Raw genomic sequence first — 109577 nt, 5'->3', positions numbered from 1 at the left:
CCACGGTCCGAAGGCGAGCATCAGATTGGCCAGGATCAGCGCCGGAAAGGCGAAGCGGCCGGCGCGCGCGTCCGGAGGGCGGGAGGTGTCGTGCATCCTGGCTGAGAGGGCGCTACGGCGGCAGGCGCCATGCCGTCAAGAAAAGCCCGACTGGAGATGCCGGAGCAAGCAAGGGACGCCGCGGCGGCGTGCTTTCTCTGCGCCCGCGCCCTCGGCCGGCGCATCGAATATCATCATCCGGTGCCGAAGAGCCGGGGTGGCCGCGATACGGTACCGGTCCACCCGATCTGCCATCGCGCGATCCATGCCGCGATCGACAACAAGGCGCTGGCGCGCGATTTCGCCGATGCCGAGGCGCTCCGCAACCATCCCGATATCGCGAGATTCCTGCTCTGGATCGCGGACAAGCCCCCGGATTTCCATGCGCCGACGCGGCGCAGGAAGACATAGCGCAGGCGCGGATGGTCTTCTCGCCGCGCCTCTGTCCCGGCCCTGCGTCGCGAGCGCCTGCTACGCCTCCAGCTCGATGTCCCAGTAGAGATAGTCGCGCCAGCTATCGTGCAGATAATTGGGCGGGAAGCTCCGGCCATTCTCCTGCAGCTGCCAGCTGGTGGGCCGATAGGGCCGGCGGTAGAGGTGCATGTGTGCCTCGGCCGGCGTGCGGCCGCCCTTGCGCAGGTTACACGGAGCGCAGGCGGTGGCGACATTCTCCCAGGTCGTGCGGCCGCCCTGGGCGCGGGGTACGACGTGATCGAAGGTGAGCTCGCGCTCATCGCCGCAATATTGGCATTCGAAGCGATCGCGGAGAAACAGGTTGAACCGGGTGAAAGCCGGGTTCTCCGAAGGTTTCACATACTGGCGGAGCGCGATCACCGAAGGCAGCTGGAAGGAGCGGCTGGGGCTGTGCACCTCCCGCGCATATTGGGCGACGATGTCGACGCGCTCGAGGAACACCGCCTTGACCGCGGTTTGCCAGGGCCACAGGCTGAGCGGATAGTAACTGAGCGGCGTATAGTCCGCGTTCAGCACCAGCGCAGGGCAGCTGTCGGGATGTCGAATGAGATCGGGGTGGTACATGCGCTCGCCGACGGCCTCCGTGTCCCGAGGGAGCTCCCCGAACGGCCCGGCCTGTCGCACTCAGGACGGGGAGGCTCTCCCCTGTCCGTCACCTCCTCGCAGCAGAAGGTGACAGGCGCATGACAGCACGCGTGCCGACTCGCGGTCAAGGGGCAAAGCACTGATGCACATCGTTTCCCGCTTCGCGCCCAGCCCCACCGGCCTCCTGCACCTCGGCCACGCCTATTCCTGTCTGCTCGCCCACCGCCATGCCCGCAGCCACGACGGCGGCTTCCTGCTGCGCATCGAGGACATCGACCCCGGCCGCGCGCGCGCCGAGTTCGTCGACGAGATCATCGACGACCTGCTCTGGCTGGGGGTGACCTGGGATGGGGAGATCGTCTTCCAATCCGAGCGCCTGCCGCTTTACGCCGACGCGCTGTCGCGCCTGAAGGCGGCCGGGCTGGTCTACCCCTGCTTCTGCACCCGTTCGACGATCGCCGCCGAGATCGCGGCCAGCGCCGCTGCACCGCACGGCCCCGACGGGCCGATCTACCCCGGCACCTGTCGCAGATTGCCTGCCGAGGAGCGGGCGCGGCGCCGCGCGCTCGAGCCGCACGCCTGGCGCCTCGACACAGAAGCGGCGCTCGCCCGCACCGGCCCGCTCTACTGGCACGATGGCGAAACCGAGGTTCTGGCGGAGCCGCAGGCGTTCGGCGATGTCGTGCTGGCGCGCAAGGACGCGCCGACCAGCTACCATCTGGCGGTGACGGTCGACGATGCAGCCCAAGGCGTCACGGACATCGTTCGGGGTCGGGATCTCTACGCCGCGACCGACATTCACCGCCTGCTCCAGGCGCTGCTCGACCTGCCGACCCCGCTCTACCATCATCACCCCCTGCTGACCGATGCGGACGGGCGCCGCCTCGCCAAACGGAACGGAGCGCCGACCCTGGCGGACCTGCGCCGCGGCGGTGCAGACCCGGCGCGCCTCGCCGCAGACCTTCTCGACGGCCGATTGCCGGCTGGATATTCGAGCATGGGACCCTAGATAGGCGACATGGACGTCTTCCTCTTCCTGCTCATCATCCTCGCCGCCGGCGCCACCCTCTTCGTGCTCGTGAAGGGCGTGATCGGAATGGCGCAGCAGAAGGATCTGACCGGCGCCCGATCGCAGGAGCTGATGCGCAAGCGCGTGATGTTCCAGGCGATCGCGATCGTGCTGGTGATCCTCTTCCTGATGATGGCGAGCGGGAGGAGCTGACGCTGGTCCGCCTCAACCGCATCTACACGAAGACGGGCGATCAGGGCCTGACCGGCCTCGCGGACGGATCGCGCATCTCCAAGGCGCATCCGCGCGCGGTGGCGATCGGCGACGTCGACGAGGCGAACAGCGCAATCGGCGTCGCGCTGCTTCACGTGCACGGCGCGACCGAGCGAGCAATGCTTCGCGCGATCCAGAACGAGCTGTTCGATCTGGGCGCCGATCTCGCGACCCCGGGCGAGGACTTCACTCCCACGGACATGGCGCTCCGCGTCGTTCAGCCGCAGATCGACCGGCTCGAAGCCGAGATCGACGCGATGAATGTCGAGCTCGAACCGCTGCGCAGCTTCATTCTCCCCGGCGGCGGCGCCGGCGCCGCACATCTGCACCTCGCCCGCACGATCGTCCGCAAGGCGGAACGATCGGCGGTCTCCGCAGCCGCGGAGGTCCGCCTTAACCCGCTGGCGCTGGTCTATCTCAACAGGCTTTCCGATCACCTGTTCGTCCTCGCCCGCTACGTCGCCAGAGCGGAGGGGGGCGACGTCCTTTGGCAGCCCGGAGCGACACGCGGCTAACCCCTGTCGCTATTCTGTTGTAAGCTCATCCTCAGGAGGAACGATGGCGGCGAAGGCCCAGGCGCTTGAAAGCGCGACCCTGGCGGAACGCTTCGCCGCGACGCGTGCGCTCAGCCGCGCCCTCGCTGCGCCGCTTTCCGATGCGGACGCCACCATCCAGCCCTCGCCAGAAGCGTCGCCGACCAAGTGGCACCTCGCCCACACCACCTGGTTCTTCGAGACCTTCGTCCTGCGCGATCACGTTGAGCGCTATTCGGCGCGCGATGCCCGCTGGGCCTATCTGTTCAATTCCTATTATGACGGTGAAGGCGCCCGTCATGCGCGGGAACGGCGCGGCATGCTGAGCCGCCCGAGCCTTGGCGAGGTGCTCGACTATCGCGCAAGGGTCGAGGACGCGCTGCTCGAGGCTCTTCCCTCGCTACCGACGGAGGCAACCGAGCTGGTCGAGCTCGGCATCAACCATGAGCAGCAGCATCAGGAATTGATGCTCACCGACATGCTGAGCGCATTCGCCGAAAATCCGCTCGCGCCCGCGATCTGGCAGCGCGGCGCGCGGCACGAGGAAGAGACTGCGCCGGGCGGCCGCGTCGGCTTTGCCGGCGGAATTCATGAGATCGGGCATCAGGGCAGCGGCTTCGCTTTCGACTGCGAAGGTCCGCGCCACCCGGTCCTGCTGCACCCTTATTCCCTCGACCAGGCCCCGGTGAGCAACGCCGCCTGGATCGAGTTCATCGACGCGGGCGGCTATCGCGATCCCTCGCTATGGACCGCCGATGGTTGGGCCTGGGTGCAGGCCAATGGCATCGCGGCGCCGCTCTATTGGTCGCGCGATCCGGATGCGGTTTGGCAGAGGTTCGGCCTCGATGGCCTGCGGCCGGTCGACAGGGCAGCCCCGGTTGCTCATGTCAGCTGGTACGAGGCCGATGCCTTCGCCCGCTGGGCCGGCGCGAGGCTACCGACCGAAGCGGAATGGGAAGCGGCCGCGGCAGACCTCGATCCCTGCGGCGGCAACCAGCTGGATGCCGCCGGCGCCGTTGCGCCGCGGGCGGCAGCGTCCACCGGCGGTCTCGTTCAGATGTTCGGAGACGTCTGGGAGTGGACCGCCAGCGCCTTCCTTCCCTATCCGGGCTTTCGGCCGCAGGAGGGCACGGTGGGCGAATATAACGGCAAGTTCATGGTCAACCAGTTCGTGCTTCGCGGCGGCAGCTGCGCAACGCCCCGGGGCCACATGCGGGCCAGCTATCGGAACTTCTTCTACCCGCACCAGCGTTGGCAGTTCTGCGGCCTACGGCTGGCGAGGGACGTCTGATGGATGCGCTGACGCATTCTTCAGCGGATCCGGCCTTCCGCGACGACGTCATTGCGGGCCTTTCGGCACCGATTCCTGCGATTCCCGCCCGATGGCTCTACGACCGGCGCGGATCCGAGCTGTTCGAGGCGATCACCACCCTTCCGGAATATTATCTCACCCGCGCCGACACTGAATTGCTCGAGCGCCATTGCCCGGAGGTCGCCCGTATCGCGGGGCGGGGTGACGTGGTCGTCGAATTCGGCTCTGGCTCATCGGCCAAGACGCCGATCCTGCTGCGCGCTATCGAAGCCTCGGCTTACGTGCCGATCGACATCTCCGGCGAGTTCCTCAGGACCTCGATAGCCGGCCTTCAGACGTTGCTGCCGGACTTGCCGATCCATCCGGTCGAGGCCGATTTCATGCGGCCAATCCACCTGCCAGAGACGATCGACCAGGCGGCGAAGATCGGCTTCTTCCCCGGCTCGACGATCGGAAATCTGGTGCCCGGCACCGCCGTGGACCTGCTCCGCGCAATGCGCGACACGCTCGGCGTCGGGGCCTGGCTGCTGATCGGAATGGACCGGGTGAAGTCCGTCGAGACCCTGCTCGCCGCCTATGACGACGCAGCCGGCATCACCGCCGCCTTCAACCTGAACCTCCTGCACCGCATCAATCGCGAGCTCGACGGGACCATCCCGATCGAAGCCTTTCGACATGAGGCGAGGTGGAACGACGCGCTCGCGCGGATCGAGATGCACCTGGTTGCCTCGCGCGACCTTTCCTTCGAAGTCGCGGGCGCAAGCTTCGCATTCGGGGCCGGCGAGACGATCCACACCGAGAACAGCCACAAATACGCCCCCCGCGACGCGCGACTGCTCCTCACGGCAGGCGGGTGGAGCGTGACGCACGAATGGACCACGTCCGACGAAGGCTTCGCCCTGATCCTTGCCCGGGCGGAGCCGCTTCGCTTCGCCCCCTGATCGGTTGCCCCTTCCCGCGCACGCCCCTACATGAACCCCAAGCGCGGGGAGAACGTGACGATGCTTGCCCTTTTTCAGATTATCGACCTGCTGCTGCGGGTGCTGATGTGGATCATCATCCTGCAGGCGGTGCTCAGCTGGCTTGTCGCTTTCAACGTCATCAACACCCACAATGACGGTGTCCGCCGCTTCCTGATGGCCCTGGATCGTCTCACCGAACCGCTGTACCGCCCCTTGCGCAGGGTGCTGCCGGACTTCGGCGGGATCGATCTCGCGCCGATGGTCGTGATCCTGATCATCATCATCCTGCGGGACATCCTGCTCCCGAACATCTTCGCCACGCTGATCGGCGGCTGAGCGACCGTGGGGGCCGAGCTCATCGACGGGAAAGCGTTCGCCGAAAGGCTGCGCAAGCGGGTTGCAGAAGCGGTGCCCTCTTTCTCTGTCGCGACCGGCCGCGCTCCCGGCCTCGCGGTCGTGCTGGTCGGCGAGGATCCGGCGAGCCAGGTCTACGTTCGCTCCAAGAACAAGGCGACGGTGGGCGCCGGCATGGCGAGCTTCGAGCATCGCCTGCCCGACACGACCAGCCAGGACGAACTGATCGCGCTGGTCGAGCAACTGAATGCCGATGAGAGTGTCGACGGCATCCTCGTGCAGCTCCCGCTGCCCGCCGGCATCGACGACAAGGCGGTGATCGAGGCGATCGACCCCGACAAGGATGTCGACGGCTTCCACGTGATCAGCGCCGGCCGGCTCGCGGTCGGCGAGGAGGGCCTCGTCCCATGCACCCCATTGGGCTGCCTGATGCTGCTCCGTGACCGGCTCGGCGACCTCTCCGGCCTCGAGGCGGTGGTCATCGGCCGCTCGAACATCGTCGGCAAGCCGATGGCGCAACTGCTGCTGGCAGAGAATTGCACGGTGACGATCGCGCACAGCAGAACGCGCGACCTGCCTGGGGTCGTGCAACGCGCCGACATCGTCATTGCCGCCGTCGGGCGGCCGGAGATGGTGCCCGGCGGGTGGCTGAAGCCCGGCGCGACGGTGATCGACGTCGGCATCAACCGCGTGCCGGGCGCGGACGGCAAGTCTCGGCTGGTCGGCGACGTGGATTTCGCCAGCGCATCGGAGGTCGCGGGGGCTATCACGCCGGTGCCGGGCGGAGTAGGCCCGATGACCATCGCCGTGCTGCTGAGGAATACGCTGGTCGCCGCGCATTCCCGTGCCGGCCTGCCGGCCCCGCAGGGGCTTTGACGGCGCCGCGGACCAAGGGTGAATGGGGGAACACGCGTGCTCGAGCTTTTCGTTTCCGCCTTCGTCACCTTCTTCGTGATCATCGATCCGCCGGGCTGCGCCCCGATCTTTGCGGGGCTGACCCGCGACACCCCGTCCGGCCACCGCTTCTCCATGGCCTGGCGCTCGGTGGCGATCGCGTTCAGCATCCTCGTCTTCTTCGGCTTGCTCGGCGAGGACCTGCTTTCCGCGCTGGGCGTCAGCCTCGCTGCGTTCCGCATCGCGGGCGGCATCATGCTGTTCCTGATTGCGCTCGACATGGTGTTCGAGAAGCGGACCCAGCGGCGCGAGGCGCGCGCCCAGGAAGTCGGCGCGGACCCGGCCCACGACGACATCTCCGTCTTCCCCATGGCGATACCGATGATCGCAGGGCCCGGATCGATCGCGTCGATCATGCTGCTCGTCGCGCGCAGCCAGGGCGTCGAGCAGACCGCGATCGTGTTCGCCGCCCTTGCCGCAGTGATGGCCCTGACCCTGGCCGCTCTGCTCGCCTCCGGGCCGCTGATGCGGCTGATCGGTCACAAGCTCGAGGCGATGCTCACACGCCTGCTCGGCGTGATCCTCGCCGCGCTTGCCGCTCAGTTCGTGATCGACGGTATTTCGGTCAGCTTCCAGGTCTAGCCGGCGGCCGGCGGCCCTGCGGAGCCGGACGGGGGGCTTCCGGGACGCCGATCCGCCCCTTGTCCACCTTCCACATCCGATAGGGCGAATTCTCCGGAAGATCGATCGAGTCCAGCCAGATCGGGATCTCGCCTCGGACGAGCTGCATGTAGAAGCCCTTCTTGGCGTAGGCGGCGTAGATCGTCGATTCGGCCATTCCCGGGCAGATCAGGACATAGTCGATACCGCGCTTCGCGATCACCGAGCGGGCGAACTCGCGGCTCCCGCGGAAGGTCTTCATCACGTCGAGGATGTCGTTGCCGTTGCGGTGGTACGGTCCGGCCACCGCCGAATGGGGAGTCACGGCGATCAGCCGCGGCCCCAGATCGACGAAGGTGAGGACATAGCCTTTCGGTTGCGCCGCCACCGGCTTCAGCGCCGCGAGAGTCGGACAGCTGGCATTGGCCTTGTTGCCGGCTTCGCGGACCTTGCTCGGCGGGGGCTTCGGAATGAAGCGCGTCGCCTCCTGCGCCGCGACGCCGGAAATGACGAGGAAGGCGGCGACGGTGCCCACGACCCGGACGAGCACGAGACGGCTGGAACGCAGGCGCGGGATCAGGGCCCAGGCAAGGCCGGTCGCCCCGGGCAGCGCGAGCAGCTGGGCCGCCGGACCGGCGCGGCTCTGCCAGAGAAGGAGCAACGCGGCGAGCAAGGCAGGCGCGCCGACCGCAGCCCAGATGGCGAGCGTGTCGGGTTCCCGTCGGCTGCGCCAGAGCATGACGACATAGCCGACCAGGCCCGCGATCGGCAGCGCGGCGATCCCGAGACCGGTCTGCCAGCCGTGGGTGTAGAGCGGACGCGCTTCGCGGACGTTGCCGAGCCACATCCGCTCGAGCTCGGGCGACACGCCCTCGAGCCGGCCGAGACAGTGCGGCCACGCCAGAGCGAAGGCGCCGGCGACGATCACGGCCGCCAGCGCGGCAAGGGCGAGGCGCAGCGGCCAGCGAGCCGGCGTCAGGAATGCGAGGCCGACGCAGAGCGCCCCCGCCAGGACCATCGCCGACAGCCAGACTGGGGAGAGGGCGTCGCACACCGGGGCCCGGTTCGCGTAGGAGGCGAAGGCAAGGAAGCCGAGCGCACAGCCGCCGGCCAGCGTCACTCCATAGGTTGCGAGCCGCCGCGCCTCCGCGCCGTCGCGCACCCAGAGCAGGCCGGCAGCCGCGCCGAACAGCGCGAGATAGAGCAGCATCTCAAGCCCGATCGCGAGGGAAAAAGCGGTGGCGAGGCCAAGCACGGCGCCACCGCGCGCCCGGCGCCGATCCGACAGGCCCATCACCGCCACGGCGAGGGCGGCGAGCTGCCAGCCATGGTGATCGATGCGCAGCGGCGACCACATGCCGCGGACGCTGTGGGCGCAGAGCAGCAGCGCGATGGCGAGGGCGAAGGCCTGCGGCGCCACCAGGCGGCGAGCCGTGACCGCGACCGCCGCCATGCCGACGCCCATCGGCAGCAGCGGCGCGACGGTGACCGCCCATCGTTCGGCTGCGGCGCCGCCGAGGATCGGCGCCAGAGCAAGCTTGATGCCGGCAATGGGCAGGTCGACGATCCGGGACCAGTGAATGTCGGCCCCGGCGGGCGGATTCAGCCGATATTGTCGGAGGTCGTACCAGCCCTGGCCGCCGAGGAGCGCGCGAACCTGCGCCATGCGCAGATTGTCATCGGTGTCGCCGAGGCTGAAGCCGCGGATCTGCGCCCAGCGGTTGAAGATCAGCAGGCCCGCCGTCACCAGCCAGAAGACGAGCAGCCACCAGCGCCAGTGCCTCTCCAGCCTGTCGAGAGCGTCCATCCTGCTGCTGCCCCTTCCCAACTCCGGGCTCCGGCATTAATCGCTGCGTCGCAAAGGGCAAGCGCACCACCTCCGGAGAACCATGCCGATTCAGCGTACTCTCGAGCGGCATCTTCCGCAGCACGCGCCGCTTATCGGCCAGATGATCCGCTTCGGCCTTACCGGCGGTCTGCTGACCCTGCTCGTGGCCGGCGGATATTGGATCGTCGCGGACGTGTTCCACGTCGAGCCGATGCTGTCGATGACCCTCAATTATCTCGTCTTCACCGGCCTCGGCTACTTCCTGCACAGCCGCTGGAGCTTTCGCGGCCACGGCTCGCGCGATCGGCCGGGGCTTCGCACAGCCCGCTTCTTCACCGTCAACACCACCGGCTTCCTGCTCAACCAGTTCTTCGTGTGGCTGCTGGTCAAGCATATGGGCGGGCCGGTCTGGTGGTCGGTGATCCCGATCGTGCTGGTGACGCCGCTGGTCACCTTCTCGCTCAACCGCCGCTGGGTATTCGGCTGATGGAACGCATCGTCTACGATCGCATGGCCGAGCTGGACGGCCGCCACTGGTGGTACACGGCCCGCCGCGCGATCCTCGCCACGCTGATCTCCCGCAAGCTGAAGCTGCCCGCGCACCCGCGCATCCTCGAGATCGGCTGCGGCACCGGCCACAATCTCGAGATGCTTCAGCGCTTCGGCACGGCCGACGGGATCGAGATCGATCCGGCGGCGCGGGCGCTCGCCGCCGAGCGGCTGGGACGGGCGATCGGCGACGCGCCTCTGCCTGCCCTGAACGGGGTCGAGGATGGCGCCTACGATCTCGTCGCGATCCTCGACGTGCTGGAGCATGTCGAGGAAGACAGGGAAGCCCTGGAAAGCATCGGCCGCAAGCTGAAGCCCGGCGGCAAGATCCTGATTACCGTTCCGGCCCATCCGTGGATGTGGAGCGCGCACGACGTCGTGAACCATCACAAGCGGCGCTACACGCGCCGGGCGCTTCGCCAGGTGATTGCGGCCGCCGGGCTGAAAGTGGAGCTGCTGAGCTGGTTCAACAGCCTGCTCTTCCCGCTTGCCGCCGCGGCACGCCTCGTCGGACGGGTGACGGGCAAGGAAGACAGCGACGACAAGATGCCTCCCGCTCCCGTCAACCGCCTGTTCGAGGTGATTTTCGGGCTGGAGCGCTACGCGGTGGGCAGGTTGCCCCTGCCGCCGGGCGTGTCGCTGGTGGCGATCGTCTCCGTGCCCTGACTCGCCTCCGCCTCGTGCGCGACGTGGCCGAGCTGCGGCTGCCCGCCGGCATGACCGGCGATATCCGAGACGATGTAGAGCGGGCGCCGCTTCGACTCGATGTACAGCCGGCCGAGATATTCGCCGATCATGCCGAGCACGAACATCTGCACCGCGCCCAGCACCACGACGACGAGCATCAGCGAGGTCCAGCCCTGCATGGCCCGCCCGGTGAAGAAGCCGAAGGCGATGTAGCCGAGCAAGAGCACGGAAGCGGCGACCAGCCACAAGCCGATATGGCTCGCCATGCGCAGCGGCGCGGTGGAGAATCCGGTCACCGCATCGAGAGCGAAGCGCACCATCTTGGAGAGCGGATATTTGCTCTGCCCGGCGTGGCGCTCGGCGCGGTCGTAGGCGATCGGCACCTGGCGGAAGCCCACCCAGGCGACCATGCCGCGAATGAAGCGCGCCTGCTCGGGCAAGGCGAGCAGCGCATCGAGGGCACGACGGCTCATCAGCCGGAAATCGCCCGTGTCGAGCGGGATCTCGATCTCCGCCATGCGCGAAAGCAGGCGGTAGAACAATTTCGCGGTCGATCGCTTGAAGGCGGTCTCGCCCGCACGGGCGCGGCGCACCGCGTAGACGACATCGGCGCGCTGCGATTCCATCGTCGCGATCATGTCGGCGAGAAGCTCGGGCGGATCCTGGAGATCGGCGTCGATGATCAGGATACGCTCGCCGGCGCAGAGATCGAGCCCCGCGGTGAGGGCGAGCTGATGACCGTGATTGCGCGACAGATTGACCGCGACGAGATGCGGATCGGTGGCGGCGATCGCCTGCATCATCTCCCAGGATCGGTCGCGCGAACCGTCGTTGACCAGCACGATCTCGTAGGACGTGCCTGCCACCTGCCGCGCGGCGCGGCTGAGCCTGGCATGCAGCTCCCCGAGGCAGGCCTCCTCGTTGTAGCAGGGGACGATGATCGAGAGCGAAAGGGCCATCAGGGAATCCGGGGCTGGGTGCGGTCCACCACCCGATAGAGCACCGAGGTGCCGCTGCGCCAGATCGGTTGAAGCCCGCGCAGCAGGCGCGGGTCGTGCCGGGGCGGCCTGATCAGCCAGACGTAATCATAGGCATTGCGCGGGAACTCGGCGAGCGAGCGGTTCAGCGACAGCCAGATCTCCCCGTAGCATTGCCCCTCCAGGACCTGCTGATAGGGGTCGCGCGCGAAGCGGCCGCCTTGCGGATAGCGGGTGGTGAGGAGCTGCGCGCCGTGCATCGACCATTGATCGTTCGAGAAGGCGTCGCGCCGGACCAGCGCAACGGCCGGAAGATGCTCGATCCGGCTCATCGCCCAGCCCCTGCCGCACGGGACGCCGACGAACGACAACAGGCGCGCATCCCGTGGAATGTGCGGCACCGCCTTCAGCTCGGCGTCATAAGCCTGGTCGTAGAGATAGAAGCTGGCGGTGGTGCCAGCGGTGCGGACGGCCACGAACACCAGCCCCAGCACCGCCAGGATGGTCCCCGCCTTTCCATCCCAGTTGCGCTTGAACCGGATACCGATCACGGCCACTGCGATGGCATAGGGCGCGAGCCGCATGTCCGCATAGTTCGATCCGAACACGATGCGGGGCAGGCAGATGTAGACGATCGCGAGGAACAGCGCCGAGGCGGCGAGGTTGCGCGAATATTGCAGCCTCCTCCACCACAGCAGACCGATCACCAGGACGAGCCCGATCACGGCGAGCGAGCCCTTGTCGAAATCCTCCCAGCGATCGCGGAGCGCCATCAGCACCCAGTTCATCTTCTGGGTCCATTTGAACCACTGGCCGGTATAGCCGGTGACGTGTTCACCGCTGCGCCAGGCCATCATCAGGAGCACCGGCGGCGCCAGCGAGATGCACTGGATCGCGGCCTTTATGCCGCCGTTGAAGAAGCCCCGGCGAAGATCGAGCTGGCGCACGAACTCGGCCGAGAAGGCCATCACCCCCAAGGTTCCCCAGCCGAAGGTATGCGCCACCCAGATCAGAACCGAGATCGGCACGAACAGCGCGGCGCGCAGCTTGAGCCGGCCGAGACGCGCCAGCCTCAGCCACAAGGCGAAGGCGAGCAGCGCCAAGGCCATCGACAGAGCGAAATTGAGGAAGCCGAACATGAAAGGGAAGTTGAACGCCAGCGGCAGCGCGAAGAAGGTGGTGGGCGGAATGCGGCCATGCACCTCGCGCGCCACCCACAGCATGCCTGCCGTCGTCATCACCGGAATCGAGATGGTGATCAGCTTCACTGCCGCTTCGACGCCGACGATCTTGGCGAGCGGAATGACGAGCAGATCAACGCCGAGATTGCCGATCAGCGCCCATTCGAAATGGTAGAAGCGCTGCAGCCCCGGCGAGCGGCCGATCTCCAGCTGGACATGGAAGCGGCCCATGTGTCCCGGCAAATCGACGAGCGGCGGGATGTCGGGCCACAGCAAGGGGATGGCGGAAACCAGCACGACGATCGCGAGAAGCCACGGCTGCTCCCACCACAGGCGCGATGCGGGCGCACCATGGTGAGTGTCGGGCGGGTGGGCGATCATCTGGCGGCGGGGCTCCGTTCGTGAGGCCGCTGACTTCCCCAGCGGAGAGCGAAGATCAACCGGAAAGTGCGCGCAGCACGTCCAGCGCCACCGGCCGCAGCGCAGCGTCTCGGGAGGTTCGTCGGCCTCGCCTGAACGAACGCCTACGGGCGCATTCAATCGGCATACAGTGGAGACACGCTAGACGCGCTCTCAATGAAGTGCTTCCCAGGAGCTTGATGATGAAGAAGTTGGTTCTCGCGGGCGCGGCGCTCGCCGTCCTCGCCTCCACCGGCGCCGCCGCTCAGCCGCAGAGCCGCGCGGCCGGTCAGTCGCTGACTCGCGACGCCGTCGCCGCGCGCGTCGACGCCCGCTTTGCGCGCCTCGATGCCAATCGCGACGGCGCCGTGACCCAGGACGAGCTGCGTGCCCGCGCCGAGGCGCGTCGCGGCAAGCGCGGCGAATTGCGCAACGAGCGCCGTGCCCAGCGCGGCGAGCGGCGGGCCGAGGCTTTCGCCCGCCTCGACGCCAACGGCGACGGCTCGATCAGCCGGGCCGAGTTCGACGCCCGGCCGAAGCTCGATCGCGAGCAGCGTCTCGAGCGCCGCGCGGCACGGGGCGAGCGGCGTTCCTTCACCGGCCACCGTGGTCATCGAGGCGGCGCCCTGTTCGCCCGCCTTGGCGCCCGTCACTTTCAGGCGGCCGACGCCAACCGCGATGGCCGCCTGACCCGGGCGGAGGCGCGCCAGAGCGCGCTCGCGCTCTTCGACCGGATCGACGCGGATCGCGACGGGACGATCAGCCAGGACGAGCGCCGTGCCGCGCGCGAGGCGTTCGGTGGCCAGCGGGGACAGCGCCCGCGCGCCTGACCTGCAAGGCAGGCATGAAAGAAGGGCCGGAGCGGCAATGCTCCGGCCCTTCTCGGATGTCACATCATTCGGCGGCGAGATGCCATTCCGGCGGCGCCTCGGCCGCGCGAAGGCGCTTCTCCTCTTCGTACAGATAGTCCCAGGTCATCGGGATGGCCGAGCGCTGCTTCACATATTGGAGTTGCCAATTGACCAGTCCGCCGTGCCGGAACGCCGCCTCGGAGCCGGCAAGATAGAATTGCCACATCCGGTAGAAGCGCTCGTCGTACAAAGCGACGATCTCCTCCTTCGCGGCAACCGTTCGCCGATACCATTCAGCGAGCGTCAGCGCATAATGATAGCGCAGCGCCTCGACGTCGGTGACGATCAGCCGATGCTTTTCCGCCTCTACGACCAATTCAGACAACGAGGGAATATAGCCGCCGGGGAAGATGTACTTGCGGGTCCATTTGTCGGTGACGCCCGGGCGCCCGGCGCGCCCGCAACAATGCGACACCATCACCCCGTCCGGCGCGAGCAGCTCGTTCATCTTGGCGAAGAAGCCCGGATAATGGGGCGTCCCGAGGTGCTCGATCAGACCGACGCTGATGATCCGATCGAACGGCCCCTCGACATCCCGATAGTCCATCAGCTCGAACTTGACGTGATCCGACACGCCCGCCTCGGCAGCGCGCTCGCGCGAGAACTCGATCTGGTCGGGCGCCAGCGCGATGCCGAGCACGTCGACACCGTATTGGCGATGGAGATAGAGAGCGAGGCCGCCCCAGCCGCAGCCGATATCGAGCACCCGCATGCCCGGCTTCAGATGAAGCTTGGCGGCAAGATGCGCCTTCTTGTCGAGCTGCGCCTTTTCCAGGCTGTCGTTCGGATCGAGATAATAAGCGCAGGTATATTGCCGGTCCTCGTCGAGAAAGAGCTCGTAGAGACGGCGGGTGAGATTGTAGGTGTGTTCGGCGTTGCGCCGCGAGCGGCTCTTCCAGTTGATCTGATCGAGCTTGCCGACGAGGGTGGACGCAGCCTTGCGGACCGGCCCCTTCGGCTTCAGCGCGCCCTTCTTCTCCCAAGGGGCGTTGGCGCGCACCAGAAGGATGAGATCGCGGATGTCGGCGCCGTCCTCCACGACGAGTCGGCCGTCCATATAGGCTTCGCCTGCTCCGACGCGCGGATCGCTGGCGATGGCGAAGGCGGCCTTGCGATCGGTCAGGCGGACCCTGATGGACTGCCAGCCGGGCTCGGCGCGCCCGTATCGATATTCCTTGCCGTCATGATCGACGACGACGAGCTCACCCTTCTTGATGAGCCGGCGAAGCATTTTGTCGAGCAGCCACATGGCGGGCGAGAATAGCCGGCACTACGCCGAGTGCAACTACTTGCGGATGACGGGGGTTGCGGCTTCGATTCAAGCCAGGTCGGCCGCGCGTACCGCTTCCACCGAGGCTCTTATCGTGCAGCGCAGACCGTCGGGCTCGAAATCGAGATCGGCGCGACCGGCAAGATCCGGGGCGAGGCCGCGCTCGATCAGGCGCGAGCCGAAGCCGCGTCGCTCGGGTGCGTTGACCTCCGGCCCGCCGGTTTCCTTCCACTCGAGCAGGAGCGTCCCCTGCTCCTCGCGCCAGGCGATCGAGACCCGCCCCCGCTCGCTGGACCGGGCCCCGTATTTTGCGGCGTTGGTGACGAGCTCGTGCAGCGCGAGCGCGAGCGCGAGGGCGGCGCGCGGCCGCAACGACAGCTCCCCTTCTCCGCGCAGCTCGAAGCGCGAAGTGTCTCCGGCCAGATGCTCGGTCGCGTCGCGGACGATCCGCTCCAGCCCGGCGCCTTCCCAGTTGCGCTCGGTGAGCAGGTTGTGCGCCCGGGAGAGTGCCAACAGCCGTGCCTCGAACCGGGCTCGGGCCTCGGCAAGCGAGACGTCGCCCTTCAAGGTCTGGAAGGCGATCGCCTGGACGCTCGCGAGCGTGTTCTTCACCCGGTGGTTGAGCTCGTTGATCAGCAGCCGCTGATGCTCCTCCGCGACCTTGCGCTCATGAATGTCCTCGGTGGAGCCGTACCAGAGCAGGATCGCGCCGTCCTTCCCGTGGCGCGGGAAGGCCCGGGAGCGCGCCCAGCGGAAGCTGCCGTCGCGCAGCTTCAAGCGATGCTCGATGTCATAGACGTCGCCGGTCTCGAGGCTGTGCCGCCAGGCCGCGAAGCTGGCAGGAACGTCTTCCGGGTGAATCCCCTCGGCCCAGCTGTCCCCGAGCCCCGTCGTACCGGTCCATTCCTCCCAGCGTCTCGCGACACGGTTCAGCGCGCCGTCCGGCGTGGCCGTCCATGTCACCTGCGGATTGAGCTCCACCGTATGACGATAATGATCCTCGCTCTCGCGCAGCGAGCGCTCGGCCTGGGCGCGCTCTACCGCCGCCCAGGTTCGTTCCGCCACGTCCCGCGCGATGGCGGCGTCGGAGCGGCGCCAGGCCCGCGGCTCCGGCTCGTGCACGTAGAGCAGGGCCCGCAGGGCGCCGTCGCGGACAAGAGGCACGGTGATCAACGCGCGAACGCCCATCGCATTCCAGGCGGCCACGAGCTCGGGCGACGCGGCGGGAAGGCTGCCGAGATCGGGGAGTACGAGCACTTCCCCGCTGCGCAAGGCGCCCAGGGCCTCGCTTCCGAAGCTGCTGAGCGGCGCATGCTGGCCGGCAAGGCTGGTACTCCCGTCGCGAGTCCAGTCGCTGCGGACGGACGCCACCTGCCGAGCCTCGTCGACCTCCGCATAGCCGACCCGGCTGGCGCCGAGATGCTCGCCCAGCAGCGCCGTGGCGACCTGTTTCACGCGCTGGGGGTCGGTCTCGCCGCGCAGGGCATCGGCCAGACGGATCTGGAAGGACAGGCGCCGTTCGGCGAGCACTGCCCGCGTTACTTCCTCGCGCTGGCTGAGGATCCCGGCCACCGCGCCGGTTTCGTCGGTGAGGGGCGAGAGCGTGTACGTCCAGTAGCGCTCCTCGATGACACCGTCTCGCGCCACCGGGATGATCTGCTCCGCGACCGAGAGCCCCTGGCCGCTCTCCATCACCGCCTGGAATTGGGGCGAGAGCCAGTCCCACAACTCGCCATAGGCCTGCTGAGCAGGCTGGCCGAGCAGGCGGGGCTCGGGCAATCCGAGCCATGCGCCGAAGGCGTCATTGTGGAGCAGGATGAAGTCGGGACCCCAATAGACAGCCGACGGGCTGCTCGTTCTCAGGCAGATCTCCAGGGCGAAGCGAAGCCGGTCCGGCCATGCCTCGATCGGCCCGAGCGGGCTCGCCGCCCAGTCGTGCCGGCGAATGATCTCGGCCATCCTGGAAGAGGCCGGTACGGCGACCGGCGAAGAGATGACCATGTACGCGCGTTGCCCCCCGGAACAAGGACGGCAACCTAGCGGCTGGCGGATCAGGCCGAAAGCCTTGTCCCACCGATCTGGATCAGGATCGTCCGGGCTTCTCGTCGCCCCCGAAGATCAGATTGCCGTCGCGCGGCGGCGATCGGAGTGGCGCGGGGTTCCGGACTGCCGATTGCGGCGAAGGTCGTAGGCTCCTTCGTACGCCGCGGAGGCTCAGGCCAAGGCGGCCTGCTTTTCCTCGGCGATCCGATCGAGCTCCGCGCGGCTCTTCTTCTCGGCGGCGGACTTCAGCTGTCCGCAAGCGGCCATGATGTCGCGGCCGCGCGGTCTCCGGATCGGCGCCGAGATACCCGCCTCGTAGACGATATCGGAGAAGCGCTGGACGCGCTCGTCCGACGAGCATTCGTAGAGCGCGCCAGGCCAGGGGTTGAACGGGATCAGGTTGACCTTGGCGGGAAGCTTGTACTTGCGGATCAGCCGGACGAGCTCGCGCGCATCCTCGTCGCTGTCGTTCTTGTCCCTCAGCATCACGTACTCGAACGTGATCCGCCGCGCATTGTTGGCGCCGGGATAGTCCGCGCAGGCCTGCAGCAGCTCCTCGATACCGTATTTGCGGTTCAGCGGAACGATCTCGTCCCGGATCTCCTTGGTGACCGCGTGGAGAGAGACCGCGAGATTGACTCCGATCTCCTCGCCCGCGCGCGCCATCATCGGCACCACGCCGGACGTCGACAGGGTGATGCGGCGGCGGGAGAGGCCGAGGCCATCGCCATCCATCACGATCTTCAGGGCGTCACGGACGTTGTCGAAATTGTAGAGCGGCTCGCCCATTCCCATCATCACGATGTTGGAGAGCATCCTGCCTTCCGGCTGCGAGGGCCACTCCCCGAGGGAGTCGCGGGCGAGCATGACCTGTCCGACGATCTCGTTCGGCCGCAGGTTACGGACCAGGCGCATCGTGCCGGTATGGCAGAAGCGGCAATTGAGCGTGCAGCCGACCTGGCTCGACACGCACAGAGTGCCGCGGTCCGCATCGGGTATGAAGACCATCTCGAAATCGTGGCCGTCATCGGTCTTGAGCAGCCACTTGCGCGTGCCGTCGGTCGAGACCTGCTCGACGACGACCTCCGGCCGTCCCACCTTGAACCTTTCCGCGAGCCACGCGCGCTGGGGCTTGGCGATATCGCTCATGGCATCGAAATCGGTTGCGCCCCGATTGTAGATCTGGTGCCAGATCTGCTTGGCGCGAAGCTTCGCCTGCTTGAGATCGAGACCGGCCTCGATCAATGCGTCGCGTATCCCTTCGCGGGGGAGACCCACGAGATCGACGCGAGCGTCGGCGCTGTCGAACGCGGGACGCGGGACGGGAACCGGGTCGATGAGACCGGGGATGGGCATGGCGGCTGTCATGAGGCCCCCTATCTAGGGGACGAACATGGTTTTTTCTAGACGGGCCGCATTGCCGGCGTGCGCCGAGTCTCAGCGCCGCTGCGCGCAGGCAATCGCGGCCGCGTCGATCGCGCTGGCGGCCCCGCGCAGCGCGTAGAGATCCCTCACCAGCGTTCCGCGCTCCGAGCGCGTCTCGATCGTCATCTGGAGCCCGATGCGCATCGCCGCGACGATGTCACTGTCCGCGCGCGCATCGGGCGCCCACGCGTTGCCGCCTCCGCCGACGAGCTGGAAAGTCCTCTCATCGATCCTCAGAAGTACGGCCGAGCCGCTCCTCTTCGACTGGCTGAGCCGGAAATGGACCTGCCCGCGCACCGGCCGCTCGGGCCACCAGCCGACCGAGGCAAATGCGCCCCGCGGGTTGTTCCGGGCGGTGCGCTGAGGTTCCGAGATCGCATAGCAGCGACTTTTTTCCGCAAAAGCGCCCCAGAGGCCATAGACGCCCACCGCCTGCCGCTGGGCCGCAGCGACCCCCGCAAGGGCCAGGAAAAGACAGGGAAAAAGCGCGGCGCGCAGCATCCGCCCAGCATGCGCGGACCTGTTGCCGAAAGGCAACGGAAATCCCCGTTTATGGTACGTTAATGAAACCTTTCTTCCGTCGGGGCGCTGGGCCGCCCGTCCCGCATTCAGGAAAAAACGGAGTAATTTCACATGCGTAAGGTTCTTGTCGCCGCCCTTCTGGCGGGCAGCTTCGCCACCCCGGCCCTGGCTCAGGAAGCCGCCTCGTTCACCGGTCCGCGTATCGAGGGCCTCGTCGGCTACGACATCCTGAAGTCCGGCGAAAGCGATGACGACGGGGTCGATACCAGCAGCAACAATGGTGACGAATCCATCGAAGGCGTCAGCTACGGCGTCGGCGTCGGCTACGATTTCGATCTCGGCAACGTCGTCGCCGGCGTCGAGGCCGAATATGCCGATTCCTCGGGCGAGCAGGAAGCCGACGAGACGCTCGACGGCATCAATTTCTCGTCGAGCGTGGAGACCGGCCGCGACATTTACGTCGGCGCCCGCCTTGGTTTCCGCGCTGCGCCCAGCACCCTCGTCTATGTGAAGGGCGGCTACACCAACACCAGCATCGAGGCCAATTACGAGACGGCCGGCGATCGCTTCGAGTTCGACACCAACGTCGACGGCTGGCGCCTGGGCGCCGGGATCGAGCAGCTGTTCGGCCCGAACCTCTACGGCAAGCTCGAGTATCGCTACTCGAACTACAACAACCTCGATTTCAGCGACAATTTCGACCTCGACAATTTCGAAGCCGAGGATTTCGACACCGACATCAACCTCGATCGTCACCAGATCATGGCGGGTATCGGCTTCCGCTTCTGATCGCCTGCCGCCGACCCCCACGGTCGGCGGCGGCAAAGGGGGAAGGCCGGGGAATCGCAAGACTATCCCCGGCCTTTTCGCGAGAGCGCGCACTAACCTCTAGCGGGATCGTGGGCACCGCTTTACAACCCGCGGGCAAGTACCACTTCCGGGGGATTCCATGAAGGCGACGATCGAACGGGCTACGCTCCTGAGGAGCCTCGGCCACGTCCAATCCGTGGTGGAGCGCAGGAACACCATCCCGATCCTGTCGAACGTGCTGATCGAGGCGCAGGAGGGCGGCGGGCTCCGCTTGATGGCGACCGATCTCGACCTCCAGATCAACGAGTCCGTCGAAGCGACGGTGATCCAGCCCGGCGCCACCACGGTCTCCGCCCACACGCTGTTCGACATCGCGCGCAAGCTGCCCGAAGGCAGCCAGGTCGAGCTCAGCGCCGCCGAGGGCAAGATGCAGGTCAACGCCGGGCGCGCACGGTTCAACCTCGCCACCCTGCCGCGGGACGATTTTCCGGTGATCGCCGAGGGCGAGCTGCCGACCCGCTTCGAGCTCCCTGCAACGACCCTCAAGCAGATCATCGACAAGACGCGCTTCGCGATCTCGACCGAGGAGACGCGCTACTATCTGAACGGCATCTTCCTGCACGTCTCCGACGAGGCGCAGCCGGTGCTGAAGGCCGCCGCGACCGACGGCCATCGTCTTGCCCGCGTGACCGTGCCGCGGCCGGCGGGCGCCGAGGGGATGCCGGACGTGATCATCCCGCGCAAATGCGTGGCCGAGCTGCGCAAGCTGCTCGACGAGGTCGATGGCACCGTCCAGGTGTCGCTCTCCGAGAGCAAGGTCCGTTTCGGCCTCGGCACCGCGATCCTGACCTCCAAGCTGATCGACGGCACGTTTCCCGACTACAGCCGGGTCATTCCGACGGCGAACGACAAGCTGCTGCGCATTGATCCGCGCAGCTTCGAGGAGGGCGTCGACCGCGTCGCCACCATTGCCAGCGAGAAGACTCGCGCGGTCAAGATGTCGCTCGACCGGGATCGGGTCACCCTCTCCGTGACCAGCCCCGAGAACGGCACCGCCGCCGAGGAGGTCTCCGGCGATTACAGCGCCGACGGCCTCGAGATCGGCTTCAACGCGCGCTACCTGCTCGATATCCTCGGCCAGATCGAAGGAGAGACGGTGGAGGTCCACCTCGCCGACGCGGCCGCGCCGACCCTGCTGAGGGAGAACGACAAGGCACCGGCGCTCTACGTGCTGATGCCGATGCGCGTCTGATCGCGGGCGGGAGCGATCATTTTCTGACGGGATGGTCGCGGGCGACAGGGTTGCGCCCATGGTCACGCAGGGCCAATCGGGCGCGGTGACCATCGGGCGCCTCTCTCTCGTCGATTTCCGCTCCTACCGGGATGCCCTGCTCGCCCCCGGCCCGGGCCTCGTCGTGCTCACGGGCGACAACGGCGCGGGCAAGACGAACGTCCTCGAAGCCGTCTCGCTGCTCTCGCCCGGGCGCGGCTTGCGCGGCGCCTCGCTCAGCGAAATGGCACGCAGCGGAGGGACAGGAGGCTTCGCCGTCGCGGCGCGGCTGGGCGACACCGAGCTCGGCACGGGCACGAGCCCTGCGGCACCCGAGCGAAGGCAGGTGCGGATCAACGGCGCGCCCGCCTCGGCGACGTCGCTGTCCGAATGGCTGTCGGTGCTGTGGCTCACTCCGGCCATGGACCGGCTCTTCCAGGAAGGTGCAAGCGGGCGGCGGCGGTTTTTCGATCGTCTGGTCCTCGCGCTCGAGCCGGGGCACGCCGTGCATGCCGCTCGCTATGAGGCGGCGATGCGCGCGCGCAACAAGCTGCTGGCCGAGGAGCGGCCGGATCCGGCGTGGCTCGCCGCGCTCGAAGCGCGGATGGCGGAGCATGGCGGGCCCATTGTCGAGGCGCGGCGAACGACCGTGGCCTCGCTCTCCGAGAGGCTCACGGCGGCGCCGGAGGGTCCGTTCGCGCGCGCGGGCCTCGAGCTGGAAGGCGGAGAGGAAGGCCTCCGGACCGCGCTTCCCGCCGGGCGGGCGCGCGATGCCGCGGCAGGGCGAACGCTGATCGGCCCGCATCGCACCGACCTCAGGGTCACCCATCTCGGCAAAGGACAGCCGGCGGAGCTCTGCTCGACCGGCGAGCAGAAGGCCCTGCTCCTGTCGATCGTCCTCGCGCATGCCGACCTGGTCGCCGAGCGGTCGGGCAGCCGACCGGTCCTGCTGCTCGACGAGGTGGCGGCGCACCTCGATCCCAGGCGGCGCGGGGCGCTCTTCAGTCGCCTTTCCGACGCCGGAGGTCAGGTGTGGATGACCGGGACGGAGCCCGCTCTGTTCGCCGAGATCGGCGGGAGCGCCAGCCACTTCGAGGTCTCGGACGGGGCGCTCCACGCCCGCTGATCCCGCGACCGGAAACGCTTGCTGCCGCGCGCGTTGACGGCGGAGAGGAGATCGAGATGAGTGATCGTGAAAATCAGACCGCAACCGGGACGGAACCGCCCGGCGAGGGCGACAGCCTCGAAGACGCGGCCCGCGAGGCCGCCGAGGAGATGGAAAAGGCGGACGCGCCCTACGCGGGACGCGGCGACGGCGGCTGAACCGGCACGGCACGCGAGCGGAGGGCAATGGCGAGCCCAGCGAGGGCGAGGATGCCGCCGGCCACCGCCAGCTTCGACCAATGATAGCCTTCGAAGATCGTCGAAAGCGTCATCGCGATGATAGGAATCAGCAGGCTCGAGTAAGCGGCTCGCGCCGGTCCGACGGCGCGCAGGATTCCGAAATAGAGGGTGAAGGCGATCGCCGAGGCGAGCAGGCCCAGGTAGAAAAGACCGACCCAATAGCCGATCCGCGCCTCGACCACCGGGGGCCCGAACAACCACCAGGCGAACGCGGCGTCGCAGAGCACGGCGTAGAACATGCCCCACGCCAGCATGGCCGAGATCGGCCGGGCGCGCATGCGCTCCGAGGCCTGCATCACGTTGGAGACGGACGCGGAGAGAACTCCGGCGAGGGTGAGACCAATACCGATCAGCACCTCGCCTGCCGGCACGTCGCTGGCCCGCAATTCCTGCAAGAACAGCAAGGCGACCCCGGCGACCGCGATGGCCGAACCCAGAAGGAAACGACCGGTCATCCTATGCTTCAGGAACAGCCAGCCGAGCGCTGAATTGGGCACGAGCAGCAAGGCGAAGACGACCGCGACGAGGCCTGAGGTGACGTGGTGCTCCGCCGCGTAGACGAAGTTGAAGTTGAGGAAGAACTGGGGAATGCCGAACAGCAGTGCGAGGGCATGCCCCTCCCGGCCGATGCGCAGGGACGCTCCGGTCCAGCGGGCGTAGGCGAACATCGCCGCGCAGGCGATGACAAAGCGATAGGTTACCGACCAGGTTGCAGGGACGGTGCCGAGCTGATCGCGAATGACCAGCCAGGTCGATCCCCAGATGAACGTGATCAGGATGAACGGGAACAGGACCCTCGGCTGAAGGAGGCTTCCCGTCACAGCGCGGAGATGGCCGCGGCCAGCCTGTCCACCGCCTGCACGTCGGAGTCCCAGCTGGTCACCAGGCGCGCTTCGCCGACACCCCAATCGTAGAAGTCGAAACCCTGATCACGCAGAGCCTGCGCTTCCTGCGCGGTGACGCGAAGGAAGACCTCGTTGGCCTCGACCGGAAGGACAAGCCTATCGCCGGCTGCGGCGGCGAGGCGCGCCGCAGCGTCGTTCGCGGCGCGGGCGTTCCGCAGCCAGACGTCGTTCTCCAGCATCGCCAGAACCTGCGCCGCCATGAAGCGGCCCTTCGACAGAAGGTGGCCGGCGCGCTTGCGCCTGTAGAGCGTCGCCTGACGATGCGTCTCGCCGAAGAAGATCAGCACTTCCGCAGACATTCCACCATTCTTGGCGAAGCCGAAGCTGAGAGCGTCGACTCCAGCGCGCCAGGTGACGTCTGCGACCGAGCAACCGAGCCGCACCACAGCGTTGGCGAAGCGGGCGCCGTCCATGTGCAGGGCGAGACCATGTGAGCGCGCCAGATCACCGAGCGCAGCAACTTCATCCGGCGTGTAGACCAGGCCGTATTCGGTTGCGTTGGTGATCGAGATCGCCGCCGGCTGCACCTGATGGACGTCCTTGCGGATCCCGGAGACCAGCCCCCTCACCGTCTCCGGCGTCAGCTTGGCACCCTCTCCCTCGCCGAGCAGGAGCTTGGCGCCGTTCGTGTAGAATTCGGGCGCACCACACTCGTCGTTCTGGATGTGCGCATCGCGGTGGCAGACAATGCTCCCCCAAGGGGGGCACAGCGCCGCCAGGGCGAGCGAGTTTGCCGCGGTGCCTGTCGCAACCCAGAGGGCGGTGACCTGCGTCTCGAAAAGATCGGAAAACACACCGTCGAGGCGCTGGCTCCAGCGGTCGCCGTCGTAAGCGGTGTCGAGTGCATTGGCGGCGGCGAGAGCCTCCATCACTTCGGGGCAGACCGCGGCGGCATTGTCGGAGAAGAATCGCATGCGGCGGCGCATAAGCCGCGCCGTGGCGAGGTCAACGCGCTTCTTTTCGGCTCGCCCGCCAAGCTCGCGAGGCGCCGCCCGCCGCGCAATTCCGGTCGCGGCGTTTACCACAAGTTAGGCGCCTCGGGCGTAAGCGTGCCGTCAGAGCTTTATTGGGGATCTGGTAGATGGGCGTGCAGAGCTTTGTGGATGGTCCGGCAGCGGGCAAGAGGAGCTCGAAGCGGGCTCGCGTCCTGCTCGCCGCCAAGCTGCGGAGCGGCCCGGCGGAGACGGACGTGCGGCTGCGCGATCTTTCCCAGAAAGGCGCGTTGATAGAGGGCAAGTGCATTCCCCCGGTCAACAGCGACGTCGTCTTCTGTCGCGGATCGATCTGCGTGCCCGCGCGGGTTGCGTGGACCGGCGAAGGCCGAGCCGGCCTCGAATTCGCCTATATGATCGACGAGAGCGAGGTTCTGGTTCAGCTCAAGCGGACCACCACCGATCAGAACACGCCGCGGTTCCGGCGGCCGCGCCTCATGGGCGAGGACATGAGCGAGCACGAGAAGAAGCTGGCGCACCTGTGGGGCGTGTCCGTCGGCATCGCCGTCCCGGGAGAGTAGAATGAGCGGGCTGACCGGCCAGCTTTCCACCGAGCCGTTCGACGAGGTTCGTCAGGCCGCACGCACCGAGGTCGTGCTCGGCGCCGGGCTTCGCCAGCGCGGCGCCAGCGCAGTGACCGTCCAGATCCTCGACCTTTCGACGCACGGATTTCGCGCCGCGACCCATCTCGAGCTGCCGGTTGGCACGGATGTCTGGCTGAAGCTGCCCGGTCTCGAGACGTGGCACAGCCGCGTCGTCTGGATGAGCGGCCACCTGCTCGGCTGCGCATTCGTCCGGCCGCTGCATCCGGCCGTGCTGCAGATGATGGTGAACAAGGGCCACTGATCCCTCACCTCCGCCGCCCGGGACAGCGCTTCGCCGCGATGACGAAAGGACCGGATCGGCGTCGGAAAGAATAGCGCACCGTCGGGCAGGGACGTCCGCGGGACGAATCTCCTGACTGTCGATCGTGGCGAGTTGCGCTGAATTTCGACTTTGAAGTCGAGCTCGATCGGGCGCAGAGCGAGTCCATGGCGGCTCTCATTCGTGCCAAGCGCACCGTCATCGAATCGTGCGCCCTCCTCCCGAACCAGAAGTCGGCCTCCGTGGAGGAGCCCCGCAGCGTATCGCGAGCCCCGGCGCCCGGACAGGCGCTGGAGCTCCGGCCTTACTTCAGCGCGAACTCGCCGGCCTGGGCACCGAGATGCTCGCGGGCGAAGGTTCGTGCCGCGTGGACGCTCTTGAAGGTCTCCTCCTGGAGCGTCGCCTTGACCAGCGGGTAGCCCTGACTGTTGTAGCGCGTCTCCCGGATCGTGATCCGGAACTGGCCTTCGTCGTCCTGCGCAATCAGGTACGGGCGGAGCTGTGCTGTGGGCATCTTGAATATCCAATCATGAAAAAGCCCCCCTCATGTCCGAGGGGGGCGTCAGGGTCTCAGCCGAGCATCTCTCGGACGATCCGGCGGAGCTCGCCAGGCGGCAGGATCGCCGCCGGCGGAACAGACCCGGCGTCTGCCTTGGGAAGCGCCGGAATAGGGCCCTCCCACAGCAGGGCTTTGGGCGGGTACAATTTGGGTCGTTTACGTGTCTTCATTTCACTCCTGGCGCGATCCAACGCGCCTCTTTGTGGTACGTCCTCCTCAACGCCTGGAACCGCGACGCGGGCCCGGCCCCTGGCCAGGAATTCTTTCGCGGAAAACGATCCGGCCCTTGCTGAGGTCGTAGGGGGTCATTTCGACATGGACGCGGTCGCCGACGACGGACTTGATGCGGAAACGGCGCATCTTTCCGGCCGTGTACGCGATGATCCGATGGTCGTTATCGAGGGATACGCCGAAGCGGCCGTCGGGATAGATCTCGTCGATTCGCCCTTCGAGGGTCAGCAGCTCTTCCTTCGCCATGTCAGGCGGCGCCCTGCAGCTGAACGGTCATGATGTTTCCTTTCCTCCTCACGCAGCCAAACGACTGAATCGCGTCGGCAGAAGACGGAGCAGGCTAAAGCGCCGATCCGGTTGCGAGCCGAGAGAGAGGGAGAAAGGAGCCGCGAAGCGCCAGAAACCGTCAATAGCGATGCAGCAGACAACAGAGATGGGGACGAGCACCACGATTGCAAGGCCAAGGGCGGACAAGAGGGGAAGCAAGGCTGTCTCACCCGCGACGCCGACACGGGACAGTCCACATTGATCCAGATCAAGAAGGGTCCTATCGATACGGGATGAAGGACCTGCAGATCGAGATCGAGGCGGCGCGCGCCTCCATTGCCGAAGGTCAGAAGCACATCCGCCTGCAGCGTCAGATTCTCGGCCATCTGCGCGAGGTCGGCGCCTGTACCAAGGTGGCGGAGCAGGTCCTCGCCCAGTTCGAGGTTCGACTGGCGCAGGATGAGGCGAGGGAGGCCAGCCTTGCCGCAGCGCTGGCCGCAATGCCTCAGTCGCCGCGCGCTATCTGAAGGAAAATTCCGTCTGACCTGGGCTGCCGGCTGGCTCGTCGAGGCCACAGGAGGCGCCGCGCCTCTGCGCGACGTCCCGACGGGCGATGGTGCTGCCGGTGAGGATTGAACTCACGACCTCAGCCTTACCAAGGATGCGCTCTACCACTGAGCTACGGCAGCATCATCGCCTGTCGGGAGACGGCGGGCCTATGGCCGGGGCCGCCGGTCCTGTCAAGGCAGCTTGCGCCACCTCCGCGCCCCAGCGTAGTTTTCGGCATGTCCAAAGCCGATGAAGACCGCGCCCGCCGGCTCGCCGAGGCCCTGCGTCAGAACCTGAGGCGCCGCAAGGCCCAGGCACGAGGGGAAGAGGCTCCGGGCGACGCAGCCCCTAAGGAGGAATAGACGCCCTCCCGCGGATCGGCGGTCAGAGCGGCGCGCAGGCCCCTCTCGCCCATTCCAGCGCTTCGCCGTCGAGCTGGGGTCCGACGATCTCGAGGGTGCGGCGGTGATAGGCATCCACCCAGGCGCGCTCCTCCGCGCTGAGCAGCCCGCGATCGATCAGATTGCGGTCAATGGGCGCCCAGGTCAGAGTCTCGAAGCCGAGCACGGGCTTCTCCGCCCCTGTGACGTCGCGTGCGGCGACCAGCACCAGATTTTCGATACGGATCCCGTATTCGCCGGTCTTGTAGTAGCCGGGCTCGTTCGAGAGAATCATGCCCGCCTGGAGCGGCTCGTCGCCGCCCGATTGACTGCTACCGACCGGCGAGATGCGCTGCGGCCCCTCGTGAACCGCGAGATAGGAGCCGACGCCATGGCCAGTGCCGTGGGCGTAATCGAGCCCCGCCTGCCAAAGATACTGCCGGGCGAGCGTATCGAGCTGGCTGCCGCGCGTGCCTGCCGGAAAGAGGGCGGTTGCGATGGCGATATGGCCCTTCAGAACCCGGGTGAACCGGTCCTTCATCTCAGCCGTCGGCGTGCCGATCGCTACGGTTCTGGTCACGTCGGTGGTTCCGTCGGGATATTGCCCGCCTGAATCGACCAGGTAGAGCGAGTCCATCTCGAGCGGCCGGTTGGTCTCCTCGCTCACCCGATAGTGGACAATCGCGCCGTTCGGGCCGGCGCCGGAGATGGTGTCGAAGCTGGTGTCGCGAAGATCGCCGCACGCCTGGCGGAATGCCTGCAGCCGCTCGACCGCCGAAAGTTCGTCGACGCCACCCTTCGGCGCCTCGACGAACAGCCAGTGGAGGAAGCGAGTCAGCGCTGCTCCGTCGCGCGCCTGAGCGGCATGGTGGCCCGCGATCTCGGTGCCGTTCTTGATCGCTTTCGGCAGCACCGCGGGATCGCGCCTGGCCACTACGCGCGCGCCAGCGCCGGTCAGCGCCTCGAAGATCGCGGCCACGGCGCGTTCCGGATCTGCCACCACCGTCTTGCCTGCCATGCTGCGCAGGTGCGGCTCGAAGGCGTGGCGCTCGTGGAGCCGGACGCCGTTGCCGAGATGCTGGCGCACATCGTCGCCGAGCTTCTCGGAGGCGACGAACAGATCTGCGGTGCCATCCTGGTGCACGAGCGCGAACGAGAGCGCGACCGGCGTGTGCTCGACGTCCTGTCCTCGCACGTTGAAAGTCCAGGCAATGGAGTCGAGCGCCGACAGGACCGCGGCATCAGCCTGCTGCGCCTTCAGCCAATCGGCCATCTCCTGGCGCTTGGCGGCAGACGACTTGCCGGCAAATTCGTCCGGATGCGCGACGAGCCGCGCCTTGGACGGCTCAGGCCTGTCCGCCCACACCCGATCGATGGGATTACGCTCCACCGCGACGAGCTCGGCGCCCCGGTCCGCCAGCGCCTGGCGCGCTCTCGCGACCCAGTCGCGTGTATGCAGCCATGGGTCGTAGCCGATCCGCGCCCCGTCGGGGGCATGCGCCTTCAGCCAGTCGGCGACGCTGGTCTCCGGCACCGACTGATAGCTCCAGTGTCGTCCGTCCACCTGATCGCGCACCTGCAGCGTATAGCGGCCGTCGGTGAAGATCGCCGCTTCCTCCGGAAGCACCACCGCCGAGCCCGCCGAGCCCTGGAAGCCGGTCAGCCACGCCAGCCGCTGGGCGTAGCTGCCGACATATTCGCTCATATGCTCGTCAGTCAGCGGCACGACGAAGCCGTCGAGCCGATCGGCCTTCAACTGCTCGCGCAGGGCCTGGAGGCGGGCTTCGTAGCTGGACATGTCGTATCTTCCTCGGCTGATGACCGGCGGCTAAGTAATCCCTATCGCAGGGCGGCGCCAGATCGCCGCGCCATATCGGGAGCCCTACTTGAAGCCCTATCTGTTCCTGCCCATCCTCGCTCTCGCCGCATCCTGCGCAACGACCGAGCAGCCTCAGAAAGCCAGCATGACCACAGCTTCGAACCTTCCCGCGCCGCCCCGGGCCGAGCAGCGCCCGTACAGCTACGAACGCCACGGCTACACGGTCGAGGACCCCTATTTCTGGCTGAAGGACCAAGGCTATCCGAAGGTCGATGACGAGGACGTGCTCGCCTACCTCAAGGCCGAGAATTCCTATTTCGAAGCGGCGATGAAGCCGCACAAGGCGCTGGTCGAGACGCTGTTCGAGGAGATGAAGGGCCGGGTGAAGGAGGACGAATCCTCCGTGCCGGCGCGCGACGGCGATTGGCTCTACTGGTGGGCGTTCAAGCCGGGCGCGCAATACCGCACCTGGTACAGGAAGCCTGTGGCCGGCGGCGCCGAGCAGGTGATGCTCGACGAGGCCGCCGAAGCGGCGGGGCGGGAGTATTATCGTCTTGGCGCGATCGAGGTGAGCCCCGACGGCCGGCTGGCCGCCACCCTGGTCGACGACAACGGCTCGGAGCGGTTCGAGCTTCGTATCCGCGACCTCGCGACCGGCAAGGATATCGAGACGGTGACCAAAGTCGGGATCGGCTCGCCGGTGTGGACCAGCGACAGCAAGGGGGTGGTGTTCACCGAGGTGAACGACAATTGGCGCTCGTACCGCGCGCGCTACCATCGGCTTGGCGCCGCGATCGAAAGCGACAGGACGCTCTACGAGGAAACCAAGGAGCTCGGCTTCACCGTCGGCGTCTCCAAGTCGCAGGACCGCAGCCTGATCTTCATTTCGACGGGCGACAATGCGACCAACGAGGTCCGCTTCGTCTCCGCCGCCGATCCCGAGGCGCCGCTGACGCTGATCTCTCCGCGCAAGGAGAAGCGGCAATATGCGGTGGACGCCTCGCACGGGAAGCTGTGGATCCTCACCAACGACGAGCACGTCAATTTCCGTCTGGCCGAGGCAGATCCGGCGCGCCCGGACGCCTGGAAGACCGTCATCCCGGGCTCCGATCGCGTCTATCTGCGCGGCGTGACGGCCTATCGAGACCATCTCGCGATCAGCGAGCGGGTGGACGGCCTCGATCAGCTTCGCTTGCGGACGTATGCGGGCGAGGAGGAGCGGATTCCGTTCAAGGAGGCGACCTACAGCGCCGGCTTCGCCGGCAACGCCGAATACGCGCCCGAAGCCTATCGCCTCAGCTATTCGTCGATGGTCACCCCGCAGACGGTCTATGATTACCACCCTGCCGACAACCGGCTCGAGACGCTGAAGGTGCAGGAGATCCCGTCCGGCTACGACCCGGGCCAATATGTCAGCGAGCGGCTGATGCTGCCGACGCGCGACGGCAAGAAGGTCCCGGTCTCGGTGGTCTACCGAAAAGGCTTCGAGAAGAACGGCAAGGGCAAGCTCTTCCTCTACGGCTATGGCGCCTATGGCTATGCGGTGCCGCCGAGCTTCTCGACCTCGCGCGTCAGCCTGCTCGATCGCGGCTATGCTTATGCCATTGCTCACATCCGCGGCGGCGACGATCTCGGCTACGGCTGGTTCCTGGACGGCAAGCTCGACAAGCGCACCAACACGTTCAACGACTTCGTCGATGCCGCGAAAGGCCTGATCGCCGCCGGCTTCGCCAGCCCGGGCAACATCGGCACGCAGGGCGGATCCGCCGGCGGCGAACTGATGGGCGCGATCGTCAACTCCGATCCCGAGCTATGGGGGGCGGTCGTCGCCGACGTGCCGTTCGTCGACGTCCTCAACACCATGCAGGACGAGAGCCTGCCGCTCACCCCCGGCGAATGGCCGGAATGGGGCAATCCGATCACCGACAAAGCGGCGTTCGAATATATCCGCTCGTACAGCCCGTACGACCAGGTGAAGGCACAGCCCTATCCGCCGATGCTGATCACCGGCGGCCTCAACGATCCGCGCGTGACCTATTGGGAGCCGGCGAAATGGGCGGCAAAGCTTCGCGCCACCAAGACCGACGACAATCTGCTGCTGCTCAAGATCAACATGGGTGCCGGTCACGGCGGCAAATCGGGTCGCTGGGAACGGCTGCACGAGGTGGCGGAAGCTTATGCCTTCGTGCTCACCCAGATCGGCGAAGGCAGGTGAGGCCCGGCCTCACCGCCGCGAAAGGCTGACGCTACGGTGCCTCCGTTCGAGATCAGGATCACGGCCACCGAAGCCGACATCGACGAGCTCGGCCACGTCAACAATGCCGTCTGGGTGCGCTGGATCCAGGACATCGCCACCGCCCATTGGCAGGCGGTCGCCCCGGCGGAGCACCAGACGGCTTATATCTGGGTCGTGACCCGGCACGAGATCGACTATCTCCGCGCGGCCCTGCCGGGCGAGACCGTGATCGGGCGGACATGGATCCCCGAAGGGCCGCGCGGCGCGCGGTTCGATCGCCACGTCGAGTTCGTCGGCGAGGACGGCAAGCCGCGCGTCCGGGCGCGCACGACCTGGGCGATCCTCGACAAGGAGAGCGGGAGGCCGTTGCGCGTTCCGGCCGAGGTGGCGACGCCCGTCGTGGAGCCGGAGAAGTCCTGATCGCCCCCGCGTCGAGCGCCCTCAGCCCTTTCGAAAGGGCGTGAAGTCGGCGAGCTGCTCGATCTCGTCGGCGACCGCCGCGCGCTCCGCCTCGAGGAACTCGGCGACGGCCGCGCGGAAGCCCGGATCGGGGATGAAGTGGGCCGAGAAAGTCGGGACCGGCCGATAGCCTCGAGCGAGCTTGTGAGCGCCCTGAGCCCCCGCCTCGACGCGGGTGAGGCCACGAGCGATCGCCGCCTCGATGGCCTGGTAATAGCAGATTTCGAAGTGGAGATGCGGCACCTCGGCCAGCGTTCCCCAATAACGCCCGTAGAGAGCGTCGCTGCCGATGAGATTCAGCGCACCCGCGATCGGCTCCCCGTCCTTCAGCGCGAAGATCAGCAGGATCCGGTCCGCGAGCCGCTCGCCCAACAGGGAGAAGAAGGCGCGCGTGAGATAGGGCCTGCCCCATTTGCGCGACCCGGTGTCCTGGTAGAAGGTCCAGAAGGCATCCCAATGACGCTCGGTGATCGCGTCTCCGGTGACGTGCTCGACCGCTAGGCCGTTGAGCGCGGCGGCCCGTTCCTTGCGGATCGCCTTGCGCTTGCGCGACGAAAGGGCCGCAAGGAAATCGTCGAAGCTTCGATACGCCTCGTTGTGCCAGTGAAACTGGCTATCGGCGCGGATCAGCCATCCAGCAGCCTCGAAGACGGGGACCTCCTCCGGCGCGATGAAGGTCGCGTGACCGGAGGAGAGATCGTGCTGACGCACCACCGTCTCGGCGGCAGCGATCAGCGCCGGCGCGAGTCCAGGATCGCGTGCGAGCAGGCGGCGACCCGGCACTGGGGTGAAGGGAATGGCGATCTGAAGCTTGGGATAATAGTCTCCGCCCGCTCTCTCCCAGGCCGAGGCCCAGCCGTGATCGAAGACATATTCGCCCTGGCTGTGGCTCTTCAGATAGGCGGGTACCACGCCGGCGAGGGCGCCGTCCGCTCCGTCGATCGCGATCGGCACCGGTTGCCAGCCGGTCCTGCCGGTGGCGCTGCCCGATTCCTCGAGCGCGGAGAGGAAGGCATGGCTGAGGAACGGATTTTCGCTTCCCGCGCAGGCGTCCCAGGCTTCGGCCTCGAACGACCCGACGCCGCGTGCGATACGGGCGATCACCTCAGACATCGACCGGCAGCTCGTGGATGACCTGATCGGCGTGCGCCCCCGCGCGAGCGCGATCCGCCTCGCTGCGCACCGTCCATGTCAGGAGCGGCTTGCCGGCCTCCCGAAACGCGCCTGCGAGCTTCGAGGGGAGGTCGCGGACGTCGTAGGCGAGGAAATCGGGCTCGGCCCACGCCAGGCTGGCGAGGCGCTCGAGCCGTCCCCGCAACCCCCTTTTCTCCGCCTCGCTGACGACGAGGCCGCGCAGCACCTGCGGCGCGTGGCGCTCAAGCCAGTGCGGCACGCCCGGATTGAACGACATGACGCCTACCGCACCGCGATAATCTTCGAGGGTCTGGGCGACCGCCCGGGCGAGGACGGCGGCATTGCCGCGCGGCGCCTTCGCCTCGATGAGCAGCGGCACCCGGCCGCCGACGAGCCTCAGCACCTTGGCGAGCGGAAGGATGGAATCGTCGCTGCCCAGCAGGGTGATTCCGGAAAGCTCTCCCGCGGTGCGCGCCGACACGAGTCCGGTCTCGGCCGTCAGCCGGTCGAGGCGGGCGTCGTGAAAGACCATCGCCTCGCCGTCGCGGCTCGCCTGGACATCGAGCTCGATACCGTGGCCGGCCGCGATCGCCGCCTCGAAGGCGGCGCGGCTGTTCTCGACGCGACCGTTTCCATGAAGCCCGCGATGGGCAACCGGCACGACCGCGAGGAGGTAGGGATCAGGCCGGCCGGAGCGCGACGATCGCATCGATCTCGACCGCGGCCCCCAGCGGCAGGACGGGCACGCCGACGGCGCTGCGCGCGTGCCGCCCGGCCTCGCCGAACACCTGCTCCATCAGCTCGGAGGCGCCGTTCGCGACCTTCGGCTGATCGGTGAAGCTGCCGGCGCTGTTGACGAAGACGCCGAGCTTGACGATCCGCTCGACGCGGCCGAGACCGACCGCCTTCTCGATTTGCGCCAGCAGCATGAGGCCGCAGGCGCGGGCGGCGCGCACGCCGTAATCCAGATCGCGGTCCTCGCCGAGCCGGCCCGTGAGGAGGGCGCCGTTCTCGAACGAGACCTGGCCGGAGATGTGGAGCAGGTTGCCGGCAAGGACAGTCGGCACGTAGGCGGCGACCGGCGCAGCAGCTTCCGGAAGGGCGATGCCGAGCTCGGCGAGGCGGGAATGAATATCGGTCATGGTTTCGGTCTCAAGCAGTTGGGGACTGAAGCGGTCAAGCCGCGGTTTCGTTGCGCGCGATCGCAAAACCGGCGAAGCTCTGGTTGACCGGCATGATCTCGATCCGGTTCAGGTTCAGGTGCTTGGGCTGGCTCGCCACCCAGAAGATCGTCTCCGCGATGTCCTCGGCGGTCATTGGATCCATGTTCGCATAAAGAGCGTCGGAGGCCGCCTGGTCCCCGCCGGTCCTGACGACGGTGAACTCGGTCTCGACCATTCCCGGCTCGATCGAGGTGACGCGGACGCCGGTGCCGTGCAGATCGCAGCGCAGGTTGAGCGAGAATTGCGTCACGAAAGCCTTGGTGCCGCCGTAGACGTTGCCGAAGCGATAGGGGTAAGTGCCGGCGATCGAGCTCAGATTTATGATCGCCCCCTTGCGAGCGATCAGGGTCGGCAGCAGGGCGCGGGTGATCGTGACGAGACCGAGCACGTTGGTCTCCACCATCTCGCGCCAATTGGCGAGATCGGCCTCCTGCGCCGTCTCCATACCTTTCGCGAGGCCGGCGTTGTTGAGCAAAATGTCGACGTCTTTGAAGGCCGCCGGCAGGCTCGCGATGGCCGCAAGAATCGCCGCCTCGTCGCGCATGTCGAGGGGGATGGCGTGCACCTTCTCCGCGCCCAGCTCCGCCGCGAGGGCGTCCAGCCGTTCCCGCCGCCGCCCGGTCGCGACCACCCTGTAGCCGGCGCCAGCGAAGCGGCGGGCCGCGGCGGCGCCAATTCCGGAGGTCGCGCCGGTGATGAGGACGGTTCCCGTCATTGCTCTTCCTTCTCCATGTCTGCGGGGGCCCGCCCTTCGGAGAAGCGCGCCCGGATCCAGTCGGCGGCCTCGGCCCAGCCATCGATGCGGGCGTGGGCGTGCGGCGCCGGCGGCACCACCTGTGCAAGCTTAGGCTCGGCGATCATGTGCAGGCGCCACACGTCGGGGGCGTGGTTCGCCACCGATTCGTGATGGACGCTGAGATCGTCCACGAACACCACCGCCGAAGGCTGCATCTGCTCGACCAGCTCACGGACGGGGCGACCCTTGCCGCCCCGATTGCACAGCACCCGATGACGGATTTCGAAACGGCCGAGCTGCTCGACGCGCCCTGCCTCATGCTCGTCGCCGATATTGGTGAGTATGACGATATCCGCCTGCTCGGCGATCGCCGCCAGAGCCTCGACCGCGCCGGGCACGATGTTCTGGCGGTCCATCTCGGTCCGGAAGAACGAATCGAGCAGCGGCCAGATTCGCTCCTCCGGCAGGCGGCGTCCCTGGGAATCGCTGAGCGCGGACTGGAAGCTGTCTGCATAAAGATCGAACGACAGCCCGTGCGCCTCACCGACCCATTCCGCGAAATGGGAAATCATGTTGAGCAGGACTTCGTCGCAGTCCGTGATGAGAAGCGGGCGGTTCACGCTTCGAGCCTCCTTCTGGCCTCGATCAGCGCGGCGGGCGGAACGCCGAGCGCGTCCGCACAGGCGACGAGGTCCGGTTCATAGGATTCGAGAAAGCCGATGACTGCGGCGAGGAGCGAGGGATCGCCGAGGCGCGATCGCAGATCGTCGGGTGCGAGACCGGTGAGCGCCAGCAGCCGCTCGGCACGCGCCTGGTCCGAGAGCGCCCAGCCGAGGGCGGCGAGAGCGAGGGCTTCAGGATCGTTTGTGTCGGGAATCGTCATCGCCTACTAGGGGCGCGTGGTACAAAAAATCCTCGTTGTCGAGGACAACGAACTCAACCTGAAGCTCTTCTGCGACCTGCTGCGCGCGCACGGATACGCGGCCGAACCGGTGCGCGACGGCCGCGAGGCGATCGATCGCGCCCGCGCCTTCGTTCCGGATCTGGTCGTCATGGACATCCAGATGCCGCACATCAGCGGCCTGGAGCTGATCGAGCAGATGAAGGGAGACGACAGCCTGAAGCACATCCCGATCATGGCGGTGACCGCTTACGCAGCGAAGGGCGACGAAGAGAGAATCCGCGATGCCGGGGCCGAAGGCTATGTGTCCAAGCCCATTTCGGTGATGAAGTTCGTGGCTGCAGTCGCGGCCCTGCTCGAAGCGGCAGTCGCGCGGCCTTCCGAGGCGATGGGCGCCCCGGCCGAGCGCTCCCCGCCCGACCCGGAAAGCGAAGCATCGGAAGCACCCGTCCCGGAAGCCGCGGCCGGCGCGGGCGAGAGTGCTCCGCGCGCGCAGGATGTGGCGCACGACACCGATCCTGCGGATCGTTCGGTGCCGGGCGATGCGGGCAAGGAAGAGCAAGCACCCGGCGATCTCGGCAGTGCCGAACCGCGGCTTTTCTAGAGGGCCGTCGCTTCGGTTCGCCGAACCAGTTGCGGCTCTCCGGCGGCGAATCGAGCGCGTACGCGAAAAAGGCGCCCGCCGCTTGCGCGGCGACGCCTCTTAAGCCGGACTTCCGCGGACCGAAGCGGTCCGCAGCGCCTTACTTGATCTTGGCTTCCTTGAACTCGACGTGCTTGCGCGCGACCGGGTCGTACTTGCGGAAGGTCATCTTCTCAGTGATGTTCCGCGGGTTCTTCTTCGTGACGTAGAAGAAGCCGGTGTCGGCGGTGCTGACGAGCTTGATCTTGACGGTTGTCGGCTTGGCCATGACAGCCTCTTCGAATTGGAAATGGATGAAAAAAAGCGGCGCAGCCGCCGCTTCCATGCGCCGCCGCCTCTGCCGCGAAGTGCAGCCTGTGTCAAGAGCGGCCGTGGAAGCCGACCTCGCGCTCCCGATGCGGAGTAGCAGCGCATGCCCCGGCAGCGCCGGGGCACCACCTTCATACTTCGGCAACCATGTCGGCGCATTCTCTTCATTCTCGGACACGGGAGGCGGTATGGGCCACGGACAGGACGCGTTGCTGCTGGTGCGTGCGGAGCTGTGCGATCGCCTCGCCGCCCTGACCCGCGCAGGAAGCCGGCTTGGCGCGGCCGAGTTCACGGCGCGGGTCGGCGCGATTCGGACGTTCGCCGCAGCCTACGGGCTGACTCCGGTGGTGCGCCTTGCCCAAGCGCTCGAGCGCGCCATCGCGGACAGCGATTCGTCGGACGTCCGGGCCTGCCCCACGGCGCTCTATCTTGCGCGTCTCCAGGACGCGATCGGCTGCGAGACGGTCGACGACCGGACCAGCGAGGCGCTGATCGCGTCCGTGTCGGTGCGCCTCGGCGCCTGAAGCCTTGGACGCGCTCCTCGCAGCCTTTGTCGCCGCCGGCCTGGCGGAATGGGGCGACAAGACCCAGCTGCTCGTCGCTGCGCTTGCCATCCGGTATGCGCGCCCGGCGCCGATCCTTGCCGGTGTCGCCCTGGCGGCGCTGATACACGCGCTGATCGCGGCAGTGGGCGGAGTCCTGGTCCACGATTTCGTCACGATCAGGGCGCTGTCGCTGCTGGTCGGGCTTTCGCTGCTCTTCGCCGGCATCGCCGGGCTCGTCACGCGCAGGACTCCGCGCATTCTGGTCTCGGAACGATTCGGTCCGTTCCTCGCCGCCTTCGTCTGCCTGTTCATCGCCGAATTCGGCGACAAGACCCAGTTCCTGACATTCTCGATTGCCGCGCGGTTCGAATCCTTGCTGCTCGCAGCCGCGGGCGCGACGGCGGGGGTGCTGGCGGCGAGCATCCCAGCCGCAGTGCTCGGGGACGGGCTCGCCCGCCTGGTGCCGCTGCGCGCCATTCGGATGACGGCGGCGATCCTCTTTCTCCTCCTCGCCTTCATCGTCGCGGTGAACGCCTGGCGGCTGGTGTAAACCTGGGGCGACGCCTACCCGCCGAAGGAGGGAAACCGGGAGCCCCCGGTTCGTTACGGAGGCGATGCGCGACTTCTCCCAGCTCCTCGACGCCCTCGTCTACACCCGCTCGCGCAACGGCAAGCTGAAGCTGATCGGCGATTACCTGCGGCGCACCCCCGATCCGGACCGGGGGTACGCGCTGGCCGCGCTGACCGGCGAGTTGAACCTGCCGGCGGTGAAGGCCGCGGCGATCCGCGGTATCGTAGAGGAACGCGTCGATCCGGCTCTCTTCTACATGAGCTGGGACTATGTCGGCGATCTCGCCGAGACCGCGTCCCTCCTCTGGCCGAAGCGGGTCGAGCAGCCGGCGGAGATCGACGACGGGACTTTGCGCATCTCGAACGTGGTCGAGCGGCTGCAGGGGCTTGGACGCAGCGAGGCACCCGCCGCCCTCGCGCAGATGCTCGACCACCTCGACGCGAACGGCCGCTACGCTCTGCTGAAGCTCGCCACGGGAGAGCTTCGGATCGGCGTGTCCGCGCGACTCGCCAAGATGGCGCTCGCCGCCGCGTTCGGGCTGGAGGTCGATGCGGTGGAGGAGGTCTGGCACGGCCTCGGCCCGCCCTATCTGCCCTTGTTCGACTGGGCCGAAGGCCGCGGCGCTCAGCCGACGGCCGAGAACGTGCCGGTCTTCCGGCCTTTCATGCTCGCCCACCCGCTCGAGGATCTGCGCGTCTCGATGGACGACTATGCAGCCGAGTGGAAATGGGACGGGATCCGCGTCCAGATCGTTGGTGTCGCCGGGCAGACCCGGCTCTACAGCCGCGCCGGGGACGACATTACCGGCAGCTTTCCCGAAGTGGCCGAGGCGTTTCGCGCTGACGGCGTTCTCGACGGCGAGCTGCTGGTCAAGGGCGAAGCGCAGGGCGCGGACGAGCACGGCGGAGCCGCCGCGAGCTTCAACGCTCTCCAGCAACGGCTCGGTCGCAAGAGCGTCTCACCGAAGATGCTGCGCGACTACCCAGCCTTCGTGCGGCTCTACGATCTGCTGTTCGACCGGCGGGAGGACCTTCGGCCTCTTCCCTGGAACCTCCGCCGCGAGCGGCTCGAGCGGTTCGCCGGAAGCCTGGATTCCGAGCGATTCGATGTCTCGGCGCTGATCGCGGCGGAAAGCTTCGAGGAGCTGGAGAGGATACGCGCCGGCGCGCGCGACGTTGCGATCGAGGGCGTCATGCTGAAGCGGAGGGACAGCCCTTACCTCGCGGGCCGGAAGACGGGTCTCTGGTACAAATGGAAGCGTGACCCGCTGACCGCTGATTGCGTGCTGATGTACGCCGCGCGAGGGAGTGGCAAGCGCTCCTCATACTACAGCGACTATACGTTCGGCTGCTGGACTTCGGAAGGCGAGCTGTCGCCGGTCGGAAAGGCGTATTTCGGCTTCACGGACGAGGAGCTGATGTGGCTGGATCGCTTCGTCCGCAACAACACGATGCAGCGCTTCGGGCCGGTCCGCGAGGTGGAGAAGAGCCTTGTTCTCGAGGTCGCTTTCGATTCGATCCATGAATCGAAGCGGCACAAATCGGGTCTGGCGATGCGCTTTCCGCGGGTTTCGCGTATCCGACGCGACAAGCCGGCGGCGGAGGCCGATACGATCGAAGGCTTGAAAAGGCTGGTGACCTGAAACGGCCCTGACGTGCCCCTCCCGCGTCGGGGAGGGGCTTTGCAGATCAGAACGGCAGCCAGCGGTTCTTCTTGCTGAACCGCATGTAGCCGGCATTGACACCGAGACGCGCGCCGACACCGAGGCGCACGGGAATGAGCGCAACGTCGCCGCGACGCAGGTAGCTGGCCGTGAAACCGCCGACGACATAGGCGTTGCCCTCGGCCGCCGCATAACGGCGGAAGATCTGCTCGCCGTCGTGGAGGTTGTAGACCAGCACGAACACCTTGCTGGCGTCGGCGCCGAAATCGAAGCCGACCGACGGACCGGTCCAGTAGATCGGCTTGTCGCCCTCGATCTGGTGGTGGAGCGTGCCCGAGCCGTAGCGGACGCCCGCGACGATCGCGGCGCCGGCTTCACGGCCGGTGATGTAGGCGGTCGGCTCGCCGCGATCGCGGAGCAGGTCCTCGATCAGATCGGCCAGGCCTTCCGCGCCCTTGCCGAACACGCCCTCGGCGGCGCTGAACACGTCGTTGCGCGAGATCGTGCCCTTGCCGGCGGCAGCGCTGGCGCGGCTGCTCGCGTCCGACGGCGCGGCGACGCTGTCCTGGCTCGAGGGCGCGGGATCGCTCTGCTGGTCAGCGCCCTGATCGACCGGGGTCCATTCCCCCTGCGCTTCCGGCTCCGGGGTGGCGGTGACGGGCGCCGGCTCGCCTGAAACGGCGGCGTTCGGATCGACCGTGGTGACCTGCGCGCCGGCGGCCGTGCCGGCCAGCGCAAGCGCCGCGGCAGCGGCGAGCTTCAGCAAATTGGTGGAAAACATGGCTTGGCCCCTGCCCGGCGTGATGATGGTGAACAAAGGCTAAACGGCCCCAGGTTTCATCACAATGAACACGCGGCGAGGCGAATCGAACGCGCGCCGGAGCGTCCGATCGTGCCGCCACGAAGTTGCGCGAGCGCGGTTGAACCGCGGCCAAGGCCTCGCTATAGCCCCGGCTTCGGCGCTTCCGGAGACGTGGGTGAGTGGCTGAAACCAGCGGTTTGCTAAACCGCCGTAGGGGGATTACTCCTACCGAGGGTTCGAATCCCTCCGTCTCCGCCACTTCTATCGCTACTCGACCGACGAAGCCCGCCTGTCGCGCAGCCAGATCGTCGGGTCGGTCGGTTTCCGTTTCTAAGCGGATCTTCGAGAGGACATGGACGCCCGGGCCGTTGGCGTCGGGGTGGATTATTTTCGACCGCTGCGCCGATCCGGCTTACCGAGATCGTCGTCCGGGCGGCTGCAGGCGCGTTCGTCCGCGATCGCGCCGGCGCGTATCTCCTCCACGACCCGCAGCGCTGCGACGGCCGAACCGTTCGGATCGCCCAGCCCCATCTTCATCGCCACTCCCGTGAGGATCGCCTCGGCATCGTCGAACGCGCGGCAGACGGTCGGCGCGAGATCGGGCGAGTCCTGGGCGAGCCGCCGGCAGAGAGCGATCAGCACCGCCTGAAGGGCGACGAGCTCCGATCGGACAACCGCCGCTTCACTCCTGTCTTCGACTCTCTCCGTCATGGCGCCATCAACGCCTGCCGAAGGCGGCGGCTCCGCCAATCCTGCCTCGGGATCGAAGCGGCGCAGCCGCCCTCAGGACAGCTTCAACGCCTCGCCGGGCGAGCTCGGCCGCTCTCGCGTGATGGTGACGGTCGTGCCGAAGTTGGTCATCCCATAGAGCTTCCGTGCGAAGCTATGGGGCAGACGTATGCATCCATGCGACGCGGGTCGGCCCGTGACGTGGCCGGCGTGGAGCGCGACACCCGACCAGGTCAGCCGCTGCATATAAGGCATGGGCGCATTGTCGTAGGTAGTGGAGCGGTGCTTGACCTTCTTCTGAAGGATCGGAAAGCGGCCCACGGGAGTCGCATAGCCTTTTCGTCCCGTTGAAACGGTGGAGGATGCGACCAGCTCTCCGGCCTTGAACACGTACAGCTTCTGCTGCGGCAGGCTGACGACGATGCGGACCGAAGATTGCGGCCGCGGGGCCGGTGCGGCAGGCGGCGGCGCCATTGGGCCGGCTTCGGCAACAATCGTCGGAGCTGCTCGAGCCCTGTCAACTGCGGCGCCAGCTGCCCCGGCGACGTCGGTTCCGAGCTCCGGTGCGGCGAGGGGAAGGCGTGAAACCAGCGCGAGGTCCTCGTCGGGCACGAGGCAGGCCCTGGGACTGGCACAGGGGACCGGCCTCTCGCTCGCGCCGATTGCGGGCGGTGACGGACTGGCGAGCACCAGCCCGGCCACACCGCAGAACAAGGTCAGTCGCGTCACCCTCTCTCCCGCCGTTCCGGTTGCTCAACCTTACGCCGCCTCAACTATCGATTAACCATCTTGCTCCGGCAAGCGCTTGCAGAACCTTGGGCCACCGGCCGGGATTGGCAGAACCGGCAAGGACGGCTAGGCCCGGGCCATGCTGAGCCTCAACTTCATCCGTGAAAATCCCGACGTGGTGCGTACCGCGGCGGAGCAGAAGAACGCTGCGATCGACATCGAGCGCCTGCTCGAACTCGACGGGGAGGTCAGGGAGCTGAAGAGCCGGATCGACGAGCTCCGCCGTCAGAGGAACGAGATCAGCGCCAGCTTCAAGACTGCCGATCCGGCCGAGCGGCCGGCACTCGGCGCCAAGGCCAAGGCGTTCGGTGCCGAGGCGGCCGAAGCGGAAGCTGCGCTGGCCGAGAAGTCGGAGGCGCTGAACGGGCTGCTGCTTCGCGTGCCCAACATCCCGTGGGACGGCGCCCCGGTCGGTCGCGACGAGAGCGCCAACGTCGTCATCCGGACCGAAGGCACGCCGCCCGAATTCGGTTTCGAGCCGCGCGACCATGTCGCTCTGGTCGAGATGAACGACTGGGCCGATCTCGGCCGGATCACTCAGGTCGCCGGCTCACGGCAATATTGCCTCAAGGGACGGCTGGCGCTTCTCGAGCAGGCTTTGATGTTCCATGCGCAGCAAAGGCTTGCCGCCGACGGCTTCACCCTGATGACGGTGCCGGCGCTGGCCAAGCCGCAGGCCTTCGTCGCCACCGGACATTTTCCGGGTCATGAGGAGGAAGCCTATCAGATCGAGAAGGACGATCTCTATCTCGCCGGAACTGGCGAGATCGCGCTGACTTCGCTTCATAGCGGTGAGATCCTCGAGGCGAGCCAGCTGCCGATCCTCTACGCCGGCTACTCGCCCTGCTTCCGCCGCGAGGCTGGCAGCGCGGGCCGCGACGTTCGCGGACTGCTGCGCGTTCACCAATTCTACAAGCTCGAGCAATATGTCATCTGCGAGGACGATCCCGAGGTCTCGGCCGAATGGCACCGGCGGCTGCTGGCGAACGCCGAAGCGCTGCTCAAGGACCTCGAGATCCCGTATCAGGTCGTCGAAACCTCGACCGGGGACATGGGCTTGGGCAAGTTCCGGATGAACGACATCGAGAGTTGGGTGCCCTCACTCGGCAAGTATCGAGAGACGCACAGCTGCTCGACCCTGCACGATTGGCAGGCGCGGCGGGCCAACCTCCGCTGGCGCGACGGCGAGCGCAAGGTGCGCTTTGCTCACACCCTCAACAACACCGCCCTCGCCTCGCCCCGCATTCTCGTGCCGCTGCTCGAGAACCATCAGCAGGCCGATGGGCGCGTGCGGCTCCCCAAGGCGCTGCAGGCCCTGATGGGGGGCGAATATCTCTGAAGTCCGTGTCGCGCGGCCGCCGCTGCGGCTGCTGATACGCGAGCCCTTCGCGCTGGCCGCCCGCCTCCATCGCGCATTCGGCCGCCTTGGCCCGCTGGGTCCGGAAGACGGTCCGCGGGTGATGGTGATCCCAGGCTTTCTCGCCACCGATCGAAGCACATTGGGATTGCAGCGGGCGCTCGCGCGCTCCGGCTATCGGGTCACCGGCTGGGGAATGGGGCTGAACCGCGGCGCCAGGCCCGACACGCTCGAGAAGATCGTCGCGCGCCTCGAAGCCTTTGCGGAAGCCGGTCCCGCGGTGCTGGTGGGATGGAGCCTTGGCGGGATCTATGCGCGAGAAGTCGCGAAACGCCGGCCCGATCTCGTCGCCAAGGTAGTGACTCTCGGCTCGCCTTTCTCCGGGCATCCGCGCGCCAACAACGCCTGGCGCCTTTACGAGCTGGTCGCCCGCCACCCGGTGGATGCACCGCCGATCGAGACCGTGCTCTCGGAAAAGCCGCCGGTGCCGACGGTCGCCTTGTGGTCGCGACGGGACGGCGTGGTAGCTCCGGAATGTGCGCGAGGCCAGGAGGGCGAACGCGATGTCGCGATCGAGCTCCACTGCAGCCACATGGCCTTCGCGGTCAGCGCGCGGGCTTGGCCGCACGTCGTCGCCGCGGTTCGCGACTGAGCGAGCGCCTTCGCTAATCCGGCGAGCGGATCAGGCGGCGCGGCGAACCATGGATTCGGACAGCCAGGCCCGGGCCTGGCGCTGCGCCTCCGCGATCTCGCGCGCGGTCATCTCCTCGGCGATCTCCGCGCGGCAGGTCTGCGCCTCCCGGCTGCCGTTCAGGGCCGCAAGGTTGAACCATTTGTGTGCTTCGATGAGGTCGACGCAGAGCCCGTTCGTGCCGGTCGAATAGGCGACACCGAGATCATAGAGCGCCTGCACGTCTCCTTCGAGCGCGTCGGCGATTCGGCTATTGAGCAGGAACGCGGCGGACTTGAGACTGGTAGCCATGACATGCCCCCTTGTTTGCGTGTCGGGGGACACCCTGCGCCCTCTAGTTTAAAATAAAGGTTAACGCCGCGGTGACCAGCCAAGCCCTTGCACCAAGCGGCAAGACTGCGCCTCAGCCGACCGCCAGATTGTCGATCAGCCGAGTACGCCCGATACGCGCAGCCGCGAGGAGGCGCGCGGGACGGCGGACATCGTCCAGCGGCGCGAGAGTCTCCGCATCGCGCAGCTCGACATAGTCGATCGGATCGAATCCGGCGCGCGCAAGCTTGTCGCGGGCCGCGGCGAGAGCGGATGCGACGTCTCCCCCCGCCTTGATCGCGCCCGCGGCCTCGCCGAGCGCGCGCGGCAGGGCGCGGGCGGCCCGGCGTTCCTCCTCGGTCAGATAGGCGTTCCGGGAGGAGAGGGCGAGGCCGTCGGCGTCGCGCTGCGTCGGCACCCCGACGATCTCGACCGGAACATCCAGATCAATGACCATGCGCCGGATGACGGCGAGCTGCTGATAATCCTTCTCGCCGAAGAGGGCGATATCGGGCTGGACCTGGTTGAGGAGCTTGGCGACGACGGTGGCCACGCCGGCGAAGTGCCCGGGCCGGGCCGCGCCGTCGAGGTCCGCGCTGACGCCGGCGACGGTCACGGTCGTCGCGTGACCTTCGGGATACATGATCGCGACATCGGGCGCCCACAGGATGTCGCAGCCTCCGTCTTCGAGCATGCGCGCGTCGGAGGCCTCCCGCCGCGGGTAGGTAGAAAGATCCTCGCTCGGAGCGAATTGAGTGGGATTGACGAAGATCGAGGCGACGAGATGCTTGGCCCGTCGCCGCCCCTCGGCGGCCAAGGCCATATGGCCGGCGTGCAGGGCGCCCATCGTCGGCACGAAGGCGATTGTGCCGCCGTCGGCGCGAAGCTCGGCGACCGCGCGTCGCAGCGTATCGATGTCACGGACCGTTTGCACCGCCGGATGGCCTCCGATAGAGAATTTGCTGAAAGCACGGCCCCTTGCGGGGGGTCGCGGGCAAGATCAAGAGGAAGCAGTTCGGACCATGGCTGGCGCGGCGCCGCACTTCATCGTTTTCGCCAACGAAAAAGGCGGCACCGGCAAATCCACCACGGCGGTGCATACCGCCGTCGCCCTGGCCGCCGGGGGCCGGCGGGTGGCGGCGCTCGACCTCGACACGCGGCAGCGCACCCTCGGCCGCTATCTCGACAATCGCACGGAGACGATCAAGCGCACCGGCGTGGCCCTGCCGATGCCGAAGCACGACACGTTCGATCCGGCCCGGCACACGCTGAGCGAGCTGATGGACGAGATCGGCCGCGACATGGACGTGGTGGTGATCGACACCCCCGGCCGTGACGACCCGCATGCCCGCGAGGCGATGCTGCGCGCCGATACGCTGGTGACCCCGATCAACGACAGTTTCGTCGATCTCGATCTCATCGGCCAGGTCGATCCGGAGACCTATCGGGTCCGCCGTCCGAGCTTCTACGCCGAGCTGGTCTGGAACAGCCGGACGCAGCGCGCAAAGACGCACGGCGCCAGCGTTGACTGGGTCGTGCTCCGCAACCGCATGCAGCACGTCGAGGCCCGCAACATGCGCCGCGTCGGCGAAGCGCTCGGCGAGCTCTCGCGGCGAGTAGGCTTTCGGATCATTCCGGGTCTCGGCGAGCGCGTGATCTATCGCGAGCTCTTTCCCAAGGGCCTCACCCTGCTCGATCTCGCGCAGCTGGGAGAGGTCGGCATCGCCCACATCGCCGCGCGCCAGGAGCTGCGCGAGATGATCGCCGCGCTCAGCCTGCCGCAGGAAGCGGAGGCGGCCCCGCGCGCGGCGGCGGCCGGCTGAGGCCGGTGGGCGGCATCCTGATCCTTGCCGCCGCGGGCGCATTGCTCTGGGCTTGGGCAACCGGCCGGCTCAAGGGCTTCACGCTCGATGATGCCACTGCCGCGATCGTCTTCCTCCTCGGCTTTCGGCTGCTCACCACCGGCAAGCTGTTGATCGGCGCGGTGCTGATGGCGGGCGCGCTGCTCTGGGCCGCGCATCGCCGCCGTCAGCTCTCGCCGCCGATGCAGATGCCGATCGAGGATGCCCGGCGTCTGCTCGGCGTGTCCGAGACCGCGACGCTCGAGGAAATACGCGCCGCGCATCGCCGCCTGATCGCACGTGTTCATCCAGACGCCGGCGGCTCGGCCGATCTCGCCGAGCGGGTGAACGCCGCCCGCGACACGCTGATCGCCGACAAGACCCGCAGAACGCCTCGCGCGTCCTGATCCATTTGGCGCCGGAGCAGAGCTACAGATGAGCCGTACCCTCAACCCGGTCGCCCTGCGCGAATACGACATACGCGGGGTCGTCGGCACGACGCTCGGCGAGGACGACGCTTACGCCATCGGGCGCAGCTTCGGCACGGTGGTGCGGCGCGACGGCGGCCGGACGATCGTGGTCGGGCGTGACGGACGAACCACGTCGCGCGCCCTGGAGGCGGCGCTGATCCAGGGGCTGACGCAGAGTGGCCTCGACGTGACCCGGATCGGTCTGGGCCCGACGGCCATGCTCTATTTCGCAGAGGCGACGATCGGTGTCGACGCGGGCATCATGGTCACCGGCAGCCACAATCCGGCCGAATATAACGGCTTCAAGATGGTGCTGCGCCACGGTCCCTTCTTCGGTTCGATGATTCAGCAGCTCGGCGCGATCAGCGCGGCCGCCGATTGGGAAGAGGGCGCCGGTCGCGTCGCGGACATCGACCTCATCGATGCCTATGTCGACCGTCTCGTCCAGGATTTCGACGGCGCCGCTTTCCGGATCGGCTGGGATGCGGGCAACGGCGCCGCTGGACCGGTTATCGAGCGGCTGGTGAAGCGCCTCCCCGGGGAGCATCTCACCCTCTACACGAATATCGACGGCCGCTTTCCCAACCACCATCCCGATCCGACGGTGGAGACGAATCTCGCCGACCTCAAGCGCCTCGTCGCCGATCACGGGCTCGATTTCGGCGTCGCGTTCGACGGGGACGCGGATCGCATCGGCGCGGTCGACGGCGAGGGTCGCGTGGTCTGGGGTGACCAATTGCTCTCCATCCTCGCCGAGCCGGTGCTGGAGGCGCTTCCCGGCTCGACGATCATCGGTGACGTCAAGGCAAGTCAGGCCCTTTACGACCGGATCGCCGAGCTCGGCGGCACGCCTCTCATGTGGAAGACCGGCCATAGCCTTATGAAGTCGAAGATGAAGGAGACCGGCGCACCTTTGGCGGGCGAGATGAGCGGGCACATCTTCTTCGCTCACGAATGGTACGGCTTCGACGACGGGATCTACGCAGCGGTGCGGCTGATCCGCGCCGTCAGCCGGCTCGGCAGCTCCCTCACCGCGCTCCGATCGGCCATGCCGCCGCTCGTCAATACACCAGAGCTGCGCTTTCAGGCGGACGAGACTCGCAAGTTCGTGGTGATCGAGGAGGTCCTCGCCCGGCTCCAAGCGCAGGGCGCCACCGTGGATCGCACCGACGGAGCACGGGTCAGCACCGACGACGGCTGGTGGCTGCTGCGCGCCTCGAACACCCAGGACGTGCTCGTCGCCCGTGCCGAGGCCAGGGACGAAGCCGGCCTGGCGCGGCTGCTCGCCCAGATCGATGCCCAGCTCGCCCTGTCGGGCGTGTCGCGTGAGCCGGAGACCCAGCATTGATGCCGAAGATCTATCCCGAAGCCCTGCTGTTCTGCATCCTCTGGGCGGCGCTCGCCTTCTTCGGCTGGTCCGCGATCGGCTGGAAGGCCGGCTTCGCGCTCACTCTTGGTCTGTTCGTCCTGATCATGCCGGCCAGCGCCTTCACGCTTTCCCGAACCGGCAATTTCGCGATCGAGCGGGGCGTTCGCTGGTCGATCCTGATCGTCGCGGCCCTCGTCGCGCTGGCGATCGCCAACCTTTAATCGTCCTCGTCCTCGCGGCCGACGAGGTTGAGCTCGCGCGCCTTGATCTGGCGGGTCATGCACCAGTGCATCAGCGCGTCCTCGCGGCCGTGGGTGATCCAGACCTCGCGCGGCTGGAGCTCGGAAATGGTGTCGGTGAGCTCGTCCCAGTCGGCATGATCGGAAACGATCAGCGGCAATTCGACATTGCGCTGGCGGGCCCTTTGCCGGACCCGCATCCAGCCCGACGCCATCGCCGTGATCGGCTCCGGCAGCCGGCGGGACCAGCGATCGTTGAGGGCGCCGGGCGGCGCGACGACGATATGGCCGCGGAGCGCGTCCTTGGCGGCGCCGGTCGCCGGGCGGATGTCGCCGAGATCCACGCCCTGCTCCCGATAGAGGTCGCACAGCCGCTGCAGGGCTCCGTGGATATAGATCGGCTCGTGATAGCCGCGGCCCCGCAGTTCCGCGATCAGCCTCTGCGCCTTGCCCAGCGCGTAAGCGCCGACCAGGACGCAGCGCTCCGGATTCTCGCGCAGGCGCAGGAGCAGGCGATCCATCTCGCTGGCGGTGTTCGGATGGCGGAAGACGGGGAGCCCGAAGGTCGCCTCGGTGACGAAGACGTCGCAGGGCACCGGCTGGAACGGCGCGCAGGTGGGATCGGGCCGGCGCTTGTAGTCGCCCGAGACGACCACCCGCTCCCCCTTGTGTTCCAGGACGATCTGGGCCGAGCCGAGGACATGCCCGGCGGGCACGAAGCTGACGTCCACCTCGCCGATCCGCAGCACCTCGCCATAAGCGACGGCATGGCCGCCCGGCTGAGGGCCGTAACGGCAGTCCATGATCGCCAGCGTCTCGGGCGTCGCCCAGACCTGGTCATGCCCGCCACGGGCGTGATCGGAATGGCCGTGGGTGACGAGCGCCCGCGGCTTCGGCGACGACGGGTCCACCCACGCGTCGGCGGGTTTGACGTAGATGCCTTCGGGAAAAGGCTCGATCCAGGAACCGAGACGGGCCATTGAGAGCTATATGGTTCGAAACGCCGCCGGTGCAAAGCCGCGGCCCACAGAGTGGAAGGATCGGACCATGGACGCGGGTGGAACCAATTGGGCGCTTCTCAACATCGTCGGACCTCTTCTCCTGCTCGTCGTGCTCGCTTGGGCATTCCTGCGCAACCGCAAGTCGCGGAGCGGCATCGATCGCACCGAACGGTCGACGCACGAGCTTTACGATGAGGAGGAGGCCCGCCGCCGGGGGCAAGACGAGGTTCGCTGAGGCTGCGGGAGACGCGGCAGCAGCGCGCGGGCCGAACCTTGGCTGACGAGGCTGCGCCGCCCGTCATTGAACGAGGCGCACCGGCGCTGCCGCCGGTGGTCGCCGACTGGTTTGCAGGCAAGGGCTGGGCGCCGCGGCGCCACCAGCTCGATATGCTCGCCGCCGCGCGCCGCGGCCGCAACGCCTTGCTGGTGGCGGCAACCGGCGCCGGCAAGACGCTCGCCGGGTTCCTGCCCAGCATCATAGAGCTGGCGGAGGCGCCCGCCGAAGGGCTTCACACCCTCTACGTCTCCCCGCTGAAGGCGCTCGCCGTCGACGTGCAGCGCAACCTGCTGACGCCGATCGAGGAGATGGGCCTGCCCATCCGGGTGGAGACCCGCACGGGGGATACGCCGTCGGATCGCAAGGCCCGGCAGCGGGTGCGGCCGCCGCACATGCTTCTGACCACCCCCGAAAGCCTCAGCCTGCTGCTCAGCCACGAAGACAGCACGCTGCTGTTCGCTGGGCTCAGGACGATCGTCATCGACGAGGTCCATGCCTTCGCCACCGGCAAGCGCGGCGACCTGCTGTCCCTCGCCCTGGCGCGCCTGCAGAAGCTCGCGCCCGGGCTGCGCCGCGTTGCCCTTTCGGCGACAGTCTCCGATCCCGAAGCCTATCAGGGATGGCTGGCCCCGCACGGCGATATCGAGACGGTCGAGCTGGTCCTCGGCGACCCCGGGGCGGAGGCCGAGATCGCGATCATGCTTCCGGCGGACGAGCGCATCCCCTGGTCCGGCCATTCCGGCCGCTGGGCGAGCGAGAACGTGATGCGGGAGATCGAGCGCCACAAGACCACGCTGATCTTCTGCAACACGCGGAGCCTCGCCGAGCTGATCTTCCAGGATCTTTGGACGGTCAATGAGCAGCATCTGCCGATCGGCATCCATCACGGCTCCCTCTCGATCGAGGCGCGGCGCAAGGTCGAGGCGGCGGTCGCCGCCGGGAAGCTGCGCGCGCTGGTCTGCACCGCCAGCCTCGACCTCGGTGTCGACTGGGGCGACGTCGATCTGGTCATCCAGATGGGTGCGCCGAAAGGCTCGTCGCGCCTGCTGCAGCGGATCGGTCGCGCCAACCACAGGCTCGACGAGCCGAGCGAGGCGATCCTCGTTCCAGGCAATCGCTTCGAATATCTCGAGGCCCGTGCCGCGCTCGATGCGATCGAGGAGGGGGAGCTGGATCCGGAGATTTTCCGCGCCGGCGCCCTGGACGTGCTCGCCCAGCACATCATGGCCGCCGCCTGCGCGGCGCCTTTCCGCGAGGAGGAGATGCTCGACGAGGTGCGTTCGGCGGCGCCTTATGCCGGCCTTTCCGCCGATCTCTTTCGCCAGGTCCTCGGCTATATCGAGAGCGGCGGCTATGCGCTGCGCGCCTACGACCGTTTCCGCCGGCTCACTCGCGAGGAGGGTCCGGAGGACGGTGCAATCATATGGCGAGTCTCGCATCCGCGGTTCATCCAGCAGCACCGGATGAACGCCGGAATCATCGTCGACGCCCCCCTGCTCGACGTGCGCTTCCGCAACGGGCGCAAGCTCGGCACGGTGGAGGAATATTTCGGATCGACCCTCTCGCCCGGAGACACGTTCTTCTTCGCGGGACTGGTTCTCGAGGTCGAGCGGATCGACGGCACCGATCTCCTCGTCCAGGCCTCATCCAAATCGGCGCGGATCCCTACCTACATGGGCGCGCGCATGGCGATGTCGACCAACCTCGCCGACCGTGTCCGCGCCTTCCTTCACGACCGGGAGCAGTGGCGGCGCTTTCCGGACGACGTTCGCGACTGGCTCGAGGTCCAGGACTATCGCTCTACCCTGCCGGCACCGGACCAGCTGCTCGTCGAGACCTTCCCGCACGAACACCGCCACTACATGGTTGCGTACAGCTTCGAAGGCTGGAACGCGCATCAGTCGCTCGGCATGCTGATCACCCGGCGGATGGAGAGCGCCGGCCTCAAGCCGCTCGGCTTCGTCTCCAACGATTATGCGCTTGCCTGCTACGGGCTGGAGCCGATCGAGGATCCGGCCGCATTGTTCTCACCCGACATCCTCGAAGACGAGTTCGTCGAGTGGGTGCAGGGCTCGAACCTGCTGAAGCGCGCCTTCCGTGAGGTGGCGGTGATCGGCGGCCTGGTCGAACGCCAGCACCCGGGGAAGCGAAAGTCGGGCAAGCAGGTCACCTTCTCGACTGACCTCATCTACGACGTGCTGCGCCGCTACGAGCCGGATCATCTGCTGCTGCGCGCGGCATGGGAGGACGCGAGGACGCGGCTGACCGACGTCAGCAGGCTGGCGCGGCTGCTCGATCGCGCGCAGGGGACGATGATCCACGTGCCGCTCGACCGCGTCTCGCCGATGGCCGTGCCGGTGCTGGTGATCGTCGGCCGGGAGGCGACCGCGACCGGGCTGGCCGAGGACGCGCTGCTGATCGAGGCGGAGAGCCTCGCCGAGACGGCGATGCGGAAGGACTGAACCTCGCGGCGCTACTGGCGGACGGCGCCGCCTTCGCTCGGATAATGGAACAACTGGATGTCTGTGCGCGGGTGGCGGCGTCCGCGGAGGAGCGCGCCGACTGCCGCGCCGCCGACCAGCAGCGCCGCCGGGGCGAGCCGGCTGCGGCGTTCCGGCTTTTTGGTGGCTCGTGGCGCCGCGACGGTCGCTTCGGCAACCGACGCGTGACGGACGGGCGAGGCGTGTCGAGCGGGAGTCGGTGCAGCAGCGACCTCCTTGCCCGGCTGCGGACCCGCCACCGCCGCCGCCGCCGGGTCCTTCGCCGCCTGCTGGCGTTCGAGTTCGGAGTTGAGCTCGCCGCCCATCAGCAGGATATAGCCGGTCAGATAAAGCCAGGTGAGGAACACGACGACGCCGCCGAGCGCGCCGTAGGTCGCATTGTAATTTCCGAATTTCGAGACGTAGAAGCTGAAGCCGAGGCTGGCGAGCACCCAGAGCAATGTCGCGACGGCCGATCCGGGCGTGATCCACCGCCACGGCGCGTCGGGCCGGTTGGGACCGTAGCGATAGACCAGAGCGATTCCGGCGCTGACGATCGCGCCGGCGCCGAGCAGCGCCAGGCCCTGCAGCAGGACGTGGACCACGGGCGAGCTGAACGGCAGGAGGGTCTCGATGAAGCCGACGGCCGAGATGGCGAGGGTCGCAACCAGCAGCATCGCCACCATCCCGACGGTGATCGCGATCGAGAGGAATGTGCGCGCGATGAAGCCTCGCGTCTCCTTCACCTCATAAGCCACGTTCAGCGCCGTCACGATCGCCGCAGCGCCCTTGCTGGCTCCATAGAGGGCGAGGCCAATGGCGAGCAGCAGGCCCAGGCCCTTGCCGGCGCTCTGATCGCCGGTGATCGCCTGCAGCTGGTCGGCGATGATCGAGGCCGCCTCCCGGGGCAAGGTGCGCGCCAGCGTCTGGATGTGCTCGGAGACCGTCTGCGGATCTGCGACCAGGCCGTAGGTCAGCACAACCGAGGCAAGCAGGGGGACGAACGCGAGGAAGAGATAGAAAGCGACACCGGCTGCCAGCAGGCCGACATTATCGTCCCCGGATTCCTTCCAGGTGCGGGTAAGAACCTGCCGCCATTCGGAGAAGGCGGGCCATTCCACGGCTTTGATCTTCATGGAGGCGAGAACAGCGCCCCTGCGTTCGCGGTTCCCTCGGCGCCCCTCGCTATTCGGCCGCGGCGGGGGCGACGCCGCGATATTGAGGCCACGCCTCGCGCACCACTCGCAGGGCCGAGCGGAAGAAGAGGAAGGCGATGATCGCAGCAATTACCGCATCGGGCCAGGGCGAGGCGGTGAGCGAGACGAGCGTGGCGGCAGCCAGGACCCCGACATTGGCGAGCACGTCATTGCGCGAGCATTCGAACGTGCTGGAAAGGTTCACGTCGTGGCGGCGATAAGGCCACAGCAAGGCGACGCAGCAGAGGTTGGCGACCAGCGCCATGCCGCCGAAGAGCAGCATCACGCTGGAGATGGGCGGATGGCCCCAGACGATCTTGACGACGATCTCGATCAGCACACCGACGCCGAGCAGCAGGATGAAGCCGCCCTTCGCCAGCGCCATGCCGGCCCGCCAGCGCAGCGATCGATCAAGCGCGTAAAGGCTGATCGCGTAGACTGCCGCATCGCCGAGCATGTCGACTGAGTCGGCCATCAGCGCCGCGGAATCCGCGATGAGACCGGCCCCGAATTCGAGGATGAACATCATCGCATTCAGCATCATTACCACGACGAGAACGCGCCTTATGTCCTTGTGCAGCGCGATCCGCTCGAGCTCATGGCCCTTGTCGTGGCAACAATGGGCGCTCACTCGGCGGCGACCTCGACGGGGTCCCGCGCCGTCGCCGCCTCGATCTCGGCGGCTTTCGCCTCGACCAATCTTACAATGTGATCGACCATCTCCTCGTCGCGGACGTGGTGATCGGTGACGCCGGAGAGGAAGACCATGTGCTTGCCGTTGCCGCCGCCGGTGATGCCGATGTCGGTCTCGCGGGCCTCGCCGGGGCCGTTTACCACGCAGCCGAGCACCGAAAGCGACATCGGGGTCCGAATATGGGCGAGCCTGTCCTCGAGCGTCTGCACGGTGCGGATCACGTCGAAGCCCTGGCGTGCACAGGACGGGCAGGAGACGACCCGGACGCCGCGATTGCGAATGCCAAGGCTCTTCAGGATCTCGTAGCCGACCCGCACTTCCTCCTCCGGCTCCGCCGATAGCGAGACGCGGATCGTATCGCCGATACCGAACCACAGCAGCGAGCCGATGCCGATGGCGCTCTTCACCGTGCCGCCGCGCAGGCCGCCGGCCTCGGTGATGCCGAGATGCAGCGGGCAATCGACCGCTTCGGCGAGCTGCTGATAGGCGGCGACCGCGAGGACGACGTCCGATGCCTTCACCGCCACCTTGTATTCACGGAAGTCGTGATCCTCGAGCAAGCGGATGTGATCGAGCGCGCTCTCCACCAGCGCCTCCGGGCAGGGCTCGCCATATTTCTCGAGCAGGTCGCGCTCCAGGCTGCCGGCGTTCACGCCGATGCGGATCGCGCAGCCGTTCGCTTTCGCCGCATTCACGACCTCGCGCACCCGCTCGGCCGAGCCGATGTTGCCGGGGTTGATGCGCAGGCACGCGGCGCCGGCGTCCGCCGCCTCGAGCGCACGCTTGTAGTGGAAATGGATGTCGGCGACGATCGGCACCCTGGCGGCGCGAACGATCTCGCGCAGCGCGGCCGTCGACGCTTCGTCCGGGCACGAGACCCGGATGATGTCGGCGCCGGCCTCCTCGCAACGGCGGATCTGGTCGATCGTCGCCTTCGCGTCGGCAGTGACGGTGTTGGTCATCGTTTGGACGGTGACCGGCGCGTCGCCGCCCACGGCGACATTGCCGACCATGATCTGGCGAGATGGACGGCGCGCGATATCGCGCCACGGACGAACGGACATGAGCTCTATATAGGCCCTTGACCCTCAAGGCGAAAGTCGCACCGATACGGACCTTGTGCGGGACCGGAGGACTTTCGGTGCAGGCGTGATCAGCCCTCCCCCTTTTCGTCCTTCGGCGGGCGGCCGCGGCGGCGCTGCTCGGGCGGGGCGATCCGCACGCCCCGCCGCTGCAGCGCCTCGCGCAGCAGGCATTCGATTTCTGCGTTGACGCTGCGCAGATCGGCCGCCGCCGCGCGTTCGAGCGCTTCCCACAAAGTAGGCTCGATGCGCAGCGGGAAGGCCTTTTTCGGCGCGGGCATGGTGAGGCTATTGGTAGAGCGTGCCGGTGTTGACCACGGGCTGCGTGTCCCGCTCCGAACAAAGCACGACCATCAGGTTCGAGACCATGGCGGCCCGGCGTTCGTCGTCCAGCTCGACGACCTCCTTTTCGGAAAGCATCTGCAGCGCGCTCTCCACCATGGTCACGGCGCCGGTGACCAGCTTCTGCCGCGCGGCGATCACCGCCTCGGCCTGCTGGCGGCGCAGCATCGCCTGGGCGATCTCGGCGGCATAAGCGAGGTGGGTCAGGCGGCATTCGTCGATCGTGATGCCGGCGACCGAAACGCGGTCCTGGAGCTCCGTCTTCAATTCCTCACTGACCACGTCGGCATGGCCGCGCAGCGTCGTCTCCTGATGCTCGATGTCGTCATAAGGGTAGCGCGCTCCGATGGCGCGGACCGCGCTCTCGATCTGGACGAAGACGAACTTGGTGTAATCATCGACGTCGTACAGGGCTTGGGCGGTGTCGGTGACCCGCCAGACGACGTTCGACGCAATCTCGATCGGATTGCCGCGAAGGTCGTTCACCTTCAGCCGCTCCGACGTGACGTTGTGCACACGCGTGGAGATCTTGGTTCGGGTAAGCCAGGGCCAGCGCCAGCGTAGGCCGGCCTTGCGATCGGTTCCGCGATAATCGCCGAACAGCAGGATCGCCGCCGCCTGGTTCGGCTGCAGGAAGTAGAAGCCCGCCGCGACGAACAAGGCGCCGAGGACGCCAAGGACGAACAGGGCCGCCCCAGGCAGAGGAATGCGCGACGCGATCAGCGCGAAGCCGCCGATCGCCGCAGCGGCGAACAACAGGAGCACCAGCAGCATCGCATAGCCGCTGAACGTCTGCGCCTGGCGCTCGCGCGAGAGACGAAGTGCCCGCAGATCGGAATTTCCTTGAGACGAGATCATCATCCATGCCCTCCCTAATAATGATATCATATTTATATCGCAATCTGAGAGCAAGCAGATTCGGCAGGCCGGTTGCCGGTGCGCCCCGGCACGGATAGGGGACGGGGGCGTTACCCTCTGGCCGGAAGCGGAGCCCCCGATGAGCGATCGTTCGACACCCTGGAAGCTGGTCATCCACGGCGGCGCGGGGGTCATCGAGAGGCATCTCCTGTCCGCGGAGCAGGAGGGGGCGATCCGGGCGGCGCTGGACCACGCGTTGAAGACCGGCGCGGCGATCCTGGAGGCCGGCGGCAGCGCGCTGGACGCGGTCGAGGCGACTGCCCGGGAACTCGAGGACGATGCACATTTCAACGCCGGTCGCGGATCGGTCTTCACCTACCAGGGCACGATCGAGATGGATGCCGCCATCATGGACGGCCGCAACCGGAACGCCGGAGCCGTCGCCGGCGTGACCGCCACCCGAAATCCGATCACCCTCGCCCGAACGGTGATGGAGCAAAGCCCCCATGTCTTCCTCAGCCGCGAGGGCGCCGATCAATTCTCGCGCGATCACGATCTCGAGCAGGCACCGCCGGAATATTTCGCGACGCCGGAGCGCCGCGCCGCGCTCGAGGACATGCGCTCACAGGCCGACTATTTCGATGCGGACCTGAAATACGGCACCGTCGGCGCGGTCGCAGTCGATTCGAACGGACATGTGGCGGCCGCCACCTCGACCGGCGGTCTCACCGGCAAACGTTGGGCGCGGATCGGCGACACTCCGCTGATCGGCTGCGGCACCTATGCCGACGATCGCGCCGGTGCGGTCTCGGCGACCGGGGCCGGCGAATTCTTCATCCGGGCGACCGTCGCTCAGGAGATCTGCGCGCGCATGCGGATGCTGGGCGAAGGCGTGCGAACCGCCGCGGACAGCGTGATCGCCGACGTCGGAGCGCTGGGCGGGACCGGCGGCGTGATCGTCGTGACGTCAGCAGGCGAGGCGGCCTTTGCGTTCAACACGCCCGGAATGTATCGCGGCGTTGCTTCGGCGGATGGCCGCCGAGTCGCCATCTACGCGGACGAATAGCCGCAAAATCAGTCAGATAAGCGCGGTCGTTTCCGGCGGCCGGCTGCAGCGCACGAGTATCCCGATGTTCAAGCGTATCCTCCCCTTCCTCGCCCTCCTGCTTGCCGCATCGCCCGCGGCTGCCTGGTGGGAATATGGCCATCATACCGTCGGCCGGATCGGCTACATGACCGCCAGCCCGGCGACCCGGGCGAAGATCGACCGGCTGATCGCCCAGGCCCGGACGCTCGAAACTCCGACCTGTCCGATCCGCGACATCGAGGACGCCGCGTACTGGCCGGACTGCATCAAGACGCTGAAGGAGCGGTTCAGCTACAGCGCGTCCTGGCATTATCAGAATGTCGACGTGTGCAAGCCGTTCGACCTGAAGGAAGCCTGCAAGGACGGCAATTGCGTGTCCGCGCAGATCGAGCGGAACGCCAAGCTGCTTGCTGACGAGACCCTGCCGGTCCGGGAGCGGCTGATGGCGCTCGCCTTCCTCGCCCATTTCGTCGGCGATCTGCACATGCCGCTGCACGCCGGGGATCGGGGCGATCTCGGCGGCAACCGCCTCGGCGCCAATTACGGCGTGATCGGCGGGCGTACCAACCTTCACTCGATCTGGGACGGCTATCTTGCCGATCGCGGCATCTCCAATCCTCCAGGCGAGGCGGCAGGCATCCTGTCGGAGCTCGACCCCGGCGAGCGCGCCGTTGCGGCTCAGGGCTCGATCGAGGATTGGAGCCGCGAGAGCTGGGAAGCGAGCCGGGATTACGCCTACGCTACCGTGCTAGGCGATCCCTGCGGCCCGACTCCGACAGCGCGACCGACGATCGACGAGGCGACCACGCGGCGGCTCGTGCCGGTCATTCGCAAGCAGATCGCGCGCGGCGGGCTTCGGCTCGGACGACTGCTGGACGAGGCGCTTTCGTAGAACTCTCCTCTCCGCGCAGGAGAAAGGCGGCCTTCAATCGACACGGGTCACACACTGATTCGCCCCCCTCTCCCGCAGACCGGGAGAGGGGGAGACCGCCTCATTCCGGCACCACCGTCACCGCACGGCGGTTCTGGGCCCAGGCGCTCTCGTCGGAGCCCAGCGCCTCGGGGCGTTCCTTGCCCCAGCTGATGACGTTCATCCGGGTCGGCGAGATGCCGCGGCTCTGGAGGTAGTTCTTGGCGGCGTTGGCGCGGCGGTCGCCAAGAGCGAGGTTGTACTCGCGGGTCCCGCGCTCATCGGCGTGACCCTCGATCGTCACCCGCACGTTCGGGTTCGCCTGCAGCCAGGCGGCCTGCGCGTCGAGGATGCGGCGATCCTCGTCGTCGACCGAATAGCTGTCCGTCTCGAAGAAGATCCGATCCTGGCCTTGCCCGACGGTGCGGAGGAAGTCGGCGCGCGAGCCGGGTACCACGGTCGTCCCGACGTCCTGGCCAGTCCCGTCATTGCCGGTGGTCGTGCCCTCGGATCCGGCCGGAGGCGGCGGAATTTCCTTCGGGTCCTTCTTCCCGCAGCCCGCGGTCAGGGCGAGCGCAGCGGCGATCGCGACGATCTTGAGGCTGGCTGAGTTCATCGTCTTCTCCTCTTGCAAATCTGTCACGGCAGGAGCGGCCCCCAGGTTGGGTCCGATCCCTCCAGTGGCGTCGGGATCCGGCGCTCGTTCACGCCAGTCAGATCGACCTGCCACACGCTCGAGCCGCCATTTCGTCCCTGGCCGGTGCGGAAGAACTGCAGCACCCGCCCGTTGGGCGACCAGGTGGGGCTTTCGTCCTGCCAGCTGTTGGTGAGCAGCCGCTCACCGCTGCCGTCCGGGGTCATCACGCCGATGCGGAAGTTGCCGGCGATCTTGGTGAACGCGATCAGATCGCCGCGGGGACTCCATTCCGGCGTGGCATAAGAGCCTCCGCCGAAGCTGATCCGGTGCTGGTTCGAGCCATCGGCATTCATCACGTAGAGCTGCTGCTTGCCCGAGCGATCGCTCTCGAACACGATCCGCGAGCCGTCCGGCGAATAGCTGCCGCCGACGTCGATGCCGGGCGTGTTGGTCAAGCGTTGCGACGGCCCGCCATTCACCGAGACGCGGTAGATGTCGGTATTGCCGGCGACGGCCATCGAGTAGAGGATCCAGCGACCGTCGGGCGAGAAGCGCGGCGCGAAGGTCTGGTTCGCGCTCTCGGTGACCACCCGCTGCCGGCCGGTGCCGATGTCGTAGATGTAGATCCGCGGCCGGTTGTCGATGTAGCTGAGGTAGACGATCTGCTTGTAGTCCGGCGAGAAGCGCGGCGTCAGCACGGTCGACTGGCCGTTGGTCAGGAAGCGATGGTTCGCCCCATCCGAATCCATGATCGCCAGCCGCTTCACCCGCCGATCCTTCGGGCCGCTCTCCGCGATATAGGCGATGCGACTGTCGAAAAACGGGCTCTCGCCGGAGAGGCGGGCATAGATGGCGTCGGCGCATTTGTGCGCTGCCCGGCGCCAGTCGCGCGGCGCCACCACGTAGCCGGCGCGGGTCAGCTCCGATCTGAGGGCGACATCGTAGAGATAACAGCCGACGGTGAGCTGCCCGTCGGCATTGGCGCGAACGAACCCCTGGACGAGCGCGGCAGCGCCCGTGCCGGCCCAATGTTCGAAGGCGGGCGCCGTGACCTCCGGAAAGCTCACGGCGCGAACACCGCCCGGGCCGACCGGCTTGAACAGGCCGCTGCGCGAGAGATCGCCTGCGACCACTTCGGCCACCTGGCGGCCGAGCGCTTCGGTGGTGCCGGCGACGGTGCCGACCGTCTCCGGCGTCGGCATCACCGGAACCGCGATCGTCATGTCCTCGGCGCTGGTGTCGGTCACGTCGACGCTGAGCGGCCCCTGGGCGGCAGAAGCGGTCGCGACGCCCAGGGCGAGGCTGGCCAGGATCAGTTTCTTCATTTCGATAGCCTTCTGTCGAACGTCAGCCGGATAACTTTCCAAGCATCGTAGGATTGAGGTGGAAGTCGAAAGGGCGCCGCCCGACGGATCGCGCGGACGGCATTGTCTTGATGCCGCTTGACCAGGGCGGCCGTGGCGGTCGTCGCACCGGTCGTGCCGATCGGTTCGACATTCGTGATTTCGCCCGTGGGAGACAGGGTCAACTCGACCGTCGTCTGCATCTGCTCGGCGCCGGCTCCGGCAGGAGCCTTCCAGTGCGGCTTCACCTGCCGGATGACCTCGAGTGCGAGCCGTGCGTGCTCCGCCCTCCCCGGCTGTCGCATCGTCGCCTCTGAGGTGCGCGTCGGAGGCATGGCCTCACCTGCTGCCTGTGCCGCCACGCTGGCGGCTAGACAGGCGATGAGTCCGGCGAGCAGGGGCAGCAAGGCCATGGCTAGAGCCTCCTGTCGAAGGTGGGCTGGATGACCTTCCAGGCCTCATAATATTCGGCGGGCAGGCGGAACGGAGCGGCGAGGCGGATGGCCCGCACCGCCTGCTCCTGATGCAGTTTCACCTGCGCGCGGTTGCTCGCAGTGATACCGGTCGTTTCGATATCGCCGATGTCGACGACCGCACCGCTACGCGACAGCGTCACCGTCACGACGGTGCGCAACTGCTCGGCATCGGCGCCCGTCGGCGCTTTCCAGTGCGGCTTGAGCTGGCGCTGAACCTCGGCGCGAAGGGCGCTCCGCTGCGCTGAGCCAATCGTGCTGGCCGGCGGCGTGGTCGACTTGCTCTGCGAGGGCGTCGCGCCGATGCCGCTCAGCAGGCCGTCGAGGCGCCCGGTCGAGCGCGGATTGTTGGACGCCTTTGATTGCGCCTGGCCGCCGGGGGCCGGCTTGGGGTTGCTCCTGGGCGGAGCCGGTTTGGGCGCAGCCTTCGGCGGTGCCGCTTTCGGCTGTGGCTGGGGCTGAGGCGGACGACGCACCGGCTGCGGCGTCGGCCGCGGGGCGGGCGCGGGCGGCGCGGCCCTGGGCTCGACGCGCGGCTGCGGCTGCGGCTCGACCTGCGGCGTTGGCGTCGGCTCGGGGAGCGAAGGCGCGGCAACGGGCTCCGGCGGGCCTTCCACCTCTCCCAGCATCGGCGCGGGCGCCTCGAGCGTTGGCGTTGGAGACGCGCTTTGCAGCGCGACCTCGTCGACCAGCGAAACCTCGATCGGATCGTTGCGGACCGGCATGTGGACGGTGGCGAGGCCGAGCGACAGCGCCGCGAGCAGGGCGGCATGCCCCGCGAACGCGATACCGAAGCCAGTCGCCTCCGTCCGGTCCATCACTGGCCCTCGCCGGCGACGGTCACCAGGGCGACCTTGCGGAGGCCTGCATTGTTGATCTCGCCCATCACGGCCATCACGCGGCCGTAGTCGAGGCCGCGATCGGCGCGCAGGAATACGCGCGGACCGCCTTTCTCAGTAGCGCCGGAGGCAATCGCGGCGAGCCGCGCGCCAAGCTCTTCGGCCGGCACCGGCGTGTCGCCGAGGAAGATCGCGCCCGACGGATCGAGCGAGATCTGCACCGGCTCCTGCTCCTGGTCGAGAGCGCCTGCCTTGCTGTCGGGCAGATCGACCGGCACGCCGGCGGTGAGCAGCGGCGCCGTGACCATGAAGATGATCAGCAGCACCAGCATCACGTCGACCATCGGCGTGACGTTGATCTCGGCCATCGGCGTGCGACGGCTCCTTTGCCCGCCGCTGTGGATGGGGCCCATCGCCATGATCAGCCCTCCTGGTCCAGCTCGCGGCTCAACGTGCCGTGGAAGCCGTCGGCGAAGCGCTGCAGGCGGGCCTCGATGCGGTTCACGCCATAGGTCATGCGGTTGTAGGCGATGACCGCCGGGATGGCGGCGAACAGGCCGAGGGCGGTGGCAAACAGCGCCTCGGCAATGCCCGGCGCGACCACGGCGAGGCTGGTGTTGTTGGCGCCGGCGATTGCGGTGAAGCTGCGCATGATCCCCCAGACCGTGCCGAACAGGCCGACGAACGGCGCGACGGAGCCGACGGTCGCGAGGATGTTGAGCCGACTGGCGATGCGATCGACCTCCGCGCCGACCGCGGCGTGCATCGCCACGGCCAGGCGGGCGCGCGTCCCTTCACGGTCCACCCGCGCGCCGGCGGTCGAGCGGCGCCATTCGGTGAGGCCGGCGGCAAAGACCTTGGCGCTCGGCACGTCTTCCTTGCCGCGCTGATCGTAGAAGCGGTCGATGTCGTCGGCCTTCCAGAAATCGCGCTCGAACGTCTCGCTTCCGGCGGAGAGGCGGCGAACCTTGAGCCAATGTCCGATGATGATCGCCCAGGTCCACAAGCTGGCCAGGAGCAGGCCGATCATCACCGCCTTGACGACGATATCCGCCTGGAGAAACAGGGCCACCGGCGACATCGCACTGCTCGCCATCTCGACATTCGCCACGCTCATTTCTCTCCTTGCAGCCGCTGGAACTCTGCGACCCAGGCGCGCGGCTGGCGCCTGGGACGGCCTTCCGGAGTGAGGAAGGCGGCCGTCACATGCGCGTCGACGAGCAATTCCTCTCCCCGGATGACCTGTTGATGAATGAGCACGCTCGCCGCGCGTATCTCCTCGATCTTCGTGACGACGAGAAGGTCGTCGCCGAGCTTTGCCGGTGCCTTGTAGCGGACCGCGACCTCGGCCACCGCATAGACGCCTTCGCCCGCTTCCAGCGCGCCGCGCTGATCGACGCCGATCGCGCGCAGCATGTCCGAGCGCGCCCGCTCCATGAAGCGGAGATAATTGGCGTAATAAACGATACCGGCGACGTCCGTGTCCTCGAAATAGACGCGCACGGGAAACAGGTGCGTGCCGCCCTGAAGCACGCCGTTCGCCGGAAGTGGCATTTCCCCGCCCATCGCTTCGGCGTCTAGGGAGCGGGAGTCATGGGGGGCAAGCCCCTTCGGCCGTCGCGGGACGAGCCGAAGGGTTTCTGCGTCGAGCGCTGGTCAGCGCCGCGCCGCCGCCTGCGCCTCGACGAGGGCGATCAGATCGCCTTGCGCGAGAGACATGTCGGCAAGGTGCATGCCCCAGCCGGGCAGCGGTCGTCCGGCCACCGCGACGTCGCCAGGGATCTCGTCGGTGCGCGCGTCCGCGGGATCGGCACTCACCATCACGGACAGATAGCCGACCGGCCCCCGATTGACACAGGTCGCAGAGACCAGGCCCTCTGTCCTCAGATAGGTGCTCGGCGGCGCCCCCTCGCTCGACCATCGGATGGTGTCCGGATTGCCGCTCAGCAACACGCCGGTCGGCCAATAGCTGTCCAGCGCGGTGCTTTCCTTGCGTAGCCGCGCGGGGTTCGTGCAGGCGGCGGTCATGCCGGGCGTCGTCGCGCGGCCGAACATCGCACCGGGCGGGGGCGGGTTGGTGGCGCGAAACGACGTGTAGGTGATCACGCAGCCGGTCTCGCCGACGCGGCTGCACAAGGGCATCTTCTTGAAGGTTCCGCCGACCAGCGCGCCCTCGGGGACCTCGACCGGAAAGCCGAGCAGGATCGCCGAGAGCATCCTCGAAGCGGCCGGTCCATTCTCGATCTCGGAGGCGAGCAGACGGGTCAGGTGGATCGTGCCCTGGCTGTGGCCGATCAGCACGAACGGACGCCCCTGATTGCGGTTCTGGAGATAGTCGCGCCAGGCGGCGAGCACGTCCTCATAGGCCGTGGCCATCGCCTGGGCCGCACCGCCACCCCCGGAAAGCTGGCCGAGCAGGGCCGCGAGCGTCGCCTGTCGATAGATCGGCGCGAACGGACGGCAGACGCCGGCGAAGCGGGCGAACTGGGCCTGGGCGGTATAGGTCTCCTCCGGACCGGCCTGCAGGTCCGAGTTCAGGCCCGCGTCGCGCGAGACGGTGGGATAGACGTAGAAGCAGTCGATCTTCGGATTTGCCGCCGGCTTCGCCTGGCCGGTCGAGCCGTAGCCGTTCGGATTGAGCGCGGTAGTCGGGATCGGCTCGGCGCAGATGTCGGCGCGGCCCGGCAGGCACAGCCAGCTTGCCGCCTGGGTGTAATCGGGCGCGCCCGCCGGAGCCGGCGGCGCGGCGGGAGCCTGCTGCTGCGCGAGCACGGGCGCTCCGACCGCCAAAAGCGCGCCGAGCGCCAGTTTCCCCAAGATCCCCATGTCCCCTCCCTCTCGTTGTCAGTCGAACAGCCCGTCCTGGCCATTTCGCGGCGGCGTCAGCCCCAGATGCGTCCAGCCGCGCCCGTTGAGGCAGCGCCCGCGCGCCGTGCGGGCGATCAGGCCGAGCTGGATCAGATAGGGCTCGATCACTTCCTCGATCGTGTCGCGCGGCTCGGAAAGGCCAGCGGCCAGAGTTTCCACGCCGACCGGCCCGCCCTTGTAGATGTCGGCGATCATGTGGAGGTAGCGACGGTCCATGGCATCGAGGCCGAGCTGATCGACCTCCATACGGTTGAGGGCAGCGTCGGCCGCTTTCGCATCGACCTCCTCGTGCCCCGCGGCATGCGCGAAGTCGCGGACCCTGCGCAGCAGCCGTCCGGCGATGCGCGGGGTGCCCCGCGAGCGTCGCGCAACCTCGTGCGCTCCGTCTGAGGTCATCGGCAGGTCGAGCAGCCGCGCGGCGCGGCGGACGACCTGCTCGAGCTCTTCCACAGAGTAGAATTGCAGCCGCACGGGAATGCCGAAGCGATCGCGAAGGGGGGTGGTGATCAGCCCCTGCCGGGTCGTCGCGCCGACAAGGGTGAAGCGGGGCAGATCGATCCGCACGGAGCGCGCCGACGGTCCTTCGCCGATCATCAGGTCGAGCGCGCGGTCCTCCATCGCCGGATAGAGCACTTCCTCGACCGCAGGACTCATCCGATGGATCTCGTCGATGAACAGCACGTCACCGTCCTCGAGATTGGTGAGCAGCGCCGCGAGATCTCCCGATTTGGCAATGACCGGGCCGGAGGTCGCGCGGAAGCCGACGCCGAGTTCTCGAGCGATGATCTGGGCGAGCGTCGTCTTCCCGAGCCCAGGCGGCCCGAAGAAGAGAACGTGATCGAGCGCGTCGCCGCGGCTCTTGGCGGCCTGGATGAAGACGCGCAGGTTCTCCCGCGCCGCCTTCTGCCCGACGAATTCATCGAGCGTCTTCGGCCTCAGCGCCGCGTCGAGATCCTCCGGACGGCGGCCGCCGCTCACGATACGTTCCTGCTCCACCGCGGCAGCTTTAGTGCACCTCAGCGGGCTGTCGAGGGCCTATCTTGTCGCTGCCGATCAGCGCGCCGCTTTCTTGAGCGCGGCGCGTACCAGGGCGTCGAGCGTCGTGCCGGGGCCGAGCTCCGCCTCCGCCTTGGCGACGGCGGCGGCCGCCTCGCCGGGCTTGAAGCCGAGATTGGCGAGGGCCGAGGCGGCATCGGCGCTGACGCTGCCGGGCGGCGGCGGCGCCACGCCCGGCACGCCTGCGCCAAGCACCACGCCGCCGGCCTTGTCCTTGAGCTCGTGCGCGATGCGTTGCGCGAGCTTCGGGCCGACCCCATTGGCTCGGCCGAGCATGCGATGATCGCCGCTGGCGATGGCGCGGTGAATCTCGTCGGCCGAGAGCGCCGAAAGGATGGCGAGCGCCACCTTGGTGCCGACGCCCTGGACCGAGCGTAGCAGGCGGAACCAGTCGCGCTCCTCGCCCGTCGCGAAGCCGATCAGGCGGATGTCGTCCTCCGACACCTGCATCTCGGTATGGATCACCACTTCGCTGCCGATCGCACCTAGCGCCGAGAGGGTCCGCGAGGAGGCGAAGACGAGATAGCCGACGCCGTTCACGTCGATCACCGCCGTCTCGGCGGTGAAGCCGTCGAGCAGGCCGCGCAGCTTCGCGATCATGCCGCGTGGCTTCCGAGTGCGCGGGCGCTGGCGAGATGATGGGCGTGGGTGATGGCGACGGCGAGGGCGTCGGCGGCATCGGCGCCGGCAATCTTCACACCGGGCAGCAGCCGCGAGACCATGGCATGGACCTGCGCCTTGTCGGCGCCGCCGGTGCCGACCACCGCCTTCTTGACCAGGCTTGGCGCATATTCGCCGACGACGAGGCCGTGGCGGGCGGCGGAGAGCAGGACGACTCCGCGCGCCTGGCCGAGCTTCAGCGTCGACTGCGGATTCTCGTTCACGAACACCTCCTCGACGGCCGCCGCGGCGGGCTGGTGCTGGTCGAGCACCGCGCCGAGGCCCTCGTAGAGCAGGCTGAGGCGCGCGGAGAGCGCCGCCTTCGCATCGGTACGGATCTGACCATTGGCAACGTGGCCGAGACGGTTTCCGTCGGCGCGGATCACGCCCCAGCCGGTGCAGGCGAGGCCGGGGTCAAGGCCGAGGATGATCATTGCGTGCGGGCCATGGCGGGGTTGATCGGCATAGCCTTGATGATGGCGGAGTGGATGCTGGCCGTGAAGAGCGAAACGCCTCCTCGGCCGGCGTTCCGGCCATGCTAACCGAGCTTCTCGAGGACCTCGTCGGAGACTTCGTAATTGCCCCAGACGGTCTGGACGTCGTCGTCGTCCTCGAGCGCGTCGATCAGCTTGAGGAGCTGGCCGGCGTCGTCACCATCGACCGAGACGGGGGTCTGCGGGCGCCAGGCGAGCTTGGTGCTCTCGGCCTCGCCAAGCGAGCTCTCCAGCGCCTTGGCGACCTCGTGCAGGCTCTCCTGGGCGGTCCACACCTGGTGACCGTCCTCGTCCGATTCGACATCCTCCGCGCCGGCCTCGATCGCCGCCTCGAGCACGGCGTCGGCGCTGCCCGCGGCAGCCGGATAGGTGATCAGGCCGAGCCGGTCGAAGCCATGGCTGACCGATCCGGAGGCGCCGAGATTGCCGCCGTTCTTCGAGAAGATCGTGCGAACGTTGGTGGCGGTGCGGTTGCGATTGTCGGTCAACGCATCGACTATCAGCGAGACGCCGCCGGGGCCGAAACCCTCGTAGCGCAGCTCCTCGTAATTGTCGGCGTCGCCGCCGGACGCCTTTTCGATGGCGCGCTGGATGTTGTCCTTCGGCATCGATTGCGCCTTGGCGGCCAGCACGGCGGCGCGCAGGCGTGGGTTCATCGCCGGATCCGGGGTGCCCATCTTCGCCGCGACGGTGATCTCGCGCGACAGCTTGGAAAACATCGCGGAGCGCTTCTTATCCTGCGCGCCCTTGCGGTGCATGATGTTCTTGAACTTGCTGTGGCCGGCCATAGCCGCAACTCACCTTCGAATGGTTTGGAAGACGGCGCTGTGTAAACGCTGATCGGCGGAGGGGGAAGCGCCCGCACGGCGGGCGCGGGACACCGCGCCGCCGCCCGAGTCGCGGAGCCTCACTCGATGCCGAGCGCCGCCTTGTAGGTCTCGAGGAGCGCGTCCGCTTCCTGGCGGGCGTGTGCCTCCATCTTCCGCAGGCGGATGATCGCCCGCATCGTCTTGGTATCGTAGCCGCGCGACTTGGCCTCGAGATAGACGTCCTTCACGTCGTCGGCGATCGCCTTCTTCTCTTCCTCGAGACGCTCGATTCGCTCGATGAGAAGCCGCAGCTCCTCGGCCGCAACCGTACCTTCTGCCATTTGCCCTACCCCGGGATGTGATGAAATGAAGCGGCGCCTCTAGGACCTGGGGCTCCAAGGCTCAAGCCGTGGAATGCCTGAGTTGAAACGTCGGCAGAAGTGATTAATGCCCCGCCGGATGCCGAACAGCGAAACCAAGCCCAGCAAATTCACCCCGCGCACCCGCAAGGTCCGCATCCTCGCGACCCTGGGGCCGGCGAGCAACTCGCCGGAAATGATCCGCAAGCTCGCCGAAGCGGGCGCGGACGCCTTCCGGGTCAACATGAGCCACGGCAGCCATGAGGACCATCTGAAGCTGATCCGGACGATCCGCTCGCTCGAGAAGGATCTGGAGCGGCCGACCACGATCCTCGCCGATCTTCAGGGGCCGAAGCTGCGCGTCGGCAAGTTCGCGGATGGCGGGGCGGTGCTGGAGAACGGCCAGACCTATGTCTTCGACCGCGACGAGACTCCGGGCGACGCGAGCCGGGCGAACCTGCCGCACAAGGAAATCTACGAGGCGGTGGAGCCCGGCACACGGCTGCTGATCGACGACGGCAAGATCGTCGCCCGCGTCGTGTCGGTGACGGCGGACCGCATCGAGGCGAAGATCGAGGTCGGCGGACGCATCTCGAACAACAAGGGCCTGAACGTGCCCGACGTCGTGCTGCCGCTTGCCGCGCTGACCGAGAAAGATCGCGCCGATCTCGCCTTCGCGCTGGAGCAGGGCGTCGACTGGATCGCGCTGTCGTTCGTGCAGCGGCCCGAAGACGTTGCGGAGGCGCGGCGCCTGATTGCCGGACGCGCCTCGCTCCTCGCCAAGATCGAGAAACCGGCGGCGATCGACCGGCTGGAAGGAATCCTCGAGCTCGCCGACGCCGTGATGGTCGCGCGCGGCGACCTCGGCGTCGAGCTTCCCCCGGAGGAAGTGCCGCCGCTCCAGAAACGAATCGTCGAGGCGGCGCGCCGCCTCGGCCGCCCGGTGGTGGTCGCGACACAGATGCTCGAATCGATGATCAGCGCGCCGACGCCGACCCGCGCCGAGGTCTCGGACGTGGCGACCGCTGTCTACGACGGCGCGGACGCCGTGATGCTCTCCGCCGAGAGCGCGTCGGGTTCCTTCCCGATCGAGGCGGTGACGATCATGAACGGCATCGCGACCAGCGTCGAAGCCGATCCGAGCCACGCCGCCCGCGTTCACTTCACCGAGACCTTACCGGAGGCGACCACCGCCGACGCCATCGCGCATGCCGCCAACACGATGGTGGGCACGGTAAGCGCCGCGGCGATCGTTTGCTTCACCTCGTCCGGCTCGACCGCGCGCCGCGTCTCTCGCGAGCGTCCCGCGGTGCCGATGCTGGTGCTGACGCCGTCCGAGCGGACGGCCCGTCGCCTCGGCCTCCTGTGGGGCGCGCATGCGGTGCGCACCCGCGACGTGGCGAGCTTCGAGGAGATGATCGCCAAGTCGAAGCGCATGGCGCTGCGCCACGGCATCGCCAAGGGCGGTCAGCGGATCATCGTCACCGCCGGCGTGCCGTTCGGGACCCCGGGATCGACCAACGTCATCCATATCGTCCGGCTTGTCGGCGACGAGCTCGAGCGGTACCGCGCCGGCGAGGGCTGATCAGCTCTCGAGCAGCTTCGGCACCTGATCGAGCAATTCGCGCGCCAGGAAACCGATTCGGCCGACCTCCTTCGCCAGCCGCCGGCCCGCCTCACCGTGGAGGTAGACGCCCCAGAGGGCAGCGGTGAGCGGATCGGCACCACGGGCGGCGAGGCCGCCGACGATGCCGGCGAGCGTATCCCCCGAGCCCGAGGTGGCGAGGCCGACGCCGCCGCCTTCGAAGCGGAAGGCGCGGCCGTCGGGCGCGACGATGTGGCTATATTGTCCCTTGATCAGCGCCACTGCGTTGAAGCGCTCGGCTGCGGTCGCCGCCGCAGCGCGGGGATCTCCCGCCACCCTTTCGGGCTCCCATTCGAGCAGGCGTGCCATCTCTCCCGCGTGAGGGAGGAGGATCGCGCCGCCTGGCCAGGCGCGAAGGGCCGCTGCGCGCGGCGCGAGCGAGCCGAGCACCGCCGCGTCGAGCACCAGGGGCCGGTCGAGACGGGCGCCGAACAGCGCGTCGAGCAGTTCGTCGAGAGGCCGCCCATGCTGGAGACCGCAGCCGATCATGATCGCCTGCGCGCTCTCGGCCCAACGAAGCAGCGGCTCGATGCCGCTCGGCGCGAGGCACCCCTCCTCCGTCTCCTCGAGGCCGATCACCCGCGCTTCGGGAATGGCGACGCCGAGCTGTACCGAAACGCTGGCCGCGGTGGCGATCTGGAGCTTGCCGGCGCCCGCGCGCAGGCCGCCGATGCCGGCGAGATAGGCGGCGCCGGCGAGCTCGCGGCTGCCGGCGATGACGAGGACGCGCCCCCTCTCCTCCTTGTCGCCGCCATCGGGGTGGTTCGGCAGCGGGAAGCGGCGGAGCAATTCCCGATCGAGCGTCTCCGGCGCGCTCACCGCACCCCCACGATCGCCTCGGGCTCGGCGGTGACCGGCGCCTGCTCCTGGATCAACGGTGCGGCGTGGTTGTAGCGGACGAGGCTCGGCGCGCAGAGCGCGTCGTCGTCCGGCTCGAACGCATATTCGCAGACACCGCAGTTCAGGACATTGCTCTCCCGGCTGATGCCGATCACCTGCGCCTCGCTCATCTCCTCGAGGATGTAGCGGAAGCAGAGCACGACCACCTGGTGACAGGCGACCAGCACGCGCTTGTCGGCATAATGGAGACTGATTGTGTCGAGGGCGCTGCGGAGGCGCAGGATCACGTCCGCCCAGCTCTCCCCGCCGGGCGGGCGGTGATAGAATTTGCCGAGGAGGGCGCGATGCTCCGCCTGGTCCGGATAGCGCTCCTGGATGCCGATCGTCGTCAGCCTGTCGAGGATGCCGAACTCCCGTTCGCGCAGCCGTTCGTCGACGACCAGCTTCTTGGCGTCGGACGTGGTACCGCCGGCGGCGCAGATTGCCTTCGCAGTTTCCTGCGCGCGGACATAAGGCGAAGAGAGGACGACCTGAGGCCGCTCTTCCTCCGGAAGCTTGGCGAACCATTCGCCGAGCGCGTGGGCCTGGCGCTGGCCGAGCGGGCTCAACGGAATGTCGACGTCACGGACGGCGAGATCGATCATCGCCTGGCCCGCCGCGTCCGCGGCGTCGCGCGCGACGTTTCCCGCGCTCTGGCCGTGCCTCACCAGCCACAATCTCGATGGCCACCTCTGCCGCATCGTTCGTTGAAAGCGCGAAACGGCAGAAGGTTCAGAGCAGCGCTTCGGCCTCCAGGCGCCGGCGCAGGTCGTCGGCGTCGGTGAAGAGGTGGGCGCGCATGCCGACGGCGCGAGCCCCCTCCACGTTGATCACGCGATCGTCGACGAACAGGGCCTGATCGGGGCGCAGACCGAAGCGGTCAAGCGCCAGATAGTAGATCGCCGGATCCGGCTTCATCATCTTTTCGGTGCCGGAGACGACGATGTCCCGGAACCGGCCGAAGAAGGCTTCCTCCCGCGCACGAAACGGCGGCCAGAAATCACCTGAGAAGTTGGTGATCGCGAACAGCGGCACGCCGCGGGCGTCGAGCGCCTCGACCAGGGCATGGACGCCGGGGATCGGATCGGTGATCGTCTCGCCGAAGCGATCGCCCCAGGCAGAGATCAAATGGGCATATTCGGGAAAGCGTCCGCTGAGGTCGGCGGCCGCCTCGGCGAAATCACGTCCGCCGTCGAGCGAATCGTGCCATTCCCACAGACCGACGTCCTCGATGAAGCGCAGCCGCGCCTCGTCCTCGGGCAATTGCCGCGCGAGGAAGCTCTCCGGATCCCAGCCGTAGAGGACGTTGCCGACGTCGAAGACGACGGCCGTCGGGCGATCCACCGGCTGGGCGTCAGGCAAGGTCATCGGGGACTCGGCAGGGACCACGCACGAAAACGCCCGCCGGTAAGGCGGGCGCACATGCCCGGGTCCCGCGCGGGCTTAGCCCTGGCGAGCCTTGAAGCGGCGATTCGTCTTGTTGATGACGTAGGTGCGGCCACGGCGGCGGATCACGCGGCAGTCGCGGTGGCGCGACTTGAGGGACTTGAGCGAGTTGCGGATCTTCATGGCCGAACGACCTGTCTTTCAAATCGAATTGCTGGAAAATGAGGCGCCCACCTATGGGCGGAGCGGCCGCAAGTCAAGCGATTCTGCGGTTCCGGAGCCGCCGCGGCGTCGCCGGGCACCGCAGGCGGTCAACCACGCTCGGCGAGCTTGCGCTCCCAGGCGAGGGCATGCTGGACGATCGTCTCGAGATCAGCGAGCTTCGGCCGCCACGGCAGCGTCTCGATGATCTTGCCGTTGTCCGCGACGAGGCTGCCGGGATCCCCGGCGCGCCGGGGCTCCATCTTGCGCTCGATCGTCATGTTGGTGACCCGGTCGACCGCGTCGAGCACCTCGAGCACCGAGAAACCACGGCCGTAGCCGCAGTTCATGATGTGGCTGGAGGACGGATCCTCGATCAATTTCTCGAGCGCATGAACGTGCGCATCGGCGAGATCGCTGACGTGGATATAGTCGCGCACGCCGGTGCCGTCCGGCGTCTCGTAGTCGGTGCCGTAGACCGCCACGTGACCGCGCTTGCCGGTCGCCGTCTCGACCGCGACCTTGATCAGGTGCGTCGCGCCGGCGGTCGACTGGCCCGAGCGGCCGCGCGGATCCGCCCCGGCGACGTTGAAATACCGTAGGGCGCAGAAGTTGATCGGATGGGCGAAGGCGACGTCCGCGAGCATCCGCTCGGTCATCAGCTTCGACCAGCCGTAGGGATTGATCGGCTGGGTTCGGGCGGTCTCGGTGACCGGCACCTGCTCGGGAATGCCATAGGTCGCGGCGGTCGAGGAGAAGATGAAATGCTTGACCCCGCCCCGCACGGCGCTTTCGATCAGAGCCCGGCTCTTCACCGTATTGTTCTCGTAATATTTGAGCGGGTTCTCGACCGATTCGGGCACGACGATCGATCCGGCGAAATGGATGATCGCGCCGATGCCGTGTCCCTCGATCAGCCGGCCGACCAGCGCCTGATCGGCGATGTCGCCCTTGGCGAACACCGCCTCCTTCGGCACCGCCCATTCGAACCCGGTGGTGAGATTATCGATCACCACCACCCGCCAGCCGGCATCGAGCAGTGCCAGGACCGCATGGCTGCCGATATAGCCTGCTCCGCCCGTGACCAGCACCGTCGGCTTCGAACCCGTCATGTCCATCTTTCCTCTCGGGAACCGTTGAGCGGCAGATGCGCTGAACGATCGTTACAGGCCTGTACGAACGCTGCCGCTAGACCAGGAGGTGCCGGAATGAAAACAGCTTTTCTGCGTGGCGGAGCGATGCTGCTGGCGCTTGCCCTGTCCGCCTGCGCGACCGGCGGCGGCAACGGCAGCGGCGGCGGAGACGTGGAGGTGGCCCGGTTCCACCTCGGCGGCCCCTCGATCGCCAAGACGCAGATCGCGATCGAACCGTTCGACCGGGCCGACGTCAATCGCCCGGACTATCCGGCGGTGGCGGCGACGATCGCGCGCGAGCTGACCCGGCTCGGCTGGACCGTGGTGGATACCACCGGCCAATCGGAGCAGATCGCCCTGATCGACGTCGAGCAGGGCAGCCGGGAGGCGATCGCGACGCTGAGCGCCGCGCGGATCGGCCGCGGCGTCGCGGCAACCGTGCCCGCCGGTACTTCCGCCGACATCACCGCCACCCTCCTCGAGGTGGCCATTCGGAGGCGTTCGGACGCCACCGTATTCTGGGAAGGACGGGCGGTGACCGAGGCTCGGACAGGAAGCGCCGCGGCCGCCACGCCCGCCGCCGTCGAGCGCCTCGCGAGCGCCCTGTTTCGGGACTTCCCCGGGGAGTCGGGCCGCACTATCAGGGTTCGATGACCCTCTCCGTTACGAGCGCCTTCGACGGCGGCAACATTCGCCTGGTCGCCATCGACGGCAACCGCCTGGACCTCGAGATCGTCAAGGACCAGTCCTCCGATTTCTACCAATGGTTTTCGTTCCGCCTCACCGGCGCAGCCGGCCAGCCGGTGGAACTGCGCATCCTCAATTGCGCCGGCTCCGCCTACCCGCTCGGCTGGGACGGCTATCGTGCCTGCATGTCCTATGATCGCGAAGAGTGGGTCCGCACCGACACCAGCTACGAGAGCGGCATCCTCACCATCCGGGTCACGCCGGAGGCGAACAGCGTCTGGTTCGCCTATTTCGCGCCGTACACGATGGAGATGCACCACGATCTCGTCGCCACGGCCGCGGCCCATCCGGCGGTCCGCTACCGCGCCCTCGGGCAGAGCCTCGACGGCCAGGAGATCGACTATCTCTCGATCGGCGATGGCCCCCTGCAGGTCTGGCTCTACGCCCGTCAGCATCCTGGCGAATCGATGGCCGAATGGTGGATGGAGGGCGCGATCGAGCGCCTGCTGGACGATTCGGATCCGGTGTCCCGCCGCCTGCGCGACCGCGCCACCTTCCACATCGTGCCGAACATGAATCCGGACGGCACCCGCCGCGGCCACCTGCGCACCAACGCGGTCGGCACCAACCTCAATCGCGAATGGCACGCGCCGAGCGCGGAGCGCAGCCCGGAAGTGCTGTGCGTTCGCAACGAGATGGACCGCACCGGCGTTGATTTCGCGATGGACGTGCATGGCGACGAGGCGATCCCGGCCAATTTCCTCGCCGGCTTCGAAGGCATTCCCAGCTGGAACGAGCGGCAGCAGGGCCTGTTCGACCGGTTCAGCGACGAGCTCGTCCGCGTCACCCCCGATTTCCAGACCAAGCAGGGTTATGAGATCGCCAAGCCAGGGCAGGCCAACATGTCGATGTCGACGGCGCAACTGGCCGAGCGGTTCGGCGCCGTCTCGATGACGCTGGAGATGCCGTTCAAGGACAATGAGGACATGCCGGATCCGGTCTACGGCTGGTCGCCGGACCGCTGCCGCCTGCTCGCCCGCGCCTGCATGGACGCACTTTACGCGATCATCGACGAAATTCCGGCAGGGAAGCGCTGATGCCGAGCCTGGTCCTCATCCGTCATGGCCAATCGGCCTGGAACCTGGAGAATCGCTTCACCGGCTGGTGGGACGTCGATCTCACCAACAAGGGTGTCGAGGAAGCCCGCGAGGCCGGCGTACTGATGCAGGCGAAAGGCCTGGATTTCGATCTCTGCTTCACCAGTCTGCAGACCCGCGCGATCCGGACGCTGAACCTCGCGCTCGAGGAGATGCGGCGGCTGTGGCTGCCCGTGGAGAAGGACTGGCGCCTCAACGAGAGGCATTACGGCGGCCTGACCGGCCTCAACAAGGCGGAGACCGCGGCCAAGCACGGCGAGGAGCAGGTCCGCATCTGGCGGCGATCGTTCGACATTCCGCCGCCGCCGATGGAGGCTGGCAGCCCCTACGATCTCGCCGCCGACCGCCGCTACGACGGCATCCAAGTGCCCGCGACGGAGAGCCTCAAGGATACGATCGCGCGCGTTCTGCCTTATTGGGAGGCACGGATCGCGCCTGCGCTCAAGGCCGGAAACCGGGTGCTGATCTCTGCCCACGGCAATTCGCTACGGGCGCTCGTCAAGCACCTCTCCGGCATCTCGGACGAGGAGATCGCAAGCCTCGAGATCCCGACCGGCAAGCCGATCGTCTACCAGCTCGACGACGATCTTGCGGAAGTCGAGCGCTACTACCTCCACGAGCGGTGAAGAAGGGGCCGGGATGCGCCTGGCCTACATCTTCCTCGGCACGCTCTCGCTGATCCTGGCTGCGGCGGGCGCAGTGCTGCCGCTGCTGCCGACGGTGCCGTTCGTACTGCTTGCCGCATTCTTCTTCGCGCGAGGCCATCCGCCGCTCGAAGCCTGGCTGGTGCGCCATCCGCGCTTCGGACCGCACATCGTCGCGTGGCGCAGCCGCGGCGCGATCAGCAGGCGCGGCAAGCGAGCGGCGCTGCTTGCGTTCGCGATCAGCGCGGCGACCGGATTAGTCTTCGCGCCGCTCCCATGGAGCCTCGTGCCGCTGGCCGCGGCGGCGATCGGCGGAAGCTGGATCTGGACGCGGCCGGAAGCCTAGCCGCGGCGGGACCGACGTTCCACCTGCTCGGGAGCGAAGGACGCTCAGGCCTCCTCGCGGGCCCGGCTGAGGTTGCGGGCGGCACGGGCGAGCACGGCGCCGGCCTCATCTCCCGGCATGATGCCGGTGGTCGCGACGATCACCTCCAGCGGGATTTGGGCGCCGGCGAGGTCGAGCGGCGCGCGGGCGATACAGCGGGCCAGCCGCTCCCCGGTCTCGATCGCGCTGTTCTGATCGAGATGGTCGACGAGCAGGCCGAAGCCCACCTCATCGGTGCGCGCCAGCTGGTCTGTCGCGCGGATCAGGCCGCCGAGGGTGCGGGCGACCTGAGCGATGGCGGCCTGACCGACCGGCTCGCCATGACGCGCGACGATCGCCTCGATCCCCTTCAGCTCGAACGAGATCAGGGCGGCGGGCGTCCCGTGGCGCGCGGCATGACCGGCGACCCGTTCCACCTCCTGCGCGAAGCGGCGGGCATTGGCGAGACCGGTCAGCGCATCGCCTTCCGCCAGCGCTTCCAGCTGCTCGATCCGGCGCTGCGCGTCGGCAAGGGCGGCACGCAGAAGCTCGTTCTCCTGCGCGAGGCTGGCGGAGGATTCGGCGGCGAAGCGGGTCGACTGGTCGGACATGCGGCCACCCTATGCCGCACTTGGTTAAGATAGCACGAAGGCCTCGCATCGCGCTTTCCAGACATGCTCCTGTCGTGGCCTGACGATGACACGAGCGGAGCGCCTGTGCTCGCCCCCGCACCCGGACGCAAGGCGCCCCGAAACGGTGAGCCGCGCCGCCCGTTGCCACTCTCAAGAGGCCCGATTAGAGGTGCCGCATCGCCGCGTTGGAGAGGGTGGGGCATGGCAGTCGTCGGGATCATCATGGGCAGCCGCTCGGATTGGGAGACGATGCGCCATGCCGCCGAGACGCTCGACGAGCTCGGCGTCGCCTATGAGACGAAAGTCGTCTCCGCCCATCGTACCCCCGAGCGACTGTACGATTATGCCAGGGGTGCCGCCGCGCGCGGTCTGAAGGTGATCGTCGCCGGCGCCGGGGGCGCGGCCCATCTGCCCGGCATGGCGGCGGCGATGACCCGGCTGCCGGTGCTCGGCGTACCGGTGGAATCGAAGGCGCTGTCCGGCATGGACAGCCTCCTCTCGATCGTCCAGATGCCCGGCGGCATACCGGTTGGCACCCTGGCGATCGGCAAGGCCGGGGCGATCAACGCCGGCCTGCTCGCCGCGGCCATCCTTGCAACCTCGGACCCGGCGCTGGCCGCGCGCCTCGACGACTGGCGGCAGCGGCAGACCGAGAGCGTCGCGGAGAGCCCGGAATGACGATCCCGCCCGGCGCCACGATCGGGATCGTCGGCGGCGGCCAGCTCGGCCGCATGCTTGCCGTCGCCGCCGCGCAGCTGGGCTACAAATGCCATGTCTATGCGCCCGACGAGGCTCCGCCAGCGGCCGAAGTGTCGGCCCTGTTCACCCGCGGCGGCTGGGACGACGAGACGGCGCTCGCCCGCTTCGGCGCCAGCGTCGATGTCGCCACCTATGAGTTCGAGAACATCGCCGCCGGACCGCTGAGCGCGCTCGCAGCCGAGGCGCCGCTCTACCCGCCGCGCCGCGCCCTCGAGATCGCGCAGGACCGGATGCGCGAGAAGAGCTTCGTGCGTGATCTCGGCGGTCGTCCGCCGCGCTTCGCCGCCGTCTCGAGCCGGGAGGAGCTCGATGCCGCGCTGGCGGAGGTCGGGACGCCGGCGGTGCTCAAGACGCGCCGCTTCGGCTATGACGGCAAGGGTCAGGCCCGAATCCTGGCACCGGAAGATGCCGCCGGGGCCTGGGAGGCCGTTCGCGGCGCGCCGTCGATCCTGGAGGCGTTCGTCGATTTCAGCGCCGAATTCTCCGTTCTCCTCTGCCGCGGCGAGGACGGCGAGACCGTGACCTGGCCGGTCCCGCGCAACACCCATGAAGACGGTATCCTCGCCCGTTCGGAAGCGCCGGCGCCGGCGGAGCTCGCGCCCCAGATTCGCGAGGCCGAGGCGCTGGCCCGTGAGGTCGCCGACGCGCTCGATTATGTCGGCGTGCTGACGCTCGAGTTCTTCGCGACACCCGAGGGGCCGATGTTCAACGAAATGGCGCCGCGGGTCCACAATAGCGGACACTGGACGATCGAGGGCGCCCTCACCTCGCAGTTCGAGAATCATGTTCGTGCGATCTGCGGTCTGCCGCTCGGCGCGACGGACCTGGTCGCGGCGCGAGTGGAGATGTGGAACCTGCTCGGCGACGCCGCCGACCGATGGGCAGATATCCTTGCCGACCGCACCGCCCACCTCCACCTCTACGGCAAGGGTGAGGCGCGCCGGGGCCGCAAGATGGGGCATGTCACGAGGCTGATGCGGTAGAAGTTCGGAGCGCCGGGCCGCCGGCGCCCGGCCTCGCCAGACATGGAAAAGGGCCGCCGCAGGTTCGCTGCGGCGGCCCTTCTTGCGAATGCCCTCTTATTGCGCCGGCGCGGCGGCTGGCGGGGTCGCCGCCGCCGGCTTGATGACCTCGACAGGAAGGCCGAGGCCGGTCAGCTGCGGGCGGACCTTGGCGGCATCGCCGACCACGACCCAAACGATCTTCTTCGGATCGATCACCTTGCGCGCGGCCTGATCGAGCTGCGCGGCCGTCATTCCCCGGTAGCGGTCAGCGATCGTCTCCCAATAATTGTCGGGTCGCCGATACAGCGCGTTGGAGCGCAGCGCGCTGAGCACCGCTCCCGAAGTCTCGAACTGCCCGGCGAGCTCGCGGGTATTGCCGTTGATGACCCGCTGGAGCTCGGTCGCGGTGACCCCGTTCGCGCCGGTGAAGCCGCTGATCTGCGACATCAGCTCCCGGATCGCCGGACCGGTCTTGTCGGCCTGGACCGGCGCGCTGATCACATAGGGCACGAGATCCTCGCGCAGGCTGACCGAGCTCGATGAGCCGTAGGACCAGCCCTTGGTCTCGCGCAGATCCATGTTGATGCGCGACAGGAAGTCGCCGCCGAGCACCTCGTTGGCGGAGGTCAGCAGCAGCAGATCCTCGGTGCCGCGGACGGGCAGGACGTAGCCCGCGGAGATCAGCGACTGCGGGGACTGCGGCCGATCGACCAGGATGATCCGCGAGCGCGGCGCCGGCGGAGTCGCCGCGAAGGTCTTTGTACCCTTGGGCGACGCGGGCGCGGCCCAGTTGCCAAACCTCGCCTCGAGCTGCGGGACGAGCTCGGCCAGCGGCACGTCGCCCACCGCGAAGATGGTGAGGTTGTCCGGCCGGATCCACGCCTGGTGGAAGCGGATCAGATCGTCGCGAGTGAGACGGCGAACCACGTCCGGATCACCGGTCCCGGTCGGCGAGCGGCCGTAGGGATGCGCCGTTCCGTAGAGCGCCGCCGGCAGGGTGCGCGCGGCGATCGTCCCCGGCTGCGTGAGCTCCTGCGCGATGCGGGTGAGCTGCTGCGCGCGCAGCCGCTCCACCTCGCCCGGATCGAAAGCCGGGTTGCGGACGACGTCGGCGAGCAGATCGAGCGAGCGGCCGAGGTTCGGAGTCAGCGCGTCGAGGCCGACGACGGTGCGGTCGAGCGACGCGCCCGTTCCGATCCCGGCGCCGAGCCGCTCCTGCTCCTCGGCGATCTGGATGGAGTTGCGGGTGGTCGTGCCCTCGGTCAGCAGCTCGAGCATCAGCGACTGGGTGCCGAGTGCGTTGGCGGGGTCCGCGGCAACGCCGGCGTTGAACTCCAGCGTCACTCGGGTGACCGGGACAGCCGTGCGGCGGGCATAGACGATTGGAATGCCGTTCGAGAGGGTTGCCCGCTCGACCTCCGGGAAGTCGAGATTGCCGATCGCGCCGACCGGCGGAAGCGGCCGCTTGGCGGTCGGCTGCTGCGCGGTCGCGCCGCCGCCCGACTGATCTTCGGCGACGAACGGCAGCGGCGCCAGCGGCTTCTCGCCGGCCTGCGGACGGCGATAGTAACGCGGACGCTGGCTTGCCGCGCTGCCCTTGGAGGCAGCCGCTTCCTCATAGGCACCACGCTCGCCGGGATCGACGCGGAGCGCGTACACCGGGCGGGTCAGCCACTTCTGCATCGCCTTGCGCACGTCCTCAGGCGTCACGCGGGCATAAGCGAGCAGCTGCTTGCGATAGAATTCCGGATCGTTGGCGTAGAGCGTGCCCTCGGCCAGGGCGACGGCCTTGCCGCCGAAACCGCCGACCTGCTCAAGGCCGCGGATCCGGCCGGCGACGTCGCTCGTCACCATCCGTTGCACCTCGTCCTCGGTCGGACCGTTGGCGATGTAATCCGCGAGGATCGCATCGAGACGTCGGGCGACGACGTCCGGATCGACGCCGGGCTTCACGTCCGCGGTGACCTCGAACAGGCTGACGCGGTGGAACGGCTGTAGCGAGGCCGTGACGCGGACGGCGGTCTGGTCCTTGCGGACGAGCTCGTTGTCGAGGCGGGAGCTGGCAAGGCCGCCGAGGATGCCGGCAGCGACATCGAGCGGAACCATGTCCTCGCTGAGCAGGCCGGGCACCGCCCAGTTGCGGTAGAGGCGGGTATTGGCGACGCGATCGTGCATCACCTCGGACTTGGCCGCCGACAGCGTCGGCACGTCGGCCCGGGCCGGGTTGTTGACCGGTCCGCGGGGAATGTCGCCGAAATACTTCTCGACCAGCGGCCGCGCCTCTGCGGCCGAGACGTCGCCCGCGATCACCAGAACCGCGTTGTTCGGGCCGTAGCGAGAGCGGAACCATTGCTTGACGTCGGCCAGGCTCGCCTTGTCGAGATCGGCCATCGAGCCGATCGTCGAGTGGTGATAGGGGTGCCCCTCGGGGAAGAGCGCCTCGAGCTGGGCGTATTCGACGAGGCCGAACGGCTCGTTGTCGCCCTGGCGCTTCTCGTTCTGGACGACTCCGATCTGGTTGGTCAGCTTCTCCTGGGTGACGGCGCCGAGCAGGTGACCCATACGGTCGCTCTCGAGGAACAAGGCGCGTTCCAGCGCCGGCCGCGGAACGGTCTGGAAATAGTTGGTGCGGTCGAACCAGGTCGTGCCGTTGAAATCGGTGGCGCCGATTTCCTTCAGCGGCTCGAAATAGTCGCCCGGCGCGTTTTCCGAGCCGTTGAACATCAAATGCTCGAACAGGTGCGCGAAGCCGGTCTTGCCGGCCGGCTCGTCCTTGGACCCGACATTGTACCATACGGAGACGGCGGCGACGGGCGCCTTGCGATCCTCGTGAACGATGACGCGCAGTCCGTTGTCGAGGGTGAATTGCTCGTAGGGGATGTTGACCTGCTCGACGAGCGAGGCGACCGAGGCGAGGCCCTGATCGGCGGGCGCCGCCTCGGCCGCGGGCGTCGCCTCGCTGCTCGAGGCGACCGTTCCGCCGCCCCCGTCGTCCGCTGTCGTCGTGCACGCCGGCAAGGCGAAGGCACCGAGCATGAGGAGGGGGAGCAGCATGCTGCGCATCGGCAATTCTCCGAATCTGTTATCGCGCGCCACCATACAAAGGGTGGCGCGACGCGCAACCGCCACGGTCCGCTGCTTCGCCGCGCTCGGCGGTTCGCCCTGAGGCATGGCGCCGCCAGACGAGAGATAGGCAAGATCCGGCTACCCCGCGGCTATCGCGGCCGCTGAAAATTGCTGTAGGAAGTGCCCGCCTTCGCTCAATATCCCGGGAAATCCCATGCGTCACGCGTTGTTCGGTACTGCCCTTCTTGCCCTCACCGCTTCCTCGATCAGTTTCGCCCAAGCGCCTGCCGGCGAGCCGGAGTTCACGCCCGAGCGGTTCCGCTCGCACGTCGCCTTCCTGGGCGATGACCGCCTGGAGGGCCGCGACGCCGGCACCCGCGGCTACGATCTCGGCGCTCTGTACGTCGCCACACAATTCGAGGGGCTGGGCCTCAAGCCGGCCAATGGCGACAGCTGGTATCAGCAGGTTCCGTTCGTGAAGTTCGCAATCGATCCGAGCAGGTCGGCGGTGACCGTCGGCGGGCGGCGCTTCGCCCATGGCGCCGAGGTCACGGTGAGCCCGAGTGCGGAGCAAGGACCTCGGACATTCGAGGCACCCGTGGTGTTCGTCGGCTACGGCATCGACGCGCCGGAGATCGGCATCGACGACTACAAGGGCCTCGACGTCCGCGGAAAGATCGTCGCCATGCTCGGCGGCACGCCCAAGGGCCTGCCGAGCGACATCGCCGCCCACCTGAACAGCGAGAAAAGGCGGATGGCCGAGAAGAACGGCGCCGCCGGAATCATCTCGCTCCGCACCACGCGCGAGGCGGCGATGCGCCCCTGGGCGCGGGCCGTGGCGCGCGCCGGAGAGCCGGCGATGAGCTGGGTCGGCAAGGACGGCAAGGCCTTCTCGCCCGCCCCGGCTATCGGCTTCCGGGCCACGTTCGACACGCCGGCCGCCGAAGCGCTGTTTGCCGGCGCGCCGCGGACGCTCGCCCAGGTGCTCGCGGACGCCGAGCGCGAGGGGAGCAAGCCGAAGGGCTTTGCGCTGAAGCCGCGCGTGCGCTTCGATCAGGCGAGCACCGTCGAGCGCACGACCAGCCCCAACGTGCTCGCGGTCCTGCCCGGTTCGGATCCGACCCTCGCCGCCGAGCACGTGCTGCTGATGGCGCATCTCGACGGGCTCGGCGTGCACGACCGGGAAGGTGACGACGACATCCACAACGGCGCGATGGACAATGCGACCGGCGTCGCGACGCTGATCGAGGTCGCGCGGGCGATGACCAGCGGCGGCCAGCGGCCGAAGCGGTCGATCCTCTTGGCGGCGGTCACGGCCGAGGAGGACGGCCTGCTCGGCGCACAATATCTCGCGAACAATCCGGCGGTCGAGAAGCTCGTCGGTGTCGTCAACCTCGACATGCCGGTCCTGCTCTACGACTTCAAGGACGTGATCGCATTCGGTGCCGAGCATTCCACCATGGGGCCGATCGTCGCGCGCGCCGGCGCCCGCATGGGGGTCAAGCTCAGCCCCGATCCGCTGCCGCAGGAAGGCCTGTTCACCCGCTCCGATCATTATCGCTTCGTCCAGCAGGGCATTCCGTCGGTGTTCCTGATGACCGGCTTCGAGAACGGCGGGCAGGAGAAGTTCACCGGCTTCCTCTCGGGCGCCTACCACAGCCCCAAGGACGACCTGAACCTGCCGTTCGACTGGCAGGCGGGCGCCAAGTTCGCGAAGCTCAACTATCTGATCGCCAGGGAGATCGCCGACGCGCCTGAGGCGCCGCGCTGGTATTCGGACAGCTTCTTCGGAAAGACGCTGGCGCCCAACGCCCCCAAGGCGAAGCGCTGAGACAGGGGCTCGGGCTCGGCAGGCGCGCCGAGCCCGAGCCTGGCACGACGGCGAAACAGGGGAAAAACAGGCCCCGCGTTCGCGGCCGCCAGCAGCTCAGTCGGCGGGTGGCGCAGAGGCCGTGTCTCGGCGCGGCTGTGCGGCGGGTAAGAAGTCGTTGACCGCGTTGCCGCCCCTGTCGAGATCCCATCCGTGGCCGACGAACGCGGCAATTCGCCGCTCCGCGAGACGATCGGCACCGGCCTGGACGTAACGAGAGGGCTCGCCTCCCAAGCACCTAGCGCCATGCACAGAAACGCGGCCGCTGCCCGCCGCATCATCCGGCTTCCAGACCCTCGATCCGGCGAACAGCGACAGCCATCATGGCACCACGGTCGTGAACAGATAGACGCCGAGGATGACCAGGTGAACGACGCCCTGGAGGATCGTGGTGCGCCCGGTGGCGAGGGTCAGCGAGGTGACGATCAGGGTCAGGAAGAGGAGCACGATTCCCTTGGGATCGAGACCGAGGGCGATCGGCAGCTCCACCGCCAACGAGAGAGCCGCGACGGCCGGGATCGAGAGGCCGATCGTCGCGAGGGCCGAGCCCAGGCCGAGATTGAGGCTGGTCTGGAGCCGGTTGGCGAGCGCCGCGCGCACCGCCGCGACGCTCTCGGGAAGCAAAACCAGCGCCGCGATGATGACGCCGACGACGCTGCGCGGAGCGCCGACGGAGGCGACCGCTGCCTCGATCGGCGGCGCCAGCGACTTGGCCAGGAGAACCACGGCGACGAGGCAGGCGACGAGCAGCAGGGAGGAAACGAGAGTCTGCCTGTTGGTGGGGGGATCGGCATGGACGTCCTCGTCGGCGGCGAGAGACATGGGCGGCAGGAAATAGTCGCGATGGCGGACGGACTGGACCGCGACGAACGTGCCGTAGAGGAGGACTGAGACGACCGCCACGAAGGCGAGCTGAGAGGGTGCGTAGACCGGCCCTGGCTCGCTCACCGTGAAATTCGGCAGCACCAGAGTGAGCGTCGTCAGCGCGCAGATCGTCGCGAGCGACGCGCTCACCCCCGTCTGACGGAAGGCCTGCTCGCGGTGGCGGATGGCGCCGATCAGGATGCAGATGCCGAGCAGTCCGTTGAGGATGATCATCACGGCAGCGAAAACGGTATCGCGTGCGAGCGTCGCCGCGTCGGCGCCTCCCGCCGACATCAAGGTGACGATGAGCCCCAGCTCGATCACCGTCACGGCGACGGCGAGCAGAAAGGTGCCGAACGGCTCTCCGACACGGTGCGCGATCAGCTCGGCGTGGTGCACCGCCGCAAGGACGGCAAGGATGAGGCCGAGGGCGAGCAGCACGGCGGGCAAGGCGCCGCCGAAGCCGAGCGCGATGAGGGTCCAGCCGATCGCCGGCGCGAGCCACGTCCAGTGCCGGATGATCCACTGCATCGCGCCTCTCTAACGTGGCAGGACGGATCGGGCCAGAATGTTCGGCTTCGTCAGCCGACTGGAAGGCCCTCGAGCTTGCGGGCGCAGCTGCCGTCGCCAACCCCGATGTCTCGCTCCGCTCCGCGCGACACTTGGGGAATGACGAGCACATCCCGCTCGGCATGCGAAACGACGTCTTCGGCGACGCTGCCGACGACGAAGCGAGCGAGGCCGGTCCGCTGGCTCGTGCCGACGACGATCAGCGACGTCTCCGCCTCGTCGGCCGCTTCGAGGATGGTTCTCCCGGTTGTGCCATGGATCGGCACCACGCGGCGTGCGGTCTTCCCGAGCCCGCTTTGTGCCACACAGCGCTTCAGCGCGCTTTCGGCGTCGCGGGCTCGACCCGTCAGATAGTCGTCGATCGCGGCCTGCTCCGCCGGTCCGCGCTGCATCACGCCCAGCGCCGGAACGTCGAAGGCGTGCATGGCGACGACCGTGCGAGCGCCGAGAGTGTCCAGGTCGCGCAGGCGGGCGGCGAGCGACGGCTCGGCGGCCGGATCCAGCGCAAGCAGGGCGCTCGCATAAGGCGCGGACGGTACGCCGGCGGCCATCAGCACGGGACGCGGACTTCGGGCGATCGTCCGCTCGGCCGTCGTGCCGACGAAGACGTCCCGCAGCCGACGCCGATGCGGGCCGAGCACGATCAGATCGGCGCCAGTGACGTCGGCGGCGTCCAGTATCGCCGAGGCGGCGTCTCCTGTGACGACAGCCGGCGTCGCCGCGACATCATCGAATGTGCCGAGAGTGCGCGCCGTCTCCTTCAGGATCGCGGCGGCGGCCGCGACCTCGGAGCGGACGAGGTCGACGGGCCGATCGCCGTCGACGACATGAACCAGGGTGAGCCGGGCCGAGGCGCCGCGCGCCAACAGGGTAGCGCGACGCAAGGCGCGATCCGAGCGGGTCGAGAAATCGGTGGCGACGAGAATATGCTTCAGCATCGATGGCTCCTTTGATGCCTTGCGGCCGGCTTCCTCGGCGGAGGCGGACCGCACAAGTGTTCGGGAGGGCGAAGGGCCGGTGGCGGCCCGGCGGCTTCAGTCGGCGAGGACGACACTCACTGGGTCGCTCGCCGGAAAGGTGTCGCGCAACGCCGCGTCGAGGAGCGCACTCTGACGCTCCGCACGGTGGCGGGACGGCGCCTGTACCGGGCTTGGTGTCGGCACAGGACGAGAATGGGGTTTCATGGCTTCGTCTCCTCAGGGCGATGCGCGGCGCGGCGGCCTCGGCACCCATGGCCGCGGGGAATTATCTCGTGAGCGATAGGCCTTCACGACCGCCCGCTCGCAGAGGTCTGCGCCTTCGCCTTTGCGTTGAAGTCTTATACCTCGACCGGCGCCGCATTTAGGGGCGAAGAGCGAGCGGTTTTCCGCAGGGTCTGCGGAAAGCCGCCGACCGGAGAGCAGATCGTCCTGCCCACCACGAAACCGCTGGCGACGCGATTCGTCAGTCGGTCGGCACCGGATAGCCGACGAAGACCTTGGGCTTGCCCATCAGGACATGGGTGTTGATGCGGTCGCCGCCGACGCTCGCGGCAGTGAGCTGCTCGCCGAGCCGGGTCCACTCGGCCATATCGGCCACCACGACCTTCAGCAGATAGTCGAACGCGCCGCTGACGTGCGAGACCTCGACGATCTGCGGAAGCGCCTTCACCGCCGCTTCGAAACGGGCAAGATCGCCCGGACCGTGCGCCTTCAGCGTCACTTCGGCGAACAGGACCAGTCCGGCACCGAGGCTGAACGGATCGAGCCGCGCATGATAACCTTCGATCACGCCCGCTCGCTCCAGCCGGCGCACGCGCGCGAGGCAGGCGCTGGGCGAGAGCGCCACCCGTTCGGACAGTGCCTGGTTGGTGAGCCGCCCCTCCGCCTGCAGGCAGGCGAGGATCCGCCGGTCGATTCGGTCGAGAGCGATTGTTGCGGCCATCAGGCCAATGAACCGCAGAGTCTGCGGCCAGGGTCAAGGCCTTCGATGCCACCTGCCGCGCGAGCTTGGCTACATTTCAGGTCCAGGAGCCGCCGCGAGCCGCGGCAGCAATCACGGGAGACTAGACATGACCCTTCGCGAAAAGATCGAGATCGCCCTGTTCGGTTCCACCCTCGTGTTCGGCCTTCCGGCAGCGATCGTCGCAGGCATGGTCGTGGGCGGCTGAGGCGCCGGGCGCCTTTCCCTCCGCAGCGGAAGGATTGATGTCGCGGGCAGCGACATCCTATCGGATGAATGACGGCGCCGCGCGCAGCGATCGCGCGCATCGGATGGGGTGCGGCTGGGAGGATAGATGAGACAAGCCGGATTTCTGTCGATCGTAACGGCCGCCCTGCTCGGCGCATGCGCCGTGCCCAGCGCCACCGTTACGCCCGCATGGGTCGCCACAGACCTCGTCGGCGACGGCGTCTTCACCAGCGGAATCGAGGGTCCGGCGGTTGGTCCCGACGGTGCGCTCTACGTCGTCAATTTCGGGCGCGAGGGCACGATCGGCCGCGTTGGGGAGCCCGGCCGCGTGTCGGGAGAAGCGGCCCTCTTCGTCACCCTTCCCGCCGGCAGCATCGGCAACGGCATTCGTTTCCTGAGGGACGGTCGGATGCTGGTCGCCGACTACAGGGGCCACCGTATCCTCGCCGTGACGCCGAGGGGCACGATCGCGACCTATGCCGAGCTGCGCGGAGCGAACCAACCCAATGACATCGCGCTCGCGCCGGATGGCGACGTCTATGCGAGCGACCCAGACTGGAAGAACGGTACCGGACAGATCTGGCGGATCGGCCGCTCCGCCACGGCCGCGATCGTCGAGGACGGAATGGGCACGACCAACGGGATCGAGGTCAGCCCGGACGGCCATCGCCTCTACGTCGCGGAAAGCGTGCAGCGCCGGATCTGGCTCTATGATCGCGCGAGTGACGGCTCGCTGTCGGGCAAGCGCCTGTTCGCCAGCTTCCCCGACCATGGTCTCGACGGCATGCGGTGCGACATGGCCGGCAACCTCTACGTGACCCGCCACGGGGCCGGAAAGGTGGCGGTGCTCGCGCCGGACGGATCGCTGGTGCGCGAAGTTGCGCTCAAGGGCAAATTGCCGAGCAACCTCGCCTTCGGCGGCGGCGACGGTCGGACCGTCTACGTCACCCTGCAGGACCGAGGCGCAATCGAGACGTTCCGCAGCGAGCTGCCGGGGCGCGAATGGCGGGGAGCGCAGGCACCGCAGCGTCGTTAGCCGCGCTGGCCACGCTCCCGCGACGTTCAGGCCGTAGCCAGCCCCGCATCCGCTGTTTCGACCAGCGCGATGAAGGCTTCGGTGAAGGCGGGTATGTCCTCCGGCTTGCGACTGGTGACGAGATTGCCGTCTTTCGCCACTTCCTGATCAACGACATTGGCGCCGGCGTTGCGCAGGTCGGTGCGGATCGAGGGCCAGCTGGTGACGGTGCGGCCGCGGATCACATCGGCCTCGGCAAGCAGCCAGGGGCCGTGGCAGATGGCGGCGACCGGCTTCCCCGCCTCGACGAAAGATCGGACGGTCTCGACCACTTCATCCTCGGTTCGCAGCTTGTCCGGGTTCTTCGTGCCGCCGGGCAGCAGGAGAGCGTCGAAGGCGCGAATGTCTACCTCGCCGAGCTCCGCGTCCGGCGTGATCGTGGCACCCTTGTCGCCCTCGATTTCGTCGCGCGACAGCGAGGCGAGCGTCACGTCGGCTCCGCGTTGCTTCAGGGTGTTCAGCGGATCCATCAGCTCCGAGTCCTCGAAGCCGTTGGTGGCGATGATCAGGATCTTCGCTTGCGCGATATCGGGCATGGTCTCCTCCTCGGAATCTGCCCAGCCAACCGTCAAGAGGATGCGCTGTTCCCTGGTTACGGCTCAAAGCCGGTAGGAACGGACGGAGTGCCGAGGGATTGACCATCGGCCGAGGTTCGACGCCGACCCGAAGGCGCCGCCGGCCCGCCCCGGAAATAGGAGAGCATTCGTCGCGAGGCTCGGCTCTCCGGAGACACAGGTAGAGGCATGAGCAAGATCAACAGGCCGCTGAGGCTCGGCTTTCCAGTGAAGGCAATGGGGCGACCGGGGCTGAAGAGCAACGACACGCGGCGCTGGCAGAAGAACCCGCACCTCAAATGCTCGCTGGAGCATGTCGATCAGATCCTCGACTATCTCCGTGAGGTGGGCCTCGACATGTACCGGCTGAGCTCGGACCTCGCACCTTATGCCACCCATCCGGACATGCCGCAGTTTCACGACATGGTGGCGGAGAGCGACGCGGAGCTTGCTGCGTTCGGCCGCAAGGCGCGCGAGTACGACATCCGCCTCTCCTTTCATCCGTCGCAATACGTCCTGCTGAACAGCCCCGATCCGAAGCTCACCGCGAAGAGCATCTGGGATTTCGCCTCCCAGGCGGAGATGCTCGATCGAATGGGCGCCGGCGACGAGGCCGTGCTCGTCACCCATGTCGGCGGAGTCTATGGTGATCACGAGGCAAGCCGCGCGCGCTGGATCGAGGGCTGGGAGCAGTGCCCCGACCATGTGAAGCGGCGGCTCGTTCTCGAGAATGACGACATCCGCTTCTCGGCCGCCGACGTGCTCTGGATCCACGAGCGAACCGGCGTGCGCCTCGTGTTCGACTACCAGCACTTCTGGTGCCTGAATCCGGAGCGGCTCGAGATGCGCCCGACGCTCGAGCGGTTCCTCGCCACCTGGCCGGATGGGGTCCGGCCCAAGATCCACTTTTCCTCGCCGCGCACCGAAATGCGTGAAGTGAAGCGCAGCGTCTCGGCTGGAGAGCGGGCGCGGCTGAAGGCCGGCAAGACCCGCAAAGGCGAGGTGACCAAGGCGCCGCTGAAGGCCGCGGCGCGGGTGAAGACGGTGCTGGTGCCGCCGATCTGGACCGGCCACGCCGACTTCACGAACCCGTTCGAGTTCGCGACCTTCATGCGCACGGCCGAAGGCCTCGAGTTCGACGTGATGATGGAGGGCAAGGCCAAGGACATCAGCCTGCTGAAGCTGCGACCGGACCTGCTCCGCTTCGCGCCGGACGTCGCGGAACGGTTCGGCATCTGCCCCTCCGAAGCCGAACGATTGGCGCAGCAGGAACAGAGCCTCGACCAGGGGATCGTGGCCGAGCCGGGGCCCGATGTGGACGAAGGCGGCGCGATCGCGGCGGAGTGACGTAACTCGAGTAAGCGGCGTGCGGCTCCACGTCTGCCTCGCTCCCCACTCGGTACAATTGAGGGCGGCGAGCATTCTCCGTGTGCGCCGCACCGCCCCGCAGTCCGGCTTTCATTTGCCCCTCTCCCCGCGTCAGAGCGACAGATCGTTCATCGTCCGGAGGATCGACCGCCCAGCAATCCCCGCGCCTGAAGCCACGCCTCGAGAGCGAGCGGCCATTTGTCGGCGGCGAGGCCGCGGGGACGCATGCCGAAGCCGTGCCCGCCTTTCTCGTAGAGGTGGAGCTCGGCGGGGAGGCCGGCGCGGGTCCAGGCTTGGTAGATTTCGACGCTCTTCCGCGACGGCACCTGGGGATCGTCCTGCGCAGCGACGACGAACACCGGCGGTGCGCCAGCCGCTGGAGCCTGCGCCGCCGGCATCGCGCCGTAGACGCTTACCGCAAAGTCGGGGCGCGTCGCGGGATCCGGGGCAAGCGCCGCGTCCATCGTAACGATCGCGCCGGCGGAGAAGCCGATCATGCCCACCCGATCCGGCGCAATACCGTATTTCGCGGTGTCCGCGCGGACGAGGCGGAGCGCCTGCACGGCATCCGCCACGGCGAGGCGGCGGGCCGGCTCGGTTCGCGCCAGAAAGGCATCGAAGCTCTCGGGGCCCGTCGGCGCCTCGTCGCCTGGCGGCCGGACACGGTATTTCAGCACGAAAGCGGTGACGCCGCGCGCGGCCAGCCACCGCCCGACCTCGAGACCGTCCATGTCCCACGCCAGAGCGCGGAACGCGCCGCCGGGCAGGACCACAACCGCCGTCCTGCTCGCCGCCGGACCTTCCGGGCGGAAGACGGTGAGCGTGGGGTTGCTTACGTTCGTGACGATGTGGACCTTCCCGGAGACCGGCAGCTCCGCGTCGAGCTCGACCTCGTCGCCGGTCCAGGTCTCGGAGCCGGGCGCCGCCCCGCGCCAGATCCGCACGATCTCGGGCTGCGCCGCGCCGGACCGGCCAGCCTCGGAGGACTCGCAGGCGGGTGCCGTGACCGCCAGCAGGATCGCAGCGAGAAGGGCCCTCCGCCACGGCACATCGCCTCTCATCGCACTCTCCCCCACGACCGACCCATTCTTCGCGTCGCGCGCGTTTCGTTCCACGGCTTCGCGCCGTCCGCAATGGGTGCGGCGGAAACGAGGCGACCGCCCTTGCCCGGGATTGCCGAAATCGGCTGAGCTCCGGCTGACGCTCTGGTCGAGTGGCCGAACAAGACCTAGATCAGGCGCAACGCTCTCTTCTCCCGAGGTTTCCCCATGCGCAATCTCTCCCACGTCTTCCTTTTCGGTTGCGCGGCCGTCGTGGCCGCGCCGGCGCTCGCGGCGGCGGCGCTGGCCGGAGTCGACACCAGCTACATCGACCGGAGTGTCGTTCCCGGCGACGATTTCGATGCTTATGCCAACGGCGCCTGGCGCAAGTCGGCCGAGATCCCGGCGGACCGTTCGAGCATCGGCGTCGGCTACGACGTGTTCCTGAAGGCCGAGAAGCGCAATGCCGAGATCATCCAGGGCGTCGGCGCCGCGAAGCCGGCGGCGGGTAGCGATGCCCGGCGCATCGCCGATTATTATGCCGCCTATCTCGATACGGCGGCAATCGAGCGGCGCGGCCTCGCGCCTGTTCAGCCCGAGCTCGCGCGGATCGCGGCGATCAGGGACAAGGCCGCGCTTGCCGCCAAGCTTGGCGCCAATTTGCGCGCAGACACCGACTCGCTGAACGCGACCAATTTCTGGACCGAGAACCTGTTCGGCCTGTTCGTCACTCAGGACCTCGCGCGGCCCGACGTCACCGTCCCCTATCTGATGCAAGGCGGCCTCGGCCTGCCGGATCGCGATTACTATCTCTCGGACAAGCCGGAGATGGCGGAGCTGCGCACCGCCTATCGCGCCTACGTGGAACGGTTGCTGACGCTCGGCGGCCTCTCCGAGCCGGCGGCGCGCGCCGACCGGATTGTGGCACTCGAGGCGAAGATCGCCGCGGCTCATGCCGACATCCAGAGCAGCCAGGACGCGCACAAGGTCGAGGCGTGGAAGCGTGGCGATTTCGCCGCAAAGGCTCCGGGTCTGGACTGGACCGGCTTCTGGCAGGCGGCGCGGCTTCCCGATCAGCAGGATTTCTCGGTCTGGCAGCCGGCCGCGGTGACCGGCCTTGCGCGCCTGGTCGGCAGCGAGCCGCTGCAGAGCTGGCAGGACTGGCTCGCCTTCCACACGCTCAACCAATATTCGTCGGTGCTCCCCAAGGCGCTCGACGACGCCCACTTCGATTTTTACGGCAAGACGATGAACGGCACCCCGGCGCAGCAGAGCCGCGAGCGCCGGGCGATCGCCTCCGTCAACGGAAACCTCGGCGACGCAGTGGGCAAGATCTACGCCGAGCGCTATTTCCCCGCCTCGTCCAAGGCCGAGATCGAAGCGATGGTGAAGAACATCGTCGCGGCGTTCGACGCGCGAGTGGCGGCGCTCGACTGGATGGCGCCGGAGACCAAGGCCGAAGCGCGGCGCAAGCTGCAGGTGCTTGAGGTCGGCGTCGGCTACCCCGATCAGTGGCGCGACTATTCCTCGCTCGAGATCCGGGCTGACGACCCGTTCGGCAATGCGTGGCGGGCGCAGGATTATGAATATCTCCACCAGATCGCGAAGATCGGAAAGCCGGTCGATCGCAGCGAATGGTGGATGACGCCGCAGACGGTGAACGCCATCAACCTGCCGCTGCAGAATGCGCTGAACTTCCCGGCGGCAATCCTCGAATCTCCTTATTTCGACGCGAAGTTCGACGCGGCGGCCAATTACGGCGCGATCGGATCGGTGATCGGCCACGAGATCAGCCACAGCTTCGACAATCTCGGCGCCGATTTCGATTCGAGCGGCAAGCTGCGCAACTGGTGGACGCCGGCCGATCTTAAGCGCTTCGAGCAGGCGGGCGCGGCGCTGGCCGCGCAATATGACGCTTATGAGGCGCTACCGGGACTCAACCTCAAGGGCGAACAGGAGCTGGGCGAGAACATCGCCGACGTTGCCGGTCTCGCCGCCGCCTATGAGGCCTATCACAAGTCGCTCGGCGGCAAGCCGGCGCCGGTGATCAACGGCCTGACAGGCGATCAGCGCTTCTTCCTCGCCTTCGCCCAGGGCTGGCGCAGCAAGATGCGCGACAAGGCGCTGCGCGCCCGCATCGCTACCGACGTTCACGCCCCGGCGATGTGGCGCGTGCAGACGGTGCGCAACCTCGACGCCTGGTATCCGGCGTTCCAGGTGAAGCCGGGCCAGAAGCTCTATCTCGAGCCGAAGAGCCGCGTGAAGGTCTGGTAAGCGGCTGGGCGAGGCCCCCGCGGCCTCGCCCGAGCATTTCCCACCGGCGGACCCTCGAGGAGCCGCTCGCCCTTACCGCCGGCTTCTCCTGTGCCGGCGGCGGTAAGACCGCGGCGAGGGTCGGCGTCGCGGGCAAGTTCTAGAACGTCCGCAAAACTACCCGAGAAGGAACGTCGGACAGCGGCGCACGCGGTTCAGCGGGACGACCGCGAGGCATCAGCCTTTCGGGTCGAGCGCGGTCTTCAACTCGCGAACGTCGCCGATCGCGGCGCCGCGATCGCCTTGTTCTCCGTGGGGAAAGATCGCGTCCAGGCGCTGCTTCAGCGTCATGGCGAACTCCTCCCGGCCGTGGCCGCGGCGATGGGCAAGCGTGATCTCCTGGTGGATCGCATTCTTGATCCGCTCGACCGCTTCAAGATCGATCACGCCCGCGCGGACGAGCTCGGAGCAGAGCTGAAGCAGTCCCACCGTGGTGGCGTGCGCCCGCAGGCCGATGAACTCGAGTGTGTCGTGAAGCTGTTGCGCCTCGTCGGGCCCTGCATCCATGGCGTCTCAATGGCTCCTGTTTCGTGAAGACGCCTCGGCGCCGCTGCTGGCATTGTCGGCGCTCTGCTCCGCAAGCGCCTGCGCCTGGTCGACGGCCTGCTCGATCTCGGCCCGCCCGTGCGGCGAAGGCTCCGCCTGTCGGCCGCAGGCCGCCGCGGCCAGCACGACCGGAAGGAGCAGAATGGAACGGACACGCCGACCCACCGCGCGCCCGCTCCGCCTCCTCCGAAGGAATTCGCGGCCCACCTTTTCCCTGCTGCCTAGAACGGCAGGCCGTGCTGCAGGAAGAATGTCACTGCCCCGACGGTGAAGCCGAGAACGCCCATCGAGAAAGGGTGCGCTGCGAGAGACTTGAGGCGTGCCATATTCCAATCCTGAACCCGCTCCGGAAGTTGGAGCGCTCGCCGCCGGCTCGGCCCGCAGGCCGGAGCAGCATGTCAACAGCTGCTGACTTACGCGCCGGCGCGGCCGCATGTCAACACATGTTGATTTGCCATCGCGCCACTCTCCTTGCCTTTCGGGACCAACGCTGAAGCTTTATCGGGGCGAGGGCGCTGGCGGAGGATGCGGAGCAGTCGCGGTCGGCTGCCGGCCGCCCCTTGTGTTGCCTTTGAGCAACACCATATCTTCTGCAAAGGGCAAAAGAGAGGGTCCGATGAACCTGGAAAAATTCACCGAGCGGGCGCGCGGGTTTTTGCAGGCGGCGCAGACGGTTGCGGCGCGCATGAACCATCAGCGCATTGCGCCGGCGCATCTGCTGAAAGCGCTGATCGAGGACGAGCAGGGCATGGCATCCGGGCTCATAGCCCGGGCCGGCGGCAGCGCCCAGGCGACCGCACGCGAGGTGGACGAGTTGCTGGCCAAGGTGCCGGTGGTCTCGGGCAGCGGAGCGACCGCGGCGCCGTCGCTCGACGGCGAGACGATCCGCGTGCTCGATAGCGCCGAGCAGATCGCGCAGAAAGCCGGTGACAGCTACGTGACGGTCGAGCGGATGCTGCTCGCCCTCACCATGTCGAAGACGGACGCGGGCAAGGCGCTCCAGGATGCGGGCGTGCGGCCCGAAGCCCTTAACGCCGCGATCAACGAGCTGCGTGGCGGCCGCACCGCCGATACCCAGACGGCCGAGGACCGCTATGACGCGCTGAAGAAGTTCGCGCGCGACCTCACCGAAGCGGCCCGCGAGGGCAAGCTCGATCCCGTCATCGGCCGCGACGAGGAAATCCGCCGGACCGTCCAGATCCTGGCGCGGCGGACCAAGAACAATCCGGTGCTGATCGGCGATCCGGGGGTCGGCAAGACCGCGATCGCCGAAGGCCTGGCGCTGCGCATTGCCAATGGAGACGTGCCGGACAGCCTGAAGGACCGGCGGTTGATGGCGCTCGACATGGGTTCGCTGATCGCCGGCGCGAAATATCGCGGCGAGTTCGAGGAGCGGCTGAAGGGCGTGCTCGACGAGGTGAAGCAGGCGGCGGGCGACGTCATCCTGTTCATCGACGAGATGCATACGCTGATCGGCGCGGGGAAGAGCGAAGGCGCGATGGACGCCGGCAACCTGCTCAAGCCGGCACTCGCCCGCGGTGAGCTGCACTGCATCGGCGCGACGACGCTCGATGAATACAGGAAGTATGTCGAGAAGGACCCGGCCCTGCAGCGGCGCTTCCAGCCGGTGTTCATCGGCGAGCCCACGGTCGAAGACACGATCTCGATCCTGCGCGGCCTCAAGGAGAAATACGAGCTCCACCATGGCGTGAGGATCACCGACGGCGCGCTCGTCTCGGCAGCGACGCTCTCCAACCGCTACATCACCGACCGCTTCCTGCCCGACAAGGCGATCGACCTGATGGACGAGGCCGCCTCGCGGCTGCGCATGGAGGTGGAGTCGAAGCCCGAAGAGATCGAGACGCTGGACCGGCGGATCATCCAGCTCAAGATCGAGCGCGAGGCGCTGAAGAAGGAGAGCGACGCGGCGTCGCGCGACCGCCTCTCGGCGCTCGAGGCGGAGCTCGCCGAGCTCGAGCAGCAATCGGCCGAGCTCACCCAACGTTGGCAGGCGGAGAAGGAGAAGATCTCGGCCGAGGGCAAGCTCAAGGAGCAGCTCGACGCGGCCCGGCTCGAGCTGGAGCAAGCGCAGCGTGCCGGCGACCTCGCCAAGGCGGGCGAGCTCCAATACGGGCGAATCCCCGAGCTCGAGAAGCAGCTCGCCTCGGCCCAGGCGGCGAGCGAAAGCGCGATGCTGCGCGAGGAGGTGACGTCCGAGGACATCGCCTCGGTCGTCGCGCGCTGGACCGGCATCCCGATGGAGCGGATGCTGGAGGGCGAGCGGACGAAGCTCCTCCAGATGGAGCAGGAGATCGGCAAGCGCGTGATCGGCCAGAGCGATGCGGTCGAAGCGGTGTCGCGCGCGATCCGCCGGGCCCGTGCCGGCCTGCAGGACCCGAACCGGCCGATGGGCTCGTTCCTGTTCCTCGGCCCGACCGGCGTCGGCAAGACCGAGCTCACCAAGGCGCTGGCCGAATTCCTGTTCGACGATGCCTCGGCAATGGTCCGGATCGACATGTCCGAGTTCATGGAGAAGCACTCGGTCGCGCGGCTGATCGGCGCGCCCCCGGGCTATGTCGGCTATGAGGAAGGGGGCGTACTGACCGAGGCAGTGCGGCGACGGCCCTATCAGGTCGTGCTGTTCGACGAGGTCGAGAAGGCGCATGGCGACGTCTTCAACATCCTCCTCCAGGTGCTCGACGACGGACGGCTGACCGACGGCCAGGGCCGCACGGTCGATTTCACCAACACGATCATCATCCTGACCTCGAACCTCGGCAGCCAGTATCTGACCGGTTTGGCCGACGGCCAGAAGGTCGAGGAGGTCGAGCCGCAGGTGATGGAGATCGTCCGCGCCCATTTCCGGCCCGAGTTCCTCAATCGCCTGGACGAAATCATCCTGTTCCACCGGCTGGCGGCGGAGCACATGGGGCCGATCGTCGACATTCAGGTCTCGCGGCTCGGCAAGTTGCTCGCCGATCGCAAGATCCGGCTCGACCTCAGCGAGGCGGCGCGGGCCTGGCTCGGCCGGGTCGGCTACGATCCGGTCTACGGTGCGCGACCTCTGAAGAGAGCGGTGCAGAAATACCTGCAGGACCCGCTCGCCGACGCGATCCTGCGCGGCGAGGTGCGCGACGGGGCGTCGGTGCGTGTCGACGAGGGCGACGGCGCGCTGCGCATCGCAACGGGAGAGCAGGCGGCGGAAGCGGCCTGACCTCGGCTCCGACGGCCAGCAGCATTGCGGCCGGAGATCGGATGACGGAAAAAGGGGCAGGGCATGCGCCCTGCCCCTCTGCGGCCTCTGCACTCAGGCTTAGAAGTTCACCCTGACGCCGGCGCGGAACGAGCGACCGAAGATGCCGGTGCCGCCCTGGACCGGGTTGTAGTTGTTGGCGCCATAAGTCACCGGATCGATCGGCGGCAGATCGTCGAGGACGTTGAGCACGTTCAGGTAGAAGCGCAGATTGTCGTTGACCTCCCAGCTCGTCGCCACGTCGACGGTGATGTAACGGGGCACGTCGCAGCGCACGAACTGAGCGGAGAGCAGCCCGCAATCGCCGGGCTCGGTGCCCTGGTCGGCGGCCGAGAGATTGTAGCCGCCGAAATAGTCGGCGGTCGCGCTCAGTGTCCACTTGTCCCACTCGAGGGTGTTCTGCCAGCTGCCGTGCCATTTCGGCGTACCCGAGCCGGCCGTCAGATTGAAATTGCCGAGCGTCCCCTCGTAGCTTTCGGTAGTCCCATCCGGGAAGGTGGTGCTGAGATTGATGATGTAGCTCGCCTCGGCCGAGGTCGTGAAGCGGATGCCGCCGCCGAGATCGAATCGCGCGGAGGCGGCGAAATCGAGCCCCTCGGAACGGATCGTGTTGGCGTTGATCAGCTGCGACTGGACGAAGGCCACGCGCGGCAATGCGCCTGGGAAATCCGGCGAGGCCGAATCCGGGATGACGTTGTAGCCTGCCGGAATCGGCTGACCGGAATAATAAGCGAGCAGCGCCGGGCTGTTGCTCGGCGTGGTGATCGCCCCCGTCTTCTTGATGTTGAAATAGTCGACGCTGAAGCTGACGTTGCGGATCGGCTCCGCGATCAGCCCGGCCGTGAAGCTGCGCGACTTTTCGGGCTCGAGATCGGGGCTGGCCAGCGTGGTCTGGCCATAGCTGGCGCTGCGGACATAGGCCGGGCAGCTGTTGAACGTCGCCAGCGAGCAGCCGTATTGAGCCAGGAAGGCGTCGTTGTAGAGCGACTGGGTCGCCGTCACGAACCCGGTCGTCGGGATCGCGTTGGCCTCCGCGAAGCTTGGGATGCGGAAGCCGCGGGACCAGGTGCCGCGCAGCGCCAGTTGACGGAAGGGCGTGAACTTCGCGCCGACCTTGGGCGAGAAGGCGCTCTGGCCGCTCGAATAATCGTCGAAGCGGCCGGAGGCGTTGATCTCCAGCTGATCGAGGATCGGCGCATCGATCTCGGCATAAGCCGAGCGCACCGTGCGGCTGCCGCTGGTGCCGAAGGCGTTGAGCACGAAATAACGCTGAGTCGGCCCATTCAGATCGGAATTGGCGCTGGGAGCGTCCACCGATTCGTAGCGGATCGAAACACCGGCACCAACCTTCAGATCGCCGCCCGGCAGCGCGAGCACGGGGCCGCCGATCGTCGCCTGGGCTGAATAGAGCTGCGAATTCGAGTCGGTGATGTTGTCCGGCGAGATGTAATCCAGCGTCGCCTGCGTGTTGGCCAGCGGATTGACGAAATTGTAGCGACCGTCCGCAATCACGTTCAGCAGGTTCTGAATCTGGATGTAGCCGTTGGAGGTGCGCCTCAGATCGGTGCGCATCGCCACGCCGTCGACGGAGAAGCTCCAGTCGTTCCACAGCCCGCCGGTGATCCCGGCGGCCGCGCGATAGGTGCGGCTCTTCGTCTCGTTATATTCGAGGAGGTTCGGGATACGACCGAGGATTCGTGCGACCTGGCCTGAGGCGGCGAACGGGTTGTTCGGATTCAGCTGGGCGTTGGGATTGGCCGCGTTGCAGTTCGGATCCGGCAGGTTGTTCACCAGCGGGCACACGTAGACCGGCAGCGCGAGGATGAACGAGCCGGGCGCATTGGCGCCGCCCGCGAAAGCCGCCGTGCTGAAGCGGGGAAAGTTGATCCCGGTCGGCCCGTTGCGGCGGATGCTCGCGGGCAGGCCATCGTAATCGACCTTGCTCTGCAGGAAATTGGCCTGGAAGAAGGCCTCCATGTCGTCCCCCAGCCGCCCGGTGGCGCGGAAGGAGGCGCCCCAGCGCTGGATGTTGGGCGAGATCACGCCGTACTGACTGACGAGATCGCCCTGGCAGACGGTCTGCGGCGCCCGGGCGTCTGCCGCGAACTCGGCGGCGGTCAGGGTATAAGGGGTCTCGCCGGCGATGCAGCCCGCCGCCGGATTGAGGAACTGGTAGCGACCGGTCTCCGCGGCATTGGCAGGCCCGGCCGGCGCGACGAAGAAGGTCGTCGCGAAAAGGCTCGCGTCGGTCGTCGTCGAGAAACCGGAATAACCCCCGTCGGATGGATTGATCGAGCCCCCGTTCGGACCGATGTTCGGACCGCAGACGCTGCCGAGACAGATGCCGGTCTGATTCTGCGAATTGTACGGATAGGGCCGGTCGCGGTTAAACAGCTGGTCCTGATCGTAATAGAAGCCGCTGAGATAGGCGTTGAATCCTTGATCATCGAGATCGCCCCAGCCGGCGGTGAGGCTGAGGCGATGATTGGCGGCGTCGCCGCGCTGGCTGATGCCGGCCTCGGCCCGGCCGCTGATCCCCGTGATCTGCTTCTTGGTGATGACGTTGACCACGCCGGCGATCGCATCCGCTCCATAGGTGGACGATGCGCCGTCGCGCAGCACCTCGATGCGGTCGACGATGTCGTCGGGGATGGTGTTGAGATCGACGAAATTGCGGGTCGCATCGTCGGCGAGCGGGTAATAAGCGGCGCGCATTCCATCGAACAGCACCAGGGTCGAATTGGTGCTGAGGCCGCGCAGCGACACGGCGGATGCGCCGGCCGCGAAGGCGCCGTTGGCGGTGAACGAGTTGGTCAGTGCCGGTCCATTGTTCGAGGCGAGGCGCTGGATGGCCTCCTGCGTGGTGTTGATGCCGCGCTGCTCGAGCGTCTCGGCGGTGACCACGGTGACGGGCGACGGCGTCGCGCCGGTCGTTGACCGGAACAGCGTGCCGGTAACGACGATCGCTTCCTCCTCGCTCGGCTCGGCCGAATTGGCGAGCGGTGCGACCGGCTCGTCACCCTCCGGAGTCAGGCTGGTGGACTGCTGCGCGGTGGCACTCTGGGCGTAGGCGGGACTTGCCAGGCCGGCACCGAAGATCGCGAGCACGGACAAAGCGGCGCCGCCGCGCAGGAGGCTATGGGTCGGTTTGCAGGTGGACGTCACGATGATCCTCACGGGCTGACAACCGGAGGCCGCGAAGCCTCCGCTTCTGATTGTCATCCCTGGATCGCCACGACTCTGCTGGCGCCGCGTGACCTGCCGGCAAGTTCCGCCTGTGCCTTTTGCTTGTAAAGCGGCGGCCGCGGCCGCCGCGATAATTCGGCCAGCGATGTAGCCGAAATGCCACAGAGGGCGCCTGCCCCGCCGCGGCTTGGAGGCGGCAAGAAAATGCCGCGACGCGCCCGCCGCTAGTCGGATAGCCTTCTGTCCGGCGCGTGGCGCCTCAGCCGCGCCCTTCCGCCTCGACCGAGGCTTCGGCGGAGACATAGGGCTCCTGCCGGGCGACGCTCCAATAGCGCAGCGCGTCGAGAGGGATCTGCTGCTTGGTCACCGCGCAAACGACATGATCGCCCGCGCTGAGCAGGCGGAACGTGCCGGCCATATAATGGACGCGGGCCTCACGCCCCTTGTTCGTCATCAGCATGAATGAGTCCTCGATCTCGCCCGAGACTTAGGAGCCGGAGACGCCGTGCTCAAGACCACCTGCTCTCCTAAAGCAGAGTCGGCTGCTCGCGTCCGCTCGCCGAAGGGCGGCGGGGCTCGCGTCGCGGCCGTTCCGTGGGCGGCGACGGCGCATCTCCGGCCGTCGCATCGACGCTGCCGTCCGCGAAGACCAGGCGCAGACGCCCGGCGGCGCGCGCCGCGGCGGACGAGATCAAGGTCTTGCCGCCGCGATCCTCGACCCGCGCATAGCCGCGTTCGAGCGGACGATTGGGATGGGCAAGCTGGGCAACCCGCCACAGCGCATCGAGCCGCTCCCGTCCGCGGCGAGCGGCCGCGACGAGAAGCGAGGGGCGGAGCGCGCCGGCGGCACGTCCGAGATCGCCGCGGGCGTGGCCGAGGCGGGCGCCGAGCGCCCGCGGCAGCCGTTCGCTCATCTCGTCGAGGCGCTGCTGTTGCGGGGCGAGCAACTGGTCCCGCGCCGGATAGTGGCGCAGACAGACCTGCAGCTTCTCCGAGGCGCGCTCGATCGCACGCATGGCGCAGCGGCCCATCCTCTGTCCGACTTCGCGCAGTTGCGCGACGAGCTCGGCGCGGACCGGCACCGCCATTTCGGCGGCTGCGGTGGGGGTCGGCGCGCGCACGTCCGCCGCAAAATCGCAGAGCGAGGTATCGGTCTCGTGCCCGACGGCAGAGACGATGGGGATCGAGCAGGCGGCGACGGCGCGTACCACCTCTTCCTCGTTGAAAGCCCAGAGATCCTCGATCGACCCGCCGCCACGCGCCACGATGACGAGATCCGGACGCGGGATCGGCCCGCCCCGCCGCATCGCGTCGAAGCCCCGCACGGCCGCCGCGACCTGACCGGCAGCCGTCTCCCCCTGGACCTGAACGGGCCAGACGATGACGTGACAGGGGCAGCGGTCCTCGAGCCGGTGGAGGATGTCGCGGATGACCGCGCCCGTGGGCGACGTGACGACGCCGATCACCCGCGGCGCAAACGGCAGGCGCTTCTTGCGTGCGGCATCGAACAGCCCTTCGGCGGCGAGCGCCCGGCGGCGCTTGTCGAGCAGCGCCATCAGCGCGCCCTGCCCCGCGAGTTCGAGCCGCTCGATGACGATCTGGTAGCGCGAGCGACCGGGATAGGTGGTGAGCTTGCCGGTGGCGATCACCTCGATGCCGTCTTCGGGACGAAACGGCAAAGCGGCGGCGCCGGCCTTCCAAAGCACGCCGTCGATGACGGCCTTGTCGTCCTTGAGGCAGAGGTAGCAATGGCCGGAGGCGGCACGCTTCCAGCCGCTCACCTCGCCCCGCACCCGCACGAAGCCGAACGCATCCTCGACCGTCCGCTTCAGCCGCAACGACAGGTCCGAGACCGACATGGCGGGCGCGTTGTCGCCCGGCGCCTCGCTTGCTAGGAGCGCCCCCTCATTTGTCGTCGTGCCGGGAATTCCGGGGCCTGGAGGGAAATCGTCCATGAATGTCCTGCTGCTTGGCTCGGGCGGCCGCGAGCATGCGCTCGCCTGGAAGCTCGCGCAATCGCCGCGGCTCGGCAGATTGTTCGCGGCGCCCGGTAACCCGGGCATAGCCGAGCATGCCACGCTGGTCGACCTTGATCCCGCAGACCATCGCGCGGTGGTGGACTTCTGCCGCAAGGAAGCGATCGGCCTGGTCGTGATCGGGCCCGAGGGGCCGCTGGTCGACGGGCTTGCCGACAATCTGCGGACCATGGGCTACGCCGTCTTCGGCCCGAACAAGGTCCCCGCCCAACTCGAAGGGTCGAAGGGCTTCACCAAGGACCTTTGCGCACGGCACGACATTCCGACGGCGCGCTACGTGCGGGCATCCGATCGGCTCGCGGCCGAGGCGGCGCTGCCGGAATTCTCCCTTCCGGTGGTGATCAAGGCGGATGGTCTCGCTGCGGGGAAGGGCGTGATCATCGCCGAGACCGCCGCCGAGGCCGAGGCCGCGCTGGCGACGATGTTCGACGGCAGCTTCGGCGACGCCGGCGCCTCGGTGGTGATCGAGGAGTTCCTCACTGGCGAGGAAGCGAGCTTCTTCGTGCTGACCGACGGTATCGATCTCGTCGCCTTCGGCTCCGCGCAGGATCACAAGCGGGTGGGCGACGGCGACACCGGCCCCAATACCGGTGGGATGGGCGCCTACAGTCCCGCCTCGATCCTGACGCCGGCGCTCGAACGGCAGGCGATCGACGAGATCGTCCGACCGACGATCGCGGCGCTTGCGCAGCAGGGTACGCCTTACTCCGGCGTGCTCTATGCCGGGCTGATGCTGACCGCGGAGGGACCCAAGCTGATCGAATACAATGCGCGGTTCGGCGATCCCGAATGCCAGGTGCTGATGATGCGGCTCGAGACGGACCTGCTCGATCTTCTCGAGGCGGTGGCCCGCGGCCGTCTGGGCGAGGCCGAGCCGCCGCGGATGCGCGACGGTGCCGCGCTCACGGTGGTGATGGCGGCGAGAGGCTATCCGGGGACACCCGACAAGGGCGCAACGATCGCTCTTCCCGAAGCCGGCGACGCGCGCGTGAAGATCTTCCACGCCGGAACGGCCGTGCAGGAGGGCCGCCTGGTGGCGAACGGCGGCCGGGTGCTGAACGTGACGGCGGTCGGCAGCGACGTGGCGGAGGCGCGTGCGGCGGCCTATGCCGCGATCGAGGCGATCGATTTTCCCGACGGCTTCTGCCGCAGCGACATCGGCTGGCGGGAGATTGCTCGTCGGGGCTGAGACGCGCGGGCGCAGCTGGGACCTGCTGGACAGCGGAACAATCTGCCATAGACTGGCGTCAAGGTTCAGGAGGTAGGAATGAACGTACCGGTCAAGATCCTCATCGGCCTGGCCGCGGCCATGCTGATGGCCTGGGTCTGGCACGGGCCCGGCGGCCAGGGCGAAGCCCTCGTCGGCCATCTGGAGAGACAGGCGGTCGCCGCGACGGCGGATGCCGAGCTGCCCGGCATCACCGTGCGCATGGCGCGCGATCCGCTGGCGCGGACAGCGATCATCAGCGGCCCCGCCAACGATCTCCAGCGCGAGGGCCTTGGCAGCCAGTTCGGCGTAAAGGATTATGTGCGGGCCGTCCCCGGCATCGCGAACGTCCGCTGGGACGACGAGCCTGCCGGGTCGGGCCTGCCGCTGCTCGTCGAGACGCTGATCGCGGTGGCGGTCGCCTATCTCATCGGGCTCGCCCTCGGCGCCCTGCTCTTCGGCCGCCGCAAGCGCCAGAGCTTCCTCGACTAGGAGCCCAAAATGCTGTTCGTCGCAGAAACCCAGTTCATCGCCTTGCTGCTCGGCCTGCTGATCGGCCTCGTGGTTTCCTATTGGATCTTCAAGGGACGCCGCGCCGCCGCTCCGCCAGCCGACACGATCTCGCAAGCACACGCGCAGGAGACGCCTCTGCCATGAATTTCGACAACACCACCCTGATCGTTGCTGGCGCAATTTTCGCCGCCGTAATCCTGCTGCTCGTCCTGTTCCTGCGCCGGCCAAAGCAGCGAGTCTCCCTCTCCGGAGCGGAAAGCCGTCCTCTTTCGCCGACGTCGAGCGCGCGCAGCATCGACCTTGCCGAGGGTCGCGGAGTCGCCGACGAAGGCGCCGCCGCGGCGAAGGACGTCGCGGGCCAGATCCTGGGCGTCGAGGCGCACCCCCTGGTCGCGCCCGCCGACGGGCCGCCGGACAATCTCCAGACGCTGAAGGGCGTGGGACCGAAGCTCGCCGCCCAGCTCAACGCCGCCGGCTTCACCCGTTTCGAGCAGCTCGCCCGCCTCACCCCCAATGAAATCGCCCTGCTGGACGAGCGGATGGGGGCCTTCAAGGGCCGCCTTGCCCGCGACCGCGTGTCCGAGCAGGCGGCTTACCTCGCCCGCGGCGACACCGAGGGTTTCGAAAGCGCTTTCGGGAAGCTCGGCGGAGCCTGAGGCTCCCAGGTTCCAGCGATGATCCGCCGTCGCGGCGGCGGCCGCCGCGGCGGCTGGATCACCCGCCGCGGCGCTTGCGGACAATCTCGCTGGCGAGAAGCTTGTCGATCTTGAAGCCGTCCATGTCGACGATCTCGAAACGCCAGCCGCCGTAGGAGAAGCGCTCGCCAACCTCCGGGATGTGCTTGAGCACGGCGAGGGCGAAGCCGGCGGTGGTCGCATAGTCGCGGTCGTCCGGCAGGTTGATCCCGAGGCGATCGGAGAGAAGATCGGCGGGGAGCGAACCCGACACCCACCAGCTGCCGTCCTCGCGCTCGACCAGCGGCGCCTCTCGCCCGCCCTCGAAATCGGTGGCGAAGACGCCGGCCAGCGCGGCAAGCAGATCGGCGGGGGTGACGATGCCTTCGAAATGGCCGTATTCGTCGTGGACGAAGGCGATCGGCACCTCGGCATCGCGGAGCACGGCCATCGTATCCATCGCGTCCATCTGATCGGCGACCACCGGCGCCGGGCGGACCAGCGCCCTCAGATCGAGCTCCCTCTGCTCGATGAAGGCCGAGACGATGTCGCGGGCCTGGACGACGCCCAGCAATTTATCGACGTCGCCCTCGGCCACCGGCAGCCGGCTATGCTCGGTGGTGCGCAGCAGCTCGCGCAGCTCCTCGGGAGTCGCGTCGGCATCGATCCAGTCGATCTCGGTGCGCGGCGTCATCACCTCGCGGGTCGGCCGATCGGCGAGACGCACGACGCCGGAGATGATCGCCCGCTCATATTCCTCGAGCACGCCGGCGCTGTGCGCCTCCGCGACGACGAGCTGCAGCTCCTCTGCCGTAACCTTGTTCGACTCCTCGCGGCGCAGCCTCAGCAGCCGGAAGATGAGGGCGCTGGTGCGGTCGAGCAGCCAGACGAGCGGTGCCGTCGCCTTCGCGATCCACAGCATCGGGATCGCCATGACCGCGGCGATCGATTCGGGCGAGCGAAGCGCAAATTGCTTCGGAACGAGCTCGCCGATCACCAGAGACCCGTAGGTCACGATGATGATGACGATGCCGAACCCGACGCTCTTCGCCGTTTCCGGGTCCATGCCAAGGCCGGCGAGGCGCTCCGCCACCGGGCCGCCAAGGCTTGCCCCCGAATAGGCGCCGGCGAGAATGCCGATCAGGCTGATTCCGATCTGTACGGCCGAGAGGAAGCGGCCCGGCTCGGCAGCGAGATCGATCGCCGTCTGGGCACCGCGGCTTCCCGCCTTGGCGAGCGCGCGCAGGCGCGGCTTTCGCGACGAGACGATGGCGAGCTCCGCCATCGCGAACACGCCGTTCAGCGCGATCAGCAGCAGGATGACGATGACGTCGATCCAGGGAAAGGGGGAAGGCGCAGAGGCTGGCATGGCGCGCCACCCTCTTAGACGCATCCTTTCGGCCGCGACAACCTCTTCCGCCATCTGCGTGCCCCGGCGGGGACCAAGCGGCCCCGGCAGGCGGTTCATGCGAGCATTCAACCAGTCCCCTTTTCGGGAAAGGAATGCGTATGCGTATGTCCAAGCGTCTCGTCGGCAGCCTCGCGGCCGCCGCCCTCCTCAGCACCACCGCGGCCTGCGTCACCAACCCGGAGACGGGCGAGCGCAGCATCTCCACCAAGGGCGCGATCGGCACCGCGGTCGGCGCCGTGGTCGGCTATTTCGGCGGCGATCTCATCGGCGGCCGGCGCGATCGCACCGAGAAGATCGTCGGTGCCGGCATCGGCGCGATCGCCGGCGGCGCGCTGGGCACCTACATGGATCGCCAGGAGAAGGAACTGCGCGACAGGACCGCCGGCACCGGCGTCGAGATCGATCGCCAGGGCAACGAGCTGCTGCTGACCATGCCGGCCGGGATCACCTTCCCGATCAACAGCGCGGAGATCCAGCCGCAATTCCAGTCGACGCTCGATCAGGTCGCCCAGACGCTGTCCAGCTATCCGTCGACGATGATCGACGTCTACGGCCACACCGATCCCTCTGGCGGCGACGCCATCAACATCCCGCTGTCGCAGCGCCGGGCCCAGTCGGTGGCGAGCTATCTCAGCGCCCGCGGCGTGCAGAGCGCCCGGATCGCGACCCAGGGCTTCGGCTCTTCGCAGCCGCTGGCCGGCAACGACAACAGCACCGAGGCGGAGCGTGCCGCCAACCGCCGCGTCGAGATCCGGATCGTTCCGGTCGAAGCCAACGCATAATCTCTTGACTGCCGTCCCCTCCCGCACACGGGACGGGACGGCTGCTCGATTTGCTCCGTACGGCGCAGCCCGAAGCGATGATCAGCGCCGCTCCCGGAAGAAGTCCCTGAGCAGCGCGGAGGAGGCTTCCTCGCCGATGCCGGCATAGACGTCCGGCGCATGGTGGCAGGTCGGCTGCGAAAAGAGGCGCGGGCCGTGATGGACCGCCCCGCCCTTCGGATCGCCGGCACCGAAATAGAGGCGCGAGACCCGCGCCAGGGCGATCGCGCCGGCGCACATCGCGCAGGGCTCCAGCGTCACCCAGAGATCGCATTGGTCGAGCCGCGACGTGCCCAGCACCTCGGCGGCGGCGCGGAGCGCCACCATCTCGGCATGGGCGGTGGGATCGCTGCCGTCGCGCATCCGGTTGCGGCCGCGGGCGACGATCTCGCCGCCGCGGGTGACGACCGCGCCGACCGGCACCTCGCCGGCGCGCGCCGCCTCACGCGCCTCGTCGAGCGCGACGGACATCGGTTCGGTGAACGGGCGGACCATGCCGCCCCCGTAAAGCGCGATCGGCTGAGGTGGAAGCGCTCCCCGCTTCCGCCGATGGCGTGAACTAGGCTTGATCAAGGTCCAGCTTCCGGAGCGACCCCCCGGAAGCGGCGTCACTGCGCGCTGGGCTGCGCACCGTTGTCGACGGTCACCGTCGGGACGTCGACCTGCTTCGTCGTCGTCCCGACCGTCGGCACCTGGACGTTCGCCGTGGTGGTGCCGACGTCGAGATCGTTCACCTTCGGCTGCAGGGTCGTGGTCTGGCCGTTGGGAGACTGGAACCAGGTCAGCCAACCGGTGGCCGTCATTCCGATCAGCACCAGAATGACAAGGGCAAGGATGATCAGGATCGCGCGCAGCATAGGGTCCCTCCTGCCCGCCATAACGGCCGCGGGGGCAATCGGTTGCACATCCGCAACGATCGTCTCGCCTCTCCTGCCGGCCGTTGCAGAGGGAATCGGGTTGACGCGAGCGCCTGCCGACGCTATCCGCCGCCCGGTTTTCCGGGGACATGTCTCCCCGCATCAATCAGGACGAGAGACCATGTCGCGCATTTGCGAGCTGACCGGCAAGGGCCGGCAGGTGGGACACAATGTTTCCCACGCCAACAACAAGACCAAGCGCACCTTCCTGCCGAACCTGCAGAACGTGACGCTTCTTTCCGACGCGCTCGGCCGCGGCGTGAAGCTGCGCGTGTCGATGAACGGCCTGCGTTCGGTCGAGCATGTCGGCGGCCTCGACAATTGGCTCGCCAAGACCTCGGACGAGAAGCTGAGCCTCAAGGCCCGCCGTCTGAAGCGCGAGATCGCGAAGAAGGCATCGGAGACCGCCGCGGCCTGACCGCGACGGAGCCGGCGAGGTCCGGCTTCCCCGCTCGATTCGAAAAGCGCCATCGCACCCGTTGCGATGGCGCTTTTCGCCGTTTGCGCGCTTTCCCGGCTCAGTCCAGCGCGAACTTCAGCAGCAAGGTCCTCTGCAAGGGCATGTAATTGTCGTCCGATGCGATCCAGACGATCGTCCGCCCGTTCTCGCGCGTCACGCTCAGCGCCTCCATATTGTCTACCGGCTGCGGCGGCGCCAGCGCCGCAATCTCCTGCGGAACGAGGAGATCGCCTTGCTTGGCGGCCGACAGATCCGCCAGCGCAAGCTTCGCGGTGATTCCCTCGAAGAGCTTGGTGCGGCGGTGGAGGAGCAGAACGCGCCCGTCCGGCAACAAGGCGCCGTCGGTCACGCGATAGCCCTGCGGCGGCTTGTAGCGCATGCGAATCGCGGTGGTGCCGGGCGTGGCGGGATCGCCGAGGAAGATGAGGACCTCGCTCAGGCCGTTCCTGGCGCCCTCGGCGATGACCAGGAAGCGGCCGTCGCGAAGCCGCACCATCGTCTCGGCACCGCGATTCTCGCTCCATTTCGCCATCCCGGCGGGCCGCGCCCGGCCGTCTTCCTGCCAGACGGGACCCGCAAAGCGCCACACCGCATTCTTCCGTTCCATCCCCAGCCACAGATAGCGGCCGTGGACGACGAGCGATTCGACGTCCCGGTCCGGCTTGCGGGCGGTGGCGCCGAGCCGCCCCGGCAACGGCGAGATGGTCGCCCGTCCGGGCCCCTCATCAACGAGCGGGAAGCGGATCATCCAGCCGGAGTCGCTCACCGCGAGCACCTTGCCGTTCTCGACGTGCATCGCCGAAAGACCGCCGAACCGCCAATCGTTGCTCTCCAGCCTCCAGGCGCCAAGCCAGCGGAGGGGCCCGACAGGCCGACGCCCTCTCCACTCCAGAGGCTCGAAGCTCACGAACGCAACGGCGGGCGGAGGGTTGGGCGGCATCAGCCGCACCGGCGCGAAGGTGCCGAGGAAGAACAGGAACAGCAGAGCGGAGACGACGCGCACAGCGTTCTTCTAGGGCCGCGGACACGCTCCGCCACCGGTTTTTGGCTGAACCTCGGCTGACACGGCCATTCAGCACGGGCTCAAGCGAATCGCACCATAACAGCACGGTGTCGACGAAGGCCGGTGCTCGCGCGGTAGGCGCAGAACCTCTGGAAGCGCCGACCGGACCGTCGGAAGGAGTTGGTACGATGTTCAAGAAGGCTACGCTCGCTGCCGCCGCTGCGGTGACCGCATTGACGGCGATCCCCGCTGCCGCCGAGGCCGCCCCGCGCGGCTACGGCTATGGCGACGGCTATTACGATCGCTACGATCGTTCGGATCGCTATGATCGTTACGGCCGGTACGATGGCTATGGCCGCCGTGGCTATGGCTATGACGACCGCGACTATCGAGACGGGCGCCGTTGCAGCGGCACGACCGGAACGATCGTCGGCGGCGTGGCCGGCGCCATCGCCGGCCGCTCGATCGATCGGGGTGGACGCAGCCGCTGGGGCCGTCGCGACAGCGGCACGACCGGCGCGATCCTCGGCGGCGCGCTCGGCGCCCTCGCCGGCCGCGCGATCGACAAGTCCGGCTGCCGCTACGAAGGCCGCCGCTACCGTTACTGATCGCAGGAATTCCGCCCCGAGCGCGTCCGGCAAGAGTGTTTCGCCGGAGCCGGGGCGGGAATGATTCCCCTCCCGTTGCTTAACGAGGGCGGGCCGGCGCTTCCTTCAGGGGGCGCCGGCCCATGTTCTCTCGGCGTCCCGCGC

119 protein-coding genes, 2 tRNA genes and 1 pseudogene (1 of these 122 running past the window's edge) are annotated in these 109577 nt (G+C 67.8%); 55 read left to right on the top strand and 67 right to left on the bottom strand.

The window, feature by feature from the left end; genetic code table 11:
- Positions 1–96, bottom strand: partial view of a DMT family transporter gene (locus tag E2493_RS01995; RefSeq protein WP_135083195.1) — the 5' end (the start) only. Its footprint begins 789 nt before the window's first position; 96 of the gene's 885 nt are visible here — the first part of the coding sequence; its start codon is at positions 94–96; its stop codon lies off the left edge, out of view.
- Positions 97–129: 33 nt separating this feature from the next.
- Between E2493_RS01995 and E2493_RS01990 the strand changes: the two genes are divergently transcribed.
- On the top strand, positions 130–450 hold the full coding sequence (locus E2493_RS01990) for an HNH endonuclease (RefSeq protein WP_225421081.1): 321 nt from the start codon (positions 130–132) through the stop codon (positions 448–450).
- A gap of 60 nt (positions 451–510) precedes the next feature.
- On the opposite strand, the gene E2493_RS01985 is transcribed toward E2493_RS01990, so the two are convergent.
- Positions 511–1077, bottom strand: coding sequence for an HNH endonuclease (locus E2493_RS01985; RefSeq protein ID WP_135083193.1), 567 nt, complete (start codon positions 1075–1077; stop codon positions 511–513).
- Positions 1078–1240: 163 nt separating this feature from the next.
- On the opposite strand from E2493_RS01985, the gene gluQRS reads away from it, so the two are divergent.
- From gluQRS to E2493_RS01945, 8 genes are read left to right on the top strand one after another with little or no spacing between them, the layout of a single operon-like run.
- A complete protein-coding gene (gene gluQRS, locus E2493_RS01980; RefSeq protein WP_135083192.1) occupies positions 1241–2107 on the top strand; it encodes a tRNA glutamyl-Q(34) synthetase GluQRS in 867 nt (288 codons plus the stop codon).
- 9 nt (positions 2108–2116) lie between these two features.
- Positions 2117–2320 (top strand): HIG1 domain-containing protein, encoded by a 204-nt coding sequence (locus E2493_RS01975; protein WP_135083190.1) that lies wholly within the window; start codon positions 2117–2119, stop codon positions 2318–2320.
- Positions 2321–2322: 2 nt separating this feature from the next.
- Positions 2323–2895 carry a cob(I)yrinic acid a,c-diamide adenosyltransferase gene (locus E2493_RS01970; protein ID WP_135083188.1) on the top strand — a complete coding sequence of 191 codons (573 nt, stop codon included), beginning with the start codon at positions 2323–2325 and terminating at the stop codon, positions 2893–2895.
- A gap of 43 nt (positions 2896–2938) precedes the next feature.
- Positions 2939–4204 carry an ergothioneine biosynthesis protein EgtB gene (gene egtB / locus E2493_RS01965; RefSeq protein ID WP_135083186.1) on the top strand — a complete coding sequence of 422 codons (1266 nt, stop codon included), beginning with the start codon at positions 2939–2941 and terminating at the stop codon, positions 4202–4204.
- Positions 4204–5166 carry an L-histidine N(alpha)-methyltransferase gene (gene egtD / locus E2493_RS01960; RefSeq protein ID WP_135083184.1) on the top strand — a complete coding sequence of 321 codons (963 nt, stop codon included), beginning with the start codon at positions 4204–4206 and terminating at the stop codon, positions 5164–5166. Before egtB ends, egtD begins: the two co-directional genes overlap by 1 nt.
- 30 nt (positions 5167–5196) lie before the next feature.
- The gene (locus E2493_RS01955) at positions 5197–5523 is read left to right on the top strand and encodes a YggT family protein (protein ID WP_225421080.1); all 327 of its coding nucleotides are present in this window, start codon (positions 5197–5199) and stop codon (positions 5521–5523) included.
- A 6-nt stretch (positions 5524–5529) separates the two neighbouring features.
- On the top strand, positions 5530–6417 hold the full coding sequence (folD, locus tag E2493_RS01950; protein WP_135083182.1) for a bifunctional methylenetetrahydrofolate dehydrogenase/methenyltetrahydrofolate cyclohydrolase FolD: 888 nt from the start codon (positions 5530–5532) through the stop codon (positions 6415–6417).
- 36 nt (positions 6418–6453) lie between these two features.
- Complete coding sequence (locus E2493_RS01945; protein WP_135083181.1) at positions 6454–7077, top strand: MarC family protein; 624 nt, start codon at positions 6454–6456, stop codon at positions 7075–7077.
- On the opposite strand, the gene E2493_RS01940 is transcribed toward E2493_RS01945, so the two are convergent.
- Positions 7061–8902 (bottom strand): AcrB/AcrD/AcrF family protein, encoded by a 1842-nt coding sequence (locus E2493_RS01940; RefSeq protein WP_225421079.1) that lies wholly within the window; start codon positions 8900–8902, stop codon positions 7061–7063. The genes E2493_RS01945 and E2493_RS01940 overlap by 17 nt on opposite strands.
- 82 nt (positions 8903–8984) lie before the next feature.
- Here E2493_RS01940 and E2493_RS01935 point away from each other — a divergent pair, with 82 nt between their 5' ends.
- Positions 8985–9410 carry a GtrA family protein gene (locus tag E2493_RS01935; RefSeq protein WP_135083179.1) on the top strand — a complete coding sequence of 142 codons (426 nt, stop codon included), beginning with the start codon at positions 8985–8987 and terminating at the stop codon, positions 9408–9410.
- Positions 9410–10138 (top strand): class I SAM-dependent methyltransferase, encoded by a 729-nt coding sequence (locus E2493_RS01930; RefSeq protein ID WP_135083177.1) that lies wholly within the window; start codon positions 9410–9412, stop codon positions 10136–10138. Before E2493_RS01935 ends, E2493_RS01930 begins: the two co-directional genes overlap by 1 nt.
- On the opposite strand, the gene E2493_RS01925 is transcribed toward E2493_RS01930, so the two are convergent.
- Together E2493_RS01925 and E2493_RS01920 are read right to left on the bottom strand one after the other, a co-directional pair.
- The gene (locus E2493_RS01925; RefSeq protein WP_191992950.1) at positions 10072–11118 is read right to left on the bottom strand and encodes a glycosyltransferase family 2 protein; all 1047 of its coding nucleotides are present in this window, start codon (positions 11116–11118) and stop codon (positions 10072–10074) included. The two genes, E2493_RS01930 and E2493_RS01925, sit on opposite strands and share 67 nt — an antisense overlap.
- Positions 11118–12698, bottom strand: a complete 1581-nt coding sequence (locus tag E2493_RS01920) for a hypothetical protein (RefSeq protein WP_191992949.1) — start codon at positions 12696–12698, stop codon at positions 11118–11120. The genes E2493_RS01925 and E2493_RS01920 overlap by 1 nt, the downstream gene beginning before the upstream one ends.
- Positions 12699–12919: 221 nt before the next feature.
- On the opposite strand from E2493_RS01920, the gene E2493_RS01915 reads away from it, so the two are divergent.
- On the top strand, positions 12920–13546 hold the full coding sequence (locus E2493_RS01915; RefSeq protein WP_167737334.1) for an EF-hand domain-containing protein: 627 nt from the start codon (positions 12920–12922) through the stop codon (positions 13544–13546).
- Between the two features lie 64 nt (positions 13547–13610).
- Here E2493_RS01915 and E2493_RS01910 read toward each other — a convergent pair whose 3' ends face one another.
- The 4 genes from E2493_RS01910 to E2493_RS01895 form a co-directional block, all read right to left on the bottom strand.
- Positions 13611–14876, bottom strand: coding sequence for an SAM-dependent methyltransferase (locus E2493_RS01910; protein ID WP_135083171.1), 1266 nt, complete (start codon positions 14874–14876; stop codon positions 13611–13613).
- Between the two features lie 69 nt (positions 14877–14945).
- A complete protein-coding gene (locus E2493_RS01905; protein ID WP_225421078.1) occupies positions 14946–16856 on the bottom strand; it encodes a sensor histidine kinase in 1911 nt (636 codons plus the stop codon).
- Between the two features lie 255 nt (positions 16857–17111).
- Positions 17112–18296 carry a 23S rRNA (adenine(2503)-C(2))-methyltransferase RlmN gene (gene rlmN, locus E2493_RS01900; protein WP_135083167.1) on the bottom strand — a complete coding sequence of 395 codons (1185 nt, stop codon included), beginning with the start codon at positions 18294–18296 and terminating at the stop codon, positions 17112–17114.
- Positions 18297–18377: 81 nt separating this feature from the next.
- Positions 18378–18866, bottom strand: coding sequence for a hypothetical protein (locus E2493_RS01895; protein WP_135083165.1), 489 nt, complete (start codon positions 18864–18866; stop codon positions 18378–18380).
- A gap of 132 nt (positions 18867–18998) precedes the next feature.
- Here E2493_RS01895 and E2493_RS01890 point away from each other — a divergent pair, with 132 nt between their 5' ends.
- The 4 genes from E2493_RS01890 to E2493_RS20995 all read left to right on the top strand — a co-directional run bounded on the left by E2493_RS01890 (position 18999) and on the right by E2493_RS20995 (position 22290).
- Entirely contained in the window at positions 18999–19676 is a 678-nt protein-coding gene (locus tag E2493_RS01890; RefSeq protein WP_135083163.1) for an outer membrane protein, read from the top strand.
- A gap of 160 nt (positions 19677–19836) precedes the next feature.
- A complete protein-coding gene (dnaN, locus tag E2493_RS01885) occupies positions 19837–20949 on the top strand; it encodes a DNA polymerase III subunit beta (protein WP_135083160.1) in 1113 nt (370 codons plus the stop codon).
- Positions 20950–21034: 85 nt separating this feature from the next.
- Positions 21035–22093 carry a DNA replication/repair protein RecF gene (gene recF / locus E2493_RS01880; RefSeq protein WP_135083157.1) on the top strand — a complete coding sequence of 353 codons (1059 nt, stop codon included), beginning with the start codon at positions 21035–21037 and terminating at the stop codon, positions 22091–22093.
- Between the two features lie 56 nt (positions 22094–22149).
- The gene (locus E2493_RS20995) at positions 22150–22290 is read left to right on the top strand and encodes a hypothetical protein (RefSeq protein ID WP_167737333.1); all 141 of its coding nucleotides are present in this window, start codon (positions 22150–22152) and stop codon (positions 22288–22290) included.
- Here E2493_RS20995 and E2493_RS01875 read toward each other — a convergent pair.
- Both E2493_RS01875 and E2493_RS01870 read right to left on the bottom strand, forming a co-directional pair.
- The gene (locus E2493_RS01875) at positions 22263–23192 is read right to left on the bottom strand and encodes a DMT family transporter (protein ID WP_135083154.1); all 930 of its coding nucleotides are present in this window, start codon (positions 23190–23192) and stop codon (positions 22263–22265) included. The two genes, E2493_RS20995 and E2493_RS01875, sit on opposite strands and share 28 nt — an antisense overlap.
- Positions 23189–24190 (bottom strand): threonine aldolase family protein, encoded by a 1002-nt coding sequence (locus E2493_RS01870; protein ID WP_135083151.1) that lies wholly within the window; start codon positions 24188–24190, stop codon positions 23189–23191. Before E2493_RS01870 ends, E2493_RS01875 begins: the two co-directional genes overlap by 4 nt.
- A 167-nt stretch (positions 24191–24357) precedes the next feature.
- Here E2493_RS01870 and E2493_RS01865 point away from each other — a divergent pair, with 167 nt between their 5' ends.
- Positions 24358–24789, top strand: coding sequence for a PilZ domain-containing protein (locus E2493_RS01865; protein ID WP_135083149.1), 432 nt, complete (start codon positions 24358–24360; stop codon positions 24787–24789).
- 1 nt (position 24790) lies between these two features.
- Entirely contained in the window at positions 24791–25114 is a 324-nt protein-coding gene (locus E2493_RS01860; RefSeq protein WP_135083147.1) for a PilZ domain-containing protein, read from the top strand.
- Between the two features lie 322 nt (positions 25115–25436).
- Here the strand turns inward: E2493_RS01860 and E2493_RS01855 are convergent, their stop codons facing one another.
- Together E2493_RS01855 and infA are read right to left on the bottom strand one after the other, a co-directional pair.
- On the bottom strand, positions 25437–25646 hold the full coding sequence (locus tag E2493_RS01855; protein ID WP_135083145.1) for a hypothetical protein: 210 nt from the start codon (positions 25644–25646) through the stop codon (positions 25437–25439).
- A gap of 261 nt (positions 25647–25907) precedes the next feature.
- Complete coding sequence (infA, locus tag E2493_RS01850) at positions 25908–26168, bottom strand: translation initiation factor IF-1 (protein ID WP_135083142.1); 261 nt, start codon at positions 26166–26168, stop codon at positions 25908–25910.
- A gap of 314 nt (positions 26169–26482) precedes the next feature.
- Between infA and E2493_RS01845 the strand changes: the two genes are divergently transcribed.
- Positions 26483–26716, top strand: coding sequence for a hypothetical protein (locus tag E2493_RS01845; protein WP_135083140.1), 234 nt, complete (start codon positions 26483–26485; stop codon positions 26714–26716).
- Positions 26717–26803: 87 nt separating this feature from the next.
- Here the strand turns inward: E2493_RS01845 and E2493_RS01840 are convergent.
- Both E2493_RS01840 and E2493_RS01835 read right to left on the bottom strand, forming a co-directional pair.
- Positions 26804–26878, bottom strand: a tRNA-Thr gene (locus tag E2493_RS01840).
- Positions 26879–27122: 244 nt separating this feature from the next.
- Positions 27123–28916 (bottom strand): aminopeptidase P family protein, encoded by a 1794-nt coding sequence (locus tag E2493_RS01835; protein WP_135083138.1) that lies wholly within the window; start codon positions 28914–28916, stop codon positions 27123–27125.
- Positions 28917–29082: 166 nt separating this feature from the next.
- On the opposite strand from E2493_RS01835, the gene E2493_RS01830 reads away from it, so the two are divergent.
- Both E2493_RS01830 and E2493_RS01825 read left to right on the top strand, forming a co-directional pair.
- A complete protein-coding gene (locus E2493_RS01830; RefSeq protein ID WP_135083135.1) occupies positions 29083–31152 on the top strand; it encodes a S9 family peptidase in 2070 nt (689 codons plus the stop codon).
- Between the two features lie 36 nt (positions 31153–31188).
- Positions 31189–31593, top strand: a complete 405-nt coding sequence (locus E2493_RS01825) for an acyl-CoA thioesterase (protein WP_135083133.1) — start codon at positions 31189–31191, stop codon at positions 31591–31593.
- Between the two features lie 21 nt (positions 31594–31614).
- Here the strand turns inward: E2493_RS01825 and E2493_RS01820 are convergent, their stop codons facing one another.
- Genes E2493_RS01820 through E2493_RS01795 form a run of 6 tightly spaced genes read right to left on the bottom strand, consistent with a single transcriptional unit; the run spans position 31615 to position 35608 of the window.
- On the bottom strand, positions 31615–32745 hold the full coding sequence (locus tag E2493_RS01820; RefSeq protein ID WP_135083130.1) for a GNAT family N-acetyltransferase: 1131 nt from the start codon (positions 32743–32745) through the stop codon (positions 31615–31617).
- On the bottom strand, positions 32738–33475 hold the full coding sequence (locus E2493_RS01815; RefSeq protein ID WP_135083128.1) for a glycerophosphodiester phosphodiesterase family protein: 738 nt from the start codon (positions 33473–33475) through the stop codon (positions 32738–32740). Before E2493_RS01815 ends, E2493_RS01820 begins: the two co-directional genes overlap by 8 nt.
- Positions 33447–33908: a RidA family protein gene (locus tag E2493_RS01810; protein ID WP_135083126.1), complete on the bottom strand. Its 462-nt coding sequence runs from the start codon at positions 33906–33908 to the stop codon at positions 33447–33449. Before E2493_RS01810 ends, E2493_RS01815 begins: the two co-directional genes overlap by 29 nt.
- Positions 33909–33942: 34 nt before the next feature.
- A complete protein-coding gene (locus tag E2493_RS01805; RefSeq protein ID WP_135083124.1) occupies positions 33943–34704 on the bottom strand; it encodes an SDR family NAD(P)-dependent oxidoreductase in 762 nt (253 codons plus the stop codon).
- Complete coding sequence (locus E2493_RS01800) at positions 34701–35345, bottom strand: HAD family hydrolase (RefSeq protein WP_191992948.1); 645 nt, start codon at positions 35343–35345, stop codon at positions 34701–34703. Before E2493_RS01800 ends, E2493_RS01805 begins: the two co-directional genes overlap by 4 nt.
- Entirely contained in the window at positions 35342–35608 is a 267-nt protein-coding gene (locus E2493_RS01795) for a DUF3572 family protein (protein WP_135083122.1), read from the bottom strand. Before E2493_RS01795 ends, E2493_RS01800 begins: the two co-directional genes overlap by 4 nt.
- A gap of 16 nt (positions 35609–35624) precedes the next feature.
- Between E2493_RS01795 and E2493_RS21675 the strand changes: the two are divergent.
- Positions 35625–35984: pseudogene (locus tag E2493_RS21675) on the top strand (response regulator); the annotation flags it as partial.
- 385 nt (positions 35985–36369) lie between these two features.
- Here the strand turns inward: E2493_RS21675 and rpmG are convergent.
- Positions 36370–36537, bottom strand: coding sequence for a 50S ribosomal protein L33 (rpmG, locus tag E2493_RS01785; RefSeq protein ID WP_008602901.1), 168 nt, complete (start codon positions 36535–36537; stop codon positions 36370–36372).
- A gap of 229 nt (positions 36538–36766) precedes the next feature.
- Between rpmG and E2493_RS01780 the strand changes: the two genes are divergently transcribed.
- The 3 genes from E2493_RS01780 (at position 36767) to E2493_RS01770 (ending at position 39336) form a co-directional block, all read left to right on the top strand.
- On the top strand, positions 36767–37102 hold the full coding sequence (locus E2493_RS01780; RefSeq protein WP_135083117.1) for a hypothetical protein: 336 nt from the start codon (positions 36767–36769) through the stop codon (positions 37100–37102).
- Positions 37103–37106: 4 nt separating this feature from the next.
- A complete protein-coding gene (locus tag E2493_RS01775; RefSeq protein WP_135083114.1) occupies positions 37107–37673 on the top strand; it encodes a TMEM165/GDT1 family protein in 567 nt (188 codons plus the stop codon).
- A 64-nt stretch (positions 37674–37737) separates the two neighbouring features.
- Positions 37738–39336: a cisplatin damage response ATP-dependent DNA ligase gene (locus E2493_RS01770; RefSeq protein WP_135083111.1), complete on the top strand. Its 1599-nt coding sequence runs from the start codon at positions 37738–37740 to the stop codon at positions 39334–39336.
- A 46-nt stretch (positions 39337–39382) separates the two neighbouring features.
- On the opposite strand, the gene E2493_RS01765 is transcribed toward E2493_RS01770, so the two are convergent.
- Entirely contained in the window at positions 39383–40138 is a 756-nt protein-coding gene (locus tag E2493_RS01765) for a DUF1134 domain-containing protein (RefSeq protein WP_135083110.1), read from the bottom strand.
- A 186-nt stretch (positions 40139–40324) separates the two neighbouring features.
- Here E2493_RS01765 and E2493_RS01760 point away from each other — a divergent pair.
- Positions 40325–40417 (top strand) — tRNA-Ser (locus tag E2493_RS01760).
- A gap of 126 nt (positions 40418–40543) precedes the next feature.
- Here E2493_RS01760 and E2493_RS01755 read toward each other — a convergent pair.
- Both E2493_RS01755 and E2493_RS21670 read right to left on the bottom strand, forming a co-directional pair.
- The gene (locus E2493_RS01755; protein WP_135083107.1) at positions 40544–40870 is read right to left on the bottom strand and encodes a hypothetical protein; all 327 of its coding nucleotides are present in this window, start codon (positions 40868–40870) and stop codon (positions 40544–40546) included.
- A gap of 72 nt (positions 40871–40942) precedes the next feature.
- Positions 40943–41617 carry a L,D-transpeptidase family protein gene (locus tag E2493_RS21670; protein ID WP_225421077.1) on the bottom strand — a complete coding sequence of 225 codons (675 nt, stop codon included), beginning with the start codon at positions 41615–41617 and terminating at the stop codon, positions 40943–40945.
- Positions 41618–41756: 139 nt separating this feature from the next.
- Here E2493_RS21670 and serS point away from each other — a divergent pair, with 139 nt between their 5' ends.
- Positions 41757–43016, top strand: a complete 1260-nt coding sequence (gene serS, locus E2493_RS01745) for a serine--tRNA ligase (protein WP_135083105.1) — start codon at positions 41757–41759, stop codon at positions 43014–43016.
- Positions 43017–43137: 121 nt separating this feature from the next.
- Complete coding sequence (locus tag E2493_RS01740) at positions 43138–43686, top strand: esterase/lipase family protein (protein ID WP_225421076.1); 549 nt, start codon at positions 43138–43140, stop codon at positions 43684–43686.
- A 30-nt stretch (positions 43687–43716) separates the two neighbouring features.
- On the opposite strand, the gene E2493_RS01735 is transcribed toward E2493_RS01740, so the two are convergent.
- Entirely contained in the window at positions 43717–44016 is a 300-nt protein-coding gene (locus tag E2493_RS01735) for an SEL1-like repeat protein (protein ID WP_135083101.1), read from the bottom strand.
- A 112-nt stretch (positions 44017–44128) separates the two neighbouring features.
- The gene (panC, locus tag E2493_RS01730) at positions 44129–44968 is read right to left on the bottom strand and encodes a pantoate--beta-alanine ligase (RefSeq protein WP_135083099.1); all 840 of its coding nucleotides are present in this window, start codon (positions 44966–44968) and stop codon (positions 44129–44131) included.
- Positions 44969–45056: 88 nt separating this feature from the next.
- Here panC and E2493_RS01725 point away from each other — a divergent pair, with 88 nt between their 5' ends.
- The 4 genes from E2493_RS01725 to E2493_RS01710 are packed head-to-tail and all read left to right on the top strand — an operon-like array spanning position 45057 to position 47935.
- Positions 45057–45857 (top strand): division plane positioning ATPase MipZ, encoded by an 801-nt coding sequence (locus E2493_RS01725; protein WP_135083094.1) that lies wholly within the window; start codon positions 45057–45059, stop codon positions 45855–45857.
- Positions 45858–45862: 5 nt separating this feature from the next.
- Entirely contained in the window at positions 45863–46282 is a 420-nt protein-coding gene (locus E2493_RS01720; protein WP_135083092.1) for a DnaJ domain-containing protein, read from the top strand.
- A 28-nt stretch (positions 46283–46310) separates the two neighbouring features.
- The gene (gene pgmG / locus E2493_RS01715; RefSeq protein WP_135083090.1) at positions 46311–47693 is read left to right on the top strand and encodes a phosphoglucomutase/phosphomannomutase PgmG; all 1383 of its coding nucleotides are present in this window, start codon (positions 46311–46313) and stop codon (positions 47691–47693) included.
- Complete coding sequence (locus E2493_RS01710; RefSeq protein WP_135083088.1) at positions 47693–47935, top strand: hypothetical protein; 243 nt, start codon at positions 47693–47695, stop codon at positions 47933–47935. Before pgmG ends, E2493_RS01710 begins: the two co-directional genes overlap by 1 nt.
- Here E2493_RS01710 and E2493_RS01705 read toward each other — a convergent pair.
- Positions 47932–48933, bottom strand: coding sequence for a ligase-associated DNA damage response exonuclease (locus E2493_RS01705; RefSeq protein WP_135083087.1), 1002 nt, complete (start codon positions 48931–48933; stop codon positions 47932–47934). The two genes, E2493_RS01710 and E2493_RS01705, sit on opposite strands and share 4 nt — an antisense overlap.
- A 67-nt stretch (positions 48934–49000) precedes the next feature.
- On the opposite strand from E2493_RS01705, the gene E2493_RS01700 reads away from it, so the two are divergent.
- Positions 49001–49189 (top strand): hypothetical protein, encoded by a 189-nt coding sequence (locus E2493_RS01700; RefSeq protein WP_135083085.1) that lies wholly within the window; start codon positions 49001–49003, stop codon positions 49187–49189.
- Between the two features lie 38 nt (positions 49190–49227).
- Positions 49228–51693 (top strand): ligase-associated DNA damage response DEXH box helicase, encoded by a 2466-nt coding sequence (locus E2493_RS01695; protein ID WP_225421075.1) that lies wholly within the window; start codon positions 49228–49230, stop codon positions 51691–51693.
- An 11-nt stretch (positions 51694–51704) separates the two neighbouring features.
- On the opposite strand, the gene E2493_RS01690 is transcribed toward E2493_RS01695, so the two are convergent.
- From E2493_RS01690 to E2493_RS01670, 5 genes are all read right to left on the bottom strand, one after another.
- Positions 51705–52847, bottom strand: coding sequence for a YihY/virulence factor BrkB family protein (locus tag E2493_RS01690; RefSeq protein ID WP_135083083.1), 1143 nt, complete (start codon positions 52845–52847; stop codon positions 51705–51707).
- 49 nt (positions 52848–52896) lie between these two features.
- Positions 52897–53538 (bottom strand): cation transporter, encoded by a 642-nt coding sequence (locus E2493_RS01685; protein ID WP_225421074.1) that lies wholly within the window; start codon positions 53536–53538, stop codon positions 52897–52899.
- Complete coding sequence (ispG, locus tag E2493_RS01680; RefSeq protein WP_135083082.1) at positions 53535–54665, bottom strand: flavodoxin-dependent (E)-4-hydroxy-3-methylbut-2-enyl-diphosphate synthase; 1131 nt, start codon at positions 54663–54665, stop codon at positions 53535–53537. Before ispG ends, E2493_RS01685 begins: the two co-directional genes overlap by 4 nt.
- Before the next feature lie 89 nt (positions 54666–54754).
- Positions 54755–54964, bottom strand: a complete 210-nt coding sequence (locus tag E2493_RS01675; RefSeq protein ID WP_135083080.1) for a toxin-antitoxin system HicB family antitoxin — start codon at positions 54962–54964, stop codon at positions 54755–54757.
- Between the two features lie 7 nt (positions 54965–54971).
- A complete protein-coding gene (locus E2493_RS01670; protein ID WP_404828284.1) occupies positions 54972–55886 on the bottom strand; it encodes an SPFH domain-containing protein in 915 nt (304 codons plus the stop codon).
- A gap of 136 nt (positions 55887–56022) precedes the next feature.
- On the opposite strand from E2493_RS01670, the gene E2493_RS01665 reads away from it, so the two are divergent.
- Both E2493_RS01665 and E2493_RS01660 read left to right on the top strand, forming a co-directional pair.
- Positions 56023–56949 (top strand): isoaspartyl peptidase/L-asparaginase family protein, encoded by a 927-nt coding sequence (locus E2493_RS01665; protein ID WP_135083078.1) that lies wholly within the window; start codon positions 56023–56025, stop codon positions 56947–56949.
- Between the two features lie 64 nt (positions 56950–57013).
- Positions 57014–57862, top strand: a complete 849-nt coding sequence (locus tag E2493_RS01660) for a S1/P1 nuclease (protein WP_135083076.1) — start codon at positions 57014–57016, stop codon at positions 57860–57862.
- Positions 57863–57962: 100 nt separating this feature from the next.
- On the opposite strand, the gene pal is transcribed toward E2493_RS01660, so the two are convergent.
- The 13 genes from pal to E2493_RS01595 all read right to left on the bottom strand — a co-directional run bounded on the left by pal (position 57963) and on the right by E2493_RS01595 (position 67400).
- Positions 57963–58496: a peptidoglycan-associated lipoprotein Pal gene (gene pal, locus E2493_RS01655; protein ID WP_135083074.1), complete on the bottom strand. Its 534-nt coding sequence runs from the start codon at positions 58494–58496 to the stop codon at positions 57963–57965.
- A 23-nt stretch (positions 58497–58519) separates the two neighbouring features.
- Positions 58520–59842 (bottom strand): Tol-Pal system beta propeller repeat protein TolB, encoded by a 1323-nt coding sequence (gene tolB, locus E2493_RS01650; RefSeq protein ID WP_135083072.1) that lies wholly within the window; start codon positions 59840–59842, stop codon positions 58520–58522.
- Complete coding sequence (locus E2493_RS01645; RefSeq protein ID WP_135083070.1) at positions 59839–60273, bottom strand: TonB C-terminal domain-containing protein; 435 nt, start codon at positions 60271–60273, stop codon at positions 59839–59841. Before E2493_RS01645 ends, tolB begins: the two co-directional genes overlap by 4 nt.
- 2 nt (positions 60274–60275) lie before the next feature.
- Positions 60276–61151 carry a TonB C-terminal domain-containing protein gene (locus tag E2493_RS01640; RefSeq protein WP_135083068.1) on the bottom strand — a complete coding sequence of 292 codons (876 nt, stop codon included), beginning with the start codon at positions 61149–61151 and terminating at the stop codon, positions 60276–60278.
- Positions 61151–61591 (bottom strand): protein TolR, encoded by a 441-nt coding sequence (gene tolR / locus E2493_RS01635; RefSeq protein ID WP_135083066.1) that lies wholly within the window; start codon positions 61589–61591, stop codon positions 61151–61153. The genes E2493_RS01640 and tolR overlap by 1 nt, the downstream gene beginning before the upstream one ends.
- Positions 61592–61593: 2 nt before the next feature.
- Positions 61594–62289 carry a protein TolQ gene (gene tolQ, locus E2493_RS01630; protein WP_135083064.1) on the bottom strand — a complete coding sequence of 232 codons (696 nt, stop codon included), beginning with the start codon at positions 62287–62289 and terminating at the stop codon, positions 61594–61596.
- The gene (gene ybgC, locus E2493_RS01625; RefSeq protein ID WP_318531670.1) at positions 62286–62726 is read right to left on the bottom strand and encodes a tol-pal system-associated acyl-CoA thioesterase; all 441 of its coding nucleotides are present in this window, start codon (positions 62724–62726) and stop codon (positions 62286–62288) included. The genes tolQ and ybgC overlap by 4 nt, the downstream gene beginning before the upstream one ends.
- Positions 62727–62828: 102 nt before the next feature.
- On the bottom strand, positions 62829–63998 hold the full coding sequence (locus E2493_RS01620) for a DUF3089 domain-containing protein (protein ID WP_135083060.1): 1170 nt from the start codon (positions 63996–63998) through the stop codon (positions 62829–62831).
- A gap of 18 nt (positions 63999–64016) precedes the next feature.
- Positions 64017–65036, bottom strand: a complete 1020-nt coding sequence (gene ruvB / locus E2493_RS01615; protein WP_135083058.1) for a Holliday junction branch migration DNA helicase RuvB — start codon at positions 65034–65036, stop codon at positions 64017–64019.
- 57 nt (positions 65037–65093) lie between these two features.
- On the bottom strand, positions 65094–65696 hold the full coding sequence (ruvA, locus tag E2493_RS01610; protein WP_135083056.1) for a Holliday junction branch migration protein RuvA: 603 nt from the start codon (positions 65694–65696) through the stop codon (positions 65094–65096).
- Complete coding sequence (gene ruvC, locus E2493_RS01605; protein ID WP_135083054.1) at positions 65693–66190, bottom strand: crossover junction endodeoxyribonuclease RuvC; 498 nt, start codon at positions 66188–66190, stop codon at positions 65693–65695. Before ruvC ends, ruvA begins: the two co-directional genes overlap by 4 nt.
- Before the next feature lie 104 nt (positions 66191–66294).
- Positions 66295–67038 carry a YebC/PmpR family DNA-binding transcriptional regulator gene (locus E2493_RS01600; RefSeq protein WP_135083052.1) on the bottom strand — a complete coding sequence of 248 codons (744 nt, stop codon included), beginning with the start codon at positions 67036–67038 and terminating at the stop codon, positions 66295–66297.
- A 119-nt stretch (positions 67039–67157) separates the two neighbouring features.
- Positions 67158–67400: a DUF2312 domain-containing protein gene (locus E2493_RS01595; protein ID WP_135083050.1), complete on the bottom strand. Its 243-nt coding sequence runs from the start codon at positions 67398–67400 to the stop codon at positions 67158–67160.
- A gap of 118 nt (positions 67401–67518) precedes the next feature.
- On the opposite strand from E2493_RS01595, the gene pyk reads away from it, so the two are divergent.
- On the top strand, positions 67519–69003 hold the full coding sequence (pyk, locus tag E2493_RS01590) for a pyruvate kinase (RefSeq protein WP_135083048.1): 1485 nt from the start codon (positions 67519–67521) through the stop codon (positions 69001–69003).
- Here the strand turns inward: pyk and E2493_RS01585 are convergent, their stop codons facing one another.
- The 5 genes from E2493_RS01585 to galE form a co-directional block, all read right to left on the bottom strand.
- Positions 69004–69882, bottom strand: a complete 879-nt coding sequence (locus E2493_RS01585; protein WP_135083046.1) for an NAD(P)H-hydrate dehydratase — start codon at positions 69880–69882, stop codon at positions 69004–69006. It abuts the gene before it with no gap.
- Positions 69879–70610 (bottom strand): histidine phosphatase family protein, encoded by a 732-nt coding sequence (locus E2493_RS01580; RefSeq protein WP_263854051.1) that lies wholly within the window; start codon positions 70608–70610, stop codon positions 69879–69881. Before E2493_RS01580 ends, E2493_RS01585 begins: the two co-directional genes overlap by 4 nt.
- Before the next feature lie 64 nt (positions 70611–70674).
- Positions 70675–71310, bottom strand: a complete 636-nt coding sequence (locus E2493_RS01575) for an HAD family hydrolase (RefSeq protein ID WP_135083042.1) — start codon at positions 71308–71310, stop codon at positions 70675–70677.
- A 75-nt stretch (positions 71311–71385) separates the two neighbouring features.
- On the bottom strand, positions 71386–71511 hold the full coding sequence (gene ykgO, locus E2493_RS01570) for a type B 50S ribosomal protein L36 (protein WP_006833921.1): 126 nt from the start codon (positions 71509–71511) through the stop codon (positions 71386–71388).
- 128 nt (positions 71512–71639) lie between these two features.
- A complete protein-coding gene (gene galE, locus E2493_RS01565) occupies positions 71640–72641 on the bottom strand; it encodes a UDP-glucose 4-epimerase GalE (RefSeq protein WP_135083040.1) in 1002 nt (333 codons plus the stop codon).
- A gap of 96 nt (positions 72642–72737) precedes the next feature.
- On the opposite strand from galE, the gene E2493_RS01560 reads away from it, so the two are divergent.
- Genes E2493_RS01560 through E2493_RS01545 form a run of 4 tightly spaced genes read left to right on the top strand, consistent with a single transcriptional unit; the run spans position 72738 to position 75496 of the window.
- On the top strand, positions 72738–73316 hold the full coding sequence (locus E2493_RS01560) for a DUF4136 domain-containing protein (protein WP_135083038.1): 579 nt from the start codon (positions 72738–72740) through the stop codon (positions 73314–73316).
- The gene (locus tag E2493_RS01555) at positions 73313–74446 is read left to right on the top strand and encodes a M14 family metallopeptidase (protein ID WP_135083037.1); all 1134 of its coding nucleotides are present in this window, start codon (positions 73313–73315) and stop codon (positions 74444–74446) included. The genes E2493_RS01560 and E2493_RS01555 overlap by 4 nt, the downstream gene beginning before the upstream one ends.
- Positions 74446–75132 (top strand): 2,3-diphosphoglycerate-dependent phosphoglycerate mutase, encoded by a 687-nt coding sequence (gene gpmA / locus E2493_RS01550; RefSeq protein WP_135083036.1) that lies wholly within the window; start codon positions 74446–74448, stop codon positions 75130–75132. The genes E2493_RS01555 and gpmA overlap by 1 nt, the downstream gene beginning before the upstream one ends.
- Positions 75133–75145: 13 nt before the next feature.
- Entirely contained in the window at positions 75146–75496 is a 351-nt protein-coding gene (locus tag E2493_RS01545; protein ID WP_135083034.1) for a YbaN family protein, read from the top strand.
- Positions 75497–75540: 44 nt separating this feature from the next.
- Here the strand turns inward: E2493_RS01545 and E2493_RS01540 are convergent, their stop codons facing one another.
- Positions 75541–76125, bottom strand: a complete 585-nt coding sequence (locus E2493_RS01540) for a GGDEF domain-containing protein (protein WP_135083032.1) — start codon at positions 76123–76125, stop codon at positions 75541–75543.
- 222 nt (positions 76126–76347) lie between these two features.
- On the opposite strand from E2493_RS01540, the gene purE reads away from it, so the two are divergent.
- Entirely contained in the window at positions 76348–76824 is a 477-nt protein-coding gene (purE, locus tag E2493_RS01535; RefSeq protein ID WP_135083030.1) for a 5-(carboxyamino)imidazole ribonucleotide mutase, read from the top strand.
- Positions 76821–77888 carry a 5-(carboxyamino)imidazole ribonucleotide synthase gene (locus E2493_RS01530; RefSeq protein ID WP_135083028.1) on the top strand — a complete coding sequence of 356 codons (1068 nt, stop codon included), beginning with the start codon at positions 76821–76823 and terminating at the stop codon, positions 77886–77888. Before purE ends, E2493_RS01530 begins: the two co-directional genes overlap by 4 nt.
- Positions 77889–77984: 96 nt before the next feature.
- Here E2493_RS01530 and E2493_RS01525 read toward each other — a convergent pair whose 3' ends face one another.
- Positions 77985–80972, bottom strand: coding sequence for a M16 family metallopeptidase (locus tag E2493_RS01525; protein ID WP_135083026.1), 2988 nt, complete (start codon positions 80970–80972; stop codon positions 77985–77987).
- 217 nt (positions 80973–81189) lie between these two features.
- On the opposite strand from E2493_RS01525, the gene E2493_RS01520 reads away from it, so the two are divergent.
- Positions 81190–82806 (top strand): M28 family metallopeptidase, encoded by a 1617-nt coding sequence (locus E2493_RS01520; RefSeq protein ID WP_135083024.1) that lies wholly within the window; start codon positions 81190–81192, stop codon positions 82804–82806.
- A gap of 360 nt (positions 82807–83166) precedes the next feature.
- Here the strand turns inward: E2493_RS01520 and E2493_RS01515 are convergent, their stop codons facing one another.
- The 3 genes from E2493_RS01515 to E2493_RS01505 form a co-directional block, all read right to left on the bottom strand.
- Positions 83167–84240, bottom strand: coding sequence for a calcium:proton antiporter (locus E2493_RS01515; protein WP_135083022.1), 1074 nt, complete (start codon positions 84238–84240; stop codon positions 83167–83169).
- Between the two features lie 50 nt (positions 84241–84290).
- Entirely contained in the window at positions 84291–85217 is a 927-nt protein-coding gene (locus E2493_RS01510) for a universal stress protein (RefSeq protein WP_135083020.1), read from the bottom strand.
- Positions 85218–85722: 505 nt separating this feature from the next.
- Complete coding sequence (locus E2493_RS01505) at positions 85723–86202, bottom strand: Lrp/AsnC family transcriptional regulator (protein WP_135083018.1); 480 nt, start codon at positions 86200–86202, stop codon at positions 85723–85725.
- Positions 86203–86554: 352 nt separating this feature from the next.
- Between E2493_RS01505 and E2493_RS01500 the strand changes: the two genes are divergently transcribed.
- The gene (locus E2493_RS01500) at positions 86555–87484 is read left to right on the top strand and encodes an SMP-30/gluconolactonase/LRE family protein (RefSeq protein WP_135083016.1); all 930 of its coding nucleotides are present in this window, start codon (positions 86555–86557) and stop codon (positions 87482–87484) included.
- A gap of 26 nt (positions 87485–87510) precedes the next feature.
- Here E2493_RS01500 and E2493_RS01495 read toward each other — a convergent pair whose 3' ends face one another.
- Positions 87511–88059: a type 1 glutamine amidotransferase domain-containing protein gene (locus tag E2493_RS01495; RefSeq protein ID WP_135083014.1), complete on the bottom strand. Its 549-nt coding sequence runs from the start codon at positions 88057–88059 to the stop codon at positions 87511–87513.
- Positions 88060–88266: 207 nt separating this feature from the next.
- Here E2493_RS01495 and uvsE point away from each other — a divergent pair, with 207 nt between their 5' ends.
- Positions 88267–89424, top strand: coding sequence for a UV DNA damage repair endonuclease UvsE (gene uvsE / locus E2493_RS01490; RefSeq protein WP_135083012.1), 1158 nt, complete (start codon positions 88267–88269; stop codon positions 89422–89424).
- A gap of 149 nt (positions 89425–89573) precedes the next feature.
- Here the strand turns inward: uvsE and E2493_RS01485 are convergent, their stop codons facing one another.
- Positions 89574–90506: an alpha/beta hydrolase gene (locus E2493_RS01485; RefSeq protein WP_135083010.1), complete on the bottom strand. Its 933-nt coding sequence runs from the start codon at positions 90504–90506 to the stop codon at positions 89574–89576.
- 207 nt (positions 90507–90713) lie between these two features.
- On the opposite strand from E2493_RS01485, the gene E2493_RS01480 reads away from it, so the two are divergent.
- A complete protein-coding gene (locus E2493_RS01480) occupies positions 90714–92759 on the top strand; it encodes a M13 family metallopeptidase (protein ID WP_135083008.1) in 2046 nt (681 codons plus the stop codon).
- Between the two features lie 216 nt (positions 92760–92975).
- On the opposite strand, the gene E2493_RS01475 is transcribed toward E2493_RS01480, so the two are convergent.
- A complete protein-coding gene (locus tag E2493_RS01475; protein ID WP_135083006.1) occupies positions 92976–93305 on the bottom strand; it encodes a hypothetical protein in 330 nt (109 codons plus the stop codon).
- 6 nt (positions 93306–93311) lie between these two features.
- Positions 93312–93509 carry a hypothetical protein gene (locus E2493_RS01470; RefSeq protein WP_135083004.1) on the bottom strand — a complete coding sequence of 66 codons (198 nt, stop codon included), beginning with the start codon at positions 93507–93509 and terminating at the stop codon, positions 93312–93314.
- 451 nt (positions 93510–93960) lie between these two features.
- On the opposite strand from E2493_RS01470, the gene clpB reads away from it, so the two are divergent.
- Complete coding sequence (clpB, locus tag E2493_RS01465) at positions 93961–96558, top strand: ATP-dependent chaperone ClpB (RefSeq protein WP_135083002.1); 2598 nt, start codon at positions 93961–93963, stop codon at positions 96556–96558.
- A gap of 99 nt (positions 96559–96657) precedes the next feature.
- On the opposite strand, the gene E2493_RS01460 is transcribed toward clpB, so the two are convergent.
- The 3 genes from E2493_RS01460 to xseA all read right to left on the bottom strand — a co-directional run bounded on the left by E2493_RS01460 (position 96658) and on the right by xseA (position 101738).
- Positions 96658–99774 (bottom strand): TonB-dependent receptor domain-containing protein, encoded by a 3117-nt coding sequence (locus tag E2493_RS01460; RefSeq protein ID WP_225421073.1) that lies wholly within the window; start codon positions 99772–99774, stop codon positions 96658–96660.
- A 268-nt stretch (positions 99775–100042) separates the two neighbouring features.
- On the bottom strand, positions 100043–100243 hold the full coding sequence (locus E2493_RS01455; RefSeq protein WP_135082999.1) for a DUF2093 domain-containing protein: 201 nt from the start codon (positions 100241–100243) through the stop codon (positions 100043–100045).
- A gap of 67 nt (positions 100244–100310) precedes the next feature.
- Positions 100311–101738, bottom strand: coding sequence for an exodeoxyribonuclease VII large subunit (gene xseA / locus E2493_RS01450; protein ID WP_135082997.1), 1428 nt, complete (start codon positions 101736–101738; stop codon positions 100311–100313).
- Here xseA and purD point away from each other — a divergent pair.
- The 4 genes from purD (at position 101737) to E2493_RS01435 (ending at position 104195) form a co-directional block, all read left to right on the top strand.
- On the top strand, positions 101737–103008 hold the full coding sequence (gene purD, locus E2493_RS01445) for a phosphoribosylamine--glycine ligase (RefSeq protein WP_135082995.1): 1272 nt from the start codon (positions 101737–101739) through the stop codon (positions 103006–103008). The genes xseA and purD overlap by 2 nt on opposite strands.
- Positions 103009–103086: 78 nt before the next feature.
- Positions 103087–103518: a hypothetical protein gene (locus E2493_RS01440; RefSeq protein WP_135082993.1), complete on the top strand. Its 432-nt coding sequence runs from the start codon at positions 103087–103089 to the stop codon at positions 103516–103518.
- A 9-nt stretch (positions 103519–103527) separates the two neighbouring features.
- Positions 103528–103683: a hypothetical protein gene (locus tag E2493_RS20990; protein ID WP_167737332.1), complete on the top strand. Its 156-nt coding sequence runs from the start codon at positions 103528–103530 to the stop codon at positions 103681–103683.
- Positions 103680–104195 carry a hypothetical protein gene (locus tag E2493_RS01435; protein ID WP_135082991.1) on the top strand — a complete coding sequence of 172 codons (516 nt, stop codon included), beginning with the start codon at positions 103680–103682 and terminating at the stop codon, positions 104193–104195. Before E2493_RS20990 ends, E2493_RS01435 begins: the two co-directional genes overlap by 4 nt.
- A 58-nt stretch (positions 104196–104253) precedes the next feature.
- On the opposite strand, the gene E2493_RS01430 is transcribed toward E2493_RS01435, so the two are convergent.
- A complete protein-coding gene (locus tag E2493_RS01430; RefSeq protein WP_135082989.1) occupies positions 104254–105582 on the bottom strand; it encodes a hemolysin family protein in 1329 nt (442 codons plus the stop codon).
- A gap of 140 nt (positions 105583–105722) precedes the next feature.
- Here E2493_RS01430 and E2493_RS01425 point away from each other — a divergent pair, with 140 nt between their 5' ends.
- Positions 105723–106406, top strand: coding sequence for an OmpA family protein (locus E2493_RS01425; RefSeq protein ID WP_135082987.1), 684 nt, complete (start codon positions 105723–105725; stop codon positions 106404–106406).
- An 81-nt stretch (positions 106407–106487) separates the two neighbouring features.
- On the opposite strand, the gene E2493_RS01420 is transcribed toward E2493_RS01425, so the two are convergent.
- Both E2493_RS01420 and E2493_RS01415 read right to left on the bottom strand, forming a co-directional pair.
- Entirely contained in the window at positions 106488–106940 is a 453-nt protein-coding gene (locus E2493_RS01420; RefSeq protein ID WP_225421072.1) for a nucleoside deaminase, read from the bottom strand.
- A gap of 113 nt (positions 106941–107053) precedes the next feature.
- The gene (locus E2493_RS01415; RefSeq protein ID WP_135082985.1) at positions 107054–107302 is read right to left on the bottom strand and encodes a hypothetical protein; all 249 of its coding nucleotides are present in this window, start codon (positions 107300–107302) and stop codon (positions 107054–107056) included.
- 181 nt (positions 107303–107483) lie between these two features.
- On the opposite strand from E2493_RS01415, the gene rpmB reads away from it, so the two are divergent.
- Positions 107484–107780 carry a 50S ribosomal protein L28 gene (rpmB, locus tag E2493_RS01410; RefSeq protein ID WP_135082983.1) on the top strand — a complete coding sequence of 99 codons (297 nt, stop codon included), beginning with the start codon at positions 107484–107486 and terminating at the stop codon, positions 107778–107780.
- Positions 107781–107880: 100 nt separating this feature from the next.
- On the opposite strand, the gene E2493_RS01405 is transcribed toward rpmB, so the two are convergent.
- Positions 107881–108825 (bottom strand): esterase-like activity of phytase family protein, encoded by a 945-nt coding sequence (locus E2493_RS01405; RefSeq protein ID WP_135082981.1) that lies wholly within the window; start codon positions 108823–108825, stop codon positions 107881–107883.
- Between the two features lie 188 nt (positions 108826–109013).
- Between E2493_RS01405 and E2493_RS01400 the strand changes: the two genes are divergently transcribed.
- Positions 109014–109433, top strand: coding sequence for a glycine zipper 2TM domain-containing protein (locus E2493_RS01400; protein WP_135082979.1), 420 nt, complete (start codon positions 109014–109016; stop codon positions 109431–109433).
- Positions 109434–109577 lie beyond the last annotated feature (144 nt).

This window comes from Sphingomonas parva (ex Maeng et al. 2020) (assembly GCF_004564275.1).
GTDB lineage: Bacteria > Pseudomonadota > Alphaproteobacteria > Sphingomonadales > Sphingomonadaceae > Allosphingosinicella > Allosphingosinicella parva.
Note: the sequence above shows the minus strand (reverse complement) of the source record. Positions and strands in the feature narration are given on the sequence as shown.

Bases quoted from the DNA above. Each gene is read 5' to 3' on its own strand.
- E2493_RS01665 (WP_135083078.1), top strand. From the start codon at position 56,023: ATGAGCGATCGTTCGACACCCTGGAAGCTGGTCATCCACGGCGGCGCG.
- E2493_RS01420 (WP_225421072.1), bottom strand. From the start codon at position 106,940: ATGGTCCGCCCGTTCACCGAACCGATGTCCGTCGCGCTCGACGAGGCG.
- galE (WP_135083040.1), bottom strand. From the start codon at position 72,641: ATGACGGGTTCGAAGCCGACGGTGCTGGTCACGGGCGGAGCAGGCTAT.
- rpmG (WP_008602901.1), bottom strand. From the start codon at position 36,537: ATGGCCAAGCCGACAACCGTCAAGATCAAGCTCGTCAGCACCGCCGAC.
- xseA (WP_135082997.1), bottom strand. From the start codon at position 101,738: ATGGACGATTTCCCTCCAGGCCCCGGAATTCCCGGCACGACGACAAAT.
- rlmN (WP_135083167.1), bottom strand. From the start codon at position 18,296: ATGCCCATCCCCGGTCTCATCGACCCGGTTCCCGTCCCGCGTCCCGCG.
- E2493_RS01700 (WP_135083085.1), top strand. From the start codon at position 49,001: ATGGACGCGGGTGGAACCAATTGGGCGCTTCTCAACATCGTCGGACCT.
- E2493_RS01545 (WP_135083034.1), top strand. From the start codon at position 75,146: ATGCGCCTGGCCTACATCTTCCTCGGCACGCTCTCGCTGATCCTGGCT.
- E2493_RS01895 (WP_135083165.1), bottom strand. From the start codon at position 18,866: ATGCTGCGCGCCGCGCTTTTTCCCTGTCTTTTCCTGGCCCTTGCGGGG.
- serS (WP_135083105.1), top strand. From the start codon at position 41,757: ATGCTGAGCCTCAACTTCATCCGTGAAAATCCCGACGTGGTGCGTACC.
- E2493_RS01940 (WP_225421079.1), bottom strand. From the start codon at position 8,902: ATGGACGCTCTCGACAGGCTGGAGAGGCACTGGCGCTGGTGGCTGCTC.
- ykgO (WP_006833921.1), bottom strand. From the start codon at position 71,511: ATGAAGATCCGCAACTCGCTCAAGTCCCTCAAGTCGCGCCACCGCGAC.
- pal (WP_135083074.1), bottom strand. From the start codon at position 58,496: ATGAACTCAGCCAGCCTCAAGATCGTCGCGATCGCCGCTGCGCTCGCC.
- E2493_RS01705 (WP_135083087.1), bottom strand. From the start codon at position 48,933: ATGGCCCGTCTCGGTTCCTGGATCGAGCCTTTTCCCGAAGGCATCTAC.
- E2493_RS01555 (WP_135083037.1), top strand. From the start codon at position 73,313: ATGACCCTCTCCGTTACGAGCGCCTTCGACGGCGGCAACATTCGCCTG.
- ispG (WP_135083082.1), bottom strand. From the start codon at position 54,665: ATGTCCGTTCGTCCGTGGCGCGATATCGCGCGCCGTCCATCTCGCCAG.
- E2493_RS01990 (WP_225421081.1), top strand. From the start codon at position 130: ATGCCGTCAAGAAAAGCCCGACTGGAGATGCCGGAGCAAGCAAGGGAC.
- E2493_RS01600 (WP_135083052.1), bottom strand. From the start codon at position 67,038: ATGGCCGGCCACAGCAAGTTCAAGAACATCATGCACCGCAAGGGCGCG.
- E2493_RS01805 (WP_135083124.1), bottom strand. From the start codon at position 34,704: ATGACGGGAACCGTCCTCATCACCGGCGCGACCTCCGGAATTGGCGCC.
- E2493_RS01710 (WP_135083088.1), top strand. From the start codon at position 47,693: ATGCCGAAGATCTATCCCGAAGCCCTGCTGTTCTGCATCCTCTGGGCG.
- E2493_RS01975 (WP_135083190.1), top strand. From the start codon at position 2,117: ATGGACGTCTTCCTCTTCCTGCTCATCATCCTCGCCGCCGGCGCCACC.
- E2493_RS01865 (WP_135083149.1), top strand. From the start codon at position 24,358: ATGGGCGTGCAGAGCTTTGTGGATGGTCCGGCAGCGGGCAAGAGGAGC.
- E2493_RS01755 (WP_135083107.1), bottom strand. From the start codon at position 40,870: ATGACGGAGAGAGTCGAAGACAGGAGTGAAGCGGCGGTTGTCCGATCG.
- E2493_RS01495 (WP_135083014.1), bottom strand. From the start codon at position 88,059: ATGCCCGATATCGCGCAAGCGAAGATCCTGATCATCGCCACCAACGGC.
- E2493_RS01435 (WP_135082991.1), top strand. From the start codon at position 103,680: ATGAATTTCGACAACACCACCCTGATCGTTGCTGGCGCAATTTTCGCC.
- rpmB (WP_135082983.1), top strand. From the start codon at position 107,484: ATGTCGCGCATTTGCGAGCTGACCGGCAAGGGCCGGCAGGTGGGACAC.
- E2493_RS01485 (WP_135083010.1), bottom strand. From the start codon at position 90,506: ATGAGAGGCGATGTGCCGTGGCGGAGGGCCCTTCTCGCTGCGATCCTG.
- E2493_RS01560 (WP_135083038.1), top strand. From the start codon at position 72,738: ATGAAAACAGCTTTTCTGCGTGGCGGAGCGATGCTGCTGGCGCTTGCC.
- E2493_RS01935 (WP_135083179.1), top strand. From the start codon at position 8,985: ATGCCGATTCAGCGTACTCTCGAGCGGCATCTTCCGCAGCACGCGCCG.
- uvsE (WP_135083012.1), top strand. From the start codon at position 88,267: ATGAGCAAGATCAACAGGCCGCTGAGGCTCGGCTTTCCAGTGAAGGCA.
- E2493_RS01905 (WP_225421078.1), bottom strand. From the start codon at position 16,856: ATGGCCGAGATCATTCGCCGGCACGACTGGGCGGCGAGCCCGCTCGGG.
- E2493_RS01675 (WP_135083080.1), bottom strand. From the start codon at position 54,964: ATGCCCGCGCCGAAAAAGGCCTTCCCGCTGCGCATCGAGCCTACTTTG.
- E2493_RS01810 (WP_135083126.1), bottom strand. From the start codon at position 33,908: ATGACCGATATTCATTCCCGCCTCGCCGAGCTCGGCATCGCCCTTCCG.
- E2493_RS01870 (WP_135083151.1), bottom strand. From the start codon at position 24,190: ATGCGATTCTTCTCCGACAATGCCGCCGCGGTCTGCCCCGAAGTGATG.
- clpB (WP_135083002.1), top strand. From the start codon at position 93,961: ATGAACCTGGAAAAATTCACCGAGCGGGCGCGCGGGTTTTTGCAGGCG.
- E2493_RS01985 (WP_135083193.1), bottom strand. From the start codon at position 1,077: ATGTACCACCCCGATCTCATTCGACATCCCGACAGCTGCCCTGCGCTG.
- E2493_RS01930 (WP_135083177.1), top strand. From the start codon at position 9,410: ATGGAACGCATCGTCTACGATCGCATGGCCGAGCTGGACGGCCGCCAC.
- E2493_RS01795 (WP_135083122.1), bottom strand. From the start codon at position 35,608: ATGACGATTCCCGACACAAACGATCCTGAAGCCCTCGCTCTCGCCGCC.
- E2493_RS20995 (WP_167737333.1), top strand. From the start codon at position 22,150: ATGAGTGATCGTGAAAATCAGACCGCAACCGGGACGGAACCGCCCGGC.
- E2493_RS01915 (WP_167737334.1), top strand. From the start codon at position 12,920: ATGAAGAAGTTGGTTCTCGCGGGCGCGGCGCTCGCCGTCCTCGCCTCC.
- ybgC (WP_318531670.1), bottom strand. From the start codon at position 62,726: ATGCCACTTCCGGCGAACGGCGTGCTTCAGGGCGGCACGCACCTGTTT.
- E2493_RS01620 (WP_135083060.1), bottom strand. From the start codon at position 63,998: ATGGGGATCTTGGGGAAACTGGCGCTCGGCGCGCTTTTGGCGGTCGGA.
- E2493_RS01480 (WP_135083008.1), top strand. From the start codon at position 90,714: ATGCGCAATCTCTCCCACGTCTTCCTTTTCGGTTGCGCGGCCGTCGTG.
- infA (WP_135083142.1), bottom strand. From the start codon at position 26,168: ATGGCGAAGGAAGAGCTGCTGACCCTCGAAGGGCGAATCGACGAGATC.
- E2493_RS01660 (WP_135083076.1), top strand. From the start codon at position 57,014: ATGTTCAAGCGTATCCTCCCCTTCCTCGCCCTCCTGCTTGCCGCATCG.
- tolQ (WP_135083064.1), bottom strand. From the start codon at position 62,289: ATGAGCGTGGCGAATGTCGAGATGGCGAGCAGTGCGATGTCGCCGGTG.
- dnaN (WP_135083160.1), top strand. From the start codon at position 19,837: ATGAAGGCGACGATCGAACGGGCTACGCTCCTGAGGAGCCTCGGCCAC.
- E2493_RS01830 (WP_135083135.1), top strand. From the start codon at position 29,083: ATGACCACAGCTTCGAACCTTCCCGCGCCGCCCCGGGCCGAGCAGCGC.
- gluQRS (WP_135083192.1), top strand. From the start codon at position 1,241: ATGCACATCGTTTCCCGCTTCGCGCCCAGCCCCACCGGCCTCCTGCAC.
- egtB (WP_135083186.1), top strand. From the start codon at position 2,939: ATGGCGGCGAAGGCCCAGGCGCTTGAAAGCGCGACCCTGGCGGAACGC.
- E2493_RS01770 (WP_135083111.1), top strand. From the start codon at position 37,738: ATGCGCGACTTCTCCCAGCTCCTCGACGCCCTCGTCTACACCCGCTCG.
- E2493_RS01845 (WP_135083140.1), top strand. From the start codon at position 26,483: ATGAAGGACCTGCAGATCGAGATCGAGGCGGCGCGCGCCTCCATTGCC.
- E2493_RS01425 (WP_135082987.1), top strand. From the start codon at position 105,723: ATGCGTATGTCCAAGCGTCTCGTCGGCAGCCTCGCGGCCGCCGCCCTC.
- E2493_RS01670 (WP_404828284.1), bottom strand. From the start codon at position 55,886: ATGATGATCTCGTCTCAAGGAAATTCCGATCTGCGGGCACTTCGTCTC.
- E2493_RS01645 (WP_135083070.1), bottom strand. From the start codon at position 60,273: ATGGCCTTGCTGCCCCTGCTCGCCGGACTCATCGCCTGTCTAGCCGCC.
- E2493_RS01440 (WP_135082993.1), top strand. From the start codon at position 103,087: ATGAACGTACCGGTCAAGATCCTCATCGGCCTGGCCGCGGCCATGCTG.
- E2493_RS01415 (WP_135082985.1), bottom strand. From the start codon at position 107,302: ATGCTGCGCGCGATCCTGATCATCCTTGCCCTTGTCATTCTGGTGCTG.
- E2493_RS01500 (WP_135083016.1), top strand. From the start codon at position 86,555: ATGAGACAAGCCGGATTTCTGTCGATCGTAACGGCCGCCCTGCTCGGC.
- ruvC (WP_135083054.1), bottom strand. From the start codon at position 66,190: ATGATCATCCTCGGCCTTGACCCCGGCCTCGCCTGCACCGGCTGGGGC.
- gpmA (WP_135083036.1), top strand. From the start codon at position 74,446: ATGCCGAGCCTGGTCCTCATCCGTCATGGCCAATCGGCCTGGAACCTG.
- E2493_RS01520 (WP_135083024.1), top strand. From the start codon at position 81,190: ATGCGTCACGCGTTGTTCGGTACTGCCCTTCTTGCCCTCACCGCTTCC.
- E2493_RS01725 (WP_135083094.1), top strand. From the start codon at position 45,057: ATGGCTGGCGCGGCGCCGCACTTCATCGTTTTCGCCAACGAAAAAGGC.
- E2493_RS01735 (WP_135083101.1), bottom strand. From the start codon at position 44,016: ATGGCTACCAGTCTCAAGTCCGCCGCGTTCCTGCTCAATAGCCGAATC.
- E2493_RS01955 (WP_225421080.1), top strand. From the start codon at position 5,197: ATGAACCCCAAGCGCGGGGAGAACGTGACGATGCTTGCCCTTTTTCAG.
- purE (WP_135083030.1), top strand. From the start codon at position 76,348: ATGGCAGTCGTCGGGATCATCATGGGCAGCCGCTCGGATTGGGAGACG.
- E2493_RS20990 (WP_167737332.1), top strand. From the start codon at position 103,528: ATGCTGTTCGTCGCAGAAACCCAGTTCATCGCCTTGCTGCTCGGCCTG.
- E2493_RS01780 (WP_135083117.1), top strand. From the start codon at position 36,767: ATGGGCCACGGACAGGACGCGTTGCTGCTGGTGCGTGCGGAGCTGTGC.
- E2493_RS01575 (WP_135083042.1), bottom strand. From the start codon at position 71,310: ATGACCTTGCCTGACGCCCAGCCGGTGGATCGCCCGACGGCCGTCGTC.
- ruvA (WP_135083056.1), bottom strand. From the start codon at position 65,696: ATGATCGCGAAGCTGCGCGGCCTGCTCGACGGCTTCACCGCCGAGACG.
- E2493_RS01505 (WP_135083018.1), bottom strand. From the start codon at position 86,202: ATGGCCGCAACAATCGCTCTCGACCGAATCGACCGGCGGATCCTCGCC.
- E2493_RS01820 (WP_135083130.1), bottom strand. From the start codon at position 32,745: ATGTCTGAGGTGATCGCCCGTATCGCACGCGGCGTCGGGTCGTTCGAG.
- egtD (WP_135083184.1), top strand. From the start codon at position 4,204: ATGGATGCGCTGACGCATTCTTCAGCGGATCCGGCCTTCCGCGACGAC.
- E2493_RS01925 (WP_191992950.1), bottom strand. From the start codon at position 11,118: ATGGCCCTTTCGCTCTCGATCATCGTCCCCTGCTACAACGAGGAGGCC.
- E2493_RS01475 (WP_135083006.1), bottom strand. From the start codon at position 93,305: ATGGATGCAGGGCCCGACGAGGCGCAACAGCTTCACGACACACTCGAG.
- tolR (WP_135083066.1), bottom strand. From the start codon at position 61,591: ATGGCGATGGGCCCCATCCACAGCGGCGGGCAAAGGAGCCGTCGCACG.
- E2493_RS01510 (WP_135083020.1), bottom strand. From the start codon at position 85,217: ATGCTGAAGCATATTCTCGTCGCCACCGATTTCTCGACCCGCTCGGAT.
- E2493_RS01525 (WP_135083026.1), bottom strand. From the start codon at position 80,972: ATGCGCAGCATGCTGCTCCCCCTCCTCATGCTCGGTGCCTTCGCCTTG.
- E2493_RS01430 (WP_135082989.1), bottom strand. From the start codon at position 105,582: ATGCCAGCCTCTGCGCCTTCCCCCTTTCCCTGGATCGACGTCATCGTC.
- E2493_RS01855 (WP_135083145.1), bottom strand. From the start codon at position 25,646: ATGCCCACAGCACAGCTCCGCCCGTACCTGATTGCGCAGGACGACGAA.
- E2493_RS01540 (WP_135083032.1), bottom strand. From the start codon at position 76,125: ATGTCCGACCAGTCGACCCGCTTCGCCGCCGAATCCTCCGCCAGCCTC.
- pyk (WP_135083048.1), top strand. From the start codon at position 67,519: ATGCCGAACAGCGAAACCAAGCCCAGCAAATTCACCCCGCGCACCCGC.
- E2493_RS01690 (WP_135083083.1), bottom strand. From the start codon at position 52,847: ATGAAGATCAAAGCCGTGGAATGGCCCGCCTTCTCCGAATGGCGGCAG.
- E2493_RS01740 (WP_225421076.1), top strand. From the start codon at position 43,138: ATGGTGATCCCAGGCTTTCTCGCCACCGATCGAAGCACATTGGGATTG.
- E2493_RS01765 (WP_135083110.1), bottom strand. From the start codon at position 40,138: ATGTTTTCCACCAATTTGCTGAAGCTCGCCGCTGCCGCGGCGCTTGCG.
- tolB (WP_135083072.1), bottom strand. From the start codon at position 59,842: ATGAAGAAACTGATCCTGGCCAGCCTCGCCCTGGGCGTCGCGACCGCT.
- E2493_RS01530 (WP_135083028.1), top strand. From the start codon at position 76,821: ATGACGATCCCGCCCGGCGCCACGATCGGGATCGTCGGCGGCGGCCAG.
- E2493_RS01815 (WP_135083128.1), bottom strand. From the start codon at position 33,475: ATGCGATCGTCGCGCTCCGGCCGGCCTGATCCCTACCTCCTCGCGGTC.
- E2493_RS01595 (WP_135083050.1), bottom strand. From the start codon at position 67,400: ATGGCAGAAGGTACGGTTGCGGCCGAGGAGCTGCGGCTTCTCATCGAG.
- E2493_RS01860 (WP_135083147.1), top strand. From the start codon at position 24,791: ATGAGCGGGCTGACCGGCCAGCTTTCCACCGAGCCGTTCGACGAGGTT.
- pgmG (WP_135083090.1), top strand. From the start codon at position 46,311: ATGAGCCGTACCCTCAACCCGGTCGCCCTGCGCGAATACGACATACGC.
- purD (WP_135082995.1), top strand. From the start codon at position 101,737: ATGAATGTCCTGCTGCTTGGCTCGGGCGGCCGCGAGCATGCGCTCGCC.
- E2493_RS01890 (WP_135083163.1), top strand. From the start codon at position 18,999: ATGCGTAAGGTTCTTGTCGCCGCCCTTCTGGCGGGCAGCTTCGCCACC.
- E2493_RS01920 (WP_191992949.1), bottom strand. From the start codon at position 12,698: ATGATCGCCCACCCGCCCGACACTCACCATGGTGCGCCCGCATCGCGC.
- E2493_RS01835 (WP_135083138.1), bottom strand. From the start codon at position 28,916: ATGTCCAGCTACGAAGCCCGCCTCCAGGCCCTGCGCGAGCAGTTGAAG.
- E2493_RS01910 (WP_135083171.1), bottom strand. From the start codon at position 14,876: ATGTGGCTGCTCGACAAAATGCTTCGCCGGCTCATCAAGAAGGGTGAG.
- E2493_RS01640 (WP_135083068.1), bottom strand. From the start codon at position 61,151: ATGGACCGGACGGAGGCGACTGGCTTCGGTATCGCGTTCGCGGGGCAT.
- E2493_RS01400 (WP_135082979.1), top strand. From the start codon at position 109,014: ATGTTCAAGAAGGCTACGCTCGCTGCCGCCGCTGCGGTGACCGCATTG.
- E2493_RS01455 (WP_135082999.1), bottom strand. From the start codon at position 100,243: ATGCTGATGACGAACAAGGGGCGTGAGGCCCGCGTCCATTATATGGCC.
- E2493_RS01515 (WP_135083022.1), bottom strand. From the start codon at position 84,240: ATGCAGTGGATCATCCGGCACTGGACGTGGCTCGCGCCGGCGATCGGC.